Annotated in this window: 119 protein-coding genes, 2 tRNA genes and 3 pseudogenes (1 of these 124 cut by a window edge); 34 read left to right on the forward strand and 90 right to left on the reverse strand. The window is 35.0% G+C overall.

What is annotated here, in order from left to right:
* Window positions 1–276, forward strand: the end of a protein-coding gene (locus tag ABWU55_RS03015) for a patatin-like phospholipase family protein (RefSeq protein ID WP_341819767.1). The gene continues 654 nt to the left of window position 1, outside the view; the window shows 276 of its 930 coding nt (coding positions 655–930); the start codon falls outside the window, past its left edge; its stop codon occupies window positions 274–276.
* A 39-nt stretch (window positions 277–315) separates the two neighbouring features.
* On the opposite strand, the gene ABWU55_RS03020 is transcribed toward ABWU55_RS03015, so the two are convergent.
* From ABWU55_RS03020 to ABWU55_RS03035, 4 genes are all read right to left on the reverse strand, one after another.
* Window positions 316–1233, reverse strand: coding sequence for a helix-turn-helix domain-containing protein (locus ABWU55_RS03020; protein ID WP_155968714.1), 918 nt, complete (start codon window positions 1231–1233; stop codon window positions 316–318).
* Window positions 1234–1270: 37 nt separating this feature from the next.
* Window positions 1271–2191: a helix-turn-helix domain-containing protein gene (locus tag ABWU55_RS03025; protein WP_155968717.1), complete on the reverse strand. Its 921-nt coding sequence runs from the start codon at window positions 2189–2191 to the stop codon at window positions 1271–1273.
* A 96-nt stretch (window positions 2192–2287) separates the two neighbouring features.
* Window positions 2288–3469, reverse strand: a complete 1182-nt coding sequence (locus ABWU55_RS03030; RefSeq protein ID WP_353286510.1) for a hypothetical protein — start codon at window positions 3467–3469, stop codon at window positions 2288–2290.
* A gap of 107 nt (window positions 3470–3576) precedes the next feature.
* Window positions 3577–4233: a RadC family protein gene (locus ABWU55_RS03035; RefSeq protein ID WP_155968723.1), complete on the reverse strand. Its 657-nt coding sequence runs from the start codon at window positions 4231–4233 to the stop codon at window positions 3577–3579.
* 464 nt (window positions 4234–4697) lie between these two features.
* Between ABWU55_RS03035 and ABWU55_RS03040 the strand changes: the two genes are divergently transcribed.
* The gene (locus ABWU55_RS03040) at window positions 4698–5567 is read left to right on the forward strand and encodes an Rpn family recombination-promoting nuclease/putative transposase (RefSeq protein WP_208571569.1); all 870 of its coding nucleotides are present in this window, start codon (window positions 4698–4700) and stop codon (window positions 5565–5567) included.
* On the opposite strand, the gene ABWU55_RS03045 is transcribed toward ABWU55_RS03040, so the two are convergent.
* Together ABWU55_RS03045 and ABWU55_RS03050 are read right to left on the reverse strand one after the other, a co-directional pair.
* Window positions 5551–17019, reverse strand: coding sequence for an ankyrin repeat domain-containing protein (locus tag ABWU55_RS03045; RefSeq protein WP_353286511.1), 11469 nt, complete (start codon window positions 17017–17019; stop codon window positions 5551–5553). The genes ABWU55_RS03040 and ABWU55_RS03045 overlap by 17 nt on opposite strands.
* A gap of 202 nt (window positions 17020–17221) precedes the next feature.
* Window positions 17222–18469, reverse strand: a complete 1248-nt coding sequence (locus ABWU55_RS03050; protein WP_208571571.1) for a hypothetical protein — start codon at window positions 18467–18469, stop codon at window positions 17222–17224.
* Between the two features lie 916 nt (window positions 18470–19385).
* Here ABWU55_RS03050 and ABWU55_RS03055 point away from each other — a divergent pair.
* From ABWU55_RS03055 to ABWU55_RS03070, 4 genes are all read left to right on the forward strand, one after another.
* Window positions 19386–20714: a hypothetical protein gene (locus ABWU55_RS03055; protein WP_353286512.1), complete on the forward strand. Its 1329-nt coding sequence runs from the start codon at window positions 19386–19388 to the stop codon at window positions 20712–20714.
* A gap of 8 nt (window positions 20715–20722) precedes the next feature.
* Window positions 20723–22918, forward strand: a complete 2196-nt coding sequence (locus tag ABWU55_RS03060) for a hypothetical protein (protein WP_353286513.1) — start codon at window positions 20723–20725, stop codon at window positions 22916–22918.
* Between the two features lie 637 nt (window positions 22919–23555).
* Window positions 23556–24773 carry an ankyrin repeat domain-containing protein gene (locus tag ABWU55_RS03065; RefSeq protein ID WP_353286514.1) on the forward strand — a complete coding sequence of 406 codons (1218 nt, stop codon included), beginning with the start codon at window positions 23556–23558 and terminating at the stop codon, window positions 24771–24773.
* A 56-nt stretch (window positions 24774–24829) separates the two neighbouring features.
* The gene (locus tag ABWU55_RS03070) at window positions 24830–25498 is read left to right on the forward strand and encodes a hypothetical protein (protein WP_353286515.1); all 669 of its coding nucleotides are present in this window, start codon (window positions 24830–24832) and stop codon (window positions 25496–25498) included.
* Window positions 25499–25516: 18 nt separating this feature from the next.
* Here ABWU55_RS03070 and ABWU55_RS03075 read toward each other — a convergent pair whose 3' ends face one another.
* The 24 genes from ABWU55_RS03075 to ABWU55_RS03190 all read right to left on the reverse strand — a co-directional run bounded on the left by ABWU55_RS03075 (window position 25517) and on the right by ABWU55_RS03190 (window position 42809).
* Window positions 25517–25648 carry a hypothetical protein gene (locus ABWU55_RS03075; RefSeq protein ID WP_264731795.1) on the reverse strand — a complete coding sequence of 44 codons (132 nt, stop codon included), beginning with the start codon at window positions 25646–25648 and terminating at the stop codon, window positions 25517–25519.
* A 111-nt stretch (window positions 25649–25759) separates the two neighbouring features.
* Window positions 25760–27259: a recombinase family protein gene (locus tag ABWU55_RS03080; RefSeq protein ID WP_353286516.1), complete on the reverse strand. Its 1500-nt coding sequence runs from the start codon at window positions 27257–27259 to the stop codon at window positions 25760–25762.
* Between the two features lie 11 nt (window positions 27260–27270).
* Entirely contained in the window at window positions 27271–27702 is a 432-nt protein-coding gene (locus ABWU55_RS03085; protein ID WP_316658865.1) for a DUF2924 domain-containing protein, read from the reverse strand.
* Window positions 27703–27706: 4 nt separating this feature from the next.
* On the reverse strand, window positions 27707–28180 hold the full coding sequence (locus tag ABWU55_RS03090) for an ankyrin repeat domain-containing protein (RefSeq protein WP_353286517.1): 474 nt from the start codon (window positions 28178–28180) through the stop codon (window positions 27707–27709).
* A 38-nt stretch (window positions 28181–28218) separates the two neighbouring features.
* Window positions 28219–28947, reverse strand: a complete 729-nt coding sequence (locus tag ABWU55_RS03095; protein ID WP_353286518.1) for an ankyrin repeat domain-containing protein — start codon at window positions 28945–28947, stop codon at window positions 28219–28221.
* 168 nt (window positions 28948–29115) lie between these two features.
* On the reverse strand, window positions 29116–30276 hold the full coding sequence (locus ABWU55_RS03100) for a phage tail protein (protein ID WP_353286560.1): 1161 nt from the start codon (window positions 30274–30276) through the stop codon (window positions 29116–29118).
* A complete protein-coding gene (locus ABWU55_RS03105) occupies window positions 30234–31052 on the reverse strand; it encodes a baseplate J/gp47 family protein (RefSeq protein WP_182282600.1) in 819 nt (272 codons plus the stop codon). The genes ABWU55_RS03100 and ABWU55_RS03105 overlap by 43 nt, the downstream gene beginning before the upstream one ends.
* Before the next feature lie 2 nt (window positions 31053–31054).
* On the reverse strand, window positions 31055–31390 hold the full coding sequence (locus ABWU55_RS03110; protein ID WP_182282601.1) for a GPW/gp25 family protein: 336 nt from the start codon (window positions 31388–31390) through the stop codon (window positions 31055–31057).
* Window positions 31391–31411: 21 nt separating this feature from the next.
* On the reverse strand, window positions 31412–31666 hold the full coding sequence (locus tag ABWU55_RS03115; protein WP_065095513.1) for a PAAR domain-containing protein: 255 nt from the start codon (window positions 31664–31666) through the stop codon (window positions 31412–31414).
* A gap of 5 nt (window positions 31667–31671) precedes the next feature.
* Window positions 31672–32136 carry a phage baseplate assembly protein V gene (locus tag ABWU55_RS03120; protein WP_341821723.1) on the reverse strand — a complete coding sequence of 155 codons (465 nt, stop codon included), beginning with the start codon at window positions 32134–32136 and terminating at the stop codon, window positions 31672–31674.
* The gene (locus tag ABWU55_RS03125) at window positions 32123–32599 is read right to left on the reverse strand and encodes a hypothetical protein (RefSeq protein ID WP_316658876.1); all 477 of its coding nucleotides are present in this window, start codon (window positions 32597–32599) and stop codon (window positions 32123–32125) included. Before ABWU55_RS03125 ends, ABWU55_RS03120 begins: the two co-directional genes overlap by 14 nt.
* Window positions 32596–33108, reverse strand: a complete 513-nt coding sequence (locus ABWU55_RS03130; protein ID WP_316658878.1) for a phage tail protein — start codon at window positions 33106–33108, stop codon at window positions 32596–32598. Before ABWU55_RS03130 ends, ABWU55_RS03125 begins: the two co-directional genes overlap by 4 nt.
* A complete protein-coding gene (locus ABWU55_RS03135) occupies window positions 33101–33418 on the reverse strand; it encodes a hypothetical protein (RefSeq protein ID WP_316658879.1) in 318 nt (105 codons plus the stop codon). Before ABWU55_RS03135 ends, ABWU55_RS03130 begins: the two co-directional genes overlap by 8 nt.
* A gap of 81 nt (window positions 33419–33499) precedes the next feature.
* Window positions 33500–34504, reverse strand: coding sequence for a major capsid protein (locus ABWU55_RS03140; protein WP_353286519.1), 1005 nt, complete (start codon window positions 34502–34504; stop codon window positions 33500–33502).
* A gap of 35 nt (window positions 34505–34539) precedes the next feature.
* A complete protein-coding gene (locus ABWU55_RS03145; protein WP_151807902.1) occupies window positions 34540–34908 on the reverse strand; it encodes a head decoration protein in 369 nt (122 codons plus the stop codon).
* 140 nt (window positions 34909–35048) lie between these two features.
* The gene (locus ABWU55_RS03150; protein ID WP_151807903.1) at window positions 35049–36098 is read right to left on the reverse strand and encodes a S49 family peptidase; all 1050 of its coding nucleotides are present in this window, start codon (window positions 36096–36098) and stop codon (window positions 35049–35051) included.
* A complete protein-coding gene (locus ABWU55_RS03155; RefSeq protein WP_353286520.1) occupies window positions 36095–37507 on the reverse strand; it encodes a phage portal protein in 1413 nt (470 codons plus the stop codon). The genes ABWU55_RS03150 and ABWU55_RS03155 overlap by 4 nt, the downstream gene beginning before the upstream one ends.
* Before the next feature lie 122 nt (window positions 37508–37629).
* On the reverse strand, window positions 37630–37827 hold the full coding sequence (locus ABWU55_RS03160; protein ID WP_341814283.1) for a type II toxin-antitoxin system RelE family toxin: 198 nt from the start codon (window positions 37825–37827) through the stop codon (window positions 37630–37632).
* Window positions 37828–37920: 93 nt separating this feature from the next.
* Complete coding sequence (locus ABWU55_RS03165) at window positions 37921–38208, reverse strand: hypothetical protein (protein WP_151807905.1); 288 nt, start codon at window positions 38206–38208, stop codon at window positions 37921–37923.
* A 40-nt stretch (window positions 38209–38248) separates the two neighbouring features.
* The gene (gene gpW, locus ABWU55_RS03170; RefSeq protein ID WP_353286521.1) at window positions 38249–38482 is read right to left on the reverse strand and encodes a gpW family head-tail joining protein; all 234 of its coding nucleotides are present in this window, start codon (window positions 38480–38482) and stop codon (window positions 38249–38251) included.
* Window positions 38475–40313: a phage terminase large subunit family protein gene (locus ABWU55_RS03175; RefSeq protein ID WP_353286561.1), complete on the reverse strand. Its 1839-nt coding sequence runs from the start codon at window positions 40311–40313 to the stop codon at window positions 38475–38477. The genes gpW and ABWU55_RS03175 overlap by 8 nt, the downstream gene beginning before the upstream one ends.
* 172 nt (window positions 40314–40485) lie before the next feature.
* The gene (locus ABWU55_RS03180) at window positions 40486–40977 is read right to left on the reverse strand and encodes a hypothetical protein (RefSeq protein ID WP_151807908.1); all 492 of its coding nucleotides are present in this window, start codon (window positions 40975–40977) and stop codon (window positions 40486–40488) included.
* A 35-nt stretch (window positions 40978–41012) separates the two neighbouring features.
* A complete protein-coding gene (locus ABWU55_RS03185; RefSeq protein ID WP_151807909.1) occupies window positions 41013–42233 on the reverse strand; it encodes a DNA modification methylase in 1221 nt (406 codons plus the stop codon).
* Window positions 42234–42341: 108 nt separating this feature from the next.
* On the reverse strand, window positions 42342–42809 hold the full coding sequence (locus tag ABWU55_RS03190; protein ID WP_151807910.1) for a crossover junction endodeoxyribonuclease RuvC: 468 nt from the start codon (window positions 42807–42809) through the stop codon (window positions 42342–42344).
* Window positions 42810–43039: 230 nt separating this feature from the next.
* Between ABWU55_RS03190 and ABWU55_RS03195 the strand changes: the two genes are divergently transcribed.
* Both ABWU55_RS03195 and ABWU55_RS03200 read left to right on the forward strand, forming a co-directional pair.
* Window positions 43040–44272: a hypothetical protein gene (locus ABWU55_RS03195; RefSeq protein ID WP_353286522.1), complete on the forward strand. Its 1233-nt coding sequence runs from the start codon at window positions 43040–43042 to the stop codon at window positions 44270–44272.
* The gene (locus tag ABWU55_RS03200; RefSeq protein ID WP_151807912.1) at window positions 44238–45353 is read left to right on the forward strand and encodes a hypothetical protein; all 1116 of its coding nucleotides are present in this window, start codon (window positions 44238–44240) and stop codon (window positions 45351–45353) included. Before ABWU55_RS03195 ends, ABWU55_RS03200 begins: the two co-directional genes overlap by 35 nt.
* Before the next feature lie 781 nt (window positions 45354–46134).
* On the opposite strand, the gene ABWU55_RS03205 is transcribed toward ABWU55_RS03200, so the two are convergent.
* Genes ABWU55_RS03205 through ABWU55_RS03230 form a run of 6 tightly spaced genes read right to left on the reverse strand, consistent with a single transcriptional unit; the run spans window position 46135 to window position 52236 of the window.
* Window positions 46135–48288 carry an AAA family ATPase gene (locus ABWU55_RS03205; protein WP_353286523.1) on the reverse strand — a complete coding sequence of 718 codons (2154 nt, stop codon included), beginning with the start codon at window positions 48286–48288 and terminating at the stop codon, window positions 46135–46137.
* 39 nt (window positions 48289–48327) lie between these two features.
* On the reverse strand, window positions 48328–49557 hold the full coding sequence (locus ABWU55_RS03210) for an AAA family ATPase (RefSeq protein ID WP_237357344.1): 1230 nt from the start codon (window positions 49555–49557) through the stop codon (window positions 48328–48330).
* Window positions 49542–50033 carry a hypothetical protein gene (locus ABWU55_RS03215; protein WP_151807915.1) on the reverse strand — a complete coding sequence of 164 codons (492 nt, stop codon included), beginning with the start codon at window positions 50031–50033 and terminating at the stop codon, window positions 49542–49544. Before ABWU55_RS03215 ends, ABWU55_RS03210 begins: the two co-directional genes overlap by 16 nt.
* Before the next feature lie 32 nt (window positions 50034–50065).
* Complete coding sequence (locus tag ABWU55_RS03220) at window positions 50066–50869, reverse strand: AAA family ATPase (protein ID WP_151807916.1); 804 nt, start codon at window positions 50867–50869, stop codon at window positions 50066–50068.
* 22 nt (window positions 50870–50891) lie between these two features.
* Window positions 50892–51695: an ATP-binding protein gene (locus ABWU55_RS03225; RefSeq protein ID WP_151807917.1), complete on the reverse strand. Its 804-nt coding sequence runs from the start codon at window positions 51693–51695 to the stop codon at window positions 50892–50894.
* A gap of 52 nt (window positions 51696–51747) precedes the next feature.
* Window positions 51748–52236, reverse strand: coding sequence for a sigma-70 family RNA polymerase sigma factor (locus ABWU55_RS03230; protein ID WP_151807918.1), 489 nt, complete (start codon window positions 52234–52236; stop codon window positions 51748–51750).
* Window positions 52237–52486: 250 nt separating this feature from the next.
* Between ABWU55_RS03230 and ABWU55_RS03235 the strand changes: the two genes are divergently transcribed.
* The 18 genes from ABWU55_RS03235 to ABWU55_RS03320 all read left to right on the forward strand — a co-directional run bounded on the left by ABWU55_RS03235 (window position 52487) and on the right by ABWU55_RS03320 (window position 67050).
* On the forward strand, window positions 52487–53161 hold the full coding sequence (locus tag ABWU55_RS03235) for a hypothetical protein (RefSeq protein ID WP_151807919.1): 675 nt from the start codon (window positions 52487–52489) through the stop codon (window positions 53159–53161).
* 16 nt (window positions 53162–53177) lie between these two features.
* Complete coding sequence (locus ABWU55_RS03240) at window positions 53178–55112, forward strand: DUF4815 domain-containing protein (protein WP_151807920.1); 1935 nt, start codon at window positions 53178–53180, stop codon at window positions 55110–55112.
* A gap of 12 nt (window positions 55113–55124) precedes the next feature.
* The gene (locus tag ABWU55_RS03245) at window positions 55125–56312 is read left to right on the forward strand and encodes a hypothetical protein (RefSeq protein ID WP_353286524.1); all 1188 of its coding nucleotides are present in this window, start codon (window positions 55125–55127) and stop codon (window positions 56310–56312) included.
* 4 nt (window positions 56313–56316) lie between these two features.
* Window positions 56317–56502: a hypothetical protein gene (locus ABWU55_RS03250; protein ID WP_151807921.1), complete on the forward strand. Its 186-nt coding sequence runs from the start codon at window positions 56317–56319 to the stop codon at window positions 56500–56502.
* Window positions 56499–57875, forward strand: a complete 1377-nt coding sequence (locus tag ABWU55_RS03255) for a hypothetical protein (RefSeq protein WP_151807922.1) — start codon at window positions 56499–56501, stop codon at window positions 57873–57875. Before ABWU55_RS03250 ends, ABWU55_RS03255 begins: the two co-directional genes overlap by 4 nt.
* Window positions 57876–58141: 266 nt before the next feature.
* Entirely contained in the window at window positions 58142–59308 is a 1167-nt protein-coding gene (locus tag ABWU55_RS03260; protein ID WP_151807923.1) for a phage tail sheath subtilisin-like domain-containing protein, read from the forward strand.
* 15 nt (window positions 59309–59323) lie between these two features.
* Window positions 59324–59830, forward strand: a complete 507-nt coding sequence (locus tag ABWU55_RS03265; protein WP_151807924.1) for a phage major tail tube protein — start codon at window positions 59324–59326, stop codon at window positions 59828–59830.
* A gap of 61 nt (window positions 59831–59891) precedes the next feature.
* A complete protein-coding gene (locus ABWU55_RS03270) occupies window positions 59892–60092 on the forward strand; it encodes a hypothetical protein (RefSeq protein ID WP_007303020.1) in 201 nt (66 codons plus the stop codon).
* Window positions 60093–60184: 92 nt separating this feature from the next.
* Complete coding sequence (locus ABWU55_RS03275; protein WP_237357345.1) at window positions 60185–60358, forward strand: type II toxin-antitoxin system RelE family toxin; 174 nt, start codon at window positions 60185–60187, stop codon at window positions 60356–60358.
* Window positions 60359–60440: 82 nt separating this feature from the next.
* The gene (locus ABWU55_RS03280) at window positions 60441–60698 is read left to right on the forward strand and encodes a phage tail assembly protein (RefSeq protein ID WP_007303022.1); all 258 of its coding nucleotides are present in this window, start codon (window positions 60441–60443) and stop codon (window positions 60696–60698) included.
* 109 nt (window positions 60699–60807) lie between these two features.
* Window positions 60808–63123 carry a phage tail tape measure protein gene (locus ABWU55_RS03285; RefSeq protein WP_151807926.1) on the forward strand — a complete coding sequence of 772 codons (2316 nt, stop codon included), beginning with the start codon at window positions 60808–60810 and terminating at the stop codon, window positions 63121–63123.
* 1 nt (window position 63124) lies between these two features.
* Window positions 63125–63472 carry a phage tail protein gene (locus ABWU55_RS03290; protein WP_151807927.1) on the forward strand — a complete coding sequence of 116 codons (348 nt, stop codon included), beginning with the start codon at window positions 63125–63127 and terminating at the stop codon, window positions 63470–63472.
* Window positions 63469–63678 (forward strand): tail protein X, encoded by a 210-nt coding sequence (locus ABWU55_RS03295; RefSeq protein WP_151807928.1) that lies wholly within the window; start codon window positions 63469–63471, stop codon window positions 63676–63678. The genes ABWU55_RS03290 and ABWU55_RS03295 overlap by 4 nt, the downstream gene beginning before the upstream one ends.
* On the forward strand, window positions 63679–64623 hold the full coding sequence (locus ABWU55_RS03300; protein WP_151807929.1) for a contractile injection system protein, VgrG/Pvc8 family: 945 nt from the start codon (window positions 63679–63681) through the stop codon (window positions 64621–64623).
* Window positions 64624–64675: 52 nt separating this feature from the next.
* Complete coding sequence (locus tag ABWU55_RS03305) at window positions 64676–65209, forward strand: ankyrin repeat domain-containing protein (RefSeq protein WP_151807930.1); 534 nt, start codon at window positions 64676–64678, stop codon at window positions 65207–65209.
* Between the two features lie 67 nt (window positions 65210–65276).
* Entirely contained in the window at window positions 65277–65504 is a 228-nt protein-coding gene (locus ABWU55_RS03310) for a hypothetical protein (RefSeq protein ID WP_151807931.1), read from the forward strand.
* Window positions 65505–65524: 20 nt separating this feature from the next.
* The gene (locus ABWU55_RS03315) at window positions 65525–66445 is read left to right on the forward strand and encodes a patatin-like phospholipase family protein (RefSeq protein WP_151807932.1); all 921 of its coding nucleotides are present in this window, start codon (window positions 65525–65527) and stop codon (window positions 66443–66445) included.
* Between the two features lie 11 nt (window positions 66446–66456).
* The gene (locus tag ABWU55_RS03320; RefSeq protein ID WP_353286525.1) at window positions 66457–67050 is read left to right on the forward strand and encodes a hypothetical protein; all 594 of its coding nucleotides are present in this window, start codon (window positions 66457–66459) and stop codon (window positions 67048–67050) included.
* A gap of 81 nt (window positions 67051–67131) precedes the next feature.
* Here ABWU55_RS03320 and ABWU55_RS03325 read toward each other — a convergent pair whose 3' ends face one another.
* From ABWU55_RS03325 to ABWU55_RS03360, 8 genes and pseudogenes are all read right to left on the reverse strand, one after another.
* Window positions 67132–68097: a helix-turn-helix domain-containing protein gene (locus ABWU55_RS03325; RefSeq protein WP_353286526.1), complete on the reverse strand. Its 966-nt coding sequence runs from the start codon at window positions 68095–68097 to the stop codon at window positions 67132–67134.
* A 64-nt stretch (window positions 68098–68161) separates the two neighbouring features.
* Window positions 68162–68999: pseudogene (locus ABWU55_RS03330) on the reverse strand (helix-turn-helix domain-containing protein).
* A 365-nt stretch (window positions 69000–69364) separates the two neighbouring features.
* Window positions 69365–69871, reverse strand: a complete 507-nt coding sequence (locus ABWU55_RS03335) for a hypothetical protein (RefSeq protein ID WP_353286527.1) — start codon at window positions 69869–69871, stop codon at window positions 69365–69367.
* A gap of 295 nt (window positions 69872–70166) precedes the next feature.
* Window positions 70167–71480 carry a group II intron reverse transcriptase/maturase gene (ltrA, locus tag ABWU55_RS03340; RefSeq protein ID WP_006280268.1) on the reverse strand — a complete coding sequence of 438 codons (1314 nt, stop codon included), beginning with the start codon at window positions 71478–71480 and terminating at the stop codon, window positions 70167–70169.
* Complete coding sequence (locus ABWU55_RS03345) at window positions 71443–71571, reverse strand: hypothetical protein (RefSeq protein ID WP_255324786.1); 129 nt, start codon at window positions 71569–71571, stop codon at window positions 71443–71445. Before ABWU55_RS03345 ends, ltrA begins: the two co-directional genes overlap by 38 nt.
* Before the next feature lie 382 nt (window positions 71572–71953).
* A complete protein-coding gene (locus ABWU55_RS03350) occupies window positions 71954–73270 on the reverse strand; it encodes a hypothetical protein (protein WP_353286528.1) in 1317 nt (438 codons plus the stop codon).
* Window positions 73267–76362, reverse strand: a complete 3096-nt coding sequence (locus ABWU55_RS03355; RefSeq protein WP_353286529.1) for a coiled-coil domain-containing protein — start codon at window positions 76360–76362, stop codon at window positions 73267–73269. Before ABWU55_RS03355 ends, ABWU55_RS03350 begins: the two co-directional genes overlap by 4 nt.
* Window positions 76355–76789, reverse strand: a pseudogene (locus ABWU55_RS03360) (IS5-like element ISWpi1 family transposase); the annotation flags it as partial. The pseudogene ABWU55_RS03360 and the gene ABWU55_RS03355, both read right to left, overlap by 8 nt.
* Window positions 76790–76847: 58 nt before the next feature.
* On the opposite strand from ABWU55_RS03360, the pseudogene ABWU55_RS03365 reads away from it, so the two are divergent.
* Window positions 76848–77679: pseudogene (locus tag ABWU55_RS03365) on the forward strand (IS5-like element ISWpi1 family transposase).
* Between the two features lie 23 nt (window positions 77680–77702).
* On the opposite strand, the gene ABWU55_RS03370 reads toward ABWU55_RS03365, so the two are convergent.
* The 5 genes from ABWU55_RS03370 to ABWU55_RS03390 form a co-directional block, all read right to left on the reverse strand.
* Window positions 77703–77867, reverse strand: a complete 165-nt coding sequence (locus ABWU55_RS03370; protein WP_353286530.1) for an IS3 family transposase — start codon at window positions 77865–77867, stop codon at window positions 77703–77705.
* Window positions 77857–78021 (reverse strand): DDE-type integrase/transposase/recombinase, encoded by a 165-nt coding sequence (locus ABWU55_RS03375; protein WP_156768648.1) that lies wholly within the window; start codon window positions 78019–78021, stop codon window positions 77857–77859. Before ABWU55_RS03375 ends, ABWU55_RS03370 begins: the two co-directional genes overlap by 11 nt.
* 84 nt (window positions 78022–78105) lie before the next feature.
* Window positions 78106–78447, reverse strand: coding sequence for an IS3 family transposase (locus tag ABWU55_RS03380; protein ID WP_095866567.1), 342 nt, complete (start codon window positions 78445–78447; stop codon window positions 78106–78108).
* A gap of 21 nt (window positions 78448–78468) precedes the next feature.
* Window positions 78469–78753 carry a transposase gene (locus ABWU55_RS03385; RefSeq protein WP_038198869.1) on the reverse strand — a complete coding sequence of 95 codons (285 nt, stop codon included), beginning with the start codon at window positions 78751–78753 and terminating at the stop codon, window positions 78469–78471.
* A gap of 142 nt (window positions 78754–78895) precedes the next feature.
* A complete protein-coding gene (locus ABWU55_RS03390; RefSeq protein ID WP_174516815.1) occupies window positions 78896–80416 on the reverse strand; it encodes an HlyD family type I secretion periplasmic adaptor subunit in 1521 nt (506 codons plus the stop codon).
* A gap of 266 nt (window positions 80417–80682) precedes the next feature.
* Here ABWU55_RS03390 and fabG point away from each other — a divergent pair, with 266 nt between their 5' ends.
* Together fabG and ABWU55_RS03400 are read left to right on the forward strand one after the other, a co-directional pair.
* Complete coding sequence (gene fabG / locus ABWU55_RS03395; protein WP_015589136.1) at window positions 80683–81417, forward strand: 3-oxoacyl-[acyl-carrier-protein] reductase; 735 nt, start codon at window positions 80683–80685, stop codon at window positions 81415–81417.
* A gap of 94 nt (window positions 81418–81511) precedes the next feature.
* Window positions 81512–81841, forward strand: coding sequence for a TrbC/VirB2 family protein (locus ABWU55_RS03400; protein ID WP_155968336.1), 330 nt, complete (start codon window positions 81512–81514; stop codon window positions 81839–81841).
* A gap of 27 nt (window positions 81842–81868) precedes the next feature.
* On the opposite strand, the gene ABWU55_RS03405 is transcribed toward ABWU55_RS03400, so the two are convergent.
* The 36 genes from ABWU55_RS03405 to carA form a co-directional block, all read right to left on the reverse strand.
* The gene (locus ABWU55_RS03405) at window positions 81869–83149 is read right to left on the reverse strand and encodes a M48 family metalloprotease (protein ID WP_174515763.1); all 1281 of its coding nucleotides are present in this window, start codon (window positions 83147–83149) and stop codon (window positions 81869–81871) included.
* A gap of 71 nt (window positions 83150–83220) precedes the next feature.
* Entirely contained in the window at window positions 83221–83865 is a 645-nt protein-coding gene (gene ribB, locus ABWU55_RS03410) for a 3,4-dihydroxy-2-butanone-4-phosphate synthase (protein ID WP_007549343.1), read from the reverse strand.
* A gap of 6 nt (window positions 83866–83871) precedes the next feature.
* Complete coding sequence (gene greA / locus ABWU55_RS03415) at window positions 83872–84366, reverse strand: transcription elongation factor GreA (protein WP_007549342.1); 495 nt, start codon at window positions 84364–84366, stop codon at window positions 83872–83874.
* 9 nt (window positions 84367–84375) lie between these two features.
* Window positions 84376–85917, reverse strand: a complete 1542-nt coding sequence (gene atpA, locus ABWU55_RS03420) for a F0F1 ATP synthase subunit alpha (RefSeq protein WP_182320407.1) — start codon at window positions 85915–85917, stop codon at window positions 84376–84378.
* Window positions 85914–86474: an ATP synthase F1 subunit delta gene (gene atpH / locus ABWU55_RS03425; RefSeq protein WP_010962742.1), complete on the reverse strand. Its 561-nt coding sequence runs from the start codon at window positions 86472–86474 to the stop codon at window positions 85914–85916. The genes atpA and atpH overlap by 4 nt, the downstream gene beginning before the upstream one ends.
* 41 nt (window positions 86475–86515) lie before the next feature.
* Window positions 86516–86866, reverse strand: coding sequence for a YraN family protein (locus tag ABWU55_RS03430; protein ID WP_012673177.1), 351 nt, complete (start codon window positions 86864–86866; stop codon window positions 86516–86518).
* A gap of 23 nt (window positions 86867–86889) precedes the next feature.
* Complete coding sequence (gene rplQ / locus ABWU55_RS03435) at window positions 86890–87318, reverse strand: 50S ribosomal protein L17 (protein WP_007550873.1); 429 nt, start codon at window positions 87316–87318, stop codon at window positions 86890–86892.
* 7 nt (window positions 87319–87325) lie between these two features.
* Window positions 87326–88393: a DNA-directed RNA polymerase subunit alpha gene (locus tag ABWU55_RS03440; RefSeq protein ID WP_012673178.1), complete on the reverse strand. Its 1068-nt coding sequence runs from the start codon at window positions 88391–88393 to the stop codon at window positions 87326–87328.
* Window positions 88394–88414: 21 nt separating this feature from the next.
* Window positions 88415–88801: a 30S ribosomal protein S11 gene (gene rpsK, locus ABWU55_RS03445; protein ID WP_015589137.1), complete on the reverse strand. Its 387-nt coding sequence runs from the start codon at window positions 88799–88801 to the stop codon at window positions 88415–88417.
* A 24-nt stretch (window positions 88802–88825) separates the two neighbouring features.
* Complete coding sequence (rpsM, locus tag ABWU55_RS03450) at window positions 88826–89194, reverse strand: 30S ribosomal protein S13 (RefSeq protein ID WP_010962745.1); 369 nt, start codon at window positions 89192–89194, stop codon at window positions 88826–88828.
* A gap of 59 nt (window positions 89195–89253) precedes the next feature.
* Window positions 89254–89895 carry an adenylate kinase family protein gene (locus ABWU55_RS03455; protein WP_007550178.1) on the reverse strand — a complete coding sequence of 214 codons (642 nt, stop codon included), beginning with the start codon at window positions 89893–89895 and terminating at the stop codon, window positions 89254–89256.
* A complete protein-coding gene (gene secY, locus ABWU55_RS03460; protein ID WP_010962747.1) occupies window positions 89892–91220 on the reverse strand; it encodes a preprotein translocase subunit SecY in 1329 nt (442 codons plus the stop codon). The genes ABWU55_RS03455 and secY overlap by 4 nt, the downstream gene beginning before the upstream one ends.
* Window positions 91221–91223: 3 nt before the next feature.
* Window positions 91224–91694, reverse strand: a complete 471-nt coding sequence (gene rplO / locus ABWU55_RS03465) for a 50S ribosomal protein L15 (RefSeq protein ID WP_006279863.1) — start codon at window positions 91692–91694, stop codon at window positions 91224–91226.
* A 3-nt stretch (window positions 91695–91697) separates the two neighbouring features.
* Window positions 91698–92210, reverse strand: a complete 513-nt coding sequence (gene rpsE, locus ABWU55_RS03470; RefSeq protein ID WP_010962748.1) for a 30S ribosomal protein S5 — start codon at window positions 92208–92210, stop codon at window positions 91698–91700.
* Window positions 92211–92222: 12 nt separating this feature from the next.
* On the reverse strand, window positions 92223–92594 hold the full coding sequence (gene rplR / locus ABWU55_RS03475; protein ID WP_006279867.1) for a 50S ribosomal protein L18: 372 nt from the start codon (window positions 92592–92594) through the stop codon (window positions 92223–92225).
* A gap of 5 nt (window positions 92595–92599) precedes the next feature.
* Window positions 92600–93145, reverse strand: coding sequence for a 50S ribosomal protein L6 (gene rplF, locus ABWU55_RS03480; RefSeq protein ID WP_007551152.1), 546 nt, complete (start codon window positions 93143–93145; stop codon window positions 92600–92602).
* Between the two features lie 16 nt (window positions 93146–93161).
* Window positions 93162–93557: a 30S ribosomal protein S8 gene (rpsH, locus tag ABWU55_RS03485; protein WP_007551150.1), complete on the reverse strand. Its 396-nt coding sequence runs from the start codon at window positions 93555–93557 to the stop codon at window positions 93162–93164.
* Between the two features lie 21 nt (window positions 93558–93578).
* The gene (rpsN, locus tag ABWU55_RS03490) at window positions 93579–93887 is read right to left on the reverse strand and encodes a 30S ribosomal protein S14 (RefSeq protein ID WP_006279345.1); all 309 of its coding nucleotides are present in this window, start codon (window positions 93885–93887) and stop codon (window positions 93579–93581) included.
* Window positions 93888–93903: 16 nt separating this feature from the next.
* The gene (rplE, locus tag ABWU55_RS03495) at window positions 93904–94437 is read right to left on the reverse strand and encodes a 50S ribosomal protein L5 (protein WP_010962750.1); all 534 of its coding nucleotides are present in this window, start codon (window positions 94435–94437) and stop codon (window positions 93904–93906) included.
* Between the two features lie 6 nt (window positions 94438–94443).
* On the reverse strand, window positions 94444–94761 hold the full coding sequence (gene rplX, locus ABWU55_RS03500) for a 50S ribosomal protein L24 (protein WP_006279347.1): 318 nt from the start codon (window positions 94759–94761) through the stop codon (window positions 94444–94446).
* Window positions 94761–95120 (reverse strand): 50S ribosomal protein L14, encoded by a 360-nt coding sequence (gene rplN / locus ABWU55_RS03505; protein WP_353286531.1) that lies wholly within the window; start codon window positions 95118–95120, stop codon window positions 94761–94763. Before rplN ends, rplX begins: the two co-directional genes overlap by 1 nt.
* A gap of 13 nt (window positions 95121–95133) precedes the next feature.
* Entirely contained in the window at window positions 95134–95370 is a 237-nt protein-coding gene (gene rpsQ, locus ABWU55_RS03510; protein WP_007549925.1) for a 30S ribosomal protein S17, read from the reverse strand.
* Complete coding sequence (rpmC, locus tag ABWU55_RS03515) at window positions 95363–95566, reverse strand: 50S ribosomal protein L29 (RefSeq protein WP_006279350.1); 204 nt, start codon at window positions 95564–95566, stop codon at window positions 95363–95365. Before rpmC ends, rpsQ begins: the two co-directional genes overlap by 8 nt.
* Window positions 95567–95577: 11 nt before the next feature.
* Window positions 95578–95991 carry a 50S ribosomal protein L16 gene (gene rplP, locus ABWU55_RS03520; protein WP_010962752.1) on the reverse strand — a complete coding sequence of 138 codons (414 nt, stop codon included), beginning with the start codon at window positions 95989–95991 and terminating at the stop codon, window positions 95578–95580.
* A 14-nt stretch (window positions 95992–96005) separates the two neighbouring features.
* Window positions 96006–96620, reverse strand: coding sequence for a 30S ribosomal protein S3 (rpsC, locus tag ABWU55_RS03525; protein WP_010962753.1), 615 nt, complete (start codon window positions 96618–96620; stop codon window positions 96006–96008).
* Between the two features lie 39 nt (window positions 96621–96659).
* On the reverse strand, window positions 96660–97007 hold the full coding sequence (gene rplV, locus ABWU55_RS03530) for a 50S ribosomal protein L22 (protein WP_007549821.1): 348 nt from the start codon (window positions 97005–97007) through the stop codon (window positions 96660–96662).
* Window positions 97008–97012: 5 nt separating this feature from the next.
* Window positions 97013–97297, reverse strand: coding sequence for a 30S ribosomal protein S19 (gene rpsS / locus ABWU55_RS03535; protein WP_006279181.1), 285 nt, complete (start codon window positions 97295–97297; stop codon window positions 97013–97015).
* A 3-nt stretch (window positions 97298–97300) separates the two neighbouring features.
* A complete protein-coding gene (gene rplB / locus ABWU55_RS03540; RefSeq protein WP_015589143.1) occupies window positions 97301–98125 on the reverse strand; it encodes a 50S ribosomal protein L2 in 825 nt (274 codons plus the stop codon).
* 1 nt (window position 98126) lies between these two features.
* Window positions 98127–98414: a 50S ribosomal protein L23 gene (locus ABWU55_RS03545; protein ID WP_209473095.1), complete on the reverse strand. Its 288-nt coding sequence runs from the start codon at window positions 98412–98414 to the stop codon at window positions 98127–98129.
* Entirely contained in the window at window positions 98411–99025 is a 615-nt protein-coding gene (rplD, locus tag ABWU55_RS03550) for a 50S ribosomal protein L4 (protein WP_012673183.1), read from the reverse strand. Before rplD ends, ABWU55_RS03545 begins: the two co-directional genes overlap by 4 nt.
* A gap of 2 nt (window positions 99026–99027) precedes the next feature.
* The gene (rplC, locus tag ABWU55_RS03555; RefSeq protein WP_010962757.1) at window positions 99028–99750 is read right to left on the reverse strand and encodes a 50S ribosomal protein L3; all 723 of its coding nucleotides are present in this window, start codon (window positions 99748–99750) and stop codon (window positions 99028–99030) included.
* A gap of 9 nt (window positions 99751–99759) precedes the next feature.
* On the reverse strand, window positions 99760–100080 hold the full coding sequence (rpsJ, locus tag ABWU55_RS03560) for a 30S ribosomal protein S10 (protein ID WP_012673184.1): 321 nt from the start codon (window positions 100078–100080) through the stop codon (window positions 99760–99762).
* Between the two features lie 14 nt (window positions 100081–100094).
* The gene (tuf, locus tag ABWU55_RS03565) at window positions 100095–101267 is read right to left on the reverse strand and encodes an elongation factor Tu (RefSeq protein WP_010962759.1); all 1173 of its coding nucleotides are present in this window, start codon (window positions 101265–101267) and stop codon (window positions 100095–100097) included.
* Between the two features lie 78 nt (window positions 101268–101345).
* Window positions 101346–101416 (reverse strand) — tRNA-Gly (locus tag ABWU55_RS03570).
* Between the two features lie 4 nt (window positions 101417–101420).
* A tRNA-Tyr gene (locus tag ABWU55_RS03575) sits at window positions 101421–101503 on the reverse strand.
* Between the two features lie 114 nt (window positions 101504–101617).
* Complete coding sequence (gene carA / locus ABWU55_RS03580) at window positions 101618–102817, reverse strand: glutamine-hydrolyzing carbamoyl-phosphate synthase small subunit (protein WP_353286532.1); 1200 nt, start codon at window positions 102815–102817, stop codon at window positions 101618–101620.
* Window positions 102818–103022: 205 nt separating this feature from the next.
* Here carA and ABWU55_RS03585 point away from each other — a divergent pair, with 205 nt between their 5' ends.
* Window positions 103023–103517, forward strand: a complete 495-nt coding sequence (locus ABWU55_RS03585) for a hypothetical protein (RefSeq protein ID WP_010962761.1) — start codon at window positions 103023–103025, stop codon at window positions 103515–103517.
* A gap of 420 nt (window positions 103518–103937) precedes the next feature.
* Here the strand turns inward: ABWU55_RS03585 and ABWU55_RS03590 are convergent, their stop codons facing one another.
* The 3 genes from ABWU55_RS03590 to glpX all read right to left on the reverse strand — a co-directional run bounded on the left by ABWU55_RS03590 (window position 103938) and on the right by glpX (window position 106312).
* A complete protein-coding gene (locus ABWU55_RS03590; RefSeq protein WP_353286533.1) occupies window positions 103938–104702 on the reverse strand; it encodes a hypothetical protein in 765 nt (254 codons plus the stop codon).
* A complete protein-coding gene (locus ABWU55_RS03595) occupies window positions 104663–105304 on the reverse strand; it encodes a hypothetical protein (protein WP_353286534.1) in 642 nt (213 codons plus the stop codon). Before ABWU55_RS03595 ends, ABWU55_RS03590 begins: the two co-directional genes overlap by 40 nt.
* Before the next feature lie 81 nt (window positions 105305–105385).
* On the reverse strand, window positions 105386–106312 hold the full coding sequence (gene glpX / locus ABWU55_RS03600; protein ID WP_353286562.1) for a class II fructose-bisphosphatase: 927 nt from the start codon (window positions 106310–106312) through the stop codon (window positions 105386–105388).
* A 115-nt stretch (window positions 106313–106427) separates the two neighbouring features.
* Between glpX and ABWU55_RS03605 the strand changes: the two genes are divergently transcribed.
* The gene (locus tag ABWU55_RS03605) at window positions 106428–106616 is read left to right on the forward strand and encodes a hypothetical protein (RefSeq protein WP_353286535.1); all 189 of its coding nucleotides are present in this window, start codon (window positions 106428–106430) and stop codon (window positions 106614–106616) included.
* Window positions 106617–106721: 105 nt separating this feature from the next.
* Window positions 106722–107717, forward strand: coding sequence for an ankyrin repeat domain-containing protein (locus ABWU55_RS03610; RefSeq protein ID WP_353286536.1), 996 nt, complete (start codon window positions 106722–106724; stop codon window positions 107715–107717).
* Window positions 107718–107802: 85 nt separating this feature from the next.
* Here the strand turns inward: ABWU55_RS03610 and ppdK are convergent, their stop codons facing one another.
* Entirely contained in the window at window positions 107803–110538 is a 2736-nt protein-coding gene (gene ppdK / locus ABWU55_RS03615; protein WP_353286537.1) for a pyruvate, phosphate dikinase, read from the reverse strand.
* A gap of 210 nt (window positions 110539–110748) precedes the next feature.
* Between ppdK and ABWU55_RS03620 the strand changes: the two genes are divergently transcribed.
* Complete coding sequence (locus tag ABWU55_RS03620) at window positions 110749–111600, forward strand: Rpn family recombination-promoting nuclease/putative transposase (protein ID WP_015589151.1); 852 nt, start codon at window positions 110749–110751, stop codon at window positions 111598–111600.
* A gap of 106 nt (window positions 111601–111706) precedes the next feature.
* Here ABWU55_RS03620 and ABWU55_RS03625 read toward each other — a convergent pair whose 3' ends face one another.
* Complete coding sequence (locus tag ABWU55_RS03625; RefSeq protein ID WP_353286538.1) at window positions 111707–113095, reverse strand: phosphomannomutase/phosphoglucomutase; 1389 nt, start codon at window positions 113093–113095, stop codon at window positions 111707–111709.
* A 94-nt stretch (window positions 113096–113189) separates the two neighbouring features.
* Here ABWU55_RS03625 and ABWU55_RS03630 point away from each other — a divergent pair, with 94 nt between their 5' ends.
* The gene (locus tag ABWU55_RS03630; RefSeq protein ID WP_353286539.1) at window positions 113190–115274 is read left to right on the forward strand and encodes a hypothetical protein; all 2085 of its coding nucleotides are present in this window, start codon (window positions 113190–113192) and stop codon (window positions 115272–115274) included.
* The last annotated feature ends 69 nt before the right edge of the window (window positions 115275–115343 follow it).

Below are 115343 nucleotides of genomic sequence, written 5' to 3' on the forward strand. Positions count from 1 at the left end.
AGCATAGCCAATTCAAAGAGATTCGGAAAAATAGGATGGATAAAACCCTTGTTAAATGTGATGTTTGCCTCTGGACTGGACTGCGTAAATTATCAGATGAATCAAGTAATAGGCAATAGATACGTAAGAATACAATCGCAATTGAAGCTAGCGTCGGCTGACATGGATAACATTACATCAAAAAATATCAAATCTCTTCAGCAAGAGGCAAAGGCAATGATAGAGGACAATCAGGAACTGATAGAGAAATTCTGTATAGAAATATTAAATATATAACTATTTTTACTTATATCTTAATATATTATTTAACACAATTCAATTTTCACACTCATCAGCAGTTAGGCCACTTGCTCGCAAAATAACATCAGTAGAAACACCCGCCCTAACTAGATTTTTTGCAACCTTGATTTTCTCTGTTTTTTTAACTTTTTCTTTGCTACTTTTCATACCTTCAGTTAGAGATTTGACTAGTGATTCTTGATTTTCATCTTCTCTGATTAAACTCAGTAGCTTATTTTCTTCTTTATTATCCTCATTTGTTTTAGGCAGCAGAACTTTAATATTCACTGATAATCCTCCTGCTATTTCATATAATTTGTCAAATGATATGGCGGTGTATCCTATTTCATACTCGTGTATTTCCTTGAGTGTTACACCAACTTTATCTGCCAAATCTTTTTGAGTATATCTTCTTATTAGCCTCCACTCTCTTATTCTTTGCCCTATTCTGTAGTATATAGAATCAGTGCAGATTTCTCTCTCTTTATTATCATACTCGTAAATAGATAAGCTGGTTGCTTGGGAAACTATGTCAACTGAAACTCCTTCTTTTACTAGATTTTTTGCTACCTCTAATCTTGCCTCTTCTTGATTAATTTTTTCGCTAATATGAACAAACCTGACTAATGAAGGTACTATTTTGCCTAACTTTTGATTCTCGTATATTTTTGTTAGATAGAGTATTTCCTCATCTTCATCTTTATATTCTCTTACTACTACTGATTCAGGTAGTAGATCTGTAACACTAGCTGATAATGCTTTTGCTATTATATATAATACTTCAATTGGAATAGAAATATACCCATTTTCATAGCTGTTTACTTCTTTGTATGTTAAACCTATTTGGCTTGCTAATCCTGTTTGAGTATGCCCTCGCATTAACCTACAATTTTCTATTTTTCGCCCCATTCCATAACTAACATTGCTTGCAGAAACAAACACATATACCTCCATTTAAGAAAAAACTTTATTGCTATAATTTTTTTACGAGCTATCCATCTAAAACTACATCAACAGGTAAACCTACCGCTTGCAAAATAATATCAATAGAAATTCCCCCTTTTACTAAATCCCTTCCAACTTTAATCCTTTCTACCTCTCTCACTTTCTCATCACAAATTTGTATGCTTTCAAACAGAGATTTTATTAATGCATTACGTAATTCTTGGCTCTCAATTTCTTTGTATTCTTTAATCAAATCAGGTAGCTCATTTTCTACTTTACTACCTTCATCTATTAGTAGATCCGTAATATTAATCGATAATTTTTCTGTCATTTCATATAATTTATCAAGTGGAACAGAAGTCCTTCCTTGCTCATAGTTGCTTATTTCGTGACGGGTTGTATTCATTTTCTCTGCTAAATCTTTTTGAGTATACTCTCTCACTAGCCTCCATTCTTTTATCTTCTTTCCTATTTGGTAGTAGATAGAACCAACCTTTTCTTCAATACATTCATCAGCAGAGAGACCAATTGTTTTCGCAACAATATCAACAGAAACCCCTGCTTTAATCAAGCCCTTTGCAATTTTTACTTTCTCTGCTTTCCTACTACTTTTTTCACTAACTTGGACAAATTTGGTGAATAAACAAAACATTTTACGTAGCTCTTTATCGTTAATCTTTTTATATTTTCTTACCAGATTGAGTATCTCTTCTTCTTCATTTTCAAGGCAAATTTTCTCACTTGATACAGGAATTAGATCCACAATACTTACTGACAATGCTTCCGCTATAGCGTACAACCTTTCAATTGAAATTCTACGATTCCCTTTTTCATATTGTAGTATCACCCAGTACTTTACACCAATTTTCCTCGCTAAATCCTTCTGAGTATGACCTCTCTCTAACCTCCAATTTTTCACTTTTTCCCCTACTTCACAATCTAGACTTTTTTCCACGAAAACAACCATGCGTATAATATTTTCTACTATAGCTCAATTTTGTTAAGGCTCCAGATATAATGGTAAGAAAAAACCTCTGGAACCTTAAAGTTGACTGTAGACACATTAAAGTTTTCTAAAAGTTTCTTTACTACCTTCACGTATCCTATTTACCCACGGAGACAATACTTCATCATTACTAATCTCTTTTATAGCATACTTTTCACTCCATATGCCACATCTAGTGAAACTACCTCTCTCTATTGCTTCTTTAAGTTTTACTCCCCCGAAAAGGCAATTTTTTCCAATTTCTTCTCCTCTTTCTTGTAATTTAGACCATATTTCCTTATTTTCTACTCTTACTTGTACTTGATCATATTTTTTTACATCGTGGTACAATATAATATTTAGCTTACCAATGCTTGTAGGAAATTCTAACATGACAGAGCTGCCATCTGAAATATCGGTATAGTTTCTTATACCTCCCTTCTCACTTTTAACCTCAACTGCATCATTGCCAATTTTTAAAATATTACTTCCTAACTCTCTCAGTATTTTGGCAACCTCTACTTTACTGTCCTCAGAAAATTCTATATATAATGTTGCATTGTCTATCTCGATATCTATTAATTCTCCTTCTTGCACAGCACTTTCGCCAGCCTTCTCTAGTTCTTCTAGTCTCTTATCTATCTGTAGCTGAACTTCTGGTTGTAACTCATTATAGATTTCACCTATCAGTTTATTCTGCAATAAAGTATTATGAAACTCTGCACCACTTAGCATTAGCTTCCGCATTATCTTTTTTCGATCACTTTTTTCTAACTTATGAAAATGTGTACCCAATACTACATACTCTGCAATGCTCCATTCCCCATCGTTATATGCATTTATTCTTGCTCCAGAGGCTAGTACTTGGTCTATAGTTTTGTGCAATTCATTTACGTTTTTTGCCTCTACCACTTCACTTTTAAACCAGCTCAACTTTTCGCTTTCGCTTATACTTGGCTTTATTTTTTGCAAAGCTGAAGCAAATGGATTTTTATCTTCTTGATCATTTAAAGGTTTTGTACCATATATGTAGTCGAGCCCTTTTCCGTAGTTGATTTGAACGTCTCTATCAGGGGAGGGCACTTCTCCAAGCTTTTTAGCCTTATTAATTTTGCTCACAAAGGTAGGCTGCTGGCTAGTACGACCAATACCTCTAATAGAATTTGATATTTCACCCTTCGATAATCTATCAAGATCAATGTTTAACTCGTAAGTACCTCCTTCTTGATCATCAAAAGGTACAATTATTTTATTACCCATATTATCCTCACTATTAAAAATACTTTTTAAGCGTACAATAAACTTTATTATTATACATTTTATTACTCATTATAAATTATAGTGAGTAGATTTGCAAATACTTTCTGCTATAACAATCCGTTTTCTCGAAAGCTGAAATAGCCTCCACTTGTGATGATAATATGGTCAAACAATTTTACGCTTACAGTACTACATGCTGCTGCTAAGCTCTTCGTTACTTCTTGATCTTCTTCTGAAGGCTCTAAACTTCCCCCAGGGTGGTTGTGTGACATTATTATTAATGTTGCATTTTTTATTAATGCTTTTCTTATAATCTCCTTTATATATACTGGTGCTTTTTCCATTTCACCAATATAGGATTCTTCTCCAATTAATTGGCGTCTTTTATTCAAGTACAGTATTTTTACACATTCCCTTTCTGAGTGGCCTATACTTACGTTTAAGTACTCTACTAGCCCTTGTAAGTCCATTATTGGCTCACTCTTGAGCTTTTCTCTCAGTACCCTTTCTAGTGTTTCCTTAACGCACATAATCATTGCTACTGCAGAGTCAGTTACTCCTTCTATAACTTTCAGGTCATCCATTTCTCTACCTAAAATCCTTCCTACTCCCGTATAGGTATTCACCAGATTTTTAGCAATTTCTTGAGCTTGTGGCCTTTCATGTACTGCACTTAGAAACGTTTCCATTATTTCACGATCAAGTAGTGCTTTACCTTTGCTTTCTAATATTCTGAATTCTATTTCTTCTTTACTTTTATTCATATAATTTACCTTTCACTAACAACAAATTGTTTTTAATTATTTACTGCTGTTTTTTTATCAGCATTGGCATGAAGCCATAGCTTCCGAGTGAAGTCAAATCAATTTCTCAATCTTTTTTATTTATTTTTTTATGAATAAATTAATATATTAATAGATACTGATTTCCTTAAGCGATGTCGTTGTAGATTCGTGTTTTTATACACCAATTTGATGTCTCCCACAGCTTTAAATTCATGATATCCATTTGCTGGTCTTTTAAGGCACTTTACAGAAGGGTGATAAAAAGATATAGAAAGGGACCGTCTAAGATGCGTAGTAGCATTCTAGGGTCATCTATGAAGGTAGTTTTTTGCCAACTCTTGAAATTTAGCTAAATTTACCACTTTAATAGACTTCAGCATAAAAACGTTGAACATTTCTTCACAATTGTGTATAATCATTAATACTTTTTAACTTACTTTCTCATGGCTCTTTCGAAGTTTCTTGATGCTCGCAATGATATAGCTTTTCGCCGTATCTTTGGTACCGAAAAAAATAAAGATATTCTTATTCACTTTCTTAATGATATACTAGGTCTTACCGATGACAATAAGATTAAAGATGTCTCCTTTCTCAGTCCCATTCAAGACCCTGTCATTGCTTCTCAAAAGCAAAGCATTGTTGATGTTCTCTGTGTTGATTCTACAGGCATAAAAACAATAATTGAGATGCAAGTCGCTAAAACTACTGGCTTTGAAAAACGTGCCCAATACTATGCCGCTAAGGCCTATTCAAGTCAAGCTGATGTAGGTGATCAGTATCATGATCTTAAAGGCGTTATCTTTATTGCCATTGCCGATTTTATCTTATTTCCTAATAAGCTAGCTTATAAGTCTGATCATGTTACTTTTGATAAGATAACTTTTGAACATGATCTCAAAGACTTTAGTTTTACTTTTATAGAGTTACCTAAATTTAAAAAAAGAGAAGATCAATTAGAAAATGTAGTAGAGAAATGGTGTTATTTTTTTAAACACGCCGGTGAAACAAGTGAAGATGATCTAAAAAAAATAATAGGAAGTGATTTAATTATTGGCAGGGCTTATGATGAGCTGAACCAATATAATTGGAGTAAAGAAGAACGTCTTGCTTATGACCAAGCTAAGAAACGTACCGATGATTATTTATCTAGTCTTGAAGAAAAACTTCATGAAGGCATCCTCATCGGACATCAAAAAGGTAAAATTGAAGGTAAAATTGAAGTTGCAAAAAACTCACTCAAGGCCGGTGTATCTATTGATGTTATCGCTGAAATAACCGGCCTTTCTTTAGATGAGATTAAGAAATTAATTTAACCTTATTCCTAGTCAAATGGCCTTGAATAGAAGTATTATTTAAATAACTCCTAGGTCCTTGCTGTTCTTCTATATTATTAACCTCTAATGTATCACCTCCATTGTGTAATATCTGCTCTATTGATTGATTTAATGTTACATCTAATCCTTTATTAAATTTAGCCATAAACTCATTAAACCTTTTCTCGCTTAATTTACCAGGGCATCCTGCTTCTCTACCAGGGCACGCTTTCTCTACATATGAGCTTAAAATCCCTGAAACCTCATCAAATTTACCACTCATGACTTTTCTAGTAATCTCTTTCTGCATTCCCATATAATCAATATTTAACCGGTGCATTGATACACCACTTTTTAATCCAGCTTGCTCTACTACTTTCTCAAATTCCTCTATAATATTTAATGCATAGCCCTGTGCTTCTAATGGTGATATAGACTGAACTACTGTGGAAATATACTTCTGACCTGTAACCCTTCTAATCAATAAGTCAAATAACATTATTGAACCATTTACATCCATTTTTGCATCTACTTGTGATATTGGACTTGAAGTGCTTGATGTTTCCTCAGGTAATGTAGGTTTAGAATTTAATAATCCACCTACAGAGCTTTTTACCCAACTAAACAAATTATTTATCCATGAAGATGGTCTTGCTCCACTACTTGTTGCTATCTCAGGTCGATCACCTAAATCTATAGCAAGAGGTTTACGCGATAAGTGATTATGATGACGACTATGATCTCCATGGTGATGACGGCGTTTGCGTTGTGCAGGTCTATCTTTTTCTTCTTTGATTTCCTCTAAATATTTTACAACATCATTATGTTTTTGCCAAGAGGCAAGATCCAACGGTGTTTTATCATCTTTATCTTTAACATCAAAGTTAGCACCTTCTTCTATAAAGTATTTTACTACATCTAAATGACCATTTCTAGCAGCATAGTGTAGAGGAGCCCTACTAGTGTTATCCTTAGCATTAATGTCAGCAACTTCCTTTATAAGATACTCTACTCCTGGTAAGCAACCTTCAAATGCAGCCCAGTGTAGAGAAGTCCTTCCATTACTACTCTTAGTATTAATATAAGCACCCCGTTTTATACATTCTTTAACTTTATCAAGGTCTCCGCTTTTTGCAGCATTCAATAATTCTTTATCTAGATCTAATTGTGCTTGCCTTAAAACTTCCTCTATATCTTTGTAACCACTTTGAATAGCCAATTCTAAAGGTATATCACCATCCATGTCTTTAGCCTCAATGTTAGCGTGCTTATCAAGAAGAAATTTTACTATATCCAATCTGTTCACCCTAACAGCAAGATGTAAAGGTTTGTTATTATAGTCGTCTTGAGACTCAATATTAGCACCTTTATCAATAAGAAATTTAACCGTATCCAAATTACCCTCTCGAACAGCAAAATGTAAAGGTGTTCCCTGATACGTTATTTCATTATTAAATTTAGCACCCTTACTAACGAGAAGTTCTACTGCATTCCATTTACTTTCTCGAGCAGCAAAAAGTATAGGTGTCCAACCATTCCTATCTAGAAGCTCAATCCTAGCACATCTACTAAGAAGAAGCTGAATCATACCTAAGTTACCTTCTTGAGCAGCATAGTGTAAAGGCGTAGAACCATACATATCTTGAGCATTAATATTAGCACCATAATAAAGAACAAGACTCACTACATTCAATTTTCCTGATCGAATAGCGAAAAAAATTGGTGTACAACCAAAATTGTCTTGAGCTTCAATATTAACACCATAATCACAAAGAAGGTTTATTTTGCTCAGATCACCTGCTTTGACAGCAAGATGTAAGGGGGTTCTACCAAGTTTGTCTTGAACCTCAATGTTATTACTATTTGGGATTTCTAAAGACGCAGAATTTTCTTGTAAGTTACTTATCAAATCTAAATTATGTATTTTATCAAGGTAGTTTACTACATTAGAATAACCACTACAAGAAGCATAATATAGAGGCGCCCAGCCACCATGATCTTTAATATTAACATCAATTTTTTCTTCGTCTATAAAATATTTTACTATATCTAGTTTACCATTGTAAGCAGCATAGTGAAGGGGAATTCTACCACTATTATCTTTAATTTTTAAACTACTCTTTTCACCTACCACAAGATATTTTACTACATTTAGCTCGCCCCCATAAGCAGCACAATGCATAAGAGTTCGGCCATCGCTATACTTAGCACTTAAGCTAGCCCCTTGACTTACAAGATCTTCAACTTTGCTAAGATTTCCATATTGTGCTGCAATCAATAATTCTTTATCTAATTGCACTTGTTTTAAATACTCTACAATATTATTGTGTTTTTGATCAGTAGCAATATCCAGCAATGTTTTACCACCTTTGTCTTGAGTATAAACGTCAGCTCCCCTATCTACAAGGTACTTTACTATACCCAAGTGACCATTCCAAGAAGCACAGTATAGTGGTGTTCGACCATATCTATCAAAATCATCGATGCTCATTCCCTTGCTGAGAAAAAAATCTATAATGTCTTTGTTATTGTTTTCAGCGGCAATGTGTATAGGTTTTCTGCCAAAAATGTTCTCAGCGTTAATATCAGCACCCTTTTCTATTAAAAAGTTAGCAACTTCTAAGTAGCCTCTCCATGCAGCAAAATGTAGCGGTGTCCAACCATTTTTATCAGTATCATTAATATCAACACATTTGCTAATAAGGTACTTTAGTATATCCAAATTACCACTATAAGAAGCATCACATATAGAGGGACCACAACGATGATCTTTACCCTCTAAACTAACACCATTTTCAACAAGGTATTTAAATATACCAAAGTGACCTTTTAATACAGCATTGCGTGCAGGGGTATTACCATCTCTGTCTTCAGTATTAACATTAGCTCCTTGATTAACAAGGCCTGTTACTTCACTAATATTGCCAACTTTTGTTACATTCAACAATGCATGATCTAATTGTGCTTGCCTTGAAACCTTTACTATATCTAAACTAGAACCAGCATCTGCATTTCTCACTTTTCTTACATTAGACCCACAATCTTCAATCACCCACATCCCTTGCGGAACCTGACCTCCTGGAATCCAAGTAAATACTCTACGCCTATCATTGTCATATTTAGCATAATTAGCAGCATATAAATATTCATTAAGCTTAACATTCATTATAGAACAGTTATCACCATCAGGTCCAAGCTTCCACACATCTCGTGCAACTCTTCCTCCTGAAATACAAGTAAATACCATTCGTCTATCATTATCATAATTAAAATAGTTACTAGCAGCATACAAGGTTTCATTAAATGCAACATTCACTATATAAAAATTGTCACCATCAAGTTTAATCTTCCACCTAAACTTATCATTTTTTTCATTCTTTGGAGTCCAAGTAAATGCCATTCGTCTGTCATTATCATAATTGAAACATTTGTTAGCAGCATATAAATATTCACCCTGATAAACATTCTTAATACATACTTTTGAAGCAAATATTGCATTCCTTACTGATTTTGGTAATCTATTTTCTAGCTTTTCAAGGCTAGATCTTTTTTCTAAAGGAACATTAGGATAATCCTTCATCTCCATTGCTTCTTTAATGTAAGAAGCTAACTTAAATATTGCATTATCATTTAGATCACCACTCTTTTGCATTGCATCAAATACAGCTATGTAACCTGAAATCAACTGACCAATATCACCATGATTATGTACACAGCTTAATATTTTTTTCGTATCTACTCTTCCATATGCATCATCTACAACTTCTTTAATTATATCATCAAACAGCTTTCCATCTGATTTATAAATTTCATTAGCAAGTTCATTAACTGAACTATACCTATTATGCAACATGCCATCCTTTAGCTTCTCTTTTGCTACACTTTTTATTGAATATCTTAACTTCTCTACAAAAAACTCTGCCCATCTTTTTACATTAGGTGCAGTATCTGCTTGGTTAATAATTTCGTTCTTTACGCCCTCAACTACTCCCATCACCTTATATGGATCATTATTTTTAACCTCAATATTCATGTTCCTATCAAAAAAAAATTTGACCATATCTAGGTCACCACTATAAGCGGCTACACGCAGAGGAGTTCTACCATTATTATCTTTAGCTCCAATATCAGCACCTTGATCCACAAGAAACTTAGCTATATTCAAATTGCCTTGCTGAGCGGCCCAGTGCAGGGGATGGATGTCTTTATCTTTAACACTAAAATGCTTCCTATCAAAAAGAATTTCTACTATGTCCAGCCTACCTGCTTGAATAGCAACGTACAAAGGTGTTAATTCATGCCTACTTTCAATATTAATACTTTCAATTTTTCTAATTAAATCTTTAGCTTCATTAATATTATCTCGCACTATAGCATCAAACATTTGCTCCTTTAATAAAGTCACTTTCTCCTTATTAAAGTCCTCTATAATATCTTCTGAATTACAAGCAGAGAATATGCATTCCGCATTAGAAACCATTGTATCATTAAAAGCGAACATCATTTCTCTTGCAGGCTGATAATTACTCCAATTCTCCACTTTTGCAATGGTACTATTTCCATATGATAGCACTAAACTATCATCAACAATCTCCATATCAAAACCCAATATAGACTTATCTCTAAAATCAACCAACCCAACATCATTCTTGTCAATAGGTTGATTATGATAAATCTGTAATCCTTGTTCATCTGGCTGATAGTATCTGAAAGAGTTAGGATCCATCTCTACATGCTCAAGCTTTAAATTTGTACTGTCAATTTTATAAAGCTTATTGTTCATTTGTAATACAATTTGCTGATGCTCTGGACTTTTAAAGTAATCAACTAAACCAATAGACAAAGACCACTTAGTACCTTTGCTATCAAGTACTGTAATATCTTTTATCTCTAAACTGTCCTCTGTAAGGTCAGAGATTGATTTGTTATAACATTCATTTATATAACTCCTTTCACCTTCTTCTATACCTATACTATCAATATCTGTTACATTCAACCCAGCAAAATCAATAATATTGTAAGGTACGTTCTGATAAGGCACTGCTTTGCTTTTTATTTTTAAATTAAGTCTTATGGGGAATAACGAGATTTCGTGATTTAATGTATCTGGTAGTCTGATAACATACTGATGTTGCCCTTTTTCTCCTTCTACCGTCACATCTTGATAGTGATTACATGCTACCATATAGCGATCATAATTAAGGCTTCCTCCATTATTATGATATTTCTGATAACTACTTGTAACATCAGAATTATTATAGCTAAAATCAACAACTACCTGACCTGAGTACATATCAGCAATTATCACTTTTTCACTAGGTATTCCCATGTGATTTTTGATGACTTCTATTTGAGATATTGGTATGTCCAAATTACTCTTACTAGCAATATCTTTTGCAATTTGGTAAGTGCTAGGCAATTCTTGACCTAGAATACTTGCTTGTATAAATGCTTTTAACTTCTTTTCACTATCCTGTATAACTTCTCCACTAATATCATTGCCTGAATTTTTCAACTTTTGATACCTAATATCCTCCGCCGTATCAAACAAAGACTTGTCTTGTATTGCAACAGATTCTGTTACTCCACTACAGTTTACTTGAATTATTAGATTTTTAAAATCATCGATTTTAGTACTTGAAACAATACTTTGTGTATCATTAGCTAAAAGATCTAAGCTATAGCCGACCTTTTCTATATCTTCACTTATTCCCCACTGTGTGATATTAGCAACTTGAACACTTATTACGTCAATATTCCCCTTTATTTTTCCTGTACTGCCTAAATCACTTACTATCCTAGCACTATCACTGTTTTCATTAATAATAAACACTGTTTGCTTCAATCCTCTGTGATGTACATTTTCTTTGTTGACCACTCTAACTTCATAATCTTTATCTGTGCAGTTAGATGAATTTTGCCAAACTTCCGCGTTTTTTACATTAATTAATCTCGTTTCACAGTGAGTAGTAATATTTTGCTTGTTGTCAGAGTTAGATACATAGTTATATGTGTTAACCAATCTTATGTTATTACTATTACCATAACGTATAGTTCCACTATGCAAATTTGCAGCGATATTATTAGCTTTAACATTCATTACTAGAGTATTTTCTTTTCCTGCTCCACCTTTGAGGGTACCAGACATAGAATTATTAATAATAAAAATAGTTTCATTGTTTTTAGAGCCAATATAACGTATATTACTACCCTCTGGAATATGCATTACTGCTGGATAATTTGCAGCTGCTGTCAATGTTTTCGGTCCTGAAATGTATAATACTGATCCTTTAGGAAAGGTTTGCTTTTTTGTATTACTAGGATCTTTTATTGTTGGACTAGTAAAAATAAAAGGTTCACCTGAGAGAGTAAAGCTCTCTTGACAGTTTCTATAGGTTTTGCCAGTATTGCAAGGCATATATACCTTATCCAAAGCGTAGGGCCGGAATATACGTTGTTCATTAATTATGCCACTACATTGATGTTGTGGTATTAAATGTCCTGATGGGGCCATTACGACTCTCAGCCCGCTATTGTACTCGTCTTGAGTTATATGGGGAAGGTACTTTGCCTCTTTACTAATCAAATAAACTTTTTTCTTTTCTTGTTTTGCAAGAAACTCTTCATATTTTTTAGTACTCTTAAATCTTGTAGCGCCTATGTCATCCAGCTGATAAAATTCTAAGTAGAGAGGTCTAGATATATTTAATGAAGATAAATCAGTTTTTATATTAGAAGTTACATCAAAGGAGATGCCATCATATTTTTTTTCTAATTCACACTCCCACACAGTATTGCAACCAATCCCGCTACCCATACAAATGGTCCTTTCTTTAATGGTAGTAATTACCTCATGGTACTTTTCCTGAATGGAAGAAACATATTGTACAACTGCAGCTATATTAGGGTCAGAATTAAGGTAATTTATGGCATTGCTTTTCACAGTATTTAAATAACCCTTTATCCTTATATAGTCTTCGTATATTGCTTTTTCGGAATTTGAAAAAAATATTTTAGTACGATCGATATTAGATATAGGAATTTGTGCTGCTATTGCTTGCGCTTCCATTGTTCTACTGTATAAGGACTGATGCAATGAAAACACAATATCAGGAACCATAGTAAATACTGACATCCTACCTAAAACTTTGCCTGCAGCAGATAACCCTCTTAAAATCTTAGTAGTAGCACTTACACTTTTTATTGTAAAACTAACTCCTGCACTTATAGGCCTTATACTCATGCTTGCTAGTTTTATACCACTACTAGCTGTCCAATAATAATTTAGTGGATGATGATTACCTTGAGCTATTTCGTTTATACTATATCCAAATTGATAAGCAATAGTTGCAAATGTAATACTTTGAACTATAGGATTACTGATAATCTTAACAAACGTTTGACGTACAGGCTGTGGTACCTTACTAATCAATTTTCCCACTTTACTATTAGGAGAAATACTTACGCTTGTCCTAACATCATCCATAGCATCTAGTATACCATTGATACCAAATACTTGCTTTAAAGCATTATTATCATGTCGTCCAAGTGTTGCTGTATCACTTATACTATCAAGCAAGTCATATATAGCCATCATGGAAAAAAACTTTCCACCTTTTGCTCCTTTTATTTTCGCTGAATCAAATTTATCACGATCAAATGCAATTCCTTTTTCTTGAAGGCTGCTTTCTACATTACTAATATAATCTGCAAAAACTTTTTCACCAAGATCATCAAAATGATTTTTAAACGTATCAAAAGTATCTTCCCTAACACCTTTTGCTAGCAAGTTCTGTTTAATTTCCTCTACAATATTAGAGTAATCTTGATTAGTTTGAACATCACCTATATCTTCAATGTATTTTTTATTCTCTAACAACTGCTTATCATTTGATAGTTGATGTAATTTATTATGAATTTTCTCTCTTTCTGCATCTGTAGTAAAATTTTTAATTATATCATCGAATTTTACTTCATAGCCATCGATGCTTAAATAATACTCAATATTTTGTCCTTTTATTTTTTCTTTTATAACGCGATCCTTATCTCTGCCTACTTTTACTAAGATCTCAATACCATCACTATAATCATCTACAAAATATCTTTCTGCATTCTTCATTTCTATAATATCACCTATTATCAATTTTTTATCATTACCATTGTTATCTTTTACTTTTACATATACATCAGTCCTATCAGCATTGCCTATCATATCAAACACTTGCTCACGACCTATATCTACAATTTCATTAGTTAAATCCTTAGCATTATCAATATCAAATAGCTCTTTAACACGTTGCTTTTTTTCTTCCTTTGTAATCTTTTCTTCATCAAACGAATCTATGCAGGCCATACTTACACTTCTTTCTCTTCTTGGCTTTTTACTTGGTGGATACTCCGGCGATGAAGATTTTCTTTTAGAACACTGCCCTACAGTAGGCAACATATGATGTGAACTATGAACTACTCCAACAGGAATAAATCCTTCCTCGGTTGTCCTACTTGTTAAAATAAGTTTATTCGGATTATTAGATCCTTTATCGAAAACAACACCGATAAATTTTACCTCATCACCATCTGTAAGTGTTTTATAGGTAACACCTTCTTTGTACTCTTCATTTATTTGATCATTTGCTTCCCTCAATAAAGCTTGAGCCCCTTTACCCTGCCTTGATGCCTTAAGTTCTAACCCTATTGGAGTGTACTCCTCAGCATTTCCACCTTGAGCCACAAACTTAATACCATGAACTAGCATGTCAATACGTTCCCCTCTACCAGTTTGAAACTCAGTTAAAACTAATGCTCTAGTTTCTGGTGATTCCTGTAATTTTAAGTCACTATAATAACTAAACACTCCATTCAATATTCCCTGGAAATGAGCTTCTTTATTAACGAGACTCTTAAAAGGAAAGATTCCTTCTCCAATTTTTTCTAATAATCTACTATATCCTCTTATTGATAAGGATTGGATATCTAGTGCTTTATCAAATGTTTCTTTTAACTCATTAGGATAAGTAACTTTTTTGAAAGTACCTTGAAATCTCTCAGCTCCATTGTTGTATTCTTGTAAAGAATTATATTTTTCAGTCCAAACAGTAAGATATCTTTTAAAATCTGACTTGTATCTAGTATCAAAATTAAGATTTAATTCGACTATTTCTCTATTTCCTATTTCTCTGTTTAACCTCTCAAGAGGGAGCACTTCATTTAGCATGTTCAGAACATCTTTTCTATTAGCTTCAATAATATTTATCACATAAACCAACTTCTCTATATTTTCTGGAATGAGCACCATCGTTACAACTGCATGGCTTGCATCAAGATTAGCTGACAATCTTTCTCTGGCTCTTTCAGCTGCTGGACGTCTAAGCCTACGAAGATTAGGATGCACTTCAGTAGGTATATTGTCTCCATAGATAAAAATGTATTTTTTAAAACCAGTTTTTAAATCTTCAACTCTATTTAACAATAGTGATTGCCCTAGTAAAAACCTACTAAAATAATGATTATCTCCCTTCTCAGGTGTACCAGGAAACGTATGATAAATACGTTCTAGATTATCTTTCACCTGTCCCTTTAATTCTATTGTTCCAATCCTTTGCGTATCCCAGTCATCAGCAGATTTTAGCATATCTTGAAAAAGAGGAATTATTTCTTCTCCACGATTTGATACTTTAATATCAGAGATAGGAGATGGATTATCAAGATTGACACCAACACATAAAATGTCATCTGCAGTGGTTAGAACTCGCTGAACATTTGGTTGAAAGCCTTGTGCATACTTTTCTGCTTGCTGCAAAGCCTTATCTGGAGTAGCATTAGAACCTGCTCCCGCTTTTAATTCAATAATAATGGGAATAGAATCCAATGCACGATCAGGACCACGAGCCAGCAAGATAATATCTGCATAACCCCTTCCTGCAAATTGCTCTGGGTAAACTCTAAGATTATACCTATAGTGGAAATTCATGAAAACGCCTACCATAAATCCATGATGTGCTGCTTCACGTGCTCTGCTAGCATAGATTAGTGAGTCTGCATATTCGGAGTGAATTGTGTAAATCTTATCAAGAATTCTCCTTAAAGATGCTTTAACTGTTCGCTGATTGGAAATAGCTAGCTTCGCTATATCGACTTCGGGATCCCTCCATAACCCTTTTCTCACTTTTTTAAATTGAACTTCAGAATTATGTTCTATGTCTACTCCTTTATCTTTCACATCAACAACTATTTCTCCCTGATGACCGGCATCTTTAATGATTTTTATTGATTTAACTTTAATTTTATCTAGGTTATTTTCAATAAGAGAGTAAAGCTTGCCTAATACCTCCTTCAATTCACCTTGATCAAACTCTTGAGTGTAAGAATGAGAACCACTTTCTGATATAACAAATAATTTTACTTTATCGATCACATCTTTTTGACTCTTCATTTCACCATTTTTTATAATAGCTACCTTCAAAGTCTTTGCACCGTCAAAGCTAAAATAAATCTCCTTGATGTCTAGCTTTTTTGCCATCTCTGTATCCAACAAAGTAGAAAAACTACCTAGGAAGAAGTGTGTAAAAAACCCTGCTTTTTCTACAGAGTGTAAATAAGATGGAATCTGATCCACAAATGACTGAAATCTCGGTTCAAAAGATTTAAAATCCTCATCTTGCCGGCTTATACCAACTTCTTTATCTGCTTCCTCTATCAATAACTGTATTAACTCAAAGTCTTGTGGTCTTACTTTACCCATGACTCTTTTTAAGCCTTTTGCAAGCTCTTTATCATTATCAATAATATTCCTTTCAAGACCAAAATTATAATGGTTTCGTTTACCTGGTGCACCAACATGAAATAATTGTATTTGAATATCCCCATTACCATATTGAGTCTCAACTTCACCAGAAACACTAATCGTTGCGCTAAGCATTCCACTCATTGCTCTTATTTCAGGTTCACCTCCCCAAGTATCAGGGTTCCTCATGTTTTCCAAGTAACGCTCAAAATCACCTTCAACAAAATCTCTGAACTCATTTCTATAAGAACTTATGTGATCAACTACTCGATTACGAAATAAGTTTCTTACTAAATTTGCAAATGTATCATCATAATTCGCAGCACCTAAATTCCGAACCAAACCTCTAATATGATCTAAATTTTGGGTTACAGTTCCATCATTTCCAAATAGTACTTCATACCTTTGTCGAAATAAAGCATCGTCGTTTCTGACGGGTATTAAGTAAGCCATAGTAACAGACCAAAACAAGCAACTACCGTCTCCTGGAACATCGATTCTCTTAATCTGACTTCCACTTTCGGAATCAACATCAGATCTCCGATAACGCTTAAGTTGAGAAAATTCTCTAGCTTGCTCTATATATTGCACTTCATCCGATAATTCAGTAATCTTTGAATTAACATCTTCTTTTTTTAGATGATCTGTTGGATATTGTATCTTGAACATAAACCCCCTTCATTATATTATACTAAACCCACTATACCAAGCTTATTGTATAACCATCAGAGATATCAATAATAAAAGCTATTTTTGCCTACATGCTGACTTGTGTATATAACATTTGTATTACAATGCAACATCTTTTTGACAGAAGCTAAAGTAGTAACAAGAAACCACCACCTACTTTATAGAATTGCCTTATAATACCTTAATTGCTTAACCCTAATTGCTCACATGCTTTGCTTAATTCAACTTCAGTTAAGCTAGTGAACTCTTCATCTGTAGACTTTCTATATGCTAGAAACTTATTCAATGAATCAGCATCTCTTTTTTCCAATATAGATCGTATGTAGCCTGCCTGTTTAGAACACATAAACTCTTTAACCTGATCAGAATTAGCTTTATTTAATAACGCCCATACTGGTTCCATACAGCCCTTTTCTACTAAAGGTGTTAATAAAACTGTACAGAAAAGAGGTGATTTATCCTCTAGTTCCTCTCTTATCACTAAAGCACGATGGCTATCAAATCCTTCCTTCATCCACATATGCATAAAAAGCTTTACACTTTCACTTACATAAGGCTCTGAATGTTTTTTGATTTCCATGTCTAACCAGATATTATAATCATCTTCTGGAACATCATTTGGCTTTAAACAATCAAATAATTCCTGAAATTGATCAAAGCGAAGTGCACCCTGTAGCGTGTTTAGACTACCATAATAACCATTTTCAGCTAAGTCTCTTTTTAGAAGTTCTGGATATTTATCAGGACTTATTTGACTAAAACAAAACTCGAATATTTCAGGATAACTATTACAACGGTTCCCTGCTACATATACTGCTGTCTTCATCAAGATTTCATCCTTTTTCTGTTCGCTCATCTCACTTTCAGGTAATGATTTTATTTTATTCCAGAAGAATTCCACTGCCTGCTCTTGCTTAAGACTCACAGCACATTTAAGCCCGTACTCATATGGATGACAGCCATCTAAATTTAGTTTAGAGATGTAACCACTAACAAAATGTGACCAAAACTGCGCTAAAAGACCAGATCCGCAACACCTAACTAAGTGCTCATACTCCAATAGACTACTCTTACCTTGAGCTGATAATTCCTCTTTTCTTTCCTCAAACAAAGCAATAATATCTTCTTCTAGACAGCAACGACAGGCAATGGCATACTTATCAAAGAGATTACCTGAATCTGGCGCAATTAACTTTTTGCCTACGACTTGCCTATCAAGCTTAACTCCATGTAAATTGTCTACTTTTTTCCAACAATCCTCACTAGACAATACCTGTGCAAGAAAATTACGTCCTTTTTTGCCACTTTTTTGGTGCAGATGCCAATTTGCATAGCACCAGCGTTCAATTTGAAAAAGCTTAGATGCTCTATAAGGATCATCCTCTTTAATAGACGAAAATAAAACTTTTGGAATATCTGAACGTAGCATGATCACCTCTTTATGAATGGAAAAAAATGGAAACTGTTACGTCTAACATACACTATAGTAACTTGATGCCATTTCAAGCAAGATATCACGTTTTTAGGTTTTATCAATCCTCAATTTGAAAATTTTTTTTAGACTTGAATAACTCTCAACAAAAGCCTCTTAATATGAGAGATACATGACGTTTTGTTTATTTTAAATTCTGTTTTTTATAAGTTTATCTTAATACTTATTGTCAAATGAATTACTATTAATTTAATATTATATATTGCTAATGAATTAAATAATATAACCATTTCTACCACTCAAAACCAAGGGCGGTGAGAAGTGTTTTTCTTGGGATGGCATGGTCTACCACTAGATCCGTGCGAACTTTTCTTTATAGTAACTTTACTATACCCTAAAATTAGCCGTATTAGCCTACTTTTACTAAATTTGTGTACGAACTAATTTGTCTAACTTTATTGCAACAATTTTGCATTTTTATTTACACAACCCTATTTTTTGCAATTTGTTCTCACAAACATAGGTACTTTTTTCGCGCTTTTGGAAAAAGTAAACAAATGAATTCATTGTAACACTAAATATATGTATTTCTTAAAAATTACAATTAAGGATAAAGTAGCCAAGTTTCTTGATCAGGTAAAAGAATGTCTTAATAATTGCTAAGTTACTAAAGAGGAGAAAATAACCAAATGGAAGTACTATGTTGCTCTTTATCTTTGCATAAGCAAAATGTATATAGAAAAATTCCTTATGATTGTAGATCTTTTATAAATTCCTTAAAGTCTTCAATCTATGATAAGATGTTAACAAAAAATTTACTGTTGTGAAATGCTAAATTTGAAAAAAATAATTGTTGACAATAATAATTTAGCATACTAAAAGCTATATGAGAATATAAATGGGGGTAGTGAGTATGGAATCTAGCTTAGATCACAATTACAATAAAATACTTGATATATTAAAATGTGCTATTAAAGACGATGATAATCAAGTTAAAGCGAGAAAACACCTTAGAGTAGAAAGATGGCTAAGGGTTTATATTCAATTAATTGAAGATTTTGATGAGGGAAAACTAAAATTTTTCTCTGATATATTTTCTGATAATTCTTGTTGGGATGGAATAAAATTAAAAAATAAAGCTGTTGGTGAAAGGCTAACTGAAGAAAAAAATAAAAATGGAAAAGAAAATCCGCTTGATCTTGCAGATAGATATTACTTGGCATGTAAATATTGTCTAGAAGATAAGATTCCTGGATTGTTTGAACAAGTATTTATGAGATTTAAGAGAAGTGCCTTTGAAGAGGATGGATCTGATGATGATCTAAGAAGAGAATTATTGGAAAATATTGAAGAAACTAGCCCTATAGAAGCTTTTTGGTCTTTTCTTATTGATAAGGAAACTGGAAAACTAAACGAATATAAATCAGTTGAAGGTTTAAGAGAAGCTATAAAGGTAAACTCACGTAAAAATTGGGCAGAAGGTATAGAGTTCTTCTACAATAAGTTGGAAAATGATCCAAGTACTTGTGGTCAAGATAATCTGTTAATTGAAGCAGCTTTATCTGCAGTAAAAGGTTACAAAGAAGTAGACACTGTAGAGTTTTGCCTATCCAAAATGAATGATAAACAAAAGAAAGAATTACTAGAAAGAGATCATAAGGAAAATACTTATTATGCAGTATTGAATGTGCTAATGGATCAGTATTACTTTGATTCTTTTATGGAATTAAGCCAGTTGTGTAGTCAGCTTGAATGTGAACGTTACGCAATTTTAGCTTCATTGTCAGATCAAGTACTGAAGAATCCAGATTTGTCTAAAGAAACAAAAAAATGTATGATGAATGTTTGGAAGCATATAGTAGGATCTCATCAATGCCATGGAGACAAGTCTATTTTCCCCGTTTTTGAAGATTATTCGGTTGCATATACAATAGCAAATTTAATTGTCGATCCAAGTAGAAAGGAAGGAAATGAAGAAAGACTATTAGAGGAGATATTAAGGCACATAAACAACAAGGGAATGAGTAATGAAGAGATAGAAAAGGTTAAAAGTTCTGTATTAAGAAAAATTAGTTTATTTCATGGAGATAAAAAATTGCAGTTAGGAGAACAAGTATTTTCTAAATTAGCTGAAGAAGCTTCTAAAGAGCAATCTTGTGGGGGTAGTGATACTTTGCCACAATCAAGTTTTAGTCTGACAGATGCCCCATATAATGTAAAATCTTTAGGTCATAGCAAATAGGAGAGTATATGCCAAGTAATGTCAAGCCGCTTGAGTTGGTGCAGCTTCTGTTAGTGGAAAATACATCAAAAAGTGAGTTCTTAGATTTTCAAAAGAGGTTCCAATCGTTTATCAATCAGTCTCATTCTTTTTTGCATTCGGTTGGAAAGCCAGGCTTTTTCCCTAGTTTCTTTTTTGGTATGTTTGCTACTGTATTAGACACAGAACTTGCTACTAAAATTGGTATCAAAAAACTTTATTTTCGTTTTGATGATGATAGGACTTTAAAAATAGCTGTATTAACTAATGAGGGATTGAAGTGTATAACGGTGTCTGATCAAGTTGATGATAACAGGCATCTAAGGTTCTCTCAAGGAGAGTTAGAAAAAATAAGACGGCAACTGGGAATGGCAGCAGAGTTTGATAAACTAAAAAAAGAAGAGCATGAAATAATAATTACAGGAAAAAAAGAAGTGAAGTATGAAAAGGTTAATTCAGCTTTTAGTAAAAATACTGACTATTCAGAAAAAGAATTTACACAAATAGAAAAGACTCAAGACCAACGGGACCTAGAGAGCTTAATTTCAGAATTAAGTAATCAAGTTTCTCGGAAAGTGGTAGTGGGCGCTAGAAAGGTTTTTGATTATATTACAGATGTTTATAAGAAATATGAAAAAGGAATCCCATTCCGTGGTAAAGAATCAGGTCATCATGGTTTTTTAGCTGGGTTTTTGATAAATTTTAAGTATCGTTTTCACCTAAAACTTTATCTCGAAATTTTTGCCGGAAAAGGTTACGCAGACATTATTTTACTTGTGCGCGGTTCTGATAAGTCGATAAGCTCTATTCCCATTATTATTGAGCTTAAAGCAGGTACTGATCAGGCAGTAGAAGTAAGAAAAGCATTGGAGCAAGCACGAGGTTATGTTAAGGGCTATTTTTCTAACTCTATAAGAATGATTACTATAGCTAATGAGGCTATTTGTGTAGGGTTAAATTTTGACATGGTTAATCACGAAAATGTTAAAATTGATGTAGAAAATTTTCTTAGTCGAGAAGGTAATTCTGTAATAGAAAAGTTGCTTTATACTCAAGCGGTAGATGCTAAAGTAATAAGAGAACAGCTAGAGTATCTTTACTATGGAATTGTTTGGAGCAATGGTGGAAGTGATAATATTAATTATGTCAGCAGAATGATCTTGGGTCAGCTAATACTTATTTCTAATATTATTAAGCGTGAAAAGTTAGGTAAACATATTTTTATTTGTGATCAAAATGATAAAATGGTTACTGGGTCACAGAAACGCCCAGAAGCAGCAAAAGAAAGTATTGCGGATTGTGTTACAACTATAGTGCTAACTTTAGGTAAGAAGGTGCTTATACTCAACATAAATGAAAAAAATGAATTTGCATTGAGAATGCCAGATGGTAAAAGGATTCCTATTGAAAATATTCTGCGAATTCAAAACGTTAATGACATACAGATACAAGAAATAACCTGTGACTTGTGCAGTACACCAAGTAATAGGAATCCATTTAATAAATACTGTAAGGATATCACAGTAAAGACGTACAACTCATTGGACGAATACAAAAGAGGTAAAGAAATTTTACAAGGTAACTTTACTCAGATTATCGGAGGTAAAGATTTTAAAGCAGCTTTTAGCAGAGCTATAAAATCTGGTGAATATGCTGATTACAAAAAACTATTTGAAGAAATTTCTCGTATATTATATCCTTTTAAATCATTAATAAAAAATGAGGCTACATTTCAAGCTGTGTTACATGGTTTATTTAGTAGTTGCAGCAATGATAATATAAAGGTTATTACTGAATTTCAAATAGGTGGTGGAGGCAAGTTGGATGTTATGTTGGTTATAAATGCTACTGATGAAAAAGGAGAATGCCCTCCAGTTGGAATAGAGCTAAAATTTGCTAAGGTGGGAGAATTAGACAAAAAAGAGGCTAAGGATCAGTTGACAAGATATGAAGAAGGTGAAGCGTATAAGGTAATTACTGATGCTAACAAAGCGGAATTGATGTATGCTGTTTTTGATGAAGGCGCAGCAGATAAAGATTCTCTTATAAAAATTGGCGGTGAGCTTGTAGATGTAGAGGTAAAACATAGTTCCGATATGATGCTTCCTAGTCAGCAACTAGCTAGTAATGTTCAGCAGCCAATTGCTCAGCAGGCAGGTCCATCTGAACGAGCAGTTAATCAGTGATCTAGTCTTAAGAAATAGTCGTCTTACTTCTTTTTATATCGCATCTTTGATTTAAGTTTGCCCTGTGCGTAAATTTGATCATTACCTATTTCATCGCCTATTTCATCCATATCTACATACGAACTGTTTTGCCTAAGCTTATTGAAATAATTTAAACCTTCTATTTTTATAACCTTATTTTTACGCGGCTTGTTCTTACAAATGTATGACCTTTTTTGAAGAAGTAAATAATTGAATTCTTTATAACACTAACTAGCATGTACTTTTACTAAAGTATTTTTTGAAAAAGTTAGTTGACTTATAAATAATTCTCTACTAATACTGGCATGTGTTTGTTTATTCTGCTGAACACGTAGGTTTACTGTAAAAACTTCAGCAGTTTTGGCACTTCTTTAAAGCGTAAAAAATCGTATCCCTGCGATAATGGTATTAAATATAGTTAGCAGTTCTCAATTTTGTTAATCTGGCAATTACAAAAACTATCTAAAACTTTCATTAATAAACAATTTTTAACCTACTAGTAGTACTCACCATAAAAACTTAATAAGATCTTCACGACATGAAAAGATTATAGTTATTGACTTAATATTATATATTGCATATAATATACTGTATGTATTAGCTTAGAGGAGTAAATATGGGTGATTATACTGGGATGATAAAATCTATCGTCAATCGACTAAAGCCAAAATCTAAACCAGAACTATATGATTTTGAGTATGAATCCATTATAGAACATCTATCATCTAAGGACGCTTTAGGCAATCAACTGATAAGGGAAATGTTGTATTTAGGGGATTTGCCATCAATTAGAAACTATAATGAACTGCCATCTTTGATGGATAACAAATTTGTACTAAGAGAACAGGTTTGTGTTTGGTTTGCACTTGAGCATGATCTTACTCTAAGTCAAAAAAAATTAAATAAAGAGTTACTCAATGCTCTGGGATGTTTAACCTCTTACCATAGCTTATCTGATAATACCGAACCTCTTGAAAAATTTTTACATGATAATAAAAATAATAAAGATTTAAAAGTAATTCTTAACCTCAAAAGAGGAGCATATGAGTCGACGGTACTACATGCGGTTGCAAGAGCAAATATTGATGAATACCGCCACCCAGGAAATCGGGCTATAGATTTACTTTTAGATGCGGGTGCAGATCCTAACACACAGGATAATAGAGGAAAAACGCCATTATACCTTGCTGCTGCCATAGGTAACTATGATAATGCAGACTCTCTCCTATCGAAAGGAGCTAACCCTAGCATACCAAATAAGAAGGGAAGAGCTCCACAACGAGTAGCAATGGATAAACTTCATTATAACATGTCAGAATTATTCTTAACTGATAAACAGAAAGAGTTGAATAAGGAATTGTATAACTTACTTGTACTCAATCCAGGCTGCACTAAAAATTTAAAGGACTTTTTAAATAAGCATAAAGGAGATTCAGACCTAGAAGTGGTGCTAAATATTCGGCAAGGAAAAGGTAAATCAAAATTGCTTTCACATATTGAAGATCTTACTTGGGAAGATGAAGATCTTGTTCAACAGTTAAGAAAGATGGTTCTAGAAGCAGGGGCATTAGATTATAGTATGGATATCGATCGTCCTAAACAAAGCAAAGTACAGGCCAGTAAATTACTCGCTAATTTAACATTGAATCAAAAGGAGAAGTTAAATAAGTTTTCTGACAAGGTATTTCAAGCTCAAAACATGGTTGAACTTGAAGAAGTTGTGAATGATGCTATAAAGTCTGGCGTACGATTAAACTATTCTTCTTCACAAGATTTCTTTTCAGTTAGTGAGTATACCTTTACCGATTATGTGATAAAAAAATCAGTGAGTTAGAAAAAAATCCTAAAGTTGCTAGTAGTATAATATGTCAATTAGTATCAAAGGGAGCGGTGTTTGGTAATACAGTTGATGCTAACACACTGACATCAGAATTTAAAGAGCATAAAACTAACATGAAAGAAGCTTATAGAGATTATATTAACAATGTTAATAAATTTATTGAAATCGTAAAAAGTGCAACCAATAGCAAGCTAAAAGACGCAAGAGTAGATAACTCCGTTTTTTACTTAGAATATTCTAAAGATAGTAAAATAGACATTATAAAGATAACAGATGGGGCAAGGGATTTAGGTCTAACCGATGGAGATGTAAAGTGTGGAAGAAATATAGTAAAGATCGGTAAAAGTGAAGTAGAAATTAAAACTGAAGATGGCAAAAGGAATTACATAGACCTTACAGAAGGCAGCGGTATAGTATTAACTTTTTATACTAGTTTAGGAGAATTAGAAGTTAGATTATATCCTGATGAGAACAATAAAAAATTGATAAGAGTAGAAGTGAGCGATGAAGATCTATTTGAAGAAATAGCAAGTCATGAAGAAATAGGGCAAAACTGCTTATTGGGAGGTTTATCGGTTATTGAAGCTATAGATCAAGGTGTTTTTGCTAGATCTGGTGGATTAATGCGTCCTGAAGTAATAAGCGAGTCTAACAACAAATGGACAGAACGTGAAGAATTAAGAAGGACTTCTGATCCTAGGAGAGAAGTTTCTAGGTAGATTAATTTGTCATAAAGGTTAAAGATTATTATTTAAATATAAACTACTATAATTTATAGATTTTGGATCATTTTCTACCATTGTTGCATCCAGTATGCTAAAATCTTCATTATTTATATTGATATTTTCACATAATTGATTCTGTAACATTGACTTACTTTTCTATATCAATTTCAGCATCTTTTTGTGTGGCCCTTTGTAGTAGCTCCTTTTGTAATAACCTTTTTTAATTTTCTGGCACATACTTTTTTCGACGTTTTTTCATATTGTTACTTTTATAAACGTTAATCCATAAAATTTTTCTATTTGCTCACTCCATAACATCGGTATTTCTTTTAAATCCACTAACCTCAAACTCCTTGGCTGCCTCCCATTTACTATATCTTCTTTAATTTTTGGTGCTAAATAATTTAATCTTAAAATTTGTTGTATTCGTCTTGTACCTATATTAATTTTAATGCTCAGCTCCTTCACACTCCCATATTTTCCTTCCTCTAGTTGACGTTTCCAGGAATGTGCTCTCACCACTGCTTTCAGTAGCGCATTATTTGTTTTTCCTTCTGGCTCTACTACTGTACATTTATTTCCTTTCTTTTTTATTGGTATAAATTTTTCCTCTGATTCAGAATGCACCTCTATTCCATCCTCTCTCACCATCACTCCCTTTATTAAATTTTTCACTATTTCTTTCTGCTTTCCAAAACTTAAATTTTTCCATTCTTCTGCTTTTTCTCCCCATTTTTCATATAGCTGTTCAGCTTTCTTCATCACTTCTTTTTCCACTTCTCCAGCAACTATTGTTCGATTTACTGATTCACAATTCTTTCCCCTTAAATGATTGTTGCACACATAATATCGATACCTTTTATTCTCTTTTTTTGAGTATGTCAGAGTCATGTTTACATCACAGCCCTTGCACTTAATTATTCCCTTTAGCAACGCTTCCTCGTATTTCGCCTTTCTATATGGTTGATTCTTTATCAATTCCTGCGCTTTTTGCCATTTTTCCTCTTTTATTATTGCTTCATGCTTTCCCTCATACTCTTTCTCATAATGCCGTATTTTTCCCATATATATTGGATTTGTTATTATTCTTCTCACCGTGGCCTTTTTAAAGATATCTGATTTTGTTCTGTAACCTTCTCTATTTAGCTCCCTTGCCAGTTCTGCCATTGACTTCAGCTCCAAATATCTTTCAAATATATGCTTTACTGTTTTTGCTTCTTTCTCATTTATTATTAATTCTTTATCTTTTACATCATACCCTAGCGGTAAAGTTCCACCCATCCATAATCCTTGTTCTTTTGATGTTGCTATTTTATTTTTTACTCTCTCTACTATCATTTCTCTTTCTAGTTGTGCTGCTCCTGACAATACCGTTTGCACAAACTTTCCCATTGGCGTATTATTGTCAAATATCTGTGTTACTGCTACAAAATTTACTCGGTGCCTTCTAAAAAATGATGTTACTTCTATGCTGTCTTTTGTTTCCCTTGATAACCTGTCCAGTGTATATACTACTACACAATCTACTTCTCCTACTTTTACATCTTCAAATAATTCCTTTATTGCTGGTCTTTCTAAATTTTTTCCTGAAAAGCCACCATCATCGTACTTTTTTGCCAATGCTACCCAACCTTCTCTGCTTTTTATATATTTTTCACATGCTACTCGTTGTGCATCTAAACTGTTAAACTTCTGCTCTAACCCGTCTTCATTTGATTTTCTTGTATATATCGCACATCTTACTTCTTTTAGCATCTTCTTCCTTTTTAATTTTCTCTCTTTTCTCTCATACCGAACAAAAATGGTCCATTATAACTCATTCCCATTATTTTCCCTGCTACTGCCGACAATGACGTATAAAACTCTTCTCTGTAGATTAAACCCTTATCTGTTACCATCACTGCATGCGTCTCTTCACCTCTCTCTAATATTAGCTCTGTCCCTTCTACTGGTAATTTATCGCTACTTATTCTTTTTCCCTTCTCTAGCCGATCTGCTAGATACTCCAGTCTTTTTGCTCCTTTTCTTGACATCTCTCCATATTCTTCCTCCTGCATTCTATAAGCTAATCTTGGTATCAGATATTTCCTCGAATGTTGTGGTGCTTCTTCCCCATATACCTTCTTCCATATTTTTCTCAGCTCATCCAAAGGTTTTCTCTCTAAATTCATTACTTTCTTTTCTGTTTCTTCCTCCATATTTTTAGCCTTTCATAAATAACTTTTCAATTCTGTCTGTTTCTTTCTTCAATATTTCAGTGATCTCTTTGCTGTTTTTCGCATAATCCATCGCTGTCATCCCAAATTTATCTGCTTGTTCTATTTCAGCCCCTGCTTTTACTAGCTCCTCCACTATTTCCACTTTCCCCACCATACATGCAAGGTGCAATGGAGTGCATTTATTTCTATATTCTTCCGCATTTACATTCCCTCCTGATTTTATCAATTCTCTAACGGTTTCTAGACGTTTCTCCGTTATCGCTAGGTGCAGTGCTGTGTATCCTTCTACATCTGCTGCATTCACATTCGCTCCTTTTTCGACTAATAACCTCACTGTTTTTGCGTCTATTGCATAATGCAGAGCTGTTCTTCCTTTTTCGTCTCTTTCATAAATATTTTTATATGAGTTCTCTAATAATTCTTTTGCTGACTTCTCTTTCTTATCAAGCTTTACCATAATCTACCTCACCTTTTCTTTAAATTTAAACCCCTCTTTTAAGCCTTACTTCTCACCACCTCATCTATCATTTCGTTCACTTGGCTCATTATTTTGCTTGCTAAATTTTTACATTCTTCCTTTATTAGTGACTTATCTTTCTTCCTTATTTCTCCTATCTCTATTATTTTTAACTCCGGTAAATAACTCCTATTCAACATGTCTGCTATTTCTCCCACTAGCCTCTCTATTCCATAGCATGTCAGTTCTCTACTTTTTGTTATTCCTCCTTGTTCTCTCAGAAATTTACTCGCCTTTTCACTCTCTTTGCTATCACATAGACGATACTTTTCACTTTCCCATATGTAGTACATTGGTGTTGCACCGTACTTATTCAGTTGATTAACTTCAGCTCCTGCCTTTACTAGCTCTTTTATTATTTCAACTCCTGCTCCTCCTATTTTGCATGCAGAGTGCAATGGCGTACATCCACTGACATATTGAGTAGCATTTACTTCTGCTCCTTCCCTTAGCAGTACTTTTACATTTTCTAAACTTCTCGCAAATACTGCGCAGTGCAGTGGTGTATAACCCTTTTTATCTCTTGCATTTACCTCTGCTCCTTTTTTTATTAATAACCTTACTGTTTTGTAATCAGAGATTTCCACTGCTTGGTGTAATATCGTCTCTCCTTCTTCATTTCTTTTATTAATATTTTTAAATCCGTTACTTGATACTTCTTTAAAAAACTTACTAAAAGATTCTCTCTTTTCTTCGTTGAACCCCATTGCATACCTCACAAAATTAGCTTTTCTAGCGCCAGACAAATTTCTTATATTTACCTGCCGCTATTCAAGTCATGTCCGTTTTAGCATAAGAAAGCAAGTCTTTTTCTTTTTATTTCATATACTTTAACCTGTTATTAATATAATATATGAGGATATAAATATAAGTACTTAACTTATTATAGATATTACTTGGCTATTTTTCCAACTTCTGTTCAAATGTCGATGTTCGTGCCATGTTAGTACACCTGGGTAAAACACTAAAATGTAATTTTCTAACTCCTGTATTGCATCCTTTTGCTTTGAATCCAATTCGTTTTCAAAATGAATGTAGTGTTCTGCTACGCTAAATCTTATCATTTTAGGGGTAGAGAAATTCTTTACTTGATAGTGGTGAACGGCAAAAAATCTTTCTAAAATTGGCTTGTATTTTAAATTCCACAGTTCTTCAGATAGTTTGCTACTTCCCAATACAAATTTATTTCCTCTTTCTTCTACGCTACTAACTGGAAAGCACGCATTTATGTCTCCTAAATCCCAACTATCCGATAATATAACTTGCGCTTTCGCAAACTTAATTGCCGGTAATAAGCTCTGTGGTAGCGGATATAACGTTTTTAAATTATTCCACTGATGACTTCTTTCATAAAGACCGTTATAATTCTTTGTGTGAGGTTCGGTTTCTCCAAGTATTGCTACATCTAATCGATATATGTCATTACTAAATGCTTGCTCATAATGATCGCGTAGATAGTTTTCTATTATCCTAATAACTGGACCACTAGACCTGAAAAAATTTACTCTTCCAAATGATAACACTGGTCCATCTTTTTCTATTTTTAACCCTGAATAATCCGATAACAAACTGCCAAAAAAGCTTTCATCTAAAATGAACCTGCTAATATTGTAGTGATCGTTAAAAATCCTCATTAGTCTCGATCTTGCAGGTAATGATAGCTTTGCTAGTTCTACTACTGCATCAACAAAGAAATCATTTGGTACCTCTTTTATCCCTACTTGCAACTCAAAAAAGTGTTTACCGGGTGGCTCTTCAATAATTGTAATATCTTCTATATTTGCCCATTTTAATGCTATTTTCAGTGACGCTGATGTTCCTCTTAAACGCTGAAATTTTATTCCTTCCTCTACGGCTTTTCTTTTGTCTTTTGCCCAATGCAGTATCTCTCCTAACCCATATTCTTCTATTATCCACGATAGTATTTCATCTTTAGGATTAAGCTTAAATCCTCTTATCCTGCTTGGATCAACTTTATAATCGATTGCTTCTACTAGCCCTTTTTCCTGTTTTGTTGCATTTGGTGGCAGTAACATTTTAAATTTCTCAAATTTGCACATTCATTCCCCAGTACCACAACATCCTCTTTTGGTTCTATTAATTCTACGTTTTCTACACCATCTACAAATAAATTTGCTATTATCCATGATCTTGTAACACTCCATCCCAGTCTTTTGCTTGCTTCAAACTTTTCGATAAATTTCTTCTTCACTGTTTCAATAATATCTGGTCTTTTAATGCTAATTTTACTGTGGATATCTATTTCAATAATATTGCAACTTACCACTTCTATTGTATCTGTTAAAATCCTCACATCCTCCCTGTTTAGCTGATTTCTGACAATTTCTAGTAATTCTTCTTCGGGTATGCCAGTTGTGGATAATTGTGTTGATAAGATTGAAACTTGTACTTTTCCTGGTACAGGTGATTCTACTAATGCATCTTTTACTCTTGTATCTGCTGATAATGCATAATACCGATAATTTCCTCCTGTTGACCAGCCAACTATCTTTGCTTTAATCCTTTTCCTAAAATTTTCATCTTTTTCTTCTTTTTCTCTTTCAACTCCGTAAAATTCAGCTAAATTATCAAGATCTTCTCCCATTGCAAACTTCACTAAATTACTTTTTACTGCTTCATTTATTCTTTCTCTCAGCAAAAGTTCTCGCCATGCTGCTACCTCCAGAATCTTCATCGCTGGGTCACTTTCTACTAATGCTGTAAAACCTGCGTCTCGACTCACTAGCTCTTCTTTCATTCGTGAAAAGATTTCTTCGAAGTTCAGTGGTTCGATAATATTTGGCTGCTCCACCTTTATACCACAACCACGTCAAAGCGAATCTTTTCCCCCATTGGTAAGTACAATCCTTCTAGGTCAAGCGTTACTTTTCCTTCTTTCACTTCTGTTATTTTTACTTTTTCTAACTTAAATCTCTTTTCCCATTTTTCCAAAGCTTCTGCTGTTGCTGCGTAAATTTCTAGCGTAAAATCGCGATTGATTGGCTTGTCAACTAATTCGAACAACCTCGACCCATAATTTCTCCGCATTATTCTGCTATTAATAGGAGTAGTTAATATATCAATAATTGATTGCTTTAAGTGCTCTAAGCCTTCTAATTCCTTTCCTGTTTTAGCATCCATTCCTCTCATTTTTCGACTACTTTAATTTTTTTATTTTGAAAACACACTTTGATTTTTACTTACTATTTGAAAACTACAGGATGCCACATCACCTGTTCTCGCTACACCAATACCATTTACAAATACGTTGTTTGATCCTTGCGTTAGTGTTTCCCCAATACTCAAGATATCACCCTTACGACAAGCAGGTCTACCATTAACAAATACATCTTCACTCCCGCTCACACAGACATGAATCGGCATACCTGTACAATGATCTCCTATGCAAACAACTGCTTTACTCATATATATCAATTTAAATCTACTCTTCTTGCTTTTAATTTAATACTATCTTTTGTCATTTCTATACTCGATTCCCCAGCCTTCAGTGTTATTTTGTCCACTACTTCAATCTCTAAATGATGCTTCCCTTTATCATATGTAAACTTTGTCCCATCCTGAAATTTTACACTATTTATTTCCTTTTTATTCTCTGATGCAGCATACTTCTGTTGATATATTCCAGCTAGTACTACTCCTAATGATAACTCTCCCAATGGTGACAATATTACTACCTGTTCATTTATGCTTGGTGGTAGCCAGCTTCTTTCCTCTCCTGCTCTAGAAGTTATCCATGGAAGAAAATCTGTTAAAAGTTCACCTATTTTTACTCTTACTTTTGCTTTTTCATAATCTACTTCTTTTACAACTCCTATACGAATGATATTCGCTACTTTTCTATTTAGCTCTGAAATCGCAAAACTATGATCCAACATTTATATTTCCTACGTTTATTGTATGTGGTTTAATTTTCCCCTCTTCCCATACTGATTTACCTAAATGAAGCTGATGACTCCAATCAACCATCCACACCAAATATGCATCTAATTCGGGTCTAAATCCATCAGGCTCTGCAGAGAGAAATTCAGCAGAAGAAATATTTTTTACGTTCCAAGTATTTTTATTTACTACTCTTGCTACTTCTGCTGCTAATGACCTTACAACTAACGAGGAATCCTCGACTGTTCCATCAACTACAATTCTCGCTTCAAATCTTCCTCTTAGCGCTAATTCCTCAGTACCCGGATCTTTTCCTGGCTCTAAACTCACAAGCTCTACAAACACCGCTGGCGCTACTATTTCCCTTCTTATCGTTGGATAAACCTCACAAGTTTGAATTGCTGATATTTCTTCCTTTAATGTAGTACAAATTGCGTTATGTAAATCCTTCCAATTCATACTCTGTAGCTCAATTCACGTTCAAAGAACTTTTTAAACACTTCCTCAACCTCATAATTGACAAGATCTCTTATTACTTTTGATGCTTCTGGTTCCAATGGTAGTTTTACTTCCTTTATTGGCAATGCTGCTCTTCCTTCACGTTTAAAAGCTCCTTTATAACCTCTTGGCATCGTTGCCATAAATGCTCCTATAAACTCATTTTTTCCTATTTTTGTACCTCTTTTTGTTTGTCTCATTTTACCCATTGATGAAGCTTTGATGTCATACAAGTTTGCTCTTATTAAAACCTCCAATCTACTTGTTCTTGCCTTAAAGATTCGCAACCTTTTTCTCATTACCGTTAATTTTATCTTCTTTTCCTCACTAATTTCCTTAGCTGCTTTTGCTTTTAACCATAGTGCTGTTTTGTTCAGCGCTTTTATAGCTGCCAGTTTTACTTTCTGCTCTTTTCCGTCAATATTGGAGATTATTTCATTAATATTGTTACCAGTTTTAATATTAAACACTTTCTATTGCCTCAATTTTCCATATTTTACCTGAAGAATCTTTCAATGGTGGTTCAAAAATCTTGTAGAACCTTTTTTCAATCTTGATATAATCACCTATGCTAAAGGAAGTAACGTCCTCACTGCGTATCTCTATTGAGGCAATTTGCTGAGTTAATGCTCCATCTGCACCTAAAGAGTACGTAGTGTCAGGACGTTTAATTAGCGCTTTTATTTTTCGAATAGCCTCCTTATTTTTATTACAATATGTGGCTTCCACTCCTAAATGCTCAAAACAATCTTCCAATAGTCGCTTAATATTCTCTTGCATTCTTTCATAAGTATGCTAATAAGGTATATACTAGTAGAGTCCTCTTGTATCTCACCAACTTGTGGTTACTCTACCAGTATGTTATGCTATAGCGACTTTTACTAATATTCCTGGACGATGGCACATTGGCAGAGGATTTGACTGAGTATGTAAATCAGTCCCTCTATCAAATCTTCTTGGCTCTTGTTTTGCATATAGTGGCTGTCCAAGAGTATTTACTGTTTCATTAAAGTCTGCTGGTGCAAAGTATGTCGTAAATGTGCTTGCTGTTCCTACTGGAAAACAGTGCCCTGTATCTTTCTCAATAAATCTTCTTACGGTTCCTTCAGGATCAGTTGCTTGCCCTCTATATTCCTCAAATGTGATTCCGCAGAACGTAAATCCTGACCTCATATCATTCCGAAGCGCTGCTCCTTCTTGCCATCTTTCATATGCTTCTTTCACTTTACTATGCGAAGTTAATGCATCAAAAAACTCAGGGCTTACCAAGGCATGAATTCCGGTCATATATTCACCACTTAAGTTGTCTTCAATATGCCGCAATACTTCCAGACACTTACGCTTTACATCTGTTGTTGCTGTTCCCAGTGCAAAATTTATTACTTTTGGTGTTATTTCAAATTCGTTGTACAGATTTAATAATTCTGACCCATCAGCATCTAAAATTATTCCTTTGAGCGCTCCCATTCGCAAATGCTCCAACGTTATTGCATGTTTGTTTCTCATTAGCTGCAAATGATCAGTTATTACATCTGCCAGCGCTTTAAGTTCACTCTCTGATCCAAATGCCCTTATTCCTTGTACTTCCTCTGGTAACACTACATCATCATGAGGAATATGCGGAATCGTAAATGTTCTTACCTTTCTTTTTCCTCTTTTTCCTACTGTTGCTGGTGCTCCGGGTAACTGCGTTGGTAGTAAACTTAATACTCCGTTTTGCTCTTCTATGGTAATATGTCTAAATCTTACTGACCTACTTGGAAACAAATTTAGATTTTCAACACGTCCATAATTTATCGGCAATATATTCATCGCATTTGTTAGTGCCGTCATGCTAAATGCTGTATTTGTAAATGGATTTTGCATTTTTTCTTTTCCCCCTTTATGTTTTTTATTATTTACTAGACCCCTTTGCGGATGATAATCCCTCGTCCTTCAAGTTGCTTTATTGCTGCAGCTTTCTGTTCTTCAGTGATATTTGCTGGCCACACAACTGCATGATCTGCTAGCATCGCTATACGTGTAATGATTACTGCTTTAGTGGTTTCCGTTGCGTTTACATCACTTGTTATCACTCCTATAGCTGTCTGCGTACCATCCGTGGCTGCTAAGTTTATAATTTTAATTAGATCATCTTTATCACGACCAACAACCGTTCCTAGCTTCAGATTTTGCCCCTTTGCTACGGTTATTTGGTCTCTTGAATATAGATTAGACGCTTCATATTTTAGAAGATCGCCTAAATTATTTCCTTCACTTATGCTTGTCATATTTCTCCCCCTTTTTTCCTTTGTTTATTCCGCTGTGTTTAAAGTCGCTATTCGCCGCGGTAAAAGATATGTTGCTCTATAATTCGCTATTCTGGCGCATTTTGAACACTTATTTACCGCGGCGTATGTTAGAACGCGCATCAAATACACCGACTTTTCGCTACCTGCATCATCAAGTCTTCCGGTGTACTTTGCGGTATTGTACTCAAAATCTCTGTCTTCTTCGTTCTCTCTGCAAGTAATTCCATTAAAACCTCCCTTGCTTGCTCAATACTTACGCCCTGCTCAATAAATTCTTTTACCTTTTCTGGCATCTTTGATATATTACATAATCGTATTAATTCAAGAACTTCAGTACGATACTTAGTTAAATTATCAGTTTCTAGGTCAGTTGTAGTCTGTTCATTCATAGTAATACTCCTGTTTTTATTAATAGATGAAAGAATTGTAATTCCATCTGCAAGTCCTATCTCTATTGCTTTCTCACCAAAATATAGCCCTGCTTCCGTTGATTTGATTTTTTCCGTTGAAAGATTTCTGTTTCTTGCTATAAGCTGCAAAAACATTTCATATAGGCGGTCTACTTCTCCTTGCAAGCTTTCCAAACTTTCTGATGTTATTGGCTCATGCGGGTTTAAATCGTTTTTTCTCTTTCCTGCAAATACTGCGGTATATTTTATCCCCTGTTTTTCATCAAATCCACTTTGATCTATATGACTTGCTATTACTCCTATGCTTCCAACTCCTGATGTTCTGCTTACAAATACTTTTTCAGCACTTGACGCTATCGCATATGCTGCAGAATACGCATCATCATTTGCTATTGCTATGATCTTTTTTAATGCCCTTGCTTCGTAAATAAAGTCAGAAAGGTCGAATAAACCGTTTACTTCCCCTCCGGGGCTGTCTATGTCCAAAATTATTGTTTCTACTTCTTCATCTATTAAAGCTTCTTCTATCTCTTCACGTATCTTCTCATATGATGTCATTCCTAAAATATCGTCAAAAGCTTCTGAATTCTTTGTTAAGATTCCATGTATTGGTATGACTGCTATTCCCCTTTTATTATTTCTTACTGCATGTTTTATGTTTTTAAAAATTGGCTGCTTCCCTGCATGTAATGACAGTAATTCAAAACTTCTTGGCTCTACCATCATCGGCTTACTCAGCCATATCGCTTGGTTTTTCATATTATCTCTTGATTGGTAGTAACGTCAGAATCAAAACTTAATCCCAAGGAACTAGCACGTCTTTGATCTTCTGCAATTTCTTGGTCGATTTCTTCTATATCGTAACCCAGCTCTGAAACCACCTCTGACCTGCTTTTAAACCCATTTCTTACTGCCATTTGTTGTGCTTGCTGGTCTTTTAGCGGATCTACCCAATCAAATCCTTGGGGTATCCATTTTACCTCTTTTTTCGTCCATTCTTCTCCTATATCGAGTTCTCCTGAGAGTAAGGCTAATTCTAACCACCTATCCCATACTGGACGGCAAAACTGAAATACCATTATGTTATGCTGTAACATTCCGCACCTCCGGCGAAACTCTATTAACCCTGCTCTTATCGATGAATAATTGACGCCTGTTAAATCTCCTGTTAGCTGCTCATACGTTATTCCCATTCCTATTGCTATCGCTCTGAGCTGCTGCCTCATAAATGCTTCATAACTTCCTCCAACATCTGATGGTTCGGAGAACTTAATATCCTCACCAGGGTCAAGCAGTTGCATAGTCCCTGGCTCTAAACCTGATAGTGCTACTCCATGCTCATTACTCTCACCTTCACCCATAATATTTGCCTCTGGATCAAGCCTTGTGATAAACCCAGCAAACATCGCTGCTGTCTTCTTTCTCACTAATTCCGCATCGTCATATTGATCAAGTTCGTAGAGTTTGAGTAGTACTGTAGAAAGCCATGGTACTCCTCGAATCTGCCCAGGTCTAAGTGGTTTATAAATATGTAAAACATCGTTTGCTGGCACTCTCACTGATTCGCCAAACGAGCCTTCACCAGGGTGCTCTCGAAAAAGGTAATACGCTTCTCGTTGTCCAAGTCTATTGAACTCAATCCCGTTTCTTATTACATTACCATTTGCTAAAGTTTGATTGCTCTTATTGTCTAAATGCTCTGATTCAAGTACTTGTAATTGCAAAGGAACGGAGAAACCATCTCCAGGTTTTCGAGTGCGCAGACGAACGAAACATTCCCCTCCTTCTATCATACTTCTGCATACTAGAGCTTGTAACCCATAAAAATCACTTGCTCCGCTACTGTCTGCTTCATCTGTCCATCTTAGCCATAGTTCTTGCACCTTCTTTCGAAATTCTCCATCTCTTGCTTTTGATTGTGGTTTTATTCCTGTTCCAATAGAATTACTTACTATTGTATCAATTATATTTGCTGCGTATGGATTTTTTCTCACCATATCACGAGAGCGGCTACGTAAGTGCTCAAGGCTTTGAGACAGCAAATTATTTATACTTCCTGATTCTCCCTGCCAATACATCACTCTTCTTCCTGATCCTGCAGCGTCCCAGGCTGAGCTTTTTGGTTTTGGTGATTTGTGGAATAATTGTTTGAACGATTTTAATAGCATTTTTGAATTGTTAATTATGCAGCAGTTTATTACACAAATCTGACATTAAAAAATTACAGCAAGCTGCTGGATAGCCTGGTTGTTAACACTTTATAAATTATGCATGAGGCTTGTGCACAATCTTATTCTGGGCTGCGTTCATAAATGTCCTTTCGATGTCCCATTGCAGTAATAGTTACTGTGTGTTTTGAGTAGTTTATCCTATAAATTACACGATAGTCACTTACTCGTATCCTAAAATACCCTTTAAATTCATGTGACAATGCTTTACCTATTGCTCTAGGGTTGGTTGCAAGACGACTATCTACAGCTCTTCTCACTCTAGATCTTATCGTCGGTGGTAATGCAAGAAAGTCCTCTTCAAGAACTCTTTTTGAATAGATAATATCGTATCCCAGCTTGTATCTCCACTTTTAGACTGTTTTTGCAGATAATATTCTATTCCAGTCTACATCCTCACTTCTAATTTCTTCATCACCTCTAGCATCACGCTCAAGAGAAAGCTTAGCTAACTCTATATCTACTTCATCTATTTCATCATCTTCTTCAGATAATTTACTTGCTTCAATTTCTTTTTCCACTAGGTCCTTTACAACTTCTTCTATAGTTCTATTTTGAACTTTCGCCATTTCTGTAAGGTACTGAGCAAATTCCCCCTCAAAATTTACATTAACATTAAGCCTTCCTTGACTTTGATCCATATTATTCACTGTAAGATATCAACCGTAAACTATAACATTTTTACATAATTTTGTCAATCCCCTTACTCGTTGAAAAAACAATCTTTCTCTTTTGCTTTATACCTGCAATTTTCAATTCAGCCTTAATACGTTGCCGTAGATTCAGCAAGTCATTTATCTGAACTTCAGCATATCTCACCACATGGTCACCATATGCAATTGATACTACTCTTTCGCCACTCTGAAGCTTCTTTATTGCTTGTTCAACTTGAGACAAATACTCTTCGTTATACATTTTTCAACCACTTACTCTGTCTCACTTCTTTAGGTTTTTTACTTTCTATTTTTACATTTAAACTATTCCATTTACTCTCTGGCCATCTGTCTACTCCCAGTGCTATCGATGCTGCTCTTGCGTAAATTCGGCAATCTAGTACTTCATTTCTTTCTCTTACCTTTTGCCACTCCTGTTTGGTGTATCCTTTTACTACTTTGGTAATTAGTTGCTCTGCGGTTAGCTGCTTAAAATATTCAGGTGGATACTCTGGAAAATGACAATACCCAGGCGCCCCTTCTGTTAAAACATTAAGTAATTGGAAAAGCTCTGACTTTAATATCGATACTCCTACTGGCCACAGCTTCATTCCTCTCTTTAACTTTTGTCCACTAACTGTTACATCAACTCTACTTGGGCTGCTCAGTGGCACTAGCGCTTTGTTTGCTCCTTTTACTGCCATTACTCTTCCTTGACCTTGGTGACTTCTTACCCAATTGTATACTTCTTGTGTTGCATACCCAGCATCTACCGCCATCATACTTATCATATACTCTAGATCATCACTTCCGATAAAATGATGATTTAATAATTCCGAAAGTTTTCCCCATACTTCTTCCCCTCCCGGATCTCCTTCAAATACCTGGTAGTCTATTGACCAACTTTCTCGGTTTTTTCCCCATGCTACTACTTCTACTTCCAACCGATCTTTTTGTACATCAACCCCTGCCGTCAATACTATTTTTCCACTTTTTGGCACCATGCCTATCGGAAAATTTTCTCGACGCTCAAATAGTTGCTTCCAGTCTGGTACTTCTCCTTTATCTACCCAGGTTTCTCCGAGTGTTGTATTTATCCAGACTTTCAGTAATTGTTCATTTTCCTTTGCATGCAGATAATCTTCTACTGCTTGTTTCCAGCTATACCAACCAACTGGGCTATACAAGCTTGAAAGGTGGAATCCTATTTTTGCCCCTTCTTTCGCCTCTTTTTTTCCTTCTTTCCCTGTAGCTCTCCATTCCCCACGGGCTAGCATCTCTGTTTTCTGATGGTTTTCTATTTTGCCGCTACATTCTATACACACGTAGTGCGCTGTTGCTGGGTTTTTATCTTGCCATTTTATTTGTGGCCATTTCAGCACCTGATAGTAATTACAATGTGGACAAGGAACAAAAAAGTAACGTTTGTCTGAGCTCTCAAATTCCCTCTCTATTCTGCTTATTCCATGCACCGTTGGCGTTGACACCAAGAATATTTTTCTCCGCGTAAATGTATTAGTTCGAGCTATGCTGAGCAAAACTGGATCTCCTTCTCCTCCTGAATCTCCTGGATACGCATCTACTTCATCTAAAAATAGATTCTTTACTGGCATTGAACGCAAACCCACTGGACTATTGGCACCTGTTACTACTACCGTTCCTCCTGGAAACTCTTTGCTCTGCACAGTGTTGCCTGAATCTCTCGACCTTGGGTCTTTTATTTTACTCCTTAAACATGGTGTATCTTCAATCAGTGGTGCAAATCTTCCCTTCGACCAACGCTTGCCCATTTCTACTGTTGGTTGTACTACCAGCATTGGCCCTGGTGTCTGATCAATAACGTACCCTATCCAGTTGTTTCCAGCTTCTGTTCCGCCAATCTGTGCTCCTTTCATGAACACCACTTCTTCAGCCGGTGAAGATGAGGATAAAGAGTCCATTATTTCTTTAAGGTACGGCGTCCTCTTTGTTCTCCATTTCCCTGGCTCTGATGATGCTATTGTTGAAAGCTGACGGTTCTTATCTGCCCACTCTGATACTTTTAGCGGTGGATCTGGCCTTAATCCTGCATAAAAATTACTGCTATATATCATAATGCTATTTGCTGCAATTGTTGCACTTCTATGCCACTCAAAGTAAAAGGCACTTTTTGCCTGCAATAAGTATCTGCTGATGCTTTACTTAAAATCATTATTGCAACTAATATGTGAATTAGGCTCACTAAGGCGATAAAACGATTCCTTAATAATTTTAAATTGTATGTCATTATTGAAATACTAACTCCTCCAACGCAGTTCTGATTTCCTCAGTCAGTGTTTCATGGATCTTATCTGTGTCATTTATTGATGCTAGTAACGCTGAAACCCTATCTGGAATGTTAAGCAAATTATTACGGACAACTCTTGCCACGTTAAATGCTTCTGTCTTTACTTCTTCTACTGAGATAAGTTCACCAATTTCGGCTTTTGCCTTTGCCTCCAACAATTTTCCCCGCTCCATTTCATTTTTTATCCGGGTTTTAAGCAGCATGGTAGAGAGCTCACTGGTGTTTCCCCTTTTTTCCTCAATTTCTCCACCTTTTCTCCTCAGTGGCTGGCTTGGATCTCTTATTGCTGCTACCGCTTCATTCGCTTGTTCTCTGTCAATCAAACCATCCTCCAACTCAACTACTCCTTTTTTTACTAAATAACAGACATATTGCTTTGACACTCCTATCTCTCTTGCCCATTCCGTTTGCGTGATTTTCCCTTCTTCCAACTTTCTTTCCCCTCTTTTTTTCCTTATTTCGCCCCTTACTGTCTTGATTCTTGAATTTGTGCAAAAGTCTTTCCAGTATCAGCAAGAATAGCTTCTCTGCCTGTGTATACCTGCCAACGCTTTATCGTTACATCTACAAACCTGGGATCTAGCTCTATTGTCCTGCAGATTCTCCCTGTTCTTTCACATGCAATCAGTGTGCTGCCAGACCCGCTAAATGGATCAAGAACTATGTCTCCTGGTCTACTGCTGTTTACTATTGCTCTCTCCATTAGCTCCACTGGCTTCATTGTTGGGTGCAGTGAGTTATGTATTGGCTTATCATAAAACCAGAGATCACTCTGATTGCGTCCTCCATGCCACTCACGTTTATTGCCGCTTTTCCATCCATAGAGCATTGCTTCGTATTGTCTTTGATAATCTGATCTGCCTAGCGTAAAATGATTCTTTGCCCAAACGATAAATGTTGACCAACGACCACCTGCTTCTTCAAATACTTTTTGCAAGGTTGAAAGCTCAGATGATGATGCACAAATGTAAATTGCTCCTTTCGTATATGCTAAAATATTGGAACAGATGTCGTAGAGAAAAAGTTCGTACTTTTCACCTTGATTATCGTTTAGTATTTTTTTATCTTCTCTTTCTTGACTAGCGCCATAATCAACGTTATATGGAGGATCACAAACCGTAATATCTGCCATTTTATCGTCCAGTACCGCTTTAAACGATTCAACTTCGCAGCTATCACCACAGTAGATTCGATGACCACCTAAAATCCATAGATCCCCTGGTTTTGTTATTTCCACTTTTTTGTCATCACCAGCTAAGTCAGAAAAATCTTCTTCTTCACTATCTAAATCATCAAGAAAGTTTTGAACTTTTTCTAGCTCAAATCCTGTCATTTTTAGGTCAAACTGCAGATCTTCTAGCTCTTGAATTTCTACTTTTAAAAGCTCATCGTCCCACTTTGCCCAATTAGCTGATTGATTCGCTAGTAATCGAAAAGCTTTGGTTTGTGGTTCATTTAAATTATCACTTAAGACTACGGGAATACTCTCCATACCAAGTTTTCTTGCTGCTTTAAGTCTTAAATGACCATCAACCACAGTGCCATCGCTTTTTGCAACTATTGGAATACGAAAGCCAAATTCTCGAATAGAAGCACACATTCTGTTTACTACGTCATCATTTTTACGTGGATTACGCTCATATTCGACTAGGTTTCGAGTAGGATAATAGTGGATTGCTAAATTCATATAATTGCTATACTAATTAAAAAGTTAATGTTTAAAATATCTCTGACGCTAAAGAAGGCCTGAGGTCAGCACCACCAAACCCGCCATTATGGCTGAAAGGACCCACTTTTACGGTATTTTTAATGTGTTAAAATCTTTACCAAGATTCATAGCGTAAAACATTAATGCTAAAGCATCCGCTTCATTATCATCTCGAGGTGAAAAACCTTTTTCACGTATCGCTTCAATAACTTCACTTTTGCTGGCATTACCTTTGCCTGCTATGAAACGTTTTATCGTCTTCACCGGCACACCTTTGTAAGGAATTTTTCCCCCTTCACACCAAGCAGCTAAAATGGCAAGAAAACCACCATAACAATGCGCTGCATCAGTTCCAAGATGTCTTCTTACTTCTTCAAAATAAACCGCAGTGAACTTATGCTCCAAGGAATTAAGCCAATTGCGAAAACTCAAAAAATGCATGCCCCCTCCACTGAAACGGCTACCATGAAAACTTTTACTCCCGCTTTGAATTACTCCATCTGTCAGAATTGCCCAGCCCGTTTGTTTGCCGAGGTCAAGTGTTAGAATTGACATTTATATTCAGATTTGTTTCACTAGAGTACGTGAACCCTATATAATATATATTCAGGATTTGAAAAATTTTTGTCCAAAAAATCTTCTTCTTAAGCAAACTTTTTAGAAAAAACTTGATTAAAAATCAGTAAATAACCATTGCATAATTATTGGTCAAGACTTTCAGATTTCTATCTTAACAATGTAATTAATCTATATCTATTATGCTAACGTAGCTTAGCTAATTTCTTATGAACGTTTACCCAAACCGTAAATTCTGGGAAGATGATTTAGAAGTACCAGTTAACTACTTACTTGAGCGTTTTCACAATACAGAAGTCCGTCATTCCTGGATGAATTCACTTTCTGGTAGGCAGTTAAGTGTTATCTTTCAACACTGCTTTAAAGACAAGCTAAATGGTCAACTCTTTGATGATCAAGACTACGATAACACATCCATACAATATAAACGTAAAGTGATTGCTAAACATTTAGACTCTCTAGTTATTTATTATCTGATTAGCTGTTTTGAACGTGCAAAGCTAGAAGCTACTGTCAGTGAAATTGCAAAATCTGCATTGACTGAGGAACTCATGAAATCCTACCTTCTAAAAGGTAACAATAAATACGACAAAAAGTCTTTGTTATTTCTATTGTTTCATGCAGATTACAATCTTTTAAAGTCTGTCTATCACTTTGAAAAAATACAAAGAAAAGGTTCTGTATCATTTGCTCTTCAAAAGACACCACGACAGCCAAATGTTCCATTTAAAGACTTCATCTCTCAGGAACCCATAGTGCAGATACTGAAAGAAGACGACATTAAACGCAATGACGGTTTTAAAAATCAATTACAAGGTTTCTTCTACCATCAAAATCGTTTATATGTATTAGTTCGTAGAGCTAGTGGTATAGATTTACTACTAAACTCAAATAAGGTTATTCATGGTCATAAGCCAGAGTGGATGATTTTGGATTTTCTAGTTAATGGTACTCAAGTAGATCTTACTGCCAAAAATATTGATCAAGCTACAGAGATAGCAAATAGCATTGCGAGTCGTTATTTTAGCTCTGAATGTGTTTTTGTAAACGCGCAGGATAAAAACTTTGCAGAGCAAGTATATAAATTCATTAAAGTTTGTGTTGATGGCTCTGATTCAAATATATTCACTTTTGAGTTAAAATTTCAGTCAAATCGTTTTAAATATAGCAACACTTGCATTACTTTAACCGTTATACCACATGATCCTATTGCATCTGAGCTTTATATTTTACACCCTTCTACTGGCGATATACTAAAATCTATTGAATTGATGAAGATAATATTTCAAGGCAAAAAGATAGGCTTATTTTTTAAGCGAAGTGATGAGTACATAGCAATTCACTACTCTGAACATCCCTTGAATAAAAAGGAAAGAGAGGATTTTAAAGCATACATGAAACAATTTTATGGTCTTACAATCTTGCCAAGAGCAAATCTCTGACCTTTTTAATTCTGGTAGCTCTTGGGTTAATCCAAATCAAAACTACATTAAAGCAGCAAAGTATTTGTCAGATCTTGAATTAATTAAGATGCAAGAGAGGGCCTATATTATCTGCTCTCATAGACAAGATAAATTAGATTGGCCAAATATAGTTGATCCATACTGTAACAATGAGATTTTCATTGATGAGGATTTTGATGAAGTATGCGATAATATAATTTGTGAAAATTGCAACCGTGATATTTTGCCTAACACCTACAAGAAGCAAAGATTTCATCGCTTATCTGTATATTTAAACCCAGAGAAAATCATGCATTGGTTTGAAGGTCAGCTAAGTAATACGCATTTCATGTGGCAAAAGGTGGAAAGAGGAGTTTATCATGTTGGTGGCCAAGGTGAATTTGTAAATCTCATTGTTCTTGATTTTTGCACCAATCCAACATTCTTAACCATAGATAGGCTAAGAGTCAATCCAACCGTATTAGTAATACTGAGAAAAAACATACCAGACATACCTCTTGATTTGCCTATAGTAGAAATGGTTGACCTTTTCTGTCAGCGTAGGACTTTAATTGAAATATTTCAAGAAGCAGTACAAAGAGGAGTACCAGAGTTAATACCAAATACTTCAATGCAAATTTTACATACTTCACTTGAGCAAATTGAACCTGCTAGAGAGAAAGAATTACTAGAGTTACAATTGGTAGAAGGCTCACTTTACGTAAACAATATAGAGATTCTGAATAAGAAAGCTGTAGCATGTATGAAAGTTTTTCGCATATTATTTGAACAATTTTTGAATGATTGTAAAAAAGAATTACCTCCTGAAAAACACACATTGCTTAGCATAACTCAAATAGAAAAACATCTAAATCTTGATCAAGAAGCAGATCCAGAACATCACATCAGAAAACCATTAAACACAATTCAAAGGACAATAAAAACCACCTTAGCTAAAAAGTTAGGACTAAACATCGAACGTAATGATGTGATTCAAACAGTTGGTTGGCCTGGATCATCGCGTAAAGATTATGGTTACCGTATTAACCCTTTTACTTTGGTTATAAAAGCAACTCGTTAAGTTTTAGAGATACTAAATAACCAATTAAGCGCCATAAGTTACGTAAAATATCGACTATACAAATCCGTCATACATTAAAAAAAATTTCTTTACAACTAAAGTAAAACGTGATAGAGTCAACATGAGGTCTTTTTTATAAGTTAAAACATGGTGTTGATCGGCTTTTAAGGGCTGTTATAAGCGTTCTTTAGGTCAAGGTGGTATAATTGTACCCTCGGGTCATAGAGTCTTTTTAAAATGTTATTATAAATTGTTTTGTCTTTTGTAAGCATTTGTCTTTCACTTTTAGGTCCTTCATCTTTTTTTTCCAAGTTGTTCAAAATGCAATAGTAGGTTTTTCATATTTTCGTCTCTGTGTTGTATTTTTATTAGTGACTACTTTTCCAAACTTCTTTCTTTTTGCTCAAAAGTTACTATGAACCATTACTATAGTTATTGTATTTTATATTAGTTTATTATTATATCATTTATTATTATTTATATATATATAATATATAAGATTCTCGGAAAGTGGAAATCAGCCACTGTAGCGGGTTTGAGTATTACCAAATTAGCTAAATTTTTTGGAAATGGAAACGTAATATTTCTTATATTAGATGGCTAAAAATCAACGAATTTCAATAGTTTAAGTGTGAATATACTCTAATTTCCAAATCTTGATAAATTTTCCGGAAATCATGGAAATTTGGTCATGTGGAATTCATTTTTTGTTCTTAAAACCTTACTTTCAGAGAGACAAAATGAACCCACAAAACTTTTATAAGTGAGCTTTAAGTATTTTTTAGAAGTTACCTATTTCAAACCTTCCTGCACCTAGCTTAAACTTACCTTCTCCTTTGGCAAAAGAACCAGTTTTAATATCAAGCCATTTATCCTCTTTTGAGTTTGTAGCCATACCTTTTACTATTTTTCTTTCGTTTAATAGTTCCTGTGCTAAACGTTCAAGTCTATGCCTACTAACACCATGAAATGCAGCTGGTAATCTATGCCGTTGTTGAAACACTCCTGGTCCACCTGTATGAGTAAACGAATGACCTTCTTCTGCTGACACTGCAATAGCTTGCATCAGTATCTTTTTTAAGTATTCATCAGATAATTTTCCAAGCTTAAATTCCTCAGATATATCCTCAAGCAAGCCAGTTGAGGAGCGTAAGTAAGTTCTTATATTCCTATCTGTTGCTCCATTAGACTTAACTATAGCTCCTTGGTATACTGCATTATTAACTTTACTAACCTTTAATGTATTAAACACAGTATTCTGATGCTCTTTTGAAGCAGGCCATAATGCAAAAGAACACCTCACACCATCAACAAGTGCAGTTGTACCTCTTATCGCATCTCTTGCCTGTTCCACAGTCGTAATCGGTTCACTGCACTTGGGTTTTCTCATATGATGTGCTACAATTACAGCTGCTCCTGTTTCATTTGCTAAGTTTGCAAGTAACCCCATTGCGTAATATCCCATTTCTGGATCTGAGTTTATATTAGCATGTACAAATGATACTAGTGGATCAAATACTATTAGTTTTAGATCTTTTACTTTATCTAATTGTCTACAGATGTCTTCAAATTTATCTGAAGTTTCAGGACATTTACCACGCATGTTGCTTTTCACTATAGAAAAGGGCTCTCCCGTATTTGGAATAGGTATAATAAATAATCGATTTTGATATTCTGCTCTCTTGCTACTAGGATCAAGACGATCAAGACGACGGTGTATCTCACCTGCATCATCTTCTGCTGAAAAAATCACTACTGATCCATGCTCTGTAACAAGGGAACCAAAACCACATATCTGATCTGCATCACTTGCAACCTTAAGTGCCAAGTCAAGGAGTAGCATACCTTTACCTGTATCTCCCATAGCAGCTACTATTGAGGTAACACCTAAAGGAAATAAACCTTCAACAAGAAACCTTTGTATTGGTACTGAACCTAAATAACGACTCACACTCCAGTCTAAAATGTTAAGCGGCTGTTTTGTAGATCTTTCTAAACTTTTCATATTTGAAGTATTTGGAATGTCAGTAGATGGGGTATCAATAGTAAGTAAAGGAGTTGAAGCTAAAAATTCTTCAATGCTTATACCCTCCTTTACACAATCAGCGGCATCCCATTTCTCAGGCTTATCTTGAGGAATTTCAAGCACAGCAAGTGATGCAATTCCAATTTCTAAAAGCTTATTTCCAACATTTTTAGCATATTTTGCACCTGCTTCATCATTATCAGGCCAAATAATAATATGTTTGCCTTTAAGTTGTGACCAATCAGTTTTTTTAACATCTGCGTTTGCTCCAGACATTATTGTTGTTGCTGTTATTCCTTTTTCTATTAGAACTTCAGCACATTTTTCTCCTTCCACTAAAACAACTTTATCAGATTTAAGAATACCTGGAATATTATAGAGAGGTCTTATCTTTGGTGCTCTATAACTCAATGCTTTAATATCAAAAGGGCGATATTCTTTCCCTTCAGGAGTGTCATAACGGTAGACTGTTATAATAACTTGATTGTTTTCATCGTAGTAATTCCAACTGCATGTTAAAAATTGTTCTAGATTTTTGTATTCTATAGTATGTTTTTTTCCAAGCCATTCACCTATAGAAGCCATTACTTCAGGAAACTCTGTTCTAGTGCTTTTTCTATGTACTTCTGCCCAAAGGTCAATAATATCACCACCTTCTTTTGTTGCAAAATCGTGCCATAGGCCAGCTTCACTGCCACTTAATTCTACTACTAGACTCTTTCCCTTATCACCTCGTACATTGCCTACATAAAACTTATCGCAACGAAAAGTTCCCCTTGGTAATAGGTATGAAAGACAAGACCTGATATTTAGTAGAAGTTGATCTTTTAACTGTTCTTTCTCCTCTAATGGCTTATAATGTCCATTCTTTAGTGGAGTTGCAGTACTAAAATCACAATAGATATCCATAAAATCTTCTAAATATATTTTAAATTTAATTAATTGAAACTAAGCAGTAGCTATAGTCTTCCAACATCCGTTAACCCTGCTAATGAATTTTGCTGGTATAGGTTTTCCGTTTCCAAGTTCATACGCTACCTGCAGGATATTTTTACGTCTGTCAGGTTGAAACATTACTATACCAGATGTATAGAGGCTTCTTAATGCATTAGTTCCAACCAAAGCTTGAAATGGATTTTTTTCCAGTGTAGCTGTAGATACTTTTTTAGTGTGATGGGTCATGATTATTCCAATGCCGATAGAGCGTAATTTTTCAATCCCACTCCGTAAAAGAGAAAGTGGCATCAGATGCGTTGTCAGAGAGTCTATTGCAATAAGATCGATCATCTTTGTACCAAAATTTTTCACGATGATATCTTTGATTCTCTCTACTCCTTCGTCATTCAACGTTATTTTTATTTCTGAAGTAATAACCAGGTTTTCTTTTGCCAAACTCGTAAGCTCTTTGAGTTCCTGCACGCGCCTTCTCATGTTGTCATATCCCATTTCGTCCTGTAGATAGAGTATCCTAAGCGGTCTTGTAGGTGTCATCTTAAAAAATGGTACTCCTGCTGCCATATGTACTAATAGAGAAAGTAAAAAGCTACTTTTGCCAACTTTTGGAGTACCACCGATAACTAAAAGACCGCCTGGAGTTAAGATTTTTGGACCTATGACATCTTTCGGCATTGGAGATTGATCACTTAAATACTGTCCTACAGAAAACGCCTTTTCCCCTTTTTTTATTGTCCCCTTTGCTTCTTTATTTTGTAATTTCTCAGTATTTTTAGTATTTAACCACTCCTTGGCAGAATCTATATTACCTTTAATTAAAGTCCAAAGATCAATAATGTCACCACTAGTCCCTGTGGTAAAATTACGCCAATTACCAGCTTTTTTACCTACTATTTTGACCATAATGGTATCTCCATTTAAGCTGCCAACATAAGTCTTCTCTTGGTAAAACTTACCATCTGGAATTAGATGAGATACACATCCCTTAATATTATCAATTAATAACGCTCTTATTTCCTTTTTAGACATAAAACCCCCATACATGTTTTTCATACGTTTAGAGCTGAGATTAGCTAGCTCACAAACAGTTTCAAAAGACTCCGAATCAAACCATTCAATTGCTTCTTTCTTTAGCTCTGCATTTTTTCCTGCTGCATCTTTGATAGCTCTCTCAATTACAGCAATCCAGAGTTTCTCTTCGTCGTACTTCAAAATGGCAACCAATCAACTTCAGATTGTTCTGGAGTAATAACAGTAGCAATCTTGTTCTTTTCTCCATACCGATCAGCTTCAATACCAACTTTTGCAGTAAACTCTAACCCGTTAAAATCAGCTATAGAATTGATTTTTCTAGCAATAACTGCTTTTTCTGAAGTGTCATGTGCATGAATATTTCGTGCTGACTCTAAAATACTTCTAAGCATAGAACGACCAGATTCTCCCCAAGTATCTTCTCTTTCAACGCTTGCTTTGCCACTTTTAATACCAATTACTTGAAAAATCTTGCGTTTTGCGTATGGACCTTCAGTGACGGTAAATTCAGCGTTTAAATAGATGCTGCCAGTAGAAAGACTCCTAGTGAACCAACTTTCATATCCTCCCGGCTTTATTGCCATTTTTACCTTGACTATTGTACCTTTCGGTATTAAACTGCTTTGCAGTTTCACGTTATTAAAATCAGTTAAAAAATCTGTTAGCATATTGTTCCCTATAAATTAAGTAAAAAAAAGAATCAACTCCATTGGTCTACAAGCTGCCAATGACCATTTATCTTATCAACAAGCTTGCTTGCTACACGTTCACCATTGCGCAGTTCAAATACTATTTGACGTACAGTACTTTCTTCATCATGAGCAAACATTACCATGCCAGTACTATAAAATCCCCTCAAAGAACCAGCTCCGCTCAAACCCTGAAATGGATCTTCTTCCAGCATCTTTTTCGATAATTTTTTTGTATGATGAGTAAGTACAATGCAAGCATCTGGATTGACAGCACTGCGTAGCTTTTCAAGAGTCTTTTGCAGAAAGAATAACATAGCACTATTATCATTTTCATTTCCATACTCGCTGCTAAAGATGTTACGCAATGGATCTATGGCCAAAACATCAGGTTTAAAGCGTTCATTCACGATTTCCTTGATTTCACTTATTTCATCATGATTAAATGATAAGTGCACCTTTGGCGTAATGATTAAGTTATTGGCAGCTATGTTCAAAAGTTCGTTATCCAGTTGAAGTTGTTGCAAACGTTCTTTCATATATTCATATTCAATTTCAGTTTGCATGTAGAAAATTTTTAAAGGTCTATTTGGTGCCATACCAAGAAATGATCTACCAGCAGCCATGTAAACAAGCCAAGAGATCAAAAAGTCGCTTTTGCCAATTTTAGGTGGGCCACCCAGTACCAATAGACCTCTTTTCGTTAAAATTCTTGGTGAGATTATATCTTCTGGTATTGGCGTTTGATCATTCAAGTATTCTTTCACACTGAAAAAGGGAATTTTTTGACCGATGTTGAAAAAGCTTTGTTCCATATTACTCCTTTTAAAATTAAATTTAGGCAACAGAAGCCAAGGTTTTGGCTTTAATTTTCGCAAGTAATTTACCTAAATGCGGTTCTTCAACCATATCAAGGCAGCCACTTCGATCTTTAGCAGGGTATCCCCAAGTATTAATAGTCTGACAGACAAATGAACGTTTCTCTGTACCATCATCTTTCTTGATTCCAACCATGCTGATTACCTCATCAACTATCCCTGGAATCTCACTAGCAGTTTTAGCTCCTTCACATTGAGGTAGCCAAGTTGGACGATTGCAGTCATCGAGATATTGACCTAATGTGCCAACTATTATGATGTCTTTATCTCTGATATGTTGAAACTGATTGAGCCAAGCCATCATCTCTTGCGCAAGTATTCCGTAAGCAGCTCTCATGTCTTGCTTTCCACTTCTCTCAGAAAAAGCTTCAGGTTGCATTTTTGCCCATAAGAGACAAAGACGTGATGCTACGGTAATGCTATCAATGAAAATACATCGATATTTAGAAAACTCTTCATTGTATTTACTTGATACGTGCTCATAGTGTCTTTGGCTATACGCTTGATCAGATTTTAGTGCAGGGTTTGGACCACCAATTAGGCAAGCAATATCACGAGCTTGATTCCAAGTACGAACACTAATAGAATCTCCCTGCCAATCTTGAACAGCAAGCAGACCTGCTTCAAAGTCAAGACAAAGTGTTGGTTCACTTATAGTCTTTAAGAGGCTGGTTTTACCAATACCGTAAGGACCAAAAATTACTACTTTTATGCCTGTGGTTGTTTTCAGTCTTTCATTATTGTTTAAAATTTTAAAAGTCATTTATTCACCTCAATGTTATATGTTATATATTCAGGAAAGGTAGAATTTATGTTCAATTTTTCTTTTTGCCCTTGTAGTAGATGGAAGAGAGTTTTGTACGTATTTTTCTTATCATAGTATTTAAAGTAGTTCTTGATATGTTGTTCATCTTAGCAACTTCATATAAGTTAAAGTACTTGAGTTGCTCGCATATCTTTTGCATCTTTCTTGGTAGTGTTGAAATCATGTAATCTACATCAGTACGTTTCGCTACTTCATTTTCAAAAGCTTCTGTTTTCTCAATATTGATGTAGTTATTAATATTGCGTTTTATACATAGTTGTTTCTCTAATAAGTTGTTGGCACGACGTTCAGTTAATCTTGCTACAAAAGTGTTAAAGCTACCTTTACTTTCATCATATCTATCAAGATAAGTCCAAATTTCACAGAAAAGTTCTTGCTCAAGATCTTCATGAGTTTCATGAGCAAAGCATTCAAAAAGTTTTAATCTCTTAGCTTGATACCGTATATTTTGAACAACTATGGCAGTTTTTAGTTTCATAACTTTTCCCTAAAACAATTAATGCTTTAAGGATGAGAACTTATAGGTGCACTTTGTAGGACAGGAGCAAAAATAAATAATACAGATGCAATTTTAACCTATTGATATTCTATTGTTTTTTTTCGAGAATAATACAGTTCGATTTTCAAATAATACTGCAATAAAAAATTAGGCAAAAATTCATTTTTTTTGGACAAAAATTTTCCAAATCCTGAATATATATTATATAAGCCTTTCAAACTCATCACAGGTGTCAATTCTTACACAATCAGGAAGAGCAGCAATAGCAGCAAGTATAAAAGAGCAGTCTCTACATCTTGCCTGGGGCAGTGGTGATGCCAATTGGGAAAGTAGTCATCAAGTCGAAAAAGTTTTTGTTGAGGATAAAATAGCCCTAGATCACCATCCCATTAAAGACGTAAAAGTTTTTATCGGACAAACAACTTATCAGCCAAATACAGTTGATAGTAGTACTGGTGTAATAAAACGTACGGAAAATAGCTCTATCACGGCAAATAGTGCAGTTACTGTAGAATATACTCAAAGCACACCACCTGAACCTATAAATTCTATAAAGCTCTTGAATGAACTTGGCAGACGTACTGCAGATGAGGTTCTCTTTTGCACAGGTGATGAGAATGGAGAGCTTTTGACTCCTTCTGGAAGGTTTAGGCCTTCTGATGTACCAACCAATAATCTTTTTCTCAAATTCACTTTCGATTTCACGGATGCAGCAAATCGAGTAATCAGAGAGCTAGGGGTTATGGTTGGTACTAAAGTAAAAAAAGAATTACCTGAAGGACAGAGATATTTTGAACCTCAAGATATAGAAGACCATGGAATTTTATTGATTTTGGAACATACAGTACCACTTATCAGAACATCTGCAACTCGGGAAACTTTTTCATTTGTTGTAACTTTTTGAATTTTTCTAGCATAAAATGACTTTAAACGCCTATTATAACCGCTTTAATCCTGACAAAGGATACGAAAAAAGCTTGTTTCTAGCAGGAAGAGGTCTACAGTCTGCAGAACTAAACGAGACTCAGGAGTATGCTCTCTCTAAGCTTAAAGGCATAGGTGATGCAATATTTCGTGATGGCGATGTTATAACAGGAAGCAATTGTATTATAGATAGAGAAACTGGCAAAGTTACACTTGAAGGAGGAAAAATCTATCTGCGTGGAGCGGTGAGAAAGGTAAGGGAAGAAAAATTTGTTATTCCTCTTAATACTATAGCTCGCATAGGTATTTATTATCTAGAATCTACCATTACAGAACTTGAGGACGAAAATCTTCGTGATCCTGCAGTTGGTACAAGAAACTATCAGGAAGTAGGAGCTGCAAGGCTTAAAGTTTCTACCATTTGGGGTTATCAAGCTGAAGGTGTTTCTTCCCCTTTTTCTGTAAATGGAGAATTTTATCCAATTTATAACATTGAAAATGGAGTATTGATAGAACATTCACCGCCACCACAAGCAAATATAGTAACTACTGCTCTTGCTCGTTATGACAAAGAAGCAAATGGATCTTACGTAGTAAACGGTTTAGAAGTAATGTGTTTGCAGAGAGAAGAAGGGGACGAAAAGGGGAAAAAAATATTTGTGATTAATGAGGGCAAGGCTCATGTTGATGGTTATGAAATTGAGTTACCTCATAGTATTCGTGTTTCTTTTGATGAAGATCCAGATATAAAATCAGTTGAATCAGAACCACATACTTTTCAGCCAAATAGCCAAAGAGTAATGGAACTGAAGGTTAATGATTTTCCAATAAGTGAAATTAAAAAAGTAGATATAACTGTTCAAAAAACTATTACCATTACTCACGGTTCATATTCAGGAGCCATTGATCCGATACCTGACTCTGCAGTACTTGAAATTATTCAAATTAAACAAGGCAATGTTATTTATGAAAACAGCATAGATTATAAACTAAACGCAGGAAACGTTGATTGGTCATTACCAGGCAAAGAACCAGCTCCTGGAAGTAGTTATCAAATAACTTACCGCTGTCGCACTCATGTAAGTCCTGAAGATATAAGTGAGCAGGGGTGTAAAGTAAAAGGAGCAGTTGATAACAGCTTGGTTCTAATTGATTACACCTGGAAAATGCCCCGCTTTGATTTAATTACTATCGATAGCAAAGGAGTGGTAAGAAGAATAAAAGGAATTTCCCACTCTTGGAGACCATCAATGCCAAAAGCACCTAACGGACAACTTTTGCTTTGCTATATTCATCAGACATGGAAAGAAGGCGAAAAAGTAAAAGTAGTGAACAATGCTATTCATGCTGTACCTATGAATGAGCTTGAAGCAATGAAAAAAGGAATAAATGATCTTTATGCGCTGGTTGCAGAGGAGCGTTTACGCAGTGATGCAAATTCAAGAGAACCTACAACGAAAAAAGGAGTATTTGTTGATTCGTTCTTCGATGATGATATGCGTGATCAAGGAATTGTGCAGACTGCAGCGATAGTAAATAGAGAGCTAGTTCTGCCAATAGATGTAGAAGTTGCAGATATTGAAAAAGGTGGGGAAAGATATCTTTTGCCATATGAACTTGAGCCGGTATTGGAACAGCTTTTACAGACTAAAAGTGAAAAAATTAATCCATATCAAGCTTTTGATAAAGTAACCGCAAAAATTACCATAAATAAAAACATTGATCACTGGACAGAGGTTACCACGAATTGGAAAAGTCCAGTAACCAGAGTATTTAATACTAGAGAAACAACAGAGCTGATGTCAAGTAATTCATATGAAGCTGAATTTATGAGAGAAGCAGTACAGAATTTTGAAATTGAAGGTTTTGAGCCAAATGAAAAGCTCAAGGAGGTGAAGTTCGATGGTATCTTCATTCAGCCTACTGCGTAAGAGGTAAAAAATATGCTCACAGCTAACAACAATGGAAAATTAAAGGGAAAGGTGAAAGTACCAGCAAATATTCCAGCAGGTACTAAATTAGTACAGTTTTATGGGGATAAGGGAAGTTATGGAGAAGCAACGTATACTGGTAAAAAAACTATTACCATAGAAGAGCGAAGAAGAGTTTTTGCCAGCAAACGTGTTGATCCTTTAGCACAAACATTTACCTTGGATGAGAGTAGGCATATAGGAGGTGTAGAGCTATGGTTTACAAATAAAGGCAAAAAACGTGTTGTTGTGCAGATTAGGGAAACAACAGTTGGAGTGCCCTCGCAAACAGTCATTGCTGAAAATTCCATCGAGCCAACCAAGATCAATACTGATGGCACAGCAACACGTACAACTTGGTCACCAGTGTTTTGTCATGCAGAGCAGGAATATGCAATAGTTTTACTTACTGATGACGGGGAAAATGCGGTCAAAGTAGCAGAACTTGGCAAATATGATGCAGTAAATAGCCGTTGGGTAACAAGTCAGCCATATCAAGTAGGAGTATTACTCTCATCGAGCAATGCAAGTACGTGGACAGCGCATCAGAATTTTGACCTTACTTTTCGACTACTAGCTGCAAAATTCACCGAATTTTTTCACCTTTTTGATCTTGGGAAAGTTACTGCAAATAATACATCAGACTTAATAGCTTTGACAAATGTTGAAAAAGTGGGTTTTGATACGAATGTAGAGTTTATTTTAGTAGATGAAAAAGGGGGAGAGAGTTTTCTGTCTGATAATTTGCCGCTTGCACTGCGTGAAAGACTATCTGGAGAACTAACAGTAAAAGCAAACCTAAAAGGTGGGAAAAAAAGAAGTCCAGTACTTTATCCAGGTTTGCAGTTAGTTCTAGGAAATATTTCAGAGTCCGGAGATTATGTCACGAGGAGCATTACCGCCGGCTCTAACACTAAGATTACCATTACCTATGATGCGCTAATACCTGGTACTGCAGATGTTAAAGCATATGTGCAGAAGGGGGTGGAAAAATGGCAGTTAGTTGATTTAACAGCGGGAAAACCAATCGGAGAAAATTGGGTAGAAAGAACTCACGTGCTATCAAATTTTAATGGTAATGAGACAAGGATAAAATTGGTTTTAAGTGGAACGGTTGTCTATCGTCCAAAAGTCAAAAATCTACGAATCATTGTCACATAGCAGAATGTCAGATGATAAAACAAGCAGAGGATATCCTTTGCCGCATCCAGAAAATATTGCTGTTCAAGATGTGGTCCGTATCCGCACAGCCATAGAAAAGATAGATGAAGATATGAGTGAAAGAGATAACAATCTTAAAAAAGCATTTGAACGACTGAATTTTGAAACTTTCTTGAATTTTTGGGAATGAAAGAAGCAATATACCAAAGGATAAAGGATTTAGCAGTAAATAGCACACCTGATCAACTGGCATATCTTGCAAAATCGCTAGAACTGATAGCAGATAAAAAAGTTATTTCCAACGTTGTGCAAATGACTAAAGTAAAAGAAATAATTGATGCACTACAAAAAAGACTTAAGGATTTAGCAGCAAATAGTACACCAGATCAACTAGCATATCTTGCTAAAGCATTGGAATCAATAGTCGACAAAAGTGCGGTTTCTGAAATTGTACAGATGACAGATGGTAAGCTAAAAGAACTTCTTGATAGTGCAAAAAAACACTTAACTGATCTGGATAATAAAAAAGCTAGTTCTTTAGCAGTGATCTCTGAATCAGAGAAGCAGTTATTAAAGAGAATTGATGAAAAAGGGACAACAAATTTATCGCTACTTGATACGAGAAAGAATGCCAATATTGCAGCAATAAATAGTGTTGGCAATGATCATAAAGATGGTCTTAAAGGTTTAGTGAATAACTTCCGTACTGTTAATGATGTACCAAGTGGCTCATCAATCATGAAAGAAGTAAGAAATCGTCATATGATTGAACCTGGAGCATTACCTTTTTTATTTGGTGTACTAAGTAGAAAAAATAATTACTTTGGTCACGGAACTTTTACAACTGAGCTTGGTCAGTGGAGTAGTGATGTAACAAAAACAGACTATATGCTGCAACTACTAGCAGGTACTCACACATATGATACAAGCTATGTTAGTTTTTATCGGCCAAGACAACTCAGTTTTTTAGAAGGAAGTAAAGGTACATTTATCTATGGAGAATCATACCCAAGATTCATGTATGATGGATTTTCGGAGCAATTCAATATGTTGAAATACCCTTATGCTGCATTGGGAGTAATATTCGTAAAAAACACAAGCAATGTAGATATAAGTAAAACTCTAAACTTTGTTGGATCTGCAATGTGGTATAAAGATGAAGTTAATTATGGAGGAGCAGGATTATTTATAGGTACACCTGATAAAACTAATACAAGGAAGTCAGAGATTTCGAGAATTACTTGGACACGTATTTACCAGCATGAAATTAGCGGTCCTGAATTTATTGCATCAGGTAACATAATCATTCCAGCAGGAAAAACTGTTACAGTGTTACTTTATACGTCATCCAATCTTCACTCAGGAAATGAAAGAGTTGGTGAGACACCTGAGTTCTTTGCAAGTGAGCACATGTATAGCACAATCTATGGTCAATTTATTCAGTGGGGAATATATAACTTTCGCAGCAATTTTCTGACTACAGGACTTGAAATAGATGTAGAGAGAACACTAAGAGCGTGGCAATGTCCAGGATTAGATGCAACATATAAACTTTGGCATTAAAAAAACATATAAGTTGAAAACAAAATACTTTAAAACAAGCCAGAGAGAATTTTTATTGTTAATTGTTTAACAGGTGGGAAAAATTGTTCAACGCAGTAAAAAGAATATTTAAGAAGAGCTATTGCAAAATGCGAAATTTTCTATACTTTCTAGTTTCTGTCTTTATTTTAATAAATATACTAAATCTTAAAAAGTAGTAATCAGAAGAAGAAAATTAAAAGAGTTTTCTTGACAATTTTAAAGAGCAAGTTTTAGCAGATAACTATATGACAGAGGAATTTTTACACGGAGTAAATGTTATTGAGGTAACCTCAGGGTCAAGAACAGTACGCACAGCTAAATCATCAGTGATAGGTGTAATTGGTACTGCTCCTGAAGCGAACGTGCCACTGAATAAACCAGTACTGATAGCAGGAAGCTTAAAAGAAGCAGCAAGACTTGGAAAGAGTGGAAGTTTACCTTCTGCAGTAAATGGAATATTTTCCCAAATTGGTGCAACAGTAGTGGTTATTCGAGTTAAAGAGAGTGATAACAGTGATCCAAAGCTCAAAGAAAGTGAAACTATTCAAAATATAATTGGTGGAGTTGATAAAGAAACCGGAGAATATCAGGGAATTGAGGCATTTCTCAGCAGTGAAAGCATAGTTCATGTTGCGCCAAGAATATTAATTGCACCTCAGTTTACTCATCAGTTACCTGAAATAGATGGAGTAAATTCAGTAGTGAGTGCTTTAATTTCCATAGCAGAAAAATTAAGAGCAATTATTGTTGCAGATGGACCAAATACTAATGATGAAGAAGCAATAAAATGGAGAAAAAGTGTAGGCAGCTCAAGAGTTTACGTTGTTGATCCATGGGTTAAGGTATTTGAAGGGGAAGAAAAACCGGCAAGCCCATTTGTAGCAGGTTTAATAGCTAAAATAGACAGCGAACAAGGCTTATGGCATTCACCTTCAAACAAAGAGATAAATGGTATTGTTGGAACAAGCAGGCCTATTGATTTTACGCTCGGTAATACAAATTGTAGAGCAAACCATTTAAATGAAAATGAAGTAACAACGATAATTCATCAAAATGGCTACAGGCTTTGGGGCAATAGAACATGTTCAAATGATTCGAAATGGGCTTTTCTGTCAGTGAGAAGAACTGCAGATTTAATCAATGATAGTCTACTTCGAGCTCATCTATGGGCAGTTGATCGCAATATTACCAAAACTTATATAGATGATGTGATTGAGGGGGTGAATTCTTACCTTGCAAGTTTAAAAGCACAAGGGGCGATTATTAGCGGAAAATGTTATGCAACACCAGAACTCAATACACCGGCAAATATTGCAAGCGGGAAAGTGTCTTTTGATTTTGAGTTCATGCCACCATATCCAGCAGAACAGATTACTTTCAGGTCACATCTTGTGAGTGGTGCAATATTGTAAAAAGGAGAAAGAGAAATGCTACCAAAGATTTTAAAGAATTTTAACATATTTGTTGATGGTCGTGGTTATGCAGGAAAAATAGATGAAATAACTCTGCCAAAGCTTACCATAAAAACTGAAGAATATAGAGCTGGTGGTATGGATATTCCAATAAATATTGATATGGGCATGGAAAAGCTAGAAGCAGATTTTACTTTTTCTGAATACGATACAGAGCTCTTTCGGCTATTTGGGTTGATAAATGGAAATTCAGTAGCTTTGACGCTCCGTGGTGGAATGCAAGGTAGTGGAAGTAATGATATTGAAGCAGTAATAATCAATTTAAGAGGCATTTTTAAAGAATTTGATTTTGGTAACTGGAAACCTGCTGAAAAAGCAACGCTCAAATGCACTGTAGCTGCCCATTACTACAAACTTACGATAAATGGCAATGAGCTGATAGAAATCGATGCTGAAAATATGATTAGAAAGATAAATGGTGTTGATCAGATGGCCTTGCTGCAAACGGTTTTAGGCATCTGATATAGTTGACAAAATTACATAAAAATGTTAAAATATAAGAAGTTGTAGGTATATAGTTAATATGGATTCTAAAGCTCATACAAATTCCATAGAGCAGCTAACTGGTTTACTTGTTAGTGTAGCACAATCTCAAGACAAGTCCGTTTTAAAGTTATTAACTGAATTAATGGAAGAAGAAATTGAAGATATGGAATTATCTAAGATTGCTGACGAACGCTATAAAGAAAAGAGGGTTAAACATCAAGATGCCTTCTGGGATTAAGCCCTTACAATATAGACTATTCAGAATCTGTCATAAAGAAAGACATTCCGGCTCTTCCAGCAAAAGTAAAGTTAATGATTAAGAAGGCAATAATGGAGCGTCTAACAGTTGATCCAATTGGACTTGGAAAGCCATTAAAGCATAACTTAAGTGGACAACGTAGTCTACGGGTGAGTACCTATCGTATACTTTATTATATAGATGTACCAGAACATACAGTAGTTATTACTTCAATTGAACACAGAAAAGATTCTTATCAAAGCTAATCCTATTTATAGCACCATACAAAGAAATTAGTTATGTAAAACCGATATAGACTTTTATTTAATTAACTTTTTAAGGAGGAACATGCAAGCTATAACACTTAATAACCCAATAACAGTTGATGGTATTTCTGTCTCAGAACTTACTGTTAGACGTCCAAAAGTTAGAGACTATTTGGCAATAGAACGCCTTAATGGTAGTGATCTGAGTAAGGAAGTAACTTTGACTGCCAATTTGACATCAGTTGCAAAAGAAGCGATTGAAGAGTTAGATATTGCTGATTATGTGAAAGTTCAAGAGGTATTAAAGGATTTTTTTTCACCGATTATCCAAAAAACTTGAGATTAGAAATACTAGTGCTTGGCTCTATCATAGGTGGTGGAGTTGAGCACATTCTTGATATGGAGATTAGTGAGTTTATTTCATGGAGCAAATTAGCTAGGGAGTTCAAATGTCAGTATTATCAATAAAAATAGGTGCGGTACTTGATGACAGTTTTAATACTGTAATAAAGGGAAGCAGTAGTCAACTTACCCGTCTTGGTGAGAATATAAGAAAGCTTGACTCATCTTTAAAATCAGTATCAAAGTTTAAGCAGTTGGGTAGTGATGTTTTGACTAGCAGGAGGTCTTGGAAGTGCTTTGAAGATCAGGTAAAATCTTTAGCTAAACAAATGAAAACAATAGAGAAACCAAGCAAAACTTTAAAAGCTGAGTTTGATAAAGCTAAGTTTTCTGCAACAAAAGCAAAAGAAGCATATTTGAAAAAGAGAGATGCTTTGCATTCATTAAATGAAGAAGTAAGGAAAAGTGGAAAGGATATTAAATCCTTAGTAAGAGATCAATATAAACTTGGTTCTTCTATTGAAGTGCTAAAAGGTAAGTATGGTAAGCTTGGGTCTGCAATACGTAGTCACCAAAGTTTTTTAGCAAGTAAAGCACATTTTAAGTCACAAATTGTAGAGACTATTGGGCTAGGGCTAACGCTTGCAGCTCCAGTTAAAGTTGCGATTGACTTTGAAAGTGCTATGGCTGATGTTACAAAAGTGGTAGATTTTAAAAAAGGAACGGATGAAGCAACTAAATTTGCAAAGAAGTTAAAAGAGATGTCACGTACTATACCATTATCAGCCGCAGAACTGGCACAAATAGCTGCAAGCGGCGGTCAACTTGGTATCAAGAAAGAAGACCTTTTTAAGTTTACAGAAGTAGTAGCAAAAATGTCAACAGCATTTGATATGTCTGCAGAGCAAGCGGGTGATTCCATAGCTAAACTTTCAAATGTTTATGGAATTGATGTTAGTGGGATGGAACACGTTGGTAATGTAATCAATCACTTATCAGATAACACTGCTGCTAAAGTAAAGGATATGGTACAAGCGCTTGCTATAGTTGGTGGTACTGCAAAACAGTTTGGATTAAAGTTTGAACAAACCAGCAGCTTAGTAAATGCTTTCATTAGCTTAGGCAAACAACCAGCGAAAGCTGCAACTGCTATAAATGCTTTACTTTCTAAGCTTCAAACTGCTGAAGGTCAAGGAAAAGAGTTTAAGGCAGCACTAGAAGAAATGGGCATAGCCGCAGAAGAAATGGTACAAAGGATAAGTGAAAATGGGGAAGAAGCACTACTTTACTTTTTTCAAACTCTAAAGAAAATGGATAACCAGGAGCGTTCTACAATCCTTATGAAACTTTTCGGTCAGGAATATCAAGATGATATTGCATTATTAGCTGGAAGTTTTAACAAATACGAAGATGCAATAAAGTTATTGGCTAATACAGAAAAGTACAAGAGCTCTCTACAAGAAGAATTCAAAAATCGTGCAGACACTACAGCTAATAAATTACGACTTCTTCGAAATGCAATAGCTGAAGTTGGTATGAACCTGGGCTCAGTGATGCTGCCTACTTTAAAATCTATAGCTGAATTTTTACAAGAAAAAACTAGATATATAGCAGAGTTTGCAGAAAAATATCCAACTTTAACCACGGCGATCATGGGTACTGTAGCAGCCTTGATAAGTTTAAAAATTGTAGCAGTAGGACTAGGATACGGATTTACATTGCTAGGAAGTACGATTTTTAGTCTGAAAGCAAACCTACTTGGAGTATTTTCATTTTTATCAGCTACAGTTTTTCCTGCAGTAATAATAGGACTAAGAGCAATAACACTTGCTGTAATGAGTAATCCTATAGGACTTTTAATTACTGGACTTATCACAGGTGCAGCACTTGTGATAACTAACTGGCAAAAAGTGAAGGAATTCTTTGCTAGTTTTTGGAAATCAATCATAAAACCGATAGGAGAGGCTTTTTCATGGGTGGGAGATACAGTTAGTAGCGTATTTGGGAAAGTGTCAGAAAATAGTCCAATAAAAGAATTTGAGAAGAGAAAAACTGTTATTTCGTTAGTTGATGGAGAAGCTAGCAATTTACTTTCTAAAAATAGTGTTTTTAATAATGGGAATCCTTTATCAAATAATAGTGTGATGAAAGGAATTTCTAAAAATAGCTGGAATAATGTTAAAATTAAACATGCTATTGCAGAAAAGAAATCTATAGTAGATGAGAAAGATCTCAATCTGAAAGAGTACGTAAAAAGCAAATATGAAAATAAAACTTTTAACCAAACTCAACATAATTATTTCAACATAAGTGTACAAGCAGCACCAAATCAAGATGTTCGTAACCTTGCTGATGAAGTAATAAAAAGGATAAGAGAAAAATCACGTGATGTTCTGTTTGATACCATAGACCCTGTTTATTAAAATGTTGTCTCTTGGTCCGTATAAGTTTGCTCCAACAAGTTTAAAGTATAATAGAGAAAATCGTTGGAGCACAATTGAGTGTATTGAAAATATGCCACTATTACAAAATATCGGTCAAGGTATAGAAGATATAGATTTAGAAGGAACGATTTATCTACATAATCTCAATGGGCTCAATCAATTAAAGAATATGAAAGAAGCTGAAAAACCACATGTTTTAGTAGATAGTTTAGGTAATATTTTAGGACAGTTCGTAATTACCAGGTTAGAAGAAAAGCAGATGTATTTTTTACCTAATGGACTACCAAGAAAAGTTGAATTTAGTTTGAGTTTGAAGAGCTATAGATGACTATATATTACTTAACCAAAGAAGGAGAAATGCTAGACCTGATTTGCTGGAAGCATTATGGGTATAGTAGTGGAGCAGTGGAGGAAGTATTGCTTGAAAATCCAGGCCTTGCAGAATACGGAAGCTTTTTGCCTGCAAGATTAAAGATAAAGCTTCCTACTATTCAGAAAATAATACAAAAGTCAAAATTAAAGGTCTGGGAATAAATGCAGCCAGATTTTATAATAGATAAATGTGAATCAATGAAAGATAGAGTCATATCATTGCGCCTTACAGATGAATCAGGAACAATAGACGATGTAGTTGAAGTGTGTGTTGATTACAGAGATGAAAACTTAAATATTCCGAATGAATTGAATATTTCTTTAGGGTACAGGGAAATCGGAGTGATGCCCATGGGTGTATATACAATTAATGAAATTACGGTGCAGAGTCCGCCTAAAACCTTGCTAATAAAGGGTCATGGAACAAATTTAAGACTATCATTAAAAGAGAAAGTATCTAAAGAATGGCATCAAATTACTCTAGGTAACTTGGTTAAGGAAATAGCAGAAAAGCACGGATATGGATGCAGAGTTGCAGAAGAATTTGAAAATGTGTTGATACCACATATTAACCAAATAGATGAAAGTGATATAAGTCTGTTAACAAAGATCGCAACAGAGCGTGAAGGAATGGCAAAGCTAGCTGGCGGATATATACTTTTTATTCCAAAAGGCAAAGCAAAATCGGCAACTGGAAAAGCTTTAGGAACAACAGCTATTAGACCTCAAGACACGATAAATTGGAAAGTGCATTTTACCGTACGTGATAAGTATAATTCAGTAGTAGCAAAATGGCACAGCTATGAAAAGGGCGAAACTATTAAAGAAACAGTTGGTAGTAGCGAGCCAAGTTATATTATGCTGGAACTTTACTCTAATGCAGAGTCAGCGTTGAGTGCAGCAAATGCTAAGTTAAAACAACTAAAGCGAAATAATGCAGTATTGGATATCACTATACCTGGTAATCCAGAGTTATTTGCAGAAGCTAAACTTAATCTTATAGCTTTTAATCAAGCGGTAGATGGTGAATGGATAGTTAACAGAGCGGAGCATACTTTAAATAGCTCAGGTTACCTTACTATGTTGTCAGCATCTTTGAGTAAGTAATGTTAATAAAAAATGAGTAAATGATCTATTTAATATTAAAAAGATGTTGAATATGGATAAATTGGGTCAAGATACAAAAAACAAGCTGCATTTTTGGTGGCTTATAGCAGTAATAGTATGTATTATTGCTACCTATTCCTACATGAAGGCAAAAGCTGCAGATAATTATAAAACGATATTACGCATTGCTTCTCAAAATTGTAACTTAGAGACTGTAAAATTCTTAGTAGAAAATCTATTAGATATTAATGTGCAGATCCCTAAATTAACAGCACTACATTATGCTGCAGAAGAGGGATGTGCAGAGGTTGTAAAATTCCTAGTAGAAAAAGGAGTTGATATAAATGCTACGAAATATGAAAGATGGACACCTTTACATGCAGCTACATATGAAGGCAAATTGGAGATAATTAGATTTTTATTAGACAAAGGTTCAGACCCTACCATTAGAGATACAGATGGAAAAACACCAAGGAAAATTGCTGTATTAAGATCACGGCATAATAAGGACAAACCTTATGATGAAATCATTAAGCTACTTGCAGAAGCAGAGGACCGATACGAATCAACAAAAAGTAATCACTAAAGCTGTAAGTTTTCTATAATCTGTATATAAACTTCTAAAACTATCCATAACAAGTTAATATTTTCACATGAAAAAGCAAAAAATCCCAATTACGGTAATTATTACCATATTAATCCAAACCGTAGCATTGATATGGTGGTTATCCAAATTAGACTCAAGGGTACAATTTCACGATAAACTTATTGAATATGGTTTAATGGAAAAAGTGTTAGTGCTTGAGGAAAGGGTAAAAAATCTTTCTGAGGAATTGGATGAGTTTAAATTACACGTTCTAGGCGGAAAAATTAAATCTTAATACCTTTACCTAAACTCACAATGATTAAATACATTTTATCCGTTGATGGAGGTGGCATTAGAGGCGTCATACCAGCCATTGTACTAGCAGAAATAGAAAAGAGGGCAAAGAAACCGATAGCTGAAATCTTTGATTTAATGGCAGGAACCTCAACTGGTGGAATTGTTGTAGCAGGGTTATGTAAAAAAGATGAACGGGGAAATCCCCAATATTCAGCAAATGATTTAGTTGAGCTTTACCAAAAGTACGGAGCATATATTTTCAAGTCATCATTCTTGAGGCGATCAATACTATCTTGGTTTAACTGTGCACAATACCCACATAAAAATATTGAATCTGTACTGGATAAATATTTTGGTGATGATACCCTACAAAACACTTTAAGTAATGTAATGATTACAAGTTATGATATTCACAATAATTGTCCATTTTTCTTCAAAAGTTGGAAAGAGGATAGGAATTTCATTAAGTTAAAAGACGCACTCAGAGCCACAACAGCAGCACCAACATACTTTGCACCTAAGTATTTAGAAGTTAAGCAAGAGAAAAGAGTGCTAGTGGATGGAGGAGTGTTTGCCAATAACCCAGCGGCTTGTGCTTATGCAAATAGTAAAAAACTTTTCCCTAATGAAGAAATAGTGCTGGTGTCAATTGGCACAGGTAGGCTATCTAATCGAATAAAGTACAGAAAATTAGGAAAGATAGCCTGGATAAAGCCTCTGTTAAATGTGATGTTTGCTTCGAGTCTTGATGTAGTGAATTACCAGCTAAGTAATGTAATGGACGACAGATACATCAGGATACAATCACAACTGACAATAGCGTCGGCTGAGATGGATAATGTAACACCTAAAAATATTAAATGTCTGCAGCAGGAGGCAAATGCAATGATAGAAGGTAATCAAAAAGTAATCGATAAATTTTGCGATATCGTATCTTAATTTACATAAAAATGCCAAGTAAACTAAAGAAATTATACCACAAAGCAAAGAAAGGTTTAAAAAACATAGTTTCGCCCAAAAAGCATACTAAGGGTCAAGAAGCTAAAACTTCAAACGATAAGCCAAAACCGCTCTCTGAAATTGTGGTGAAACCTAGCCTATGCTTGAAAGTAACCTCTAAAGCAAAAAAAGATAAAAAAGGAATAAAAGAAAAAATACAAAGCTTAAAAACAAAACCCGTAGAAAAAGAGCTGAAAAGAGGCAAAGTGTTCAAAAAAGGCTTCAAAAAGCTAAAAGGGAAAATAAAAAGCCTAAACCCCATAAAGTCCAAGAAAAACAAGATAATCGGGAGCAAAAGACTAGCATTTTTACTAACATCTGCTACAATCGTGGCAATTTTACCAACATTCAGTCTAACTCCTCTGCCAGCACTAGCAATAACTTCTGCATGTGTTTTCAGTATTAATTTTATTGCAGTCAAGACATTAAAGAAGTTTATTAAACAACGCAAATTAGCAGTAAGATCCGAAGCTGAGCCAGAAAAGCTAGAAGAGGTATCTGTTGAACAACCGAAATCTAAGCAAATTTTCAGAGATGGTAAATAGATTTATTAAGTAAATAACTACGTTTACTTATATCTTAATACATTATTTCTGAGTACCTCTGTTTTTAATCCAGAATTCAATTCATTTTGGACACTCACTAACAGTTAGTCCAGATGCTCGCAAGATAATATCAACAGCAATACCTGCCTTAACTAGATCCTTTGCAACCCTGATTTTCTCCGCTTTTTTAACCTTTTCTTTGCCAGTCTGCATTCCTTCAGATAGAGATTTGACTAACGCATCCAATACATCCCTTGATCCTTGGTCCTCAATTTCTTTGTATCCACCTATGAACCTCAATAGCTCAATTTCATATTCTGTTGGTTCAAGAAATAGAGCTTTAATGTTAACTGATAATGCCTTTGCTATCTTATCTAATATTTCAATTGGAATGTCTGTGTATCCTTGTTTATAGTCGTGTATTTCTTTAGATGTTGACCCGACTTTATTTGCTAACTCCTCTTGAGTGTATCTCCGTATTAATCTCTGCTCTTTTATCCTTTTTCCCACTTTGTAGAGTACAGAATCAGTACAAATTTCTTTCTCTGTATCATCATATTCGTAATTAGATAAGCGAGTCGCTTGAGAAATAATATCAACTGAAACTCCTTCTTTAACTAGATTTTTTGCTACTTCTATTCTCGCTTCCTCTTGACTAATTTTTTCGCTAACATATACAAATCTTACTAATGGATAAAGCTTCTTGCGTAATTCCCGGTCCTTAATTTCTATATGTATTTTCGTTAGATAGACTATTTCTTCATCCTCATCTTCATACCAACTGTCTTCTTTTAGTTCTGTTGGTCCTGGAAGTAGATCTATAATACTAACTGATAGTGCCCCTGCTATTCTATATAATTCTTCAATTGGAATATGGCTATACCCCAGCTCATAGTTGTTTATTTCTTGGTACGTTGACCCAATCTTACTTGCTAACTCTCTCTGATTGTACCCTTGTATTAACCTGCAACTTTCTACTTTTTGTCCTATCTCGTAGTTTATAGAACCAACCGGATTAAAATCGCTTTTTCTTACAGAAGTAAACATATATCCTCATCTACAGAAACAAACCTATATATACAACACGCTAGACTATTTTACTATAAAAATTTTAACAGATAAACCAGCCGTTTGCGAGATCAGAAACCCCTTCTTTAACTAGACTCTTTGCAATTTTTTGCTTCTCTAACCTTTTCTTCGCAAACCCGTATGCCTTCAAATAAAGATTCTATTAGTATGCGGCGTAATTCTTGACTCTCAATCTTTTTGTATTCTTCTATTAAATTTGATAGCTCTACCTCATCTTCTGTCGATTCGGGAAGTAAATCTACGATACTAATTGATAATACCTTTGCTATTTCATCTAATGTTTCAAGTGAAACAGCAGCTCGTCCTTGTTCATATTCGTATATTCCTTGATTTGTTATCACCCCGATTTTATTCGCTAAATCTTCTTGGGTGTGTCCTCGTCTTAACCTCCACTCTTTTATCTTTTGCCCTACTTTGTATGGAATAGGAATTTTTTTCTCCTCATATTCACCAATAGATAAGCGCGAAACAGAAACTCCTTCTTTAACTAAACCCTTTGCCACTTTCACTGCTTTTCCACTACTTTCTTCACTAACCCGGATGAATTTTGTTAATAAGTAAAATATTTTGCGTAATTCTTGACTCTTAATCTCTTTATATCTTCTTGCTATCTCTTCTCCTTCAAGATAACTTTTTGATACTGCTTGTCCGGAAACTAGATCTTTAACACTAACTGATAATGCTTCTGCTATGGCATATAATTTTTTAATTGGAATTCTACGTCCACCTTTTTCGTATTGCAATATTAGCCAGTACTTTACACCGATTTTATTCGCTAGATCCTTCTGAGTATATCCTCGCTTTAACCTACAATTTCTTACTTCTTGCCTTACTCTGTAGTTTATAGAATCAGGAGCCACTCTTTTTCACACGAACTTTAAAACAAATATATATCCTGTTCTAAAATTTTATTAAAGTTCTTCCTTAATTTTTAACTGCAAAAACTTAAGACATCCAAATCGTCCAAAATAAGGTAAAGCAGGGAGGCCGGCCTTACCTTCAGGAACTAAAGCTTATCTTAGAGCTTTTTTTATACTCTTTTATCCATTTACCTAATCCACTAGCCTAGCTCTCTTGCTGTTCTCGCTCATGACCCTTTAGCTAATTCCACAGCTTTAACTTTAAATTCTATTGTAAATTTTTTTCTACGTATACCCCCTAATTAAAAACCTCCTTCTCCACTATTTTTAAGTAACCGTTGTAAGTGGAGAAGGAATTCGGTTGTTTAACGTTCCACAGAGGTTGCTTTACTACCCCCATGTACTCTATCCACCCACGACAATGTTTCATTCTTGCCAACTGCCTTTATTTCTTCTGTGGCCCTCTTTTCACTCCATATGCCACACCGTGTGAAACCTCCTTCTCTTATTGCCTTTTCGATCGTCTTTCCTCCTAACAGACAATTTTCCATTATTTCTCCTCCTTCTTCTTGTAATTTCTCCCACGTTTCTTTGTCTTCTACTATTACTTGTACTTGACCGTAATTTTCTGCATCGTGGCACAATCTAATTTTTAGCTCACCAAGGCTTGAATGAAGCGTCATTTGAAAATCGCTGTTATCTGATAGATCAACATAATTTCTTGTACCTCCTTTTTCGCTTCTTACTTCAATTTCACCATTGTCTATTTTTATTATGTAACTTCCTGATTCTATCCATCCTTTGTTTAGACCCAAATTGCTTGTACCTTCTATTACTTTCGCAGGCTCTACTCTACCACCAGAAAATTTCATATAAAATGTATCGTTGTCTATTTCTACCTCTTCTACGCTTCCTCCTTGAACAGCATTTTCACCAGCTTCTTTCAGCTTTTGAAGTCGCTCATTTATCTGCGGTTGAATATTTGGTTGCAGTTTGCTGTAAATTTCGCTTGCAAGTTTATCATTTAACAGATCGTAACCAAATGTTGCGCCTCTCAGTCTGGTAGAGACTCATGACCTTGAAACCAGCGATTTGGTCTCATAACCATAGTCTCCCCAAAAGAACCGTGCTTGCGGATTTTCCGCACACGGCTCCACAATACAGCGTTCACACTAGTGCTCCTGTGTATAAAGAAACATATACCTTTGGTTTTGGTAATGGATTTACTTTTAAATAGTGTATAAATTGTTCCCAATCCATACTTTTCTTTTGACTACGTCGGTTTATCCACTTAAATGCTAACTTTGTTACCGGTCGATAGAATTGAATCAAACACCGATAATTTCCGCTAACTCCGAAGTAGCTATAGTGTCCTGTTAGTTTGGCTTTAAGTTTCTGCCACCAATCTTTGAGACAGATACGACTTCGTACCATCTTCAACCATTCTTTGATTTCTTTAATCTTTCTGGCTAGGCTTATTTTTGAAGTTTTCTGCTTCATCATAAGTTTACCATTACGACTTTTTCCACAATAATGTGTAAATCCTAGAAAGTTGAAGCTAGCCGTCCTACGTTTCTCTCTTTCTGCTTGATACCATTCTTTCTTACCAAACTTTACTATTTTTGTTTTATTTTCAGCTATTTCCAACCCAAATTTACTTAGTCTTTGTTTCAGTAATTCTAGAAATTCTTTTGCGTCTTCTTCCCTCTCGCAGCCAACTACAAAATCGTCGCAAAACCTTATTAGCTGTAAATATCCTCTGGCTTTTGGCTTAAATTTCTTTTCAAACCATAAGTCCAGCACATAGTGTAAGTATATATTAGCTAATACAGGGCTTACTATACCACCTTGTGGTGTGCCTTGATCGGTTGCTTTATAACATCCAACTTCGACTATTCCTGCCTTTAGAAATCGTTTTATTAACCACAATAAATTTGGGTCAGCTATTCGTTCCCTTAGACAATTCATTAGCCATTTATGTTGAACATTATCAAAGAACTTCTTGATATCCACTTCTACAATATAGTTAATTGGTTTGTGCATAACTGCTTTATCTAGAGCGTTTATCGCCTGATGACAATTTCTTCCTGGTCGAAATCCATACGAGCTGTCCATAAAGTTTGCTTCATAAATATTTTCTAATATCTTCTTTAGCATTACCTGTACCAACTTATCTTCCGTTGATGGTATTCCGAGACCGCGCTTCTCTTTGCTCCCGGCTTTGGGTATGTATACCCTTTTCACTGGTAGCGGTTGATATTGTTTTCTCTTCATACTATCCACTAGTGTTTTAAGTTTCTCTTCTAGATTTTCTCCATAAGCTTCCACTGTCACACGATCTATACCACAAGCCTTGTTGCGTTTTAGTTCCTTATAACACTCTGCAAGATTCTCTTCATTAATCAAATGAACTAATGATGTAAATTTTACTCGCTTATCTTGCTTAGCCCTTACTGCTATCTGGTTTAGTTTTCCTTGCATACTCCTCCAATCTCTGTTGTATTGGTATAGCAATCCCTATACCAGTCACTATATTGCTAACCGCTTCCCCTTGTATGTGGCTTTCCCACACTCCGAGTACTATCAGTTAGTCCGACTTCCTTTGCATCTTCCTCCAGTCCTCGCCTTTATTGACTTGTTCCAGAGTACCCTTACAGGAATACAAAGGATCTCCCAAGTTCACGTAAGGTCCATCTCAACACATGACGCGGCCTTCGATCCCGATGAGGTGAGTAATATCTTGCCTTAGCGTTATTACCCATGTTGCCTTCCACCAAATGTAAAGTGTCAGCCCCCATGACGCGTGAATTACGGGACTCAATACCTTCACTTTCGTTGCACCCTATGTTGTCCATTCCATTAGCTTTACTACGCTCGTTACCTTACGCAGCATAATGGTTTGTTCCAGGTTGCCGGCTAAGCTTTACCCGTGTTGGATTTTCGCCAACTGTTCCTTACGCACTTCTTGGCGCACACATTAATGCACCCACAATCTTTTTCTGCTCATCTTTTGTGAATTGGTTCGAAAGTATTTTACACATCACGATATCAGCAAAACTACGCTGTCCATCATAATATGCATTCATCCTTACTCCTTTACCTATTGCTTGTTTTGCTGACTCTATATGCTTAGCATATATTCCAAGTGCATCCCTACAAAAAAGTGTTAAAGGTTGTTCCCTTGATAACACATGCTCAGCAACACTTTCTTCTGTTATATCTTCTAACTTCCAACCTAAAAACTCCTTTAAATCACAAAATACTGCTCCGAAGTAGTAATTTTCGTATATTTCTATTATTGTACTCACTGCTTTATATACGTCATTTTCTTTTTCGAAAATCTCCCTACTTTTTTCATGGCTACTTTTGTCTGTATGGCTCTTTAGGAAAAACTTTTTTATTGCCTTAGACAAATCCTCTATGTCATCTGTGCAATGCAAAAGGCACGTCTTTCTTAAACCTTCTTCCAAAGTATCACTGCCCTTTAGGTCTTTTAGTCTACTATGAATAATATCTATCATCTCCTCTTTGTTTCCTTCCCCAGGCACAACTTTCCACAATAGGCTTTTTGTAAAAGCAAACAGATTCCTATACTCTTCCTTCTTTCTCTCATATGGCTTTATTTCATAGGAGTAACGTAATTCTGCAATATCATCTTTGAAATTTTCATTACTTCCATTTCTCACAGATTCCACATATCTTAAAAACTCTTCAGCTATTTTTCTCTCGAAAAAGGCGTTCTTGTACTCTTTTTCCACACCTTTTTTATACTTTTCAAACTCACCTTCCTTCATACTCACCAAGTGCTCAACGTGATATTCAAATTCAGCACAATCTACTATTCCTGCAATTGATTGTATGTATCCATTTTTATAATTACTTGCTGATGTTTGTGAAAGCATAACTTTAACCTCATGATAAATTTCAGTATAATAATTAATACGTTTTGCAAAGTGCAAAAACGAGTGCAAAACATACCCTGAAAGAAAGGATAAGCTAAGCAACCCTAACATTCTATATCTCTCATACAAAGAACAAGCAACTGCTCCTGTTAAAAGCAGCACTACAATCACTTGCCCTTGAGAGAACTTTCTGCCTTTCGCACTTTCAGCCACCGATGGCATCCACCACACTATCTTTAGCTTGCCAAACTCATCAAATAACTGATTTACTTCTTCATGGCTTTTTGGCTCTTGCCACTTTAACCTCTCATACAGAGCATCTTTTAACCTTTCACGCTCCAAAAACTTTATAAACTCCTTTGTTCTCATATCTGCCAAGAAGGTCCTGCAACTGGTTCGAGGCTTACGTTGTCAAATGAAGAACTTACTGAATTTGACATTTGCAGTTGTTTTACTATCTCTTCTACCTCAGTTTTTTCTTTTTCTGACACTGTTCTCTCTTGTTCCGCAACTACCCTTGCCAGTTTTATTTCCTCAATTACATGGGATCTTAATTCATTAATAGCCTCGTCATCAAATTTTAAGTTATCTTTTGCAGATTCATTTTCCTTATCCTTACGCTGAATAAAGTTTTTGTTTGCTCTATTAAATTCATCAGCTAATTCTGACAATTTATCAAATTCTTCCTTACCAATAGATTGTTTACTCTTTAACTCTTCTTTGAGGCTTCTGTATTCACTGCAAATACCCTTAAGTTTTTCTTTATAGTCTGTATTTAGCACCAGGAAAGTATATTGTTGTTCTAAGAATTCTTCTATAGCCTGATTATGTCTGATCCTCTTTCCAGGTATATTAAATAAATCTTCTGCTTCACCATACATTAAACGAACAGCTTTTACTCTTGCCTGTACTTCCTCTATTTCTTGCCCGTCTTTTTCTTTGTCCTGTTTTGCTTTTCGTGCTATTGTGTTTAATAAACTTGCTTGTTTACTACACTCAGTTGAAAGTATCTTGATTGTTTCACGCTCTTTATCCTTTATATCCTGCTCTTTTAAGCTTTGTATGTAATCTCTTCTATTTTCTATAATTTCTTTTGCAAACTTTTCAAATGTTATTCCTTCTATCTTATTTATTGCATCAAGCTCAAATTCAAAATCTGCGATTAATAACGCAATAAGCTTTGCATCATCCTTCCATTTTTTTTCTTTAAATATTACGTCCTTCTGTCCTTTTACTTTAATTTCTGAAATAAGCTTTTTAAGCTTTGAAATGTTTACCCACTTCTCCTTGCCCTTATTTATTTCTTCTTTTTCCTGCCTTATTTCTTTTAAGATGGTATTATTGGTCCCTAACAAGATATTTTCTTGTAACAACTCTTCAAGTAAGTTAATTGCTTGATTTAAATCCTTAATATCGTCCCTACTGATTACAAGATCACTTTTCTCTTTCAAAAGCTTATAATATCCTTGGGAACCAGCTAAGCTAAGCACCAAAATACCAGCAAAAACACCAATAGCTATTGGGCCACTAAAGAGGGCAAAAGAATAACCAATAGCTGCTGCCCCACCACCAACACCTACACCACCTATGGAGCAATTACGTATTAATTTCTTATGCTCTTTTGCTTCTAAATGTTGTGTTACTTGTTCCATCCCTGTTTGTTTTGCATCTTTGACTCTTTCTAATTTACCTTCAGATATTTTTTTCCTGTAATCAATAGCAATATCACTTGATTTTTTTGGAAAGGAATCTTCAGGAAATAGTTCACTTAATTCCTCTAAACTAACAACCTTACAGAATTCTATAATTTTTTCATCTTCACTCAGTTTACGTGTATGAGGTTGCGTTACGGTGAATCCGGTTATTTCCCAATCTCCATCTTTTGTTTTCCTATATTTTGTTCCAATTACTGGCATTTCTCTGTATAAACGTGCAATTTCTTCCACCGCTACTGTTTCCAATAACTCACCACCTAGTCCTGTAGTAACACCAGACTTATTAATGTTAGCTCCATTACATATCAAGAGTAATGCCATATCTTTTTTGTCTTTTTCTATAGTTTTAAGCAATATAGTATCTAAAATGTCTTGTTCTGCCTCTATTACATTGTGTGGTTCTATTAATTGAATGGTTAGTGTTAATGCTAACCTGTGATACTCTCTTTTCTTCAATACTTCAACAAGGATTTTTTCTATAAATCTATCCTCATTTTCTACCCACTTAGATAGTGTATGTTTCACAGATTCTAGATGATTGCTCTGTAAATCTAATAAATGATCTCCTGTGTTAGAGAGTTTTAAGATACTTTTACTTAATTCTTGTGATAGTATTGTTAAAAAATTTCTAACCTTTAATTCGTTACTTTCATCTTTTTTCCAATCTTCAGTTGCTTTTAATGATAATTCCTCTAAAGTTTCTTTTGCTTCGTTAACAAGAGTCTCTATAGCCTTAATCTCATCAATTACAACTTTGCTTACCCTTTCTTTATTACTCCTTAACTCACTTGGCGCACTTTGCATTGCACTAACAAATTTTTTAGGATCCAATATAACAGGCTGTGACACCTTTCTAACTTCTTGCTTTAAAGAATTCTTACCCTCGGGATACTCAATGTCAGCCTTCTCAACTTGATATGTTTTCCTCAGTTCCTCTAACTTGTTATCCAGTACCTTATCAAAAATTTGATCAATCAACCAGTTATTTACATTCGTATCTAACTCAGACTTATTATAATTATGCAATACATGTGCTGCATTTTTGTCTGAATCTTCCTTCACTTGCTTTAGCAGTTCATTGTACCAATCTAATAAAATAGTACGATTTTTTACCCCTTTTATGAAATTAGAATACTCATTGATCTCACCTTCATACAATTTATGCTCTTTTGTTACAGATTTTAACTGCCCATTTATTCTATTTACTTTTCCTTTCAAATTTTTAACTACTGCATCTGCCTTCACTAACCCTTTTTCTTGCTCTGGACTTTCGATGACCGTACTTATGATTTCATTGTCTATCTCTTCTATTGTTTTTCTAGCAATATTATCATAGATATCTAAAACTTGCTTATAACCCATGGTACATAGCCCTGTTATATCCGTATTACGCACATACTCAATAATCTGTCTATCACTACCACAATGTCTGTAGTCTGAAATAGAAGCTGATTCTTTGATTCTGTTATTCCTATCCTGAACAGATTCCAATACCACTTCCTTTAAATCTTCCCTAATACTATCTTTAACTAGCTTAGCTTTATCATTTAATAATTTCCTTAATCCTACACTATCGGGTATTATTTTATCAAAATCTCTATCTTTAAAACTTTTATCTTTGCTGACTAATTCACCCATTATATCTTCATCCATCTCTCGAAATTTTGCATCTAAGACTTTTTTATACTCCTCAAGGCAAAACTCTTTCAGCTTAGAGGTTGTCCGGAAACTAGTAAATTCAAGCATATTCCCTCTTTAACATAACCCTACTCATAGCTAGGTATATGAAATTCTCAGTGGATGTTGTGAGTAAATCATACTCCTTCGATAGCCTTCTATTCCTATTAACCCAAGCAAAAGTCCTTTCTACAACCCATCTTCTTGGCTGTACTTTAAACCCTTGTTCTCTTGTTGGTAGTAGCTCAGGTGGCGTATCTTTGTGCACCCAAAATCTACATGGAGGCCTTTTAACAATTTCAATATCTATGTCATATTCTTCCTTTATGTGATTCTTTAAATTTCTTCCTTGGTATCCCATGTCAGCCCACATTTTTTTAACTTTAGTATATTTTGTTCTCATATTGTTTAATGCTATTTTAATACCATCTCTATCATTTTCGTTAGCAGCGCCTACGTAACAACCTAGTATAAAACCCTGAGTGTCTGTAATTAGAGGTTGTCCGGAAACAAGTAAAAGGCTATAATATCTGAAATTTTAGTACGGGGTAAAGATGAGAAAAAAGTATCCAACAGATCTAAGCGAAAGGGAATGGGCAAGAATAGAAAAACACTTCAGAGTATCATACAAGAAAGGAGGAAGGCCGCCAAAGTATAGCAAAAGAGAAATATTAGAAGCAATTTTCTATGTATTGCGTGCAGGTGTCAATGGCGGTATTTACCAAATGATTTTCCGCTATGGAAGACTGTGTATGAGCAGTTCAGGCAATGGAAGAAGCAGGGAATTTTTGAGAAAATGAATTATGAAATTACAAAATATAGTAGAAGAAAAATAGGAAGGAATGAGCAGCCGAGTGCCTGTATAGTAGATAGTCAATCTGTAAAGACTACAGAAAAGGGGGGATCAAAGGCTATGATGGAAGTAAAAAAGTAAAGGGTAGAAAAAGGCATATAATTACAGACACTCAGGGTTTTATACTAGGTTGTTACGTAGGCGCTGCTAACGAAAATGATAGAGATGGTATTAAAATAGCATTAAACAATATGAGAACAAAATATACTAAAGTTAAAAAAATGTGGGCTGACATGGGATACCAAGGAAGAAATTTAAAGAATCACATAAAGGAAGAATATGACATAGATATTGAAATTGTTAAAAGGCCTCCATGTAGATTTTGGGTGCACAAAGATACGCCACCTGAGCTACTACCAACAAGAGAACAAGGGTTTAAAGTACAGCCAAGAAGATGGGTTGTAGAAAGGACTTTTGCTTGGGTTAATAGGAATAGAAGGCTATCGAAGGAGTATGATTTACTCACAACATCCACTGAGAATTTCATATACCTAGCTATGAGTAGGGTTATGTTAAAGAGGGAATATGCTTGAATTTACTAGTTTCCGGACAACCTCTAATAGTGACGTTGTTTGTTATAAAAAATTTCTATATATTCAAATATAGCAGTTTTGATATGCTGTTTGGAGTGCCGAGAGGTGTCCATTGGTAACTCCCTTTTTAGAGAACTGAAGAAGCTTTCCACAACAGAATTGTCGTAACAACAACCTTTATAACTCATCTATGTTTTTTATGGATAAGAGATATTGATAACCTTGCGAAGTATATTGTGAACCTTGATCACTATGTAATAGTAGATTTTTGGCAGGTTTACGCTTGTTAACGGCCATTAATAAAGAGTCCATAACCAATTGTTTATTTATTGAACTGCTCATTAACTACCATGCGTGAATATAGATCGATTATTGTTGCCAAATATAGCCATCCTTCTTTGGTTTTTATATAAGTAATCCCATACTTTATTTGGTTGATCGACAATAAAGTTTTGGTCTAATATATTGGGAGCTACTGTCCGTTTGTTGTTTCTTAATTTTAAATTTTCTTCTCAATATAGCCTGAATACCATTTTTCTGCATAATACTTTGCACTGTTTTTAAGTTGCAACTTTTACCCAAAGCCTTTAATTCAGCATGAATTTTAGGAGCTCCATATCTACATTTAGAAGCTTGATATATTTTTTGAATATCTGCTAATAACTCTTTATTTGCTGATTCTCTACTGCTTATTTTCCTTGTAGTCCACTTATAGTAGCCACTAGCAGAAAACCCTACATAATTCCTGCACTTTATAGTGTTTACTATGCTCTTTTATGAAAAAATATTTTACTCTTTTTGACTGGCCAGGGCTTTTTTTAAAATGTCTCTTTCTCTTGTTACTTTTGCTAACTCTTTCTGTAAATCAAATCTCTCTTTGTCATAAGGTGCTACATCTGGAAATGCATTTGCCGCTGACTTTTTTTCGTTATATTTCTTCATCCATTTTCCTAATACACTATCCCTTATTCCTAGATCTCTTGCTACTTTTGCAACTGGTTGACCTACCTTTCTTTGTTCATTTGCCAGCTTAACAGCTTCCAATTTGAATTCTGCCGTATATTCTCTTGCCATTTCTAATCCTCCAAAATTTTATTTTACCCGAAAAAACTCCTTTCTTTCTCTCCACTTTTTCTGGGTAAGGTCAAGAAGCCTATTGTCTAATTATGTACCTAAATTTTATTACGGCACTTTCACTACTACTTTAACGAGTGAGCTACCTTTCTATAAAAGACCTATCGACTGTTGCAATTATAGGCGTAAACAAGAATGATAAAAGAGTACGAGATTGAGTAACTATGTACACTTCTGCTGGCATACCAGGGTATAGGTATACGTTTTTAAACTGAGCAAGCTCTGGTTTTGGTATCACTACACGTACTGAATAATAACGCCCTAGCCTTGGATCATCAAGGGCATCGGGAGAAATATTGCTTACTATACCATTAATTAAACTTAAACGACGTGCACTGTAAGCACTTAAACGAACTTTAACCTTTAGCCCTTCTAGCCCATCAATAGAGACTATGTTGCTATCTTTCTTTTGTGCTGACAGTATCTCTTCTATGTTTCTGGTCTGAATTTTAGCATCTATTATTAGGTCATCATCCGATGGCACTACGCTCATGATCGGAACTCCAGATTGTATAACACCACCTTCAGTATGGTATCTTATATCTGTGACTATCCCATCTTGAGGCGATTTAATTATTGTACGTGCTAATGAATCTTCAGCAACCATCAGTCTCTCTTTCAAGTCTGCAATAGACGTACTAACTTCCTTAAGTTCAGCGTTTGCTCTTTCTTGAGAATCATTTCTCACGTTTATAATTTCTAATTCGTTCTCTCCAATTTTTTGCTGCACTTGAGATATTGCAGAACGGTAATGTCCAACTCTGCCTTCAATTTCAGCAAACTGCTTTTCTAAAGCTAAAATGTGTGGTTTGCTTATATGGCCACTATCAAGTAATTGTCTTTTTGTTTCCAACTCCTCAGTTATCAAGTCATATTGCTTATGAGCTGCATTTAGTTGAAAGTTTAGCCCCGCTAATTCATCATTTAACTGCTTTATACGTTGTTGCAGTATGTCTGTTTTTCCCAATATGCTCTTTCTCTGAGAGTTGAACAACTTTACTTGATTCTTTATCGCTTTATTTACAAGTTCATCGTGAGATAATTTTTTAACCTCATCAGGAAACTCGAGCGTGTCCAAATCTACTCTGATTGCAAGAAGCCTTGCTTCTGTTGCTAAAAATGATAAGAGCTTCTCTTTGATGATACTTAAATTCGCCTTCTCGTTAACATCACTCAACAAAACTAGAGGCTCATCTTTTTTAACTGCTTGACCCTCTTTTACTAAAATTTTGCTTATTATTCCTCCGCCCAAGTGTTGAACTATTTTTCTATTTGAAGATACAATAACTTCTCCACTTGCATGCACCGCACCGTCAATTGGAGCTATAGCCGACCAAATACCACCTATCCCAAAAAAGATGAGTATTACTACCAGACCAAAAAATAGTGGTCCCCATGTTACTTTCAGGACTTCATTTACGTTATTACTTTCGCGTTTTAAAATAAAATTTATCACTGCATCAATCAATGCAAACGTCTTATCCAAAAATTTTGGGTACTTCTTCTTTTTATTTTTTGCTCCTTGCATATTTATATTATCACCATGGCCAATCAAGCCTGTCAAAGAAAATCCAGCGCTAAGCTTTTTTAACTTACTTATCATAATACTACTGTGAATTTGTGTTAACTCAAGATAACACACAAAAACAAAGAATCTATAATTTAAGCATTCCATTTAGACTGTAGAGCACCAGAATAAACTATTTAGTAACAATTCCTGCATCAACTATGTTTTTAAAATTTTTTGACGTTTAACTTTATTATAACTTTTTCTTTATTTTGTGAATATCTGAGTTACTTATATTATGTAAGAAATCTATTGCCAACTAGTCAATATTCTGTTAGGAATTAAGATAATATAAAGTTATTATGCTTAAATTGGAAAGCAGAAAGTTCCTGATTACTGGCGCATCAGGCGGAATAGGGCAAGCAATTGTAAAAATTATGCACAAAGCCGGAGCAACTTTATGTATTTCTGGCACAAAAAAAGAAGTGCTCGAAGAAGTTGCTAAACAATATGAAAAAAACATGCATGTACTCCCTTGTGATTTATCAAATGCTGAGGAAGTAAATCAACTAATAAATAGAGCAAGTGAGCTGATGGAAGGCTTTGACGGGCTCGTATGCAATGCGGGTATTACGCGAGACAGTTTATTATTGAGAATGACAGATGAAGCATGGCAAAAAGTAATTGATATTAACTTGAGCTCTACATTTAAGCTGAGTAGAGAAGCATGCAGAAAACTAATTAAGAATAATTGGGGAAGAATTATAAATATTTCCTCAATAATAGGGCTGACAGGAAACGCCGGGCAAGCAAATTATGCGGCGTCTAAAGCTGGAATAATAGCTATGAGCAAATCCATAGCAAAAGAAGTTGCAAGTCGTAATATAACAGTAAATTGTATTGCTCCTGGGTTTATAGATACTAAAATGACTGAAGTTTTAAATGAAGGACAAAAGGGAAAAATATTAGATAATATTCCAATGAAAAGAATGGGAACAGGGGAAGAAATAGCAGCAGGGGTCTTGTTTTTAGCAAGTGATGAAGCAAAATATATAACAGGGCATGTGCTCAATATTAATGGTGGGTTATTTATGTAGCAACACTTATGTATGGACAAATTATAATTTTTACTTTAAAATAAAAAATGTGTAGGTTTAGGTTTAGGTTAATTTATTACTTAGAGGCAAAAAAATGAGCTCTATAATGGAATTTTTTAGTGTTTTTTGCGTAGTATTGCTTTTCTCTTTCTCAGGTTATGCAGCTGACCCTGATATGGATGACACAACTAAAGTAATATGCAATATTATTGGTTATGTTTGGGGGATAGGCGGTCCACTTATGACGGTAGTAATAATTGGTGCAGCTTTGCTTGCAATATTTGGCAGGATGCCGTGGCCAGCCCTCTTTGCTCTTGGCATGTTCTGTGGTGTATTTTTTGGCGCTAAAACTATCATAACGAAAATTATGCCCAACGTAAGCGATGAAGCAAAAACTATGTTGGAAAAGTGTGGACAAAAATAATCCAAAAAGTGCAGAAATGCTTTTTTGTTATCCATTAAACCGCTTCATATCTTCAACTTGCAACAAATAAGGGCTATCTTTTGGTAAAGTTTTAACAGCTAGCTCAGCATATTTTGTAAATTGCTTTAAATCACCTTCAATACAAGCCTTTTTTGTCAAGGCAAAATAATGCATTGCCGTATCAGCTTCACATTTATATGCAATGCTTAAATACTTCCAGACAAAAGCGTTATCTGGTTCTACATTCAAAATCTGCTCCAGGTAAAAAATCGCCTTTTTTGCATCACCGTGTAATAATAAAGTATGAGATAATGCAAGTTTCACTAAATAACTGTTTTTCTCAGATAAATACCTAAGCGATTCCTCATACATTTTTATTGCTTCACTTAAATTTCCGGCCTTGTATAGCATTTCTGCTTTTAATTCATATAGGTATGGGTCATTGCGTGACTCTTGAATCAATGAATTAACTTTAGCAATAGCCTCTTCTATCTTTCCTTGCCTATAGCAAACTATAGCATTTACATACTCAGAATTATTTTCATATTTATTAGATAACACATGAATAGGAGCAAAGAAAGAGTCTAGCTTGGCAACCACACGCTCAAACTTTAGTAACTTATCCGCAAAAATTGGTTTTACGTTGTTTTTAACCTTATAATTTTGTACAGCAAATATACGTTTCTCACTAAGTGGGTGAGTGCGGAAATATTCCTCGGTGTTCTCATGCTCAATACTTTTAAAATAATCAAAAATCTCTTTCATACCTGAATTATCATAGCCAGATTCATCAAGATACCTTAAAGCATAGCTATCTGCTACACTTTCTTGCTCTTGAGAATAGTTAAAAAATAGCCTTGAACTAAACGCTACACCACTAAGCAAAATTGCACCAGCAACCTGAGGGTTAATGATAATACTAGAAACTAATCCTACCATATAACTAATCATTGCTATCGATTGAAAATAACCCATAGCACTACTCATTTGCAATATATGACCAGCAGATATGTGAGCAATCTCATGTGCTAATATACCAAGCAGGACATAAGGTTTAGCCGAATATTGTAAAAGTCCTAAATGAATGAAAATACTATTATTGTTAATTACAAAAGCATTAATCGAATTGTCATTAATTATAAAAACTTTTATTTGCTCATGATCAATATCCGCAGCAGAAAATAAAGGTTGCGCTAGCTCTTTCACTATTGCTTCCACTTCACTATCTCTAATAATGTTAATAGAGTAAGCATTATTACAATATGCAAAAAAGAACAATAAGGTCAAAAACTTAGCAACTCTAAACATGAAAATTCTGTGCTTGTATAATTTATAGAAATTCTATATTTTAACACTTAAATTATACAAATTTATAAACGCTAGTTTAAATTTTTAACGTAACTGATAAGTTTGTCGATGGTAGTTAACTTAATTTTATGTTGTTCAGCAAATTTAAGTAACTGAGGTAAGCGCATCATAGAGCCATCATCATTCACTAATTCACAAATAACTGCTGAATGATCAAACCCTACTAACTTCGCCATTTCAACACTCGCTTCAGTATGACCAGCACGTTGTGCCACCCCACCTTTATGTGCAATTACAGGAAAAACATGACCTGGAGTTATGATGTCATCCTGAGTACCATCCTTGTTGATAGCAGCATGTATAGTTTTCGTTCTATCCTCTGCTGAAACACCGGTTGTAATGCCATAACGTGCATCAATTGATGTAGTAAATGCGGTATGATTTTCACCAATATTTTTCTTTTCCATGAAATTAAGGCCCAACCTTTTCATGTGAAATTTAGTCATTGCTAAGCAAACAACCCCTGTACCGTACCTAACCATAAAAGCCATATGTTCCGGCTTTATTTTCTCAGCTAAGACAATCAAATCGCCTTCATTTTCTCTATTTTCATCATCAACTAAAATGAATAATTTACCGGAACGAGCATCCTCTAATACATCTTCCACAGAAGAAATACCTGGTAGACTCATTGAAGCATAAGTGGCCTGTACCATAATAATTTACTTAAATTCAATCTTAACTATTTTATACAATTTCTCTCCATTTGGCACTGTCACTTCCACATATTCACCGACTTTTTTGCCGATTAAGGCACTCCCAAGTGGTGAACTAGTAGATATTAACTGCTTTGAAACATCAGCTTCATATTCGCCTACAACCTTATAAACATATTCCACTTCACCGTTATTATCACTTAACATGCTTAATGTCACAGTTGCACCAAACATTACTGAATCACCAGACAAATTTTTTACTTCTATTACTTCCGCATGTGAGAGCTTACTTTCTATCTCCATTATACGGCCTTCAATAAAACCTAACCTTTCCCGTGCTGCATGATACTCTGCGTTTTCAGACAAATCACCTTGATCACGAGCATCAGAAATAGCCTGTATCACAGAAGGTTTTTCTTCCTTTAATTTTTCAAGTTCGGCTTGCATATTCTCAAAACCTTCCCTCGTCATAGGAAATTTATTAATAATGGATGAAGCCATAATCACCACCTAAACGCAATTAAATTGAGTAACGAAATTACTCACAATGTTAAAAATATCACCTTTTATATCATCACTCATGTCATTTGACAACTTTTTTAAAACCCCAGGGTGTACAGTATGAAAATAATTAATAAGATCATGTTCAAATTTATTAATGTAACTTATTTGTATTTTACTTAACTGATTATATAGGTTAGAAAAAATATACATCAGCACTACTTGCTCTTCTATTGACATAGGTAAATGTTGTTTTTGCTTTAATAACTCGACAAGATATTTACCCTTATTCAAGGATAATTGAACACTAGCATCAAGATCAGAACCAAATTTTGCGAAATCTTCTAATTCTCTATACTGAGCTAAGCTTAGCTTTATAGAACCAGCAACTTTCTTCACAGACTTTAGTTGTGCAGCAGAACCAACCCGTGAAACTGACAAACCTATATTTACTGCAGGTCGAAATCCTTTATAAAATAATTCAGACTCAAGAAAGATCTGCCCATCGGTAATTGAAATAACATTTGTTGGCACATATGCAGATACATCACCAGCTTGAGTTTCGACAATTGGCAAAGCAGTTAAAGAACCCTGCCCTTTTTTATCAGACATTTTAGCAGCTCTTTCAAGCAAGCGAGAATGTACATAGAATATATCTCCAGGGTAAGCTTCACGACCAGGAGGACGTCTGAGCAATAAAGACATCTGCCTATATGCCACAGCATGCTTAGATAAATCATCATATATAATCAAACAATGCATTCCATTGTCACGGAAAAATTCCCCAATAGTGCAACCAGCATAAGGTGCTAAAAATTGCATAGGCGCGCAGTCAGATGCACTAGCCACAACTACAGTTGTATACTCTAATGCTCCGCTTTCTTTCAGCTTATTTACCACTTTTGCTACTGTTGAAATTTTTTGCCCAATAGCAACATAAACACAGTAAACTTTTTGATTTTCGTTTACCTCATCGTTAATCTTCTTCTGATTGATAATAGTATCAAGCGCAATAGTAGTTTTACCAATTTGTCTATCACCAATAATTAATTCACGCTGCCCTCTACCTATTGGAATTAGCAAATCTATAATTTTAATTCCTGTTTGCAGTGGCTCATGCACAGACTTACGATCAATAATGCCTGGCGCTTTAGATTCTATATCCATTCTGTTTTTGGCTCTAATTTCCCCACCGTCGTCCATAGGATGGCCCAACGCATTTACAACTCTCCCTAACAATTCATGCCCTACAGGCACCTGCACAACATCACCACTACATTTTACAACGTCCCCTTCTTTCACATCACGGTCATTACCAAGCACAACTATTCCAGCCGTATTATGATCTAAATCGAGAACTATTCCTTCTACACCACTTGCAAAAAATACCTTTTCACCGAATTTTGCTTTTTCCAGCCCATAAACCAATGCGATACCATCTGTTACTGAAATTACTTCACCTATATTTTCCCGCTTTATAGGATTATCAAACGTCTCAACCTTTTCTCTTATTATACTTGCTATCTCAGAAACATTCATACTGTTCTTCATACAAAATTCCTTACTTTTAATATTTCCATTTTACTTAAGTCAACTAACCTATCCAAGTAACTTTTTAGCGAAGCATCGATCAAATTAAAACCATACCTAACTACGAAGCCACCTAGTATAGAAGGGTCAACCACATTGCTTACTTTTATTATTTTACCAAGAAAGCTCAAAGATTCAGTAATTATTTTTATATCAGATTCCTTTAAAGTTTCTGCTGACTTTATAGTAATTTCGAATTCATTTTCATTTTCTCTTGCAAGACTTAAGAATTTTTCTAATATAAGGATCAATAAACTAGAGCGTTTATTTGCAAATATAACCATAATAAATTTTACTAAATTCTCACTCAAGTGCTCATTTATAGAAAGCATCACTTCTTTTTTGTGTGCAAAAGAAATCATAGGATGAGATAGGTACACAAAAACATCACGTTGATCCTTAAAAAAAGCCAACAAAAATTCTACTTCTTTCCTTATAATACCTAACCTGCTTCCTGAGACATGAAATAGCACTCTAGCGTAAGATGAAACTAAATTATTGTATTGGGTCTTTTTCATATTAAATCCAGTAAATCTAAATTAATTCAGCTACAAATCTTTCATTCTTCAATCCAAGCATTTTTTATATAAACAGGTCTTCTCTTTAAGGAAAGAAAATATAAATCATATCTGACTGAATAATCTAAAAAACTAAGGTTTTTACTTAAGAAATACTTAGAAGAATTTATAATAGACTGACATTGAAGATGAGATATCGGTATTTCTTTTCCAAGTAAACTTGTTTTAACTTCTATAAAAATCAGCTCCTTTTTTTTAGATACAATTAAGTCAATTTCACCGAACTTACAACGGTAACGGCGTTTTATAACATTATACCATTTCAGTTTTAAATATACTAAAACTAATAACTCGCCAAAGTAACCTACAAAGTAGCGTAACCTACTTACCACAAGAAGAACAATTATGATAACAATTAACTTTGTGTAACTACTTTGCCTCCTTCTTTATTTTTACTATAAACCTTACCTCTTGCTGCAATATCCCTATCAACCAGTTCTATCACTGCCATTGAAGCGCAATCACCCTTTCGAGTGCTAAATTTTATTATTCTAGAATACCCACCTTTACGATCTTGATAACGGCTGGCTAAGACGTTTAATAACTTATCAACTGCTAACTTACTATTATGAAGGCGTGAAAGCAAAAGTCTTCTACCATGTAAAGTATTCTTATTCTTAGCAATTGTAATAAACTTTTCGACATATGGACGAAGTTCCTTAGCTTTTGGTAAAGTAGTTACAATCTGCTCATGGTTAATTAATGAGATAGATAGATTCTTTAACGTCGATAATCTATGTTCAGTACAACGAGATAGTTTACGTTTTTTTATTCCATGTTTCATATATCACCTAATCTTCATCAGTATGTTGTTTAGCCAACTCATCTATATCCTTAGGTGGCCAGTTTAGCACATTCATACCCAAAGACAAGCCAAAATTAGTCAAAACTGCCTTAATCTCATTCAAAGACTTTCTGCCAAAATTAGCAGTTCTTAACATTTCACCTTCTGTCTTTTGTACAAGATCACCTATATAAGTGATGTTTTCGTTTTTCAGACAGTTATGAGACCTGACAGATAATTCCATTTCATCTACCTTACGCAATAAGACAGGGTCATAACCCAAATCTTTAGCACCACTAGACGAAGAAACCTGCGATTTTTTATAACTTACATCAGAACTAATAAAGGGCTGAAGTTGCTCCTGTAATATTCTTGCAGCAGAGTCAACAGCTTGACTCGGAGAAATTGTACCATCAGTTTCAATTGACAATATCAGCTTATCCTTATCAGTCACTTGGCCAACACGACTGTTCTCTACCCTGTACGAAACCCTGTTGACAGGGCTATACAAAGCATTAACTGGAATAAAACCAATTAAATCCTGTTCACTCATAAGCTTCAAAAGTTCATTTTCTTTATATTTAGTTACAGGAAGATAACCTTTTCCGCTAGCCACATATATGGTCATGTTAAGCTCCACATTTTGCCCCAGCGTACATATTAACAAATCTTTATTAACAATAGAGCATTGATCATCAGTTTCTATCATCCCAGCTAATACCTGGCAAGGCCCTTTAGCGTTTAAATTTAAGCATTTATTAGAAGCACCATTTAATTTACACCTCAACATACCCATATTTAATACTATATCAGTTACGTCTTCTCTCACCCCTTGAATTGAAGTGAACTCATGAGTTACACCTTCAATTTTTATTCCATAAACAGCACTACCTTTAAGAGAAGATAACATTACACGTCTTAATGCATTGCCTAATGTTAAAGCAAAACCACTTTCCAACGGTTCTAGCACTATATCACTTTTTTCACTTGAATCATCTGATATTACCTTAACTGAACTAGGTTTAATCAATTTATCTAAATTGCTACAGAGAGAAACATCATTATTATAATACATAAAACAACCTTTTCAAATATCCTATACTCTTCTTTTTTTTCTTAACCTGCACCCATTATGAGGAATTGCGGTTTTATCTGCAATTGAAGTCACAGTCAACCCACAGCTCTGAAGTGCTTTAACCGCAGCTTCGGTACCAAAGCCAGGGCCGCGAATTATTACAGAGACAACCTTCATACCAAATCTCTCCATTGCGTTCTTCGCAGCAGACTCCGCAGCCTTACCTGCAGCATAAGGTGTGGATTTTCTCGAACCTGAAAAACCACATGCACCCACAGAAGTTTGACATAGCGTATTACCATGAACATCAGTTACATTTACAAAAGTATTATTAAAAGTTGCACGAATATGGACAACACCAGTAATAAACTCCTTCTTACTCTTACTAACCGTTTTGACTTTTTTCATTAAAACTCACAATAATAATAAATTTTATTTTTTCCCAGCAATAGGCAACCGAGATCTACCTTTACGAGTCTTAGCATTAGTATGAGTCCTTTGCCCTCTCACAGGTAAACCTTTTCTATGTCTCACCCCTCTATAGCATCCCATTTCCACTAAAGATTTTATGTTCATAGCCACTTCTTTTCTGAGCTCACCTTCTATAACATAATTTTGTCTAATGAAACCGCTGATCTTTTCTATATCTTCATCTCGTAATTCTGAAACACGTTTGCGCTTATCAACTTCGCAAGCGTGACAAATTACATTCGCAGTAGCAATACCTATACCATATATATAAGTTAATGCAAAAGGAACACATTTCCTCACTGGAATATTTATGCCTGCAATACGTGCCACTGGTACCTCGATACTTTATTAATAACAACTCTTAATTTATACCATAAAACAACTCAGAGTCAAACCAAATTACAAGAAATTTTACTTTCAATCTCTTGCGTTACCTCATCAACACTCAAATTAGCGTCAATTGTTAATAATTTGCCTTTATAATACTCGCGTAAACCTTTCATTTGAAGGTGATATTCACTTATTCTCTTATTAATTGCAGACATATCAGCATCATCAATTCTTTTCTCTAACCTCGTACTTTTACATTTAGCACAAGTAGTACTCTTAAAAGAAGATACACTATATATGCTTTTACAGTCCAAACACGCGAGACGATTTTTTAACCTATCGATTGCAATATTATCGTCAAGCTGCAGCTCAACTACAATGTCAACATCCCTATTATATTTTTCTTGCAAAACTTGAGTCAAAAAATGAGCCTGGTTTAAATTTCTCGGAAAACCATCTAATAAGCAATTATCATCCACTAATGCAAGCTGGTCACGTAATAATCCACATATAATTTCATCTTGAATTAAATTACCAGATTCCACGGTACCCTTTATTTTTTTACCTAACTCACTACTGCTAGATATAATATTCCTTAATAAATCCCCTACTGAAATTAATTTTAAATTATATTTTGCTATTAACAAGCTTGACTGAGTACCTTTACCAGAACCTGGAGGACCAAAAATCGTAATGATCATCTTACTTTCCTCGTTTTAGACTCATATTTCTTTATCCAGTTGTCGTACCTATTTGAAAAAATATAAGATTGTATTTGCATAATAGTATCAGTAATAACGTTCACTATAATCAGTAAGCTCGTCCCACCAAAAATAAATGGTATATCATAATAATATCTCATAACTTCAGGTACAGTACATATGACTACCAAATACGCAGAGCCAATGAATGTCAACTTAAAAACTATATCTTGAAGGTAATCAGAAGTATGTTTCCCAGGCCTTCTACCAGGTATAAAACCACCATTTTTTTTAAGAAAATCTGCGTTTTCCTCTGGATTAAATATAAAATTGGTATAGAAAAAATTAAAAAATACTATCAGCACCAAATAGGCTACAATATATACTACTTTATTTGCCATAAAGTAATTCAAAATAAAATCAGAAAAAGCGTGCCCCTTATAGAAATTTGCAATTGAAATAGGTGTCAATAAAATTGCATTAGCAAAAATGGTTGGTACTACACCAGATAAATTAATCTTCAATGGAATATAAGTAAAATCGTCATTATGTAATCTTTTAAATTGCTTTTTAGGATGTTGAACAATAACCTTTCTATAAGAAGACTCTACAAAAATGACTAAGAGTAGCAGCAAAAAAAACAATACCAAAACAAAAAGGATAATAAATAACGATACGCTACCGTTTTTATTTAACGTTAACAAAGATGACAAAGCGCTGTGTAACTCTGATATTATACCCGTGAAAATGATTAATGAGATACCATTGCCTATACCGCTAGCGCTGATTCGTTCACCAAGCCATATTAAAAGCATAGTTCCACCTAAAAGGCTGAAAACACCTATTGTACGAAACATAACACCAGGTTCGATTACAACCAATACCCCTTCCCTATTCATCCCTTCCAATCCAACCAAAATTGGAATTGATTGAAATACACAAATTACTATGGTCAGATAGCGTATATAAGAATTCATCTTTCTACGGCCTGACTCTCCATCATTCTTAACTTCCTTCATTCCTTTAATCGCAGAAGAAAGTAACTGAATAATGATAGAAGCCATTATATATGGCATAACGTTCAATGCTAGAATTGTCATTCTAGCCAATGCACCACCAGAAAATAAATTAAATACTCCAAAAACGCCTGAGCCATCTTTGGGAAATATATCATTAATTACATCAAGATTAATTCCAGGAATAGGCACATAAGTACCCAAGCGATAGCAAATTAAAGCTATTAGCGTAAAAAATATACGCTTTAATAAATCGCCTTTATATAACAACGTAGGATCCAAGCTATTAAATGCTGATTTATTGCCCATGACTTACGATAGTATTTCCACACTACCACCAACTGAAGCTACAGATTTTTTTGCAGCTTCTGACGCAAAATCAACATGAAACACAAATTTTTCGCTCAACTTACCTTTATTAAGAAGTTTAATTTTATCCTTAATAGACTTTATAAAACCTAATTTATACAGCCTCTCCTTATCTATAACAGAGTCTTTCACTATTTTTTTAGCTTCCATTAAGCGCTGTATATCGCCAACATTAATTATAGAGTATATGCTCCTACGTATAGGCTTAAAACCTCTTTTAGGCAAACGAGTATATATAGACTGTTGTCCACCCTCAAAACCATTTATAGAAACTCCACTTCTAGCCTTCTGCCCTTTATGCCCTCTACCGGATGTTTTACCTTTACCACAACCGATACCTCTACCCAGCAACTTAGGCTTCTTTTTCTTAGATAATTTAGTAAATATAGAGTTTAATTTTACAGCATTATTCATACTTTACCTGTTTCCAACTATCTCGCTAATCTTTTTGCCTCTTTTGCTTGCTACCTGACGAGGAGATAACATACTATCAAAAGCCTTAAACACCGCACATATAACGTTATGAGGATTATTTGATCTAGTGGATTTAGCTACCACATCCTTTATACCTAACACCTCAAAAACTGATCTAATCGCTCCACCAGCAATAATACCTGTTCCGGCTCTTGCGGTTCTTAAAACTATCTCACCAGAACAAAATTTAGCTTTAATATCATGATGCAAAGTTCTACCTTCACGCAAGTACACTCTAATCATTGATTTCTTTGCAGCATTTACAGCTTTGACTCTTGCTTCAGCAACTTCTGCGTGCTTACCTATTCCACACCCTACCCTACCCTTCTCATCGCCAACAACAACCAAAATTGAAAATGAAAATCTTCTACCACCTTTGGTAACCGTTGTCACTCTTCGTACCGAAACTAAAAGCTCTGATAAATCATTATTATTTTGTAAATTCTTTATAGCCATATTCAAAACCTTCTAAAATTCAAATCCAGAACTTCTTAAAGCCTCAGCAAATTGAGAAACTAATCCTGTGTATTTATACGCTCCACGATCAAACGTAAGCTGCTGCTCTAATTTCATGCCAGACAGACGCTCAACCATTAAAGAAGAAACCTGTTTTATAGTTTCAGCGTTGACTTTCCCTTTACATACATCCTTAATTTTAGCATCCAAAGTAGAAGCTGAAGTGAGAGTTATTCCTTTTACATCATTAATTAACTGGACATAAAAATGCCTATTAGATTTAAATATGGATATACGTAAACGTTCAGCGCTCTTGTCAAGCTTCGCTCTATTACGTAACTTCCTTTTTTCAGAATTACTTAAAAAATTATACGATCTTTTCATTTTTATTACTTCTTTTTACTTACAACCTTACGCAGCATAAATTTGCCTTTTATTACAACACCCTTACCTTTATAAGGATCATATTTTCTAATTTTGCATATATCAGACGCCACCATATAGACCTTCTGCTTATCCATACCACTAACTACTAAGTGAGTTGGCTTTATGCACTTAATCTCAACATCTTTAGGCACTTTATATTTAACATTATGGCTATAACCAAGATATAAAGTCAAATACTTACCATCACACTCTGCCTTATATCCCACACCGTTAATCTCAAGATTAACAGAAAAACCATCAACCATGCCGTTAATGATATTATTAATATTACTCCTATAAGTGCCCCACATAGGCTTTATTTTATCATAATTATCTTTATCTTGATCAACAGAAAGCAATAGCTGATTATCAATAATCTGACACACAACATCCCTGATCAAGCTAACTTCCTTTTCAGCCTTAGCACTCTTTATTAACATACTACCATTATTATATTCAACTGAAACACCAGCAGGAATATTGATAGGAGCAGCACCTATACGAGACATGAATTTCTCCTATTATTTAAAACACACGACACAAAACTTCTCCACCAACCTTTAATTTATGTGCATTATAATCAGTCATCACTCCTTTGGGTGTCGATATAATAAAAATACCAAGACCATTATATGCTTTAGAAATGTCCTTATACTTAGAATAACGACGACAACCAGGCTTTGACACCCTAACTATGTCACTAATTACAGGTGACTTCTCATAATACTTCAATTTTACAATGAAAGAAGGTAAATTATCTACAACTTGCTTTTCATAATCAAGGATATACCCTTCCTCTTTTAAAATCTCCAATATAGAAGAATTCATCTTAGAAAATAGTACCCTTGTTGCCCTATGCATTGCCAATTGAGCATTACGTATCCTTGTTAAAAAATCACCAATACTATCAGATAACGCCACAATATACTCCTTATATTATATTTACCAACTAGACTTTGTAACTCCTGGAATTTGCCCAAAAGAACATAAATCACGCAAAACAATTCTACATAAACCAAATTTTCTATATACTCCTCTTGGTCTCCCAGTTAAAGCACACCTATTTCTAATTTTGGTTTTAGAAGAATTTCTAGGCAATTTTTTAATTAATTTATTTTGAGCTGTAAACCTTTCTACAATAGACAAATTCTTATTATTTATTATAGATTTCAATTTTTCTCTTTTTTCTTTATATTGATCGCACAACTTTATTCTGCGAAGATTTCTTTCTATCATAGATTTTTTTGCCATATATTTCTCCTCTCAATTAATCAAAAAAAGGAAATTTAAGAGCCAGTAATAATTCCTTTGCTTCCTTATCACTAACTGCACTTGTTATAATATTAATATCCATACCTCTAATTTTACTTATTTTATCATAGTCTATTTCTAAAAACGAGATATGTTCCTTTATACCAAAGGAAAAATTACCATTACCGTCAAATTGCTTCACACTAAATCCTCTAAAATCTTTTTCCCTTGGCAAAGCAATATATATCAATCTTTCTAAAAACTCATACATTTTATCTCTACGCAAAGTTACTTTGCAACCTACTGTAGCACCTTTTCTGATCTTGAAGCCAGAAATAGATTTTTTTGCAAAAGTTGATAAAGGCTTCTGCCCAGCAATCAAATATAGGCTATCAAGTGGTTCATTTATTGCTTTACTATCTGTAGCAGCATCTCCAACGCCCATATTGATACACACCTTGACAAGTTTAGGCACTTGCATTATATTGCCGTAATTAAACTTATCCTTCAAGGACTTTACTATGCTATCTTTATACAATTCTTTAAACATATCAACCTAATCTATCACTTCTCCAGAAACTTTTGCAAAACGCACTTTTCTACCGTCTATAACCTTAAACCCCACTCTAGTTGGAGTTTTATATTTAGGGTCCAATGTTGCAACGTTGGATATATCAATAGCTAACTCTTTATTTAATATACCACCACTACTACCAGCTTTTGGTTTAGTATGTCTCTTATGCACATTCACTCCAGAAACAATTACTTTCTTTTTAGCATCACGTGCTATAACTTTGATTACCTTACCAATTTTTCCCTTATCTTTACCAGTTAAAACTATAACGTCGTCACCACTTTTTATTTTAGCACTCATTATAAAACCTCAACAGCTAATGACATTATCTTCATAAAAGAACCAGATGATAACTTTTTTACCGGACCAAACACCCGAGTGCCAAGTGGTTCACCTTGATCGTTAATCAAAACTACAGCATTGCTAGAAAAACGAATTACAGAACCATCAGATTTCCTAACAGGGCTTTTCACCCTCACCACAACTGCTCTATATACTTTTCCCTTCTCAACTTTCCCTCTTGGAGTAATAGATTTAGTAGATACAATAACTGTGTCACCTATAGATGCAGACTTTCTACCACCCAATAAACCAATACAAAGCACTGCACGCGCGCCAGAATTATCAGCTACTTCCAACAATGTATTTTTTTGAATCATATAAATATCCTATTCAATGTGAGCTATTAACAATAACCCATTTTTTAGTAGTAGAAATAGGCTTGTGTTCTTGTATTAAAACCTTGTCCCCTTCTTTACAACTATTATTCTCATCATGTGCTGTATACTTCTTGTATTTTTTTATAACCTTTTTATACAGCTCATCCTTATACACTTGTAATACCGAAACCTTTACAGTCTTATCACACTTAGCCTTAGTTACAGTACCACAAAAAACCTTTTTAGGCATTCTTTTCCTCTCTTCTTCTTTTATTTAATGTAGTTAAAATACGAGCTATGCTCTTTCTTATTAAGCTAAAACGCGAAATATTGTTGCACTGGCCCAGCTTCTTTTGAAAAACCAAATTAACAAACTCTTTTCTCAAATTCACAAGAATTTCATGCAATTCTTGCGAGGACCTCGATTCAATGTCAGCTATATCCATTGCAACTCCATTTAATTATGATTAGATACAAATTTACACTTCATAGGAAGCTTAGCAGTTGCCTTTTCAAGCGCCAATCTTGCTAAATGCATGGGAACATCACTGCTAATTTCAAACAACATTCTACCGGGCTTAGCTTTAAATACCCAAAACTCAACACTACCTTTCCCTTTACCCATACGCACATCCGCCGGCTTTTTACTAACAGGGGTATCAGGAAAAATTCTTATCCACACTTTACCAGAGCGTTTTAATGTTCTAGATATTACACGCCTTGCAGTTTCAATATGCTTAGATTGAATCCTACCTGCTTCCATAGCCTTTAGACCATAATCTCCAAAAGATAATGTGCTACCACCTTTCGTGTTACCCTTAATTCGTCCTTTAAATACTTTTTTATATTTACTTTTTTTAGGAATAAACATTTCAATATACCTAATTAGTTACCAATATAAACCCAGACCTTAACTCCTATGATGCCATATATAGTTTTTGCTTCAGCAAAAGCATAATCTATATTAGCACGTAAAGTATGCAAAGGCAAACGGCCTTCTTTATACCACTCAGTACGAGCTATCTCAGCTCCGCCAAGGCGCCCAGAACAACTTACTTTAATACCTCTAGCACCCATCCTCAAACAACTTTGAATAGCTTTTTTCATCGCTCTTCTAAATGAAACCCTTTTTTCTAACTGCTGTGCAATGCTGTTTGATATTAAAACTGCATCTATTTCAGACCTTTTAACCCCTACTACATTCACTTCCACATTATTTTTTACTTTTTCAGCTATCTTTTGCTTTATCTTCTCAATATCCGAGCCTTTCTTACCTATTATCACTCCAGGTCTAGAAGAATGTATTATTACAGATACCAAATCGATCGTACGCTCTATAATTACTTTAGAAACACCAGCATGCTTAAAAGATTCATTTATATAACTGCGAATAGATAAATCTTGATGCAACCCTTGTTTATAACCCTTCTCAGCATACCAAATAGATGACCAAGTATTAATTATTTTTAACCTAAATCCTTTAGGATTAACGTTTCCCATATTTTTGCACTTTCCTTATTAATTTTCTATTTTTATGAATCATATAATTTCCCCCAATTTTACAGTTATATTACTATAACGTTTACTAACTCTATTAGCTCTACCCATAGCTTTTGGACATACCCTACGCAAAGTAAGAGACTTACCTATTAAAATTTCTTTTATATATAAATTATCGATATCCAATCCATAATTTTGAGCATTAGCAATCGCAGAATTTAATACCTTCCTTATAAGACCTGCAGCTTTCTTTTCACAAAATCTTAATTGCACAGTGGCAAAAGAAACTTTTTTATTACGTACTAAACCAGCAACCAAATTCAATTTACGAGGAGTTGATTTTAAAACCCTAGAACCAGCTTTAACTATTACATCTCTGTTTTTCATATCAATTACCTTCTTGTCGCCTTTTTATCACCACTATGCCCAGTAAATTTACGAGTGGGTGAAAACTCACCAAACTTATGACCTATCATATTCTGATCATTAACATTCACAGGAATGTAATCCTTACCATTATAAACAGCAAACTTTAAACCTAAACAATTAGGAAGAATTACAGAAGCCCTGGAATGAACTTTTATAGCCATGTTAACAAACCCCTTGTTTAAAGCATTATTCACCGACTTTAATATAGAAGGATGACAAAAAGGAGGCTTCCATGCAGATCTACTCATAAACTAACCTTTCAATTGTTTTATATACTTATCACTAGATTTATTTCTCCTTCGAGTTTTCTTTCCTTTTGTTGCAACACCCCAAGGAGTAACAGGATGACGACCACCAGAGGTTTTTCCTTCCCCGCCTCCATGAGGATGGTCAACTGGATTCATTGCAACTCCACGTACAGTAGGTCTAATCCCAAGCCACCTACTTCTCCCAGCTTTACCCAACTTTCTATTCTTATGGTCAGGGTTAGATACTACACCAATAGTAGCCTTGCAAGAAGATAAAATCAACCTAATTTGACCAGACCTGAGTCGTAATAAAACATATTGGCCATCACGACCAACGATTTGTGCATAACAACCAGCAGCTCTAGCAATCGCAGCACCATTACCTGGCTTCAGCTCAACATTATGAACGAAAGAACCAACAGGTATATGCTTGAGTAGTAAACAATTCCCTGGCAAAATATCAGCATCATTCCCAGCTGTAACAACATCACCTGGCTTCATACCTTGAGGAGCTAATATATAAGACTTAATATCATCTTCCTTATATGATATTAACGCCAAAAACCCACTTCTATTTGGGTCATACTCTATTTTTTCAACTATACCTTGACCACTTCTATTACGCTTAAAATCTATCACTCTATACTTCTTTTTGTGACCACCACCCCTATGACGAGTTGTAATTCTACCATGATTATTTCTTCCACCACTGGACTTTTTACCGGATGTAAGAGACTTTTCTGGCTCATCTTTTGATAAACCAACTTTACTTACTAACACAGTCCCACGAGAAGACGGAGTAACAGGATTAAAAAATTTCATACCCATACTAAACGCTCATTATATCTAATTTTTGACCATCCATCAAAGAAAAATAAACTTTCTTTTTCTGTTTTTCACAACCAACCACACCCCTAAAACGCCTATATTTAGGCTTAATTCTAACAACATTTATAGAAGAAATTTTAACATCAAATAGAGACTCTATTGCCAACTTTATTTGACGCTTATTTACATTTACAAAAACATACAAAGAATATTTATTAAACTTCTCCCTCAAAAAAGAGGCCTTTTCTGTAATTATAGGAGATTTTATTATATTATTATATTTGATCATAACAATCTACCTTCAAGATGCTTTAAAGTATCCTTTGTCAACATCACGCATTCGTGATTCAATATATCAAAAACATTTAACCCAATAGGTTTGATTAAGTCTACATAGTGCAAGTTTTTAGCCGCACGCAACAAATCATCTCCATAATCACCAACTATCAAAAAGGAAGAAAATTTAAAATTTTTAATACATTTACACATTTCAGACGTTTTCTTCACATCAATATTTAAATTATCCAGAATAATTACTTGATTATTTAAATACTTTAGAGATAAAGCAATTTTTAAACCAAATTTGCGTACCTTCTTATTAAGAGAATAAGTATGACTCCTCACAACAGGGCCGAAAATAATCCCACCACCTCTAAATTGAGGAGATCGCAAGCTCCCTTGTCTTGCCCTACCGGTACGTTTTTGACCATAAGGTTTAGCTGTTGTACCAGAGACATCACTAATACCTTTTGTTTTATGAGTACCAGCTCTTCTCTTCGCTAATTGCCATCTCACTATATCATGCAAAATACTCAATTTTTGCTTAGCAGAAAATATCAAAGGATTGAGCTGAGCAGTACCTACATTATCATTAGATAGATTAACTAAATTACATTCCATAACTAACTTACCAAATTACTAGCATCATCATTTACATCTAACAGTAAACCTACCGGAAAAGGAACATCTTTATGTAAAGATTTTTTAACTGCATCTCTTACAAAAACATAGGAATTTTTAAACCCAGGAACATTATTACCCTTCACAGCAATTATACTATTTTCATGATCAATGGATAATATCTTCATATTTTGTGCAGTTATCCTGCTGTTACCTAAATGACCAGCCATTTTCTTTCCTTTGAATACTCTACCAGGATCCTGACATTGGCCAGTGGAACCTTGTGATCTGTGAGCAATAGAAACACCATGAGATGCCCTAAGCCCACTGAAATTATGCCGCTTCATCACACCAGCAAATCCTTTACCTATAGAATAACCCGTAATATCAAGATATTGACCAACCACAAAATGATTGATTCCCACTTTTTTACCACATTCTATTCCCGACAGGTCATTTAATCTACTTTCGTATAACTTACATTTATTATTTATACCCTTTTTCTTTAAATATTCCAACTGAGGTTTTGCTATATTTTTAAAATCTCCTGTGCCTAAAATGACTGAATTATAGCCACATTTATCTTGTCCTTTTATATCAATAATATGAGTTTCGCTGAGATGCAATAAAGTTACAGCCATGCGACTATTGTCAGAATACATAGCAGTATGACCAATATTCATCATTAGTAAACCAATTCTCCTCAGCGAATTTATTCTCTTCATTTCCTTCTCCTAAACCTTAACTTCCTTGACTTTTAAATCCACTTCTACGCCAGCAGAAAAAGATAAACCTGTAAGCATCTGCATCATAGTAGGAGTAAGATCATGTAAAACAATCAAACGCCTAGAAGTTCTCATTTCAAACTGTTCACGAGATTTTTTATCAACGTGAGGAGATCTATTAACAATAAATTTAGAATCTTTCCTTGGCAACGCAATCGGACCAGATAATTTTGCACTGGACCGCTTTAATTCATCAACAAATTTTCGAACACACTCCTCCAATAAAGAACAATCGAAAGCCTTAATGTTAATATATATATCTTGCTTCATCTTAGTTACTACACTCACTCCAAAATTTCAGAAACAACACCAGAACCAACAGTTCTACCGCCTTCTCTTATCGCAAAACGCAATCCCTTATCCATTGCTATCGGTACTTGCAATTCTACTTCTACACTCACATTATCTCCTGGCATTACCATCTCCTTCCCATCTAGCAATTTTATGCTCCCAGTTACATCCGTTGTCCTTAAATAAAACTGTGGCTGGTAATTCGCAAAAAATGGTGTATGCCTTCCTCCTTCCTCTTTCTTTAATATATAAACCTCCGCCTTAAACTTTCTATGCGGTGTTATCGTCCCCGGTTTCGCTAATACTTGCCCTCTCTCCACTTCTTCTCTTTTTGTTCCTCTTAACAATATTCCTACATTGAGTCCTGCACTTCCCTTATCCAGCAACTTCTTAAACATCTCAACACCTGTGCATATCGTCTTTTGCGTCGCTTTCAGACCTATTATCTCTATCTCTTCTCCCGTCTTTATCTCTCCCTTCTCTATTCTTCCTGTTACCACTGTTCCTCGCCCCGATATCGAAAATACATCTTCGATTGGCAATAAAAATGGTAAATCCACAGGCCTTGGTGGAACCGCTACATATTCATCTAACTTTTCCATCAATTTATCTATTGATTTCTTTCCATATTCGCTGCTGTCATCCTCCAGCGCCTTGAGCGCTGAACCAACCACCACAGGCACTTCATCCCCTGGAAATCCGTATTTACTCAGTAATTCCCTCACTTCCATTTCTACTAAATCTATCATATCAGCATCAGCAACATCAGCTTTATTTATATACACCACGATATATCCAACACCTACCTGCTTCGCCAGCAATATATGCTCTCTCGTTTGTGGCATTGGCCCATCAACCCCCGACACTACCAATATCGCCGCATCCATCTGTGCTGCACCTACTATCATGTTCTTTACATAGTCAGCGTGTCCAGGACAATCAACGTGTGCATAATGCCTTTTTTCCGTCTGATACTCAACATGCGCTGTTGCTATCGTTATCCCCCTCTTCCTTTCTTCTGGCGCTTTATCTATCTGATCGTACGCTACAAAATTTCCATAATGCTTCGTTATCGCCGCTGTTAACGTCGTCTTCCCATGATCCACATGTCCTATTGTTCCCACATTTACATGCGGCTTTCCAAATGCTTCCACTATTGCTGTCATAATTTAAACTTTTCTACCTAAAATACAAATACATCAATAAATAATATGTTGATTTTATAAAAATACAACAAAAAAAAGAGCGGATAGTGGGAATCGAACCCACGTCACTAGCTTGGAAGGCTAGAGCTCTACCATTGAGCTATACCCGCACAATGGAGGAGGTAGGATTCGAACCTACGTACGCTCACGCGGACAGATTTACAGTCTGTTACCTTTAACCACTCGGTCACTCCTCCGCAAAAATTTGTTAAGAGAATACTATTTTAGCATCTTAACTTAAGCTCTTATTGTATTTAATACTAAACGCCTAAAATTAAAAAATCAAGCAATAAAACCTACCCTGATTAAAATCATGCAGATTTCATTTTATATAACACAATATTGCCAATAAAACGCCTAAACAAATAATGCGAATCATGCGTACCTGGCGCTTCTTCTGGATGATATTGCACAGAAAAGACTAGGTAATCCTTCATCATTATTCCCTCTACACTATTATCAAATAGAGAAATGTGAGTAATTTCAACATTACTTGGAAGAGAAGCTGAATCAACAACAAAACCATGATTTTGGCTAGTGATCTCAACTTTTCCACTAATTACATTATAAACTGGATGGTTACTCCCTCGGTGACCTATATCCATCTTGATGGTCTTTGCCCCCAAAGTAATCGCAAGTAATTGATGGCCCATGCATATGCCAAAAATTGGTATTTTAGATTTTATAATAATGTCTATTTCTGAAACTACACTTTCTCCTATTTCTTGCGGATCACCAGGACCATTTGAAAGCACTATACCATCTGGATTCATACTCAACACTTTTTGAGCAAAACCTGTGCTTGGTCTGATTAATTCAACTGTACAACCAAGTTCTATTAAGCGTGAAACTATACTGATTTTTACGCCAAAATCAACGATTACAATCCTATATTTTGCATTAAGGTCAATAGCTCTATCTGATGTCATTCCAGTGCGTGACACTGGAATCCATATATTTTTTGCTGGATCCGAGTAGTCAGCTACTTGGATGACAAAGTGCTCCGCTAGTCTATTATTTTCAAAACTGTTATTTAAACTAACCTTATTAGTTATTTCTATCCCATTTACAGGTTTGTATTCCTTCAATTTGTCTAATGCATGCGCCTTACTCGATGAGCATATCATTCCATTTTGAGATCCATGTTCTCTCAAATGTCTTGTTAAAGCTCTAGTATCAACTCCTGATATCCCAATCACGTTATTTTTCTCTAACCAATCATTTAAACTGATATATGAAGAAGGGTGGGACGTAGAAGAAAGTTCACGCATAACCACACCACTTGCAAAAATTTTCTTTCCTTCATTATCCTTATGGTTTATTCCAACGTTACCAATATGAGGAAAAGTGAACGTTATAATTTGATCGGCAAAAGAAGGATCAGTTATAGTATGCTGATAACCGGTCATACCAGTGGTAAAACAGACCTCACCTATGCATTTGCCTTTTTTACCTACTGATTTTCCCCAAAAGCACTTGCCATCTTGTAAAATTAAAACTGCGTCCTGCACTTCATTATCTATTTAACTGATTCAAAACAGTATACAAGAATTTCAAATAATACGTAACTCTTTCTAAAATTCCAAATTTAACCACGAAGCAGCAAAAAATAACATGAAAAACTTTTAATACAATCTTTCATATAAAATATATAGTTGACTACCTTCATATTTCGTATTAGATATAGGTAAATCATAAGTAAAGTGGAGGGTAATAATGAACACTGGTACAAATCAATCAAAAAAAATAAATGAGAAGTGGTTAGCTGGAGGAATTGGCGCGCTATTATTTGTAATGATGCTACCGTCGATTCTTCTTTTAGCAAAAATAGCTATAGGGCTAATTATGGTTTCAGTTGCAGCAATAGCGATAAAAGTTGCCTTAAAAACAATATCGAATGCTTTAGAGGATAAACAGGCAGATCAAAGCCAAGCGACGCAACAAACAACACAAAGTAAAATTATAAACCTGGCTATTGGATTAACATCTATATTCGTAGGAGGATTATCACTATTCATTATAGCACAAACTGGCTTAATTGCAGCATGTGCAGCTATAACTGCTTTAGCTCTACACGAATATGTTAAAAATCAAGAAATAGGAAAAGAGATAAATGATAAATTCGATAAGGTAGCTGACGATACAATCAATTTTATTGTTAGCAGTGTTGAAAAACTTATTCCAACAAAGCCGCCAGGCATAACAGCCTAAACTGTCTCCGTTCAGGGCATAAGTGTTACAAGTAGCATTATATAAAGCGATTAATGGCATCCTCCTGATAATAGAATAATTGTATCTGTTCAGGGGCATCGCAAATATTGAAGCAAAAGTGGTCAGTGCTTACTATACGAATATTGTGATTTGAATCCACTAGGGAGGATGTCATCCCAGTGCCCAGACACTGGGATCCAGGAATTTTGATTAGAGATTAAATTGGTGAGTATAAAAGTAGCTAATCCTACGTTAAAATACAACGTTTTTAATGGGACTGCGTAAAAGGGCCGGATTCCAGTGTCAAGCACTGGAATGACACCTTTGTGTTTGAGGCAAAACCTGCTATAACATTTCTTCGCAAACAAACGTTCGTACAGTTATGTATCAGCTACTTTCATGGCACCATTTGTTGTAAACTCACATTTCTCTATGATTATCTTTATTTGCCGCTTTCCCGAACGGATGCTCTACAGTTATTTCCTCATTAATAGAGCGAGGTGCACCGGAACCAGGTACAACGATATTCTCGTGCGATTGCATATCCTTCTTTTCCTCACATGGTGTTTGCTTAATGAAATGTGCTGCTAAAACTTCATGTAAAGCTTTACCTTTTATAAGCACAGCCTCGTTTTGCTTAGCTAACTCTAAAATTTTCTTTGGTTCAACATCTTTACCGTCAATAGTTGATTTTTTAATACTAACTTGACCTAAATTTATATTTAGAACAACAGTACAGTTAAGGTCTTTTCCAGATTCATCTTTTGCACCCCAACTAATTTCGATGTCACATATTGCAAATTTTGTAAAGGAGTAGTTCCTCTGTTGTTTCTCATTCTTCTCAATTGTTACTATTCTTTCACCATTGCTGTATATTTTTGCTCTTTTTACCTCGCTTTTCTCTTCTTCCATTCTTTTAGTTTTTTCAGTGAAAAGACGACTGGTTTCTAAACTTTGTTCAGGTTTAGTAATGTTGATATTAAGATGGTCATAATGATTAAGAAGACGGTTTGCATATGGACATGGCACATAACACCCATCAAAGAAAGCAATTGCACTACCAGTTTTTAGAAATTCTTGTCCATCGCTCATTCCTTCACCAATTCGAATAAGATATCTACCCAACCTCTTTTTAAAATTTTCTTTTAACTCCTCCTGATCTTTAGAAGTAAGCTTCTTATCCAATATACCATTATTTCTTTTCGCTTACTCAATACCACATAATTGAAAAGGAAAATATCATCCTCTCGATAATAATTTGCTATCTTGTCAAATGGATCTGCCGGCCAACCGTTATTATAATTTACGAAATCAGAAGAATCTTCACACTTATTATCCTTAAAATCAAAATTCAATCTTTCAAAATCTGATAATACTTTTTCTGCCCTATCTTCAAAAGACCGAAGTCCATCTTGAAGTTCTTTTCCATAACTCATTCCTTTGTCAATTTGAAGAACATATTGACCATATTTCTTTCTAAACTCCTCCTGTTCTTCGAGGAGAGGAAGATTCCTATCTAATATATCGATTATTTCTTTCCGCTTATTCAATATTACATAGTTAAAAAGGGCACTCTCCCCCTTCTTTTCATAATCGTCTGCTATTTTGTCAAAACACTTATTATCCTTAAACTCCAATTCCTCAAAATCTGAGAGCACACTTTGTACCTGAGTCTCATCGAATTGAAGATTTGCTTGAGGAGATAGAAGAGTCAACTTTTCTTCACTTTCCTTGGTACTCGAATTTTTGTACAAACCATTAAATAGATTTATAATACTAGAAAACATTTCACACCTCTATTGTTATAAGTAAACTTGATTATATCTTAATGCTAAATGTTGTAAAGCTAAAATTAGAAACTAAAAAAGCTAACATAAGTTCTGCATTGTTTGCAGCTTTATCAGCCTATTAGGCAGAATTATTAAAGAATTAGTTGAATAGGTATTATGATTCAATTTAACTCCATCCACAAGTTCTCCGCTTGTTACTCCAGTTGCAATGAACACTGATTCACCTCTTGCCATATCTTTTACGGCGTAGACTTTTTCTGGGTCATCAATATTTAAATTTTTTGCTCTTTCTTTTAACTGATCTGTGTCAAATATCAATCTTCCTTCCATCTGCCCACCGATTGAACTCAGCGCTGCAGCCGCAAGCACCCCTTCTGGTGCCCCTCCTATTCCGATATACATATCATGATTGCCATTTACTAGTGAAACTACGGCCGCAACATCACCATCATCTATTAGTTTAATTTTTGCTCCTAATTTCCTGATTTTCTCTATTAATTCACTATGCCTTTCACGTTTAAGTACAGTTACCACGAGATCATTCACTTTGCACTTTTTTGCCTTGGCTAAATTGTCTAGATTCTTTTCAATGCTATTTTTTAGTGAGACTACACCCTCTGGAAGATTTTTTCCTACCGCTATTTTTTCCATATAAACATCAGGTGCATGTAAAAAATTACCTTTTTTCGTTGCAGCAAGAACAGACATTGCCCCTGGTTTGTAATGAGCACAAATCGTAGTGCCCTCAAGTGGGTCAACGGCAATGTCGATTTCAGGACCATTTCCAGTGCCAACCTTCTCGCCAATATATAGCATCGGCGCTTCATCTCTCTCACCTTCACCAATTACGATAGTACCATTTATTTCCATTGAATTTAATACTGTACGCATTGCATCAACTGCAACCTGATCAGCCTTTTTTTCATCGCCGAAGCCTGCTAGTTTATATGCAGCAAGCGCCGCAGCTTCGGTCACTTTAACTAATTTATAGGCTAAATCTTCCATCATTTGCTTTAAGAACTATATTCAATATATATCATGCTGCTTGAAACTGCAATATGTCTTGACTGGTTGTGGGAAAGTTGCTGTAATAAACTAACATATAGTAGTAGGTTTAGTTATGGTATATAGTAATGATGATATTAGAGAGTTGTATCGAAAGATAGCTACAATTGTAAAATATGATGATAAGGGAATTGCTAGTCTTAAAGATTTGCAAAAGGAACCAAAGTGGAAAGAAGTTAATTTCCAAGATAAATGTGAAGGAGACAATTCATTAGAAGACTTACTTCTAAAACATGCAACCTAAAATAACAACACACGCGTTAAGGATTTTCTCCTCCAAAATGGGTGTAAACCCCTTCAACAAGAGCAAATAACCGCAGCGATAAACAAGGAAGAAGAGGCACCTAATGTGGAAGAGAATAGAGCAGACAGTAATGAAGTAGATTCTAGTAACTCCATAAACCCTGGTATGACTGCTGAAGTACTTTACGGGCAACTAATACAAGGAAAAAAAACAAATTCGGCAATTTTTGACTCGTTTGCAAATGCTGTAAGAGAGTCCAATATTACCGGCGATCGTAGCGTATTTCTAGATGTTGTAAAATTGTTTACAGATTTAGATGCTGTAATCCATCTTACAGATACTGCTTCCAGGACTATATTGGATATAGCTGCAATAACAAAACAAGCTGACGTTGTTAAGGTACTTTTGGATAGTGGCAAATTTAATGAAGAAGAAAAATTGCATGCCTTGAATTCTGCTATTGTTCAAGGTAATGTCCAAGAAGTTGAGCTAATTTTAGGTTACGTGAGTCCTGCAAACAGGAAAGAGGCTTTAGAAGTGGCCATACAGGTAGGTAAAACTGAAATTGTTAATGCGTTCTTGAATAGTGGTAAGCTTAATGAAGAAAACAGAGCAAAACCTTGCAGCAGTAATGGGAACATTGGTAGTAGACCTATAGCAACAGTTCCTCTAACCAGTACCAATGGTGATAATCATAATAACAAAAACAAAACGCCTGTAATACCAGAGGAAACAAATACTAAGCAAACTGCCACACCAAATAATGATAATAAAGCTAACGGCTTCGTAGATGCTCAATTTTCTATGCCAAATGAACAAGAAACTAAATATAAAGAGAGCAAAAAGGATTTTTACACCTCATTGACAAAAGATGTTGTTGGAGTTGTTATTACAGGATTATTCATTACTGCTGCTGTAATGGTTCCATTTGTAGCTGGTGCAGTAGTTTGCAGTGTCATAGCTGCTTTGGTTGCAATATACACCGGGTTGCATGTAAAAAATTCTACATTACCAAGTTATAGGGAGATGAGAGAGAATGAAGTTGAACGTGTAACAGGATGTCATCCCAGTGCCCAGACACTGGGATCCAGAAGGCCATAATAAAAACTAGATTCCAGCGTCACGCGCTGGAATGACACCCTCTGGTGGGCTCAAACCATATGAGTAGCCAACACTGCCACTATACTTACCTAGCAAATTTAGATCTAACACTAAACTGTGCTGCCACTAACTTTGCAATCGGTACTCTATAGGGTGAGCATGAAACATAATCCACCCCTGATTCGATGAGAAACTCTATAGATTTTGGATCTGCTCCATGCTCTCCACATATACCCAGTTTTATTTCTTTTCGGGTTTTTTTGCCTCTTTCAATGGCCATCTTGATTAACTCCCCTACCCCTTCGATGTCCAGCACTTCAAATGGGTCGTTTTCGAATATGTTGCTTTCCTTATAAGAATCGAGGAAATTAACTGAATCATCTCTTGAAAGTCCCATGGTTGTTTGCGTTAAATCATTAGTGCCAAAACTAAAGAACTCTGCATGTTTTGCTAACTTATCAGCAATCAGTGCTGCTCTTGGTAGTTCTATCATCGTTCCAATTGAATAAGCCTTGTCTGATGTCATTCCAGCGCGTGACGCTGGAATCTGCGTCTGGATCCCAGCTGAGATAACAGAGGATTCTTTCTTTGCTAGCTCGCATATCAGAATAAATTCTTTCTCGCTCATGATAAAAGGAATCATGATTTCAGGCTCCACTTCTATCTTCTTTTCTTTCTTTAATTCACTTGCAGCACTAAGTATTGCCCTAATCTGCATGCTATATATTTCAGGATGAGAAATAGCAAGTCTACAACCTCGATGGCCAAGCATTGGGTTCTTTTCTGATAACTGTGCTATTTTATTTTTTACTGACTCAACTGACTTACTAAGTGATTTGGCAATTTTTTCTATAGTAGACTGATCATTGGGTAAAAATTCATGCAAAGGTGGATCAAGCAACCGTATAGTGACTTCCCTGCCCTCCATAATAGAAAATATTTCTTTGAAATCAGACTTTTGCATTTCTTCTAGTTTAATGAGCGCATTTGCCCTTTCATTTTCATCGTCAGCTATTATCAATTTTTGAATGAATTCGATTCTATCACTAGCGAAAAACATATGTTCTGTGCGACATAAGCCTATACCTTCTGCACCGAATTCTTTTGCAATTTTTGCATCTTTTGGAGTATCAGCGTTCGCTCTCACTTTGATCGTTTTGATTTCATCTATCCAGTTGATTATCGTTTTGAATTCTTGCGATAATTCAGGTGAAATTGTAGGAAGAATGCCAAGCATAACCTCCCCTGTTCCTCCGTTGATGGTAATTGGTTCACCTTTATTTACTTTTGTATCCCCTACAGAAAAGAAAGTTCCATCTTTATCGATATAAAGTCCACTCACACTGCAAATGCATGGCTTACCCATTCCACGGGTTACAACAGCAGCATGCGAGGTCATCCCTCCCCGTGCTGTTACTATGCCACTTGCAGCATTCATTCCATTAATATCTTCAGGACTCGTTTCTGACCTTACTAAAATCACTTTTTTACCCTGCTCTGCAGCTTTTTCAGCATCACTTGCACTAAACACTACATATCCAGAAGCAACCCCTGGAGAAGCCGGCAGTCCCTTCCCTATTACTTTCTGGTCACCCTTAACGTCAAGAACTGGATGCAATAAATTGTCAAAAGTTTTTGGATCAATTCTCAATATTCCTTCTTCTTTTGTAATCGTTCCTTCGTTTACCATATCAACTATTATGCGAATAGCAGCTTCAGCCGTGCGCTTGCCAGACCTAGTCTGCAAAATCCATAACTTACCGTCCTGCACAGTAAATTCGATATCCTGCATGTCTTTATAATGCCTTTCAAGTTTTTCACATACCACGCATAATTCTCGGTAGACACTTGGCAGCAACTTCTCCATGGTGTTTTTTTGCTCTCCGTCAATTGGCATAGGAGTATAAACACCAGAAACCACATCCTCACCCTGAGCATTAATCAGAAATTCACCAAAGTATTTTTTTTCTCCAGTTGAAGGATTTCGTGTAAATATCACACCAGTTGCAGAATTATCATTTAAATTACCAAAAACCATTGCTTGCACGTTGACCGCTGTTCCAAGGTTTTCAGGAATATTATGTATTCTTCTATAGGAAACAGCCCTATCATTTTTCCAAGAGGCAAATACTGCATTAACTGAGTTTAACAATTGCTCTTCAACGTTCTGCGGGAAATGTTTCTCAGTTTTTTCATATACTATCTTTTTAAAATCGTTAACAATTCTCTTTAAAACATCAACATCAAGATCAGCTAAGCTTTTTGCTCCACTCTTTTGCTGCTCATTATCAACAACATCTTGAAATAGGTGATGATCAAGCTGTAGTACAACATTGGAGTACATCATGATGAAACGGCAGTAGCTATCGTAAGCAAAACGTTCGCCACTTTTTTTTGCAAGCCCAACAACGGTTTCATCATTTAGACCAACATTTAAAATAGTATCAAGCATGCCCGGCATTGAACTAACACTACCAGAGCGTATTGAAACTAATAAAGGATTATTTAAATCCCCAAATTTACAACCGATGTCATTTTCGAGCATCGCCATGTAGTTTTTGATTCCACTACATATGTCATTCCAGTGCGTGACCACATTTTTTTCTGGATCCGAGTAGTCAGCTACTTGGATAACAGAAGATCTATTGTCTTGATAATAGACTTTGCAAGCAGAGGTGGAAATTGTGAAACCAGGTGGAACAGGAATGCCAACATTGCACATTTCTGCTAAATTTGCCCCCTTTCCTCCCAGCAGATTTTTCATTTCTGCATTGCCTTCGCATTTACCCTGGCTAAAGTAATGTATTAACTTTTCCCCCATCATTTTCTCCGGATTTTCACTGATAAACACATTGTACATATAGTTCCAATAAACCTGTGAGAACTTGAAACCTTAGGATAATAAATTTTACAAAATTTTGCAACAACGTTCCTTCTGGCAACATCAGTAAAGTTAACAAAAAAGATGACAAATTATTGAATTATTATCAATAAGAATATATAATATAAAGATACATTTAAAAATTTTTTTATGGCTCTTTCTAAATTTCTCGACCCCAAGAATGATGTTGCGTTCCGGCGTATTTTTGGTACTGAAAAAAATAAAGACATCCTCATTCACTTTCTCAATGATATTTTGGGGTTCACTGGCAAAGATGAAATAAAAGAAATAGAATTCCTCAGCACTATTCAAGATGCTGAAATTGCCTCTAAAAAACAAAGTATCGTTGATGTTCTTTGCAGGGATGAAAATGGGGTGCAAGTAATAGTCGAAATGCAAGTTGCCAAAACTAAAGGCTTTGAAAAACGCGCTCAATATTACGCTGCTAAAGCTTATTCAAGGCAAGCTGATAAAGGTGATCAATATCAGGGTCTTAAAGAAATCATTTTTATAGCTATTGCTGATTGTATTCTCTTTCCTAATAAATCTGAGTATAAGTCAGATCATGTAATGTTAGACAAAGATAGCTATGAACATGATTTAAAAGATTTTTATTTTACATTTATTGAGTTACCAAAATTTCCTAAAACTAAAGAAGACCAATTGGAGAGTATAGTTGAAAAATGGATCTATTATTTTAAATATGCAGATGAAACTAGCGAAGAAGAATTGGAAAAGATAATAGGTAGTGATGTAATAATTAAAAAGGCATATGAAGAACTAAATAGATTCAACTGGTCAGAGAAAGAATTTATTGCCTACGAACAGGAAATAAAACGTATTCGTGATGAACGGGCTGTTCTTGAACAAAAACTTGATGATGCTAAAAAGGAAGGAAAAATTGAAGTTGCAAAAACAATGCTGGCTAATAATGTTGATGTCACCACTATTGTTAAGTTTACTGGCCTCTCCATGAGTGAGATCAAAGAATTGCAGAATTAAGTGGACCCGCAAACGGTTACACGAAATAATGCTGCAGCCTGACCAGGTGATAAGTACATTTAGCCTATTTATCTTTATACTTTCATGTCAATTTTATAAATCAAATTTATTTCTGTGAGTAGCTACAATTTAAAGACCTTGCTTCATCAATGTAATGGAACAAAACCTTTTTAGTAAGTTCAAAACCCTCTAAAGTCTCTCCTTCGCATCTTGCTGTAATGCAGTTTTGCGTATTTGATACCCTAAGAAGCCACCAACCTTTATTATCGGTTACCTTAACACCATCAAGATCTGAAAATACAATATTTTGCTTCTCCAGTGTTTTCTTTATTGATTCAATTATTTGAAATTTTTTCTCATCTTTCACTACAATCTTTACTTCATGAGTGATATATAACTTCGGTAAATCCTCAATTACCTGAGATAGGCTTTGGTTTTTCTTAAGCAAAATGTCAACTGCTTTAACAGCAGAATATAGCCCATCATCAAAACTTAGCTCAGAAAAGAAGAAGTGCCCGCTTAATTCACCAGCAAACTTTGCCTCTTCCTCTACCATCTTCTTCTTAACTAGTGAATGTCCAGTAGCGCAGGTAATAACTTGCCCTCCTAACTTGCTAACAAAATCATGCACTTTCATACTCATTTTTACGTTAGCAATAACTTTGCTTTCTGGATATTCCTCCAACACTTCACGTGCAAAAATTATAAATAAATGGTCATTGGAAACAACGTTGCCTTTATTATCAATTAAGCGCACCCTATCGCTATCGCCATCTAGCGCAATGCCAAGATCACATCCATATTCCTTCACAATGTCAATTAATTGAGCAAGATTTTTTTCCTCTATGGGATCTGGATCATGCAGTGGAAATGCCCCATCTATAGAGTTATTGGTTACGATGTGCGTATGACCAGGCAAGATCTTTTCAATATACCTTATAATTCCACTTGCTGGACTATTTCCACAATCCCAGGCTATTTTTAATTTCTGTGTAGTATTATTCTTCACTGCACTTTTCAATATGCTAATGTACTCACTATATATATTTATGTTAATTAAGCTTCCAATTCTTGTGCTGTTTTTAATTGGACTGCTTATAATTTCCTTCATTTCTTGATCTGAGAAGACTTTTTTATTACTAAAAAATTTAAAGCCATTATATTCGCTGGGGTTATGAGAGGCAGTTATTATGATACCAAGATCCGCCTGTGTGATTTGTGTTGCAGCGTAAAGCATAGGTGAAGAGCATAGTCCAACGCGTATAACATTTGCACCGGATAAAGTTAAGCCCCTAATTAATTCTCTTTCTATACCTGGTGAATCTATTCTGCTGTCGTAGCCGACACAAACACTAGCTACGGTTTGGCCAAACTTTCTACCTATCTCGTACCCATCATTAATCTGCAAATCTTTGCCTACTATACCTCTAATATCGTATTTTCTTATAATGGTATTGTCCATACTGTACTTCTTGAAGTGACTACTATATAACATTTTGGCCAAATGCTCAAGTTTATTTATCCAACAATTAGTTGATTTTTTAAAGAAATCTGTTAATATTATAGTATATTTTTTAAAATGTAAAATTATGCCACAGGAAAACGAAAATGTATTTATAGCTGAAAGTCAAAGTTTAGATGTAGATGAACAAAAGAAAAATGATACTTTAAATGTCATTGAATCTTGCAACGATCTTCAGGATTTTATCAAAAGACTGGAGGAAGAAAATTTAATCTGGTACTTTATTGGTCCTTTACGCAAAGATGAGGACATTACAGGACAGATAAATTTAAAGTGGGAAAAGGAGTTCCAAAAATTTGAGCAATCAATAGACGCAATGCATAAAGAACTTAAGTCGTCTCTGCCTGGTCAAAATTTCTTAGTGTATCCAACAAAGGATAATGACTTCAAAATTAGATTTGAAAATGAAGAAAAACCAATAGAAATTAGCAATATTTTAAGGACCAGCAGTGAAGGTAAGGTTTATAACATATCTTTAGGGAAAGATAGTCAAATAACTGCAACCAAAAAAGGCAGCGAAAGGCACTATGATTTTACTGGTTCAAGCTCATGTGAAATGACCATTAATTGGCAGGCTAAGGATTCTGAAGGTAACAGCATAGACTGTAGCATGACCGTAAAATTGGATTCTGGTGGTATACAGAGTGTTATTGGTGAGCCAAAATTTGGAGGAATAACGAGTTCAGAAGAAGTATTAAAGTTAGTTGGACAAAATAAAGAAGTTTTTATCAACAGAAAAACTCTGTATCAAGCTTTTACTGGCATATCCAAGAGTGTAGACGATCAGCAAGTACCAGCAGAGGAAATATTTACAAAAGATCTACATATATCACCACAGTCACCTACACCAAGCAGCAGTGGGTATTCCTCTCCTAGCACACCTTCTTCACGTAGAAGTTCTATATCCACCAGCAGTGAATTTAGTGATGAAGATGAAATATTTGAGGATGATATGTCTGGTGATGAAGAAGAGTATGAGCAAGAAGGATTAAAAGATGAAGTTGAGGAATTAGAGGAAGAAAAAGAAACATTTGCTAAATATTTTGCAGTGCAGGCAAAGCAGCTTGAGGATCTAAGATTAGAACGTGACTCCTTGAGAGATAAAGTCAATGAACAACAGCGAGCGATATTTGAAAGAGGTCAAAGAATAAAGGAACAAGAGGAAGAACTACAGGATAAAAATGATGTAATAAAGAACTTAAATGATCAGTTGAAAGATAAGGAAGGTGAAACAAATGAGGCAAATAAAGAATTACAGAGAAAATTGAAGCAAAGTGAAGCTAATTTAACTGTACTAAAGGAAAAGAATGCAAATTTGGAGAATGACCTGAAGAAAATAGTGGAAGGTTTAAAGGATGATCATAAAAAGCAGTTGGCAGAACAGTTAATGGAAACAAAAAAGGAAAACAATACATTGGCTGAAACGGCGAGCCAATTGTCTAAAGAATTAAATGAATTACAGAGAGAAAAGGAAGATTTAGAGAGGGAAATTCGACAACTTGAACCTGGAAGATCACTTGCAGATGAGCTAAGCGAAGAAAATACGAAGAGGGAAATAGAAAAACTTCAATATCAACTTAAGGAAAAGGAAGGGATGTTAACGTGTACACAGGAAGAGCTGGCATCTGTCAAAGAGAGTCTAGAGCAACTGCAGAACATATTACAGCAGGAAAAAGGTCAGGCAACTCAAACTGAAGTTGAATATGAAAGTAGAGGAACAAGCATGCAGCAGCAAGACCAAGGTATACAAGCTGTAAACAACAACTCAAGCAGAACAGCTAGTGGGTTAAGACAAGAAAACAAAAAATTGACTAGAGACAAACTAACTATATCTGAACAATTAAAACAAAAAATAAGAGAGATTGACGAGTTAAAGAAAAATTTAAAGCAACTGCAAGAAGAAAATAAACAACTAAAACAAGAAGTTACCAAAAATGCAGGAGTTGATGCATCATCTTCAACAGGTCAAAAAGAAGCTAAAGAAGCAGAAGTTATACCGCAAAACATTATGGATTGGCCTGTTCCAATTCCAGATGATAAACCGGAAGAGCAGAAAACTCCATTAGAGCCAATCAAGGTAAATACAGAATTATCAGATCCAAAATCAATCTCCGCTGAGGGTCCGGAAAAATCTCCTCCTCTTTCAAAATGATGAGTTTTGCTTCTATAGCTGACCCAAGCAACACGTCATCCCGCGATTTATTCGCGTTATCTCAGCCGC

Source organism: Wolbachia endosymbiont (group A) of Crataerina pallida (assembly GCF_964028475.1).
In the GTDB taxonomy this organism is placed as follows: Bacteria; Pseudomonadota; Alphaproteobacteria; order Rickettsiales; family Anaplasmataceae; genus Wolbachia; species Wolbachia pipientis.

What these genes read in the sequence shown, in the direction of transcription:
- ABWU55_RS03020 (WP_155968714.1), bottom strand. Translation starts at nt 1,233, where the DNA reads ATGGAGGTATATGTGTTTGTTTCTGCAAGCAATGTTAGTTATGGAATG.
- ABWU55_RS03025 (WP_155968717.1), bottom strand. Translation starts at nt 2,191, where the DNA reads ATGGTTGTTTTCGTGGAAAAAAGTCTAGATTGTGAAGTAGGGGAAAAA.
- ABWU55_RS03030 (WP_353286510.1), bottom strand. Translation starts at nt 3,469, where the DNA reads ATGGGTAATAAAATAATTGTACCTTTTGATGATCAAGAAGGAGGTACT.
- ABWU55_RS03035 (WP_155968723.1), bottom strand. Translation starts at nt 4,233, where the DNA reads ATGAATAAAAGTAAAGAAGAAATAGAATTCAGAATATTAGAAAGCAAA.
- ABWU55_RS03040 (WP_208571569.1), top strand. Translation starts at nt 4,698, where the DNA reads ATGGCTCTTTCGAAGTTTCTTGATGCTCGCAATGATATAGCTTTTCGC.
- ABWU55_RS03045 (WP_353286511.1), bottom strand. Translation starts at nt 17,019, where the DNA reads ATGTTCAAGATACAATATCCAACAGATCATCTAAAAAAAGAAGATGTT.
- ABWU55_RS03050 (WP_208571571.1), bottom strand. Translation starts at nt 18,469, where the DNA reads ATGCTACGTTCAGATATTCCAAAAGTTTTATTTTCGTCTATTAAAGAG.
- ABWU55_RS03055 (WP_353286512.1), top strand. Translation starts at nt 19,386, where the DNA reads ATGGAATCTAGCTTAGATCACAATTACAATAAAATACTTGATATATTA.
- ABWU55_RS03060 (WP_353286513.1), top strand. Translation starts at nt 20,723, where the DNA reads ATGCCAAGTAATGTCAAGCCGCTTGAGTTGGTGCAGCTTCTGTTAGTG.
- ABWU55_RS03065 (WP_353286514.1), top strand. Translation starts at nt 23,556, where the DNA reads ATGGGTGATTATACTGGGATGATAAAATCTATCGTCAATCGACTAAAG.
- ABWU55_RS03075 (WP_264731795.1), bottom strand. Translation starts at nt 25,648, where the DNA reads ATGTTACAGAATCAATTATGTGAAAATATCAATATAAATAATGAAGAT.
- ABWU55_RS03080 (WP_353286516.1), bottom strand. Translation starts at nt 27,259, where the DNA reads ATGCTAAAAGAAGTAAGATGTGCGATATATACAAGAAAATCAAATGAA.
- ABWU55_RS03085 (WP_316658865.1), bottom strand. Translation starts at nt 27,702, where the DNA reads ATGGAGGAAGAAACAGAAAAGAAAGTAATGAATTTAGAGAGAAAACCT.
- ABWU55_RS03090 (WP_353286517.1), bottom strand. Translation starts at nt 28,180, where the DNA reads ATGGTAAAGCTTGATAAGAAAGAGAAGTCAGCAAAAGAATTATTAGAG.
- ABWU55_RS03095 (WP_353286518.1), bottom strand. Translation starts at nt 28,947, where the DNA reads ATGGGGTTCAACGAAGAAAAGAGAGAATCTTTTAGTAAGTTTTTTAAA.
- ABWU55_RS03100 (WP_353286560.1), bottom strand. Translation starts at nt 30,276, where the DNA reads ATGTTACTGCCACCAAATGCAACAAAACAGGAAAAAGGGCTAGTAGAA.
- ABWU55_RS03110 (WP_182282601.1), bottom strand. Translation starts at nt 31,390, where the DNA reads ATGAGAGGAATGGATGCTAAAACAGGAAAGGAATTAGAAGGCTTAGAG.
- ABWU55_RS03115 (WP_065095513.1), bottom strand. Translation starts at nt 31,666, where the DNA reads ATGAGTAAAGCAGTTGTTTGCATAGGAGATCATTGTACAGGTATGCCG.
- ABWU55_RS03120 (WP_341821723.1), bottom strand. Translation starts at nt 32,136, where the DNA reads ATGTTGGATCATAGTTTTGCGATTTCAGAGCTAAATAGAAAAGTAGCG.
- ABWU55_RS03125 (WP_316658876.1), bottom strand. Translation starts at nt 32,599, where the DNA reads ATGAATTGGAAGGATTTACATAACGCAATTTGTACTACATTAAAGGAA.
- ABWU55_RS03135 (WP_316658879.1), bottom strand. Translation starts at nt 33,418, where the DNA reads ATGCAAGAGAATATTAAGCGACTATTGGAAGATTGTTTTGAGCATTTA.
- ABWU55_RS03140 (WP_353286519.1), bottom strand. Translation starts at nt 34,504, where the DNA reads ATGCAAAATCCATTTACAAATACAGCATTTAGCATGACGGCACTAACA.
- ABWU55_RS03145 (WP_151807902.1), bottom strand. Translation starts at nt 34,908, where the DNA reads ATGACAAGCATAAGTGAAGGAAATAATTTAGGCGATCTTCTAAAATAT.
- ABWU55_RS03150 (WP_151807903.1), bottom strand. Translation starts at nt 36,098, where the DNA reads ATGAAAAACCAAGCGATATGGCTGAGTAAGCCGATGATGGTAGAGCCA.
- ABWU55_RS03155 (WP_353286520.1), bottom strand. Translation starts at nt 37,507, where the DNA reads ATGCTATTAAAATCGTTCAAACAATTATTCCACAAATCACCAAAACCA.
- ABWU55_RS03165 (WP_151807905.1), bottom strand. Translation starts at nt 38,208, where the DNA reads ATGGATCAAAGTCAAGGAAGGCTTAATGTTAATGTAAATTTTGAGGGG.
- gpW (WP_353286521.1), bottom strand. Translation starts at nt 38,482, where the DNA reads ATGTATAACGAAGAGTATTTGTCTCAAGTTGAACAAGCAATAAAGAAG.
- ABWU55_RS03175 (WP_353286561.1), bottom strand. Translation starts at nt 40,313, where the DNA reads ATGATATATAGCAGTAATTTTTATGCAGGATTAAGGCCAGATCCACCG.
- ABWU55_RS03185 (WP_151807909.1), bottom strand. Translation starts at nt 42,233, where the DNA reads ATGAATTTAGCAATCCACTATTATCCTACTCGAAACCTAGTCGAATAT.
- ABWU55_RS03190 (WP_151807910.1), bottom strand. Translation starts at nt 42,809, where the DNA reads ATGTCAATTCTAACACTTGACCTCGGCAAACAAACGGGCTGGGCAATT.
- ABWU55_RS03195 (WP_353286522.1), top strand. Translation starts at nt 43,040, where the DNA reads ATGAACGTTTACCCAAACCGTAAATTCTGGGAAGATGATTTAGAAGTA.
- ABWU55_RS03200 (WP_151807912.1), top strand. Translation starts at nt 44,238, where the DNA reads ATGGTCTTACAATCTTGCCAAGAGCAAATCTCTGACCTTTTTAATTCT.
- ABWU55_RS03205 (WP_353286523.1), bottom strand. Translation starts at nt 48,288, where the DNA reads ATGGATATCTATTGTGATTTTAGTACTGCAACTCCACTAAAGAATGGA.
- ABWU55_RS03215 (WP_151807915.1), bottom strand. Translation starts at nt 50,033, where the DNA reads ATGCTAACAGATTTTTTAACTGATTTTAATAACGTGAAACTGCAAAGC.
- ABWU55_RS03220 (WP_151807916.1), bottom strand. Translation starts at nt 50,869, where the DNA reads ATGGAACAAAGCTTTTTCAACATCGGTCAAAAAATTCCCTTTTTCAGT.
- ABWU55_RS03225 (WP_151807917.1), bottom strand. Translation starts at nt 51,695, where the DNA reads ATGACTTTTAAAATTTTAAACAATAATGAAAGACTGAAAACAACCACA.
- ABWU55_RS03230 (WP_151807918.1), bottom strand. Translation starts at nt 52,236, where the DNA reads ATGAAACTAAAAACTGCCATAGTTGTTCAAAATATACGGTATCAAGCT.
- ABWU55_RS03240 (WP_151807920.1), top strand. Translation starts at nt 53,178, where the DNA reads ATGACTTTAAACGCCTATTATAACCGCTTTAATCCTGACAAAGGATAC.
- ABWU55_RS03245 (WP_353286524.1), top strand. Translation starts at nt 55,125, where the DNA reads ATGCTCACAGCTAACAACAATGGAAAATTAAAGGGAAAGGTGAAAGTA.
- ABWU55_RS03250 (WP_151807921.1), top strand. Translation starts at nt 56,317, where the DNA reads ATGTCAGATGATAAAACAAGCAGAGGATATCCTTTGCCGCATCCAGAA.
- ABWU55_RS03255 (WP_151807922.1), top strand. Translation starts at nt 56,499, where the DNA reads ATGAAAGAAGCAATATACCAAAGGATAAAGGATTTAGCAGTAAATAGC.
- ABWU55_RS03260 (WP_151807923.1), top strand. Translation starts at nt 58,142, where the DNA reads ATGACAGAGGAATTTTTACACGGAGTAAATGTTATTGAGGTAACCTCA.
- ABWU55_RS03265 (WP_151807924.1), top strand. Translation starts at nt 59,324, where the DNA reads ATGCTACCAAAGATTTTAAAGAATTTTAACATATTTGTTGATGGTCGT.
- ABWU55_RS03270 (WP_007303020.1), top strand. Translation starts at nt 59,892, where the DNA reads ATGGATTCTAAAGCTCATACAAATTCCATAGAGCAGCTAACTGGTTTA.
- ABWU55_RS03275 (WP_237357345.1), top strand. Translation starts at nt 60,185, where the DNA reads ATGGAGCGTCTAACAGTTGATCCAATTGGACTTGGAAAGCCATTAAAG.
- ABWU55_RS03280 (WP_007303022.1), top strand. Translation starts at nt 60,441, where the DNA reads ATGCAAGCTATAACACTTAATAACCCAATAACAGTTGATGGTATTTCT.
- ABWU55_RS03285 (WP_151807926.1), top strand. Translation starts at nt 60,808, where the DNA reads ATGTCAGTATTATCAATAAAAATAGGTGCGGTACTTGATGACAGTTTT.
- ABWU55_RS03290 (WP_151807927.1), top strand. Translation starts at nt 63,125, where the DNA reads ATGTTGTCTCTTGGTCCGTATAAGTTTGCTCCAACAAGTTTAAAGTAT.
- ABWU55_RS03295 (WP_151807928.1), top strand. Translation starts at nt 63,469, where the DNA reads ATGACTATATATTACTTAACCAAAGAAGGAGAAATGCTAGACCTGATT.
- ABWU55_RS03300 (WP_151807929.1), top strand. Translation starts at nt 63,679, where the DNA reads ATGCAGCCAGATTTTATAATAGATAAATGTGAATCAATGAAAGATAGA.
- ABWU55_RS03305 (WP_151807930.1), top strand. Translation starts at nt 64,676, where the DNA reads ATGGATAAATTGGGTCAAGATACAAAAAACAAGCTGCATTTTTGGTGG.
- ABWU55_RS03310 (WP_151807931.1), top strand. Translation starts at nt 65,277, where the DNA reads ATGAAAAAGCAAAAAATCCCAATTACGGTAATTATTACCATATTAATC.
- ABWU55_RS03315 (WP_151807932.1), top strand. Translation starts at nt 65,525, where the DNA reads ATGATTAAATACATTTTATCCGTTGATGGAGGTGGCATTAGAGGCGTC.
- ABWU55_RS03320 (WP_353286525.1), top strand. Translation starts at nt 66,457, where the DNA reads ATGCCAAGTAAACTAAAGAAATTATACCACAAAGCAAAGAAAGGTTTA.
- ABWU55_RS03325 (WP_353286526.1), bottom strand. Translation starts at nt 68,097, where the DNA reads ATGTTTACTTCTGTAAGAAAAAGCGATTTTAATCCGGTTGGTTCTATA.
- ABWU55_RS03335 (WP_353286527.1), bottom strand. Translation starts at nt 69,871, where the DNA reads ATGAAATTTTCTGGTGGTAGAGTAGAGCCTGCGAAAGTAATAGAAGGT.
- ltrA (WP_006280268.1), bottom strand. Translation starts at nt 71,480, where the DNA reads ATGCAAGGAAAACTAAACCAGATAGCAGTAAGGGCTAAGCAAGATAAG.
- ABWU55_RS03350 (WP_353286528.1), bottom strand. Translation starts at nt 73,270, where the DNA reads ATGAGAACAAAGGAGTTTATAAAGTTTTTGGAGCGTGAAAGGTTAAAA.
- ABWU55_RS03355 (WP_353286529.1), bottom strand. Translation starts at nt 76,362, where the DNA reads ATGCTTGAATTTACTAGTTTCCGGACAACCTCTAAGCTGAAAGAGTTT.
- ABWU55_RS03370 (WP_353286530.1), bottom strand. Translation starts at nt 77,867, where the DNA reads ATGAGTTATAAAGGTTGTTGTTACGACAATTCTGTTGTGGAAAGCTTC.
- ABWU55_RS03375 (WP_156768648.1), bottom strand. Translation starts at nt 78,021, where the DNA reads ATGAGCAGTTCAATAAATAAACAATTGGTTATGGACTCTTTATTAATG.
- ABWU55_RS03385 (WP_038198869.1), bottom strand. Translation starts at nt 78,753, where the DNA reads ATGGCAAGAGAATATACGGCAGAATTCAAATTGGAAGCTGTTAAGCTG.
- ABWU55_RS03390 (WP_174516815.1), bottom strand. Translation starts at nt 80,416, where the DNA reads ATGATAAGTAAGTTAAAAAAGCTTAGCGCTGGATTTTCTTTGACAGGC.
- fabG (WP_015589136.1), top strand. Translation starts at nt 80,683, where the DNA reads ATGCTTAAATTGGAAAGCAGAAAGTTCCTGATTACTGGCGCATCAGGC.
- ABWU55_RS03400 (WP_155968336.1), top strand. Translation starts at nt 81,512, where the DNA reads ATGAGCTCTATAATGGAATTTTTTAGTGTTTTTTGCGTAGTATTGCTT.
- ABWU55_RS03405 (WP_174515763.1), bottom strand. Translation starts at nt 83,149, where the DNA reads ATGTTTAGAGTTGCTAAGTTTTTGACCTTATTGTTCTTTTTTGCATAT.
- ribB (WP_007549343.1), bottom strand. Translation starts at nt 83,865, where the DNA reads ATGGTACAGGCCACTTATGCTTCAATGAGTCTACCAGGTATTTCTTCT.
- greA (WP_007549342.1), bottom strand. Translation starts at nt 84,366, where the DNA reads ATGGCTTCATCCATTATTAATAAATTTCCTATGACGAGGGAAGGTTTT.
- atpA (WP_182320407.1), bottom strand. Translation starts at nt 85,917, where the DNA reads ATGAAGAACAGTATGAATGTTTCTGAGATAGCAAGTATAATAAGAGAA.
- atpH (WP_010962742.1), bottom strand. Translation starts at nt 86,474, where the DNA reads ATGAAAAAGACCCAATACAATAATTTAGTTTCATCTTACGCTAGAGTG.
- rplQ (WP_007550873.1), bottom strand. Translation starts at nt 87,318, where the DNA reads ATGAAACATGGAATAAAAAAACGTAAACTATCTCGTTGTACTGAACAT.
- ABWU55_RS03440 (WP_012673178.1), bottom strand. Translation starts at nt 88,393, where the DNA reads ATGTATTATAATAATGATGTTTCTCTCTGTAGCAATTTAGATAAATTG.
- rpsK (WP_015589137.1), bottom strand. Translation starts at nt 88,801, where the DNA reads ATGAAAAAAGTCAAAACGGTTAGTAAGAGTAAGAAGGAGTTTATTACT.
- ABWU55_RS03455 (WP_007550178.1), bottom strand. Translation starts at nt 89,895, where the DNA reads ATGATCATTACGATTTTTGGTCCTCCAGGTTCTGGTAAAGGTACTCAG.
- secY (WP_010962747.1), bottom strand. Translation starts at nt 91,220, where the DNA reads ATGGGCAATAAATCAGCATTTAATAGCTTGGATCCTACGTTGTTATAT.
- rplO (WP_006279863.1), bottom strand. Translation starts at nt 91,694, where the DNA reads ATGAATAATGCTGTAAAATTAAACTCTATATTTACTAAATTATCTAAG.
- rpsE (WP_010962748.1), bottom strand. Translation starts at nt 92,210, where the DNA reads ATGGCTATAAAGAATTTACAAAATAATAATGATTTATCAGAGCTTTTA.
- rplR (WP_006279867.1), bottom strand. Translation starts at nt 92,594, where the DNA reads ATGAAAAGATCGTATAATTTTTTAAGTAATTCTGAAAAAAGGAAGTTA.
- rplF (WP_007551152.1), bottom strand. Translation starts at nt 93,145, where the DNA reads ATGTCTCGTATAGGTGCTGCTCCTATCAATATTCCTGCTGGTGTTTCA.
- rpsN (WP_006279345.1), bottom strand. Translation starts at nt 93,887, where the DNA reads ATGGCAAAAAAATCTATGATAGAAAGAAATCTTCGCAGAATAAAGTTG.
- rplE (WP_010962750.1), bottom strand. Translation starts at nt 94,437, where the DNA reads ATGTTTAAAGAATTGTATAAAGATAGCATAGTAAAGTCCTTGAAGGAT.
- rplX (WP_006279347.1), bottom strand. Translation starts at nt 94,761, where the DNA reads ATGAGTGCTAAAATAAAAAGTGGTGACGACGTTATAGTTTTAACTGGT.
- rplN (WP_353286531.1), bottom strand. Translation starts at nt 95,120, where the DNA reads ATGATTCAAAAAAATACATTGTTGGAAGTAGCTGATAATTCTGGCGCG.
- rpsQ (WP_007549925.1), bottom strand. Translation starts at nt 95,370, where the DNA reads ATGCCTAAAAAGGTTTTTTGTGGTACTGTAACTAAGGCTAAGTGTGAT.
- rpmC (WP_006279350.1), bottom strand. Translation starts at nt 95,566, where the DNA reads ATGGATATAGCTGACATTGAATCGAGGTCCTCGCAAGAATTGCATGAA.
- rplP (WP_010962752.1), bottom strand. Translation starts at nt 95,991, where the DNA reads ATGTTTATTCCTAAAAAAAGTAAATATAAAAAAGTATTTAAAGGACGA.
- rpsC (WP_010962753.1), bottom strand. Translation starts at nt 96,620, where the DNA reads ATGGGAAACGTTAATCCTAAAGGATTTAGGTTAAAAATAATTAATACT.
- rplV (WP_007549821.1), bottom strand. Translation starts at nt 97,007, where the DNA reads ATGAAAAACAGAGATGTAATAGTTAAAGCTGGTTCTAGGGTTTTAAAA.
- rpsS (WP_006279181.1), bottom strand. Translation starts at nt 97,297, where the DNA reads ATGAGTAGATCTGCATGGAAGCCTCCTTTTTGTCATCCTTCTATATTA.
- rplB (WP_015589143.1), bottom strand. Translation starts at nt 98,125, where the DNA reads ATGGGTATGAAATTTTTTAATCCTGTTACTCCGTCTTCTCGTGGGACT.
- ABWU55_RS03545 (WP_209473095.1), bottom strand. Translation starts at nt 98,414, where the DNA reads ATGATCAAATATAATAATATAATAAAATCTCCTATAATTACAGAAAAG.
- rplD (WP_012673183.1), bottom strand. Translation starts at nt 99,025, where the DNA reads ATGGAATGTAATTTAGTTAATCTATCTAATGATAATGTAGGTACTGCT.
- rplC (WP_010962757.1), bottom strand. Translation starts at nt 99,750, where the DNA reads ATGAAGAGAATAAATTCGCTGAGGAGAATTGGTTTACTAATGATGAAT.
- rpsJ (WP_012673184.1), bottom strand. Translation starts at nt 100,080, where the DNA reads ATGAAGCAAGATATATATATTAACATTAAGGCTTTCGATTGTTCTTTA.
- tuf (WP_010962759.1), bottom strand. Translation starts at nt 101,267, where the DNA reads ATGACAGCAATAGTGGAAGCATTTGGAAAGCCGCATGTAAATGTGGGA.
- ABWU55_RS03585 (WP_010962761.1), top strand. Translation starts at nt 103,023, where the DNA reads ATGAACACTGGTACAAATCAATCAAAAAAAATAAATGAGAAGTGGTTA.
- ABWU55_RS03595 (WP_353286534.1), bottom strand. Translation starts at nt 105,304, where the DNA reads ATGTTTTCTAGTATTATAAATCTATTTAATGGTTTGTACAAAAATTCG.
- glpX (WP_353286562.1), bottom strand. Translation starts at nt 106,312, where the DNA reads ATGGAAGATTTAGCCTATAAATTAGTTAAAGTGACCGAAGCTGCGGCG.
- ABWU55_RS03605 (WP_353286535.1), top strand. Translation starts at nt 106,428, where the DNA reads ATGGTATATAGTAATGATGATATTAGAGAGTTGTATCGAAAGATAGCT.
- ppdK (WP_353286537.1), bottom strand. Translation starts at nt 110,538, where the DNA reads ATGGGGGAAAAGTTAATACATTACTTTAGCCAGGGTAAATGCGAAGGC.
- ABWU55_RS03620 (WP_015589151.1), top strand. Translation starts at nt 110,749, where the DNA reads ATGGCTCTTTCTAAATTTCTCGACCCCAAGAATGATGTTGCGTTCCGG.
- ABWU55_RS03625 (WP_353286538.1), bottom strand. Translation starts at nt 113,095, where the DNA reads ATGTTATATAGTAGTCACTTCAAGAAGTACAGTATGGACAATACCATT.
- ABWU55_RS03630 (WP_353286539.1), top strand. Translation starts at nt 113,190, where the DNA reads ATGCCACAGGAAAACGAAAATGTATTTATAGCTGAAAGTCAAAGTTTA.